This is a genomic window from Ciceribacter ferrooxidans (assembly GCF_004137355.1).
GTDB classification, from domain to species: Bacteria; Pseudomonadota; Alphaproteobacteria; order Rhizobiales; family Rhizobiaceae; genus Allorhizobium; species Allorhizobium ferrooxidans.
On sequence record NZ_SDVB01000196.1, the window covers coordinates 108,775 to 200,452 of the forward strand.

The following is a 91,678-nucleotide window of genomic DNA, read 5'->3' on the forward strand; positions in this document are numbered from 1 at the left end:
TCTTCGTGCTGATCTACGACATGGCGCTGCTCGGCGCCCTCGTCGCCGCGCAGGGTAAGACCGTGCCGTCCTGGCTTCTCGATCTTCTGCTGCTCGCAAACCCGACCGACGCCTACCGGCTCCTCAATCTCGGCTCGGGCGAAGCGGGCGCACTTTCCGGCCTCGGCGGGGTCGCCGCCCATACCGGGCTTTCGCCGGCGCTGCTTCTCGTAGCACTTGCCGTCTGGACGCTCGCGCCGCTTGCCGCCGCGACACTGCTTTTCTCGAGGAGAGAACTATGAGACCGTTTGTTCTGGCATCAAGCCTCCTCGCGCTCCTGCTGCTTACCGGATGTAGCGAGGAGCAGAAGGTAGAGGTACCGGCCCCCTACGCGCTGACCGAAGAGGCGATGGGCCGTTACTGCGGCATGAACGTGCTGGAGCATGCAGGTCCGAAGGGACAGATCATCCTCGAACAGATCCCGGAACCGATCTGGTTCTCGTCGGCCCGCGACGCGCTCGCCTTCACCATGCTGCCGGAGGAGCCGAAGGACATCGCGGCGATCTACGTTTCCGACATGGCGAAGGCGCCGAACTGGGACGAACCGGGGGCGGAGAACTGGGTCGACGCGCGCAAGGCCTTCTTCGTCATCGGCAGTTCGGTACGCGGCGGCATGGGCACCGAGGAGACCGTGCCGTTCTCGACCGAGGCGGCGGCCAAGGATTTTGCGGAGAAGAACGGCGGCCGCGTCGTCCGCTTCGACGAGGTGCCGCAGGATTACGTGCTCGGCAACGGCACGGACGAGAAAGGACAGAACAATGGCTGACGCTTTCAACCGCCGCCGGGCACTGACCATCATGGCCGCCGTCGCCGGGCTTCCCCTCATTCCCTTCGCCGGCCGTGCGCATGCGGCAATCGCGCCCGTGACCTGGCAGGGGCAGGCGCTCGGCGCGCCCGCGACGCTGGTCCTCAATCACCACGACCAGGCGGAGGCGGAGGCACTCGTCGCCCGCGTCGTCGCCGAGGTTCGTCGGCTGGAGGACATCTTCAGCCTCTATCGCGCCGATTCGGTTCTTTCCGAGCTCAACCGCACGGGTGCGCTTGCCGCACCGCCCGCCGACCTCGTGGATCTGCTCGGCCATTGCCGGACCGCCTGGGAGACGACCGGCGGCGCCTTCGACCCGACCGTGCAGCCGCTCTGGATGCTCTATGCCCGCCACTTCCAGGCCCTCGGAGCCGATCCGTCCGGGCCGGAAGGCAGGACGCTGACGCAGGCGCTCTCGATGGTCGCCTTCGATAGTGTACGCTTCAACGGCGACCGCATCGCCTTCGCAAAGGCCGGCATGGCGCTCACCCTGAACGGCATCGCCCAGGGCTACATCACCGACAAGGTAGTGGCGCTGCTGCGCGATGCCGGCGTGACCAGCAGCCTCGTCGAGATGGGCGAGAGCCGCGCAATCGGTGCGAAGGCCGACGGCAGCCCGTGGCGGATCGGGCTTGCCGAAACCGAGACGGGGGAACGGGTGGACACCATCCTGCCGGTCATCGACAAGGCGGTCGCGACCTCCAGCGCCTCCGGCTTCCACTTCGATCCGTCCGGACGCTTCGGCCATATTCTCGATCCGCGGCAGGGCGCGGTGCCGCCGCTCTATCGCCGCATGAGCGTGGTGGCGCCGTCGGCGACGGCCGCCGACGCCTTTTCGACGGCCTTCAGCCTGATGAAGGAGGAGGATATCCGGGCGGTGGCCGCGGCCACGCCCGGGATGACCGTCGATCTTTCGACGGCGGACGGACAGCACGTCCGCTTCGGCCGCACGCTCTGACGCGGCGGCCGGGGTGTCACGCCTGCTCTCCGGCCTCCGGACGCCGCAGGAGCTCGCCGCGGACGAAGGAAACGCCCTCGCGGATCACGCGGTCCTCGCCGTCGAGGATCGCCCGCCAGACGCGATTTCCGAGCCGAAGGCTCAAGCGGCGGGTGCCGGCATCCTCGCCCTCGCCGATCTCGACCGTGCTCTTGACGAGCCCGTGATGCATGCGCTTTCGGAAATCCTCTTCCGCAAGGCCGAAACGGCCGGCGATCTCGGCGGAATCGACGAGGAAATCGCCCTTCGCATCGCGTTCGATCTTCATGGCATGGCTCCCGCTCTACTGCGCCGCGACCAGCACCGGCGGCGCACCGGCGAGGCTCGCATGCCCGCGCGTGCCGGGCAAGGACCGGGCGATCGCAGCGAGCAGATCGGTCTGCGAAATCAGCCCCAGAATGTGCCGGTCGCCGTCGATGATGACGACGGCGTGGGCGCGGCCGTCGGTCAGGAGCGGCATGAGGCCGAGCGCCGGATCATCGACGGCGGCGGTCGCCGCGGCGGAGATGACGCCGGCGATCTCCTCGCCGGCATGGGCGAGTTCCCTGAGGCCGACCGTGCCGAGCAGGCGGTCGTCCTCCCCGGTCACTGGCAGGGTGCGGATATTGTGGTGCAGGAGCAGTTGGCGGGCTTCACCGGGCGAGGCCCGTTCGCCGACGGTCACCACATCGCGGGACATGATGTCGCCGCACGAAAGCGGGCCGTGTGCCCGGATCGTCGCCTCGACCTCGACCTGCTTCAGCAGCCGCTCGAGATCGCCGCGGTCGATATCGAAGGTCTCGTCGAGCGCGGCGAGCGCCGCATCGATGTCCTCCTCGCGGAAACCGACGCGGACGGGCGGCGGCAGGTCGCGGGTCTCGTGCGTATTCACCGGACGGGGTGCCGCGACATGCGGATAGGCGCGGCCCGTCGCGCGGTGGAAGAGGAAGGCGAGGCCGACCAGCAGGCAGGAATTCAACCCGACCGGGACGAAGGGATAGAGATAGCCCCATTTTGCGAGTGCGGCATTGCCGAGCACCGCCGTCATGGCGACGGCGCCGCCGGGCGGATGGAGCGAGCGGGTGAGCGACATGGCGGCGATCGCCAGCGCCGCGGCAATCCCGGTCGCAAGAACGGGCTCCGGCACCATTTGCGCGACGGTGAGCCCGACCATGGCCGAAATGACGTTGCCGCCGATCACCGACCAGGGCTGTCCGAGCGGGCTTGAGGGAACGACGAAGAGAATGACCGCGGACGCGCCGATCGGCGCGACGATCAGCGGCAGATGCGGATCGGGTCCGAGCAGCGCCCCACAGAGGAAGCCGGTGAGTGTGGTCGCAAGCAGCGCGCCGACGCAGGCGAGCAGGCGCTCGCGCAGCGTCGCGCCGGCAAGGATGGGATGAAAGAAGGGGAAGCGGGTTTCAGGCGGGAAGCGTCGGCGTCGAACGGGTCCGTCAGTCATTTTCTCGGCTATTTGCTCGCTCTTTGGACAGGCCCTGCTTTAGAAAGAAGCAGATTGCCCGTTTTATTGGCGATGCCGGAATGCTACTCAAGGAAGATTATTGCCGCTTCGCCGGCTTGCGGGGAAAGTTCGTTCCACGCCGGCAGAGGGAGGATTGATGTCCGGTCGCGACGACGACGACGAAAGCCGCGAATATGCTTCGCCGGCCTGTTTCATGCACGAGATCGACCCGGCCTATATGGGGCTCGCGCCGGCGGAGCCACATGACGTCATGCGCTGGCGCGCGGCGGAGCGGGAGCGGCTGATCGCCCAGCGCATGGCGCTTTCGCCGGATGCGCGGGCGAGCTATTCGAGACTGATCGCCGAGCGGCTCGACACGCTCGTTCCCGAGGTCGCCGGCAGGGCGATCAGCCTCTACTGGCCGTTTCGGGGAGAACCCGATCTCAGGCCCTGGATGGCGACGGTGACGGCACGAGGGGGGAAGGCCCTGCTCCCGGTCGTCGCCGGCAAGGGACAGCCGCTCACCTTCCGCGCCTGGGCGGAGGGCGAGAAACTCGAACGCGGGGTGTGGAACATCCCGTACCCCGCGGAGGGACCGGAGGTTACGCCGGATGTGGTGATCGCGCCGCTGGTCGGTTTCGACCGCGACTTCTATCGCCTCGGCTATGGCGGCGGCTATTACGACCGCACGCTGGCGGGGCTTGCCGGTCAGCCGATGGCGATCGGCGTCGGTTATGGATTACAGGAAATCGCGACCATCCATCCGCAGCCGCATGACGTGCCCATGCAGGCGATCGTCACGGAGTGGTGCCTTCGCCGCCGGTCGTGAGGGGACACCGCCTCAGGCGTGAGGGGTCTTTTCCGCGGCTGCGGCGGCAATCGCCGCAGCGCTGCGATAGTAATGTTCGGCGTGCTGGTAGTAGTTTTCCGCTTCGATGCGGTCGCCCGAGCGTGCCGTCTCCTGCGCCAGCGCAAGATAGTGTTCGTAGCGGTCCATTGCGGCCTTGGGCGAGTTGGCCGGGCCGCGCGCGCCGCCGCGTGAGCCGCCGCGGGCGCGGTTGTTTGACGGGCTCTTCTGGCGAGGGCCGCGGGTCTGTCGTTTGCTCATTCTTCGTATTCAGGCCGGTCTTGCCGGCCTCTCCTTGGTGGAAGGTTTGTTATGAATGGATCGGTGGGAAGCGCCGCGACGTCAGTCGATCTGCTCGGCGACGAGCGCGCGCATTTCCTCGCGGCTGAAGCGCACGACCGCCGGTCTCCAGGCTGCGGGGCCGGCGATGCGCCCGGCGGGGGCTGCCGCAACCGGCAGACGCCGCGGCGGCGAGAGGGTCTTCAGGTTCTTGTTCGTCTGTTTTTGTGTCTTTTGCATAGTTTTCCTGGGCGACGGTCTCCAAATCGGACCGGCCGCGATCATGTCTTGGGAAGAATTCAGGCTGCAGGGGAAAGCTCAAGGCTCGTATTGAGAGCCGATGTCCGATGCGTGCATTCAAGAGGCGCTCTCCCTGGAGCGCCAGCCGCATCAAGCCCGATACCGAAGCTATAGATGACCATGCATTGTGTCGGTTTCAAGATGCAGCCGGACGCAACGATGCGACGAGGCGTCCGGCCGCGTGCTGATCAGCCGCCGGCGCCTGCCCCGAAGGCTGAAAGGAAGGCGTTGAGATTGTCGGAAAGCGCGTCGCAGAGATAGCCGCCTTCCTGGACGATGACGGTCGGTAGCTTAAGGCCCGCGATCGCCTCGCCGATCCGCGAAAAACCGGGCGTCGTCACCGAGAGCCCGCCGAAGGGATCGCCCTCGAAGGCATCGAGCCCGAGCGCCACGACGAGGGCATCGGGAGAAAAGGCGCGGATGCGGCGGAAGGCGGCGCCGAGGGCGAGCAGGAACTCCTCGTCGCCCGACTGGCGCGGCAGCGGCAGATTGAGGTTGTAGCCGAGGCCGGCCCCCTCTCCGCGCTCGTCGGCATGGCCCCAGAAGAAGGGGTAGAAGCGCACCGGATCGGCATGGAGCGAGATCGTCAGCACGTCGGAGCGGGCATAGAAGATGCCCTGCGTGCCGTTGCCGTGATGAAGGTCGACGTCGAGGATCGCGACGCGCGCCGCCGTCCGGCGCAAATGCTGCGCGGCGACCGCGGAATTGTTGACGAAGCAGAAGCCGCCGGCGACATCGGCGAAGGCGTGGTGACCCGGAGGGCGGCAGAGTGCGTAAGCCGCCGGTGCGCCGGCGAGCACGGCGTCCGCCGCCTCCACCGCGCTCCAGGCGCTCCAGCACGCGCTCTGCCAGGTTTCCGCGGAGATCGGGCAGGCCGTGTCGGCCATGTGGTAGCCGGCCTGACCGACGGCGGATGCGGGATAGCGCCCGGTGCGGGCAAGCGGATGGATGTTCGGGATCACCTCTTCCGAGGCGCCGGCGATACGCTGCCAGCGCTCGAAGATATGCTCCAGGAATTCGAGATATTCCGGCGTGTGGACGGCCGCGATCGGGGCGAGCCCGTGGGCGCGCGGCCGGACGATCTCGCAACCGGCGGCCTTCGCGCCGAGAAGCAGGCGCTCGACGCGTTCCGGCTGTTCCGGATTGGGGTGCGGCGCGCCGCTCGACAGGAACATCTTGGGGTCGTGCCGCTTCTGCTCGTCGGCGTAGAAGGCTTTCATTGCATGTCCTCGTGTCGGGTTTCATCGGGACCGGCGAGGGCCAGGAAGGCCTCGCCATAGGCGCCGTGCTCGCGGTCGGTCTGGAGCCAGGCGAGGCCCACGCGCTCGTAGAAGCCGTGGGCGGAGACGTTTTCGGTGTCGACGGCAAGGCGCAGATAGACGCCGCCGCGTTTGCGCGACCAGGAGGCGACCGCCCGCAGGAGACTTTCGCCGATACGCCGGCCGCGGAAACGCTCGTCGACGAAAAGGTCCTGCACGTAGACGCCCGGCCGGCCGAGCCAGGTCGAGAAGATCGGGAAGAACAGGCAGAGACCGGCAAACTCACCGTCCACCTCGGCGATGAGGCCGGAAAACGCCGCCTCCGGGCCGAAGCCGTAGCGGCGGAAATCCTCGGCCGTGCTCCTGATCTTCGCCTGCTGGCCGAGATGGCCGGCAAGATCGAGGATCGCCGCGTGCATCGCCTCGGCATCCTGCGGCTCCGCCGGGCGGATGCGCAGTGCCGCAGCCTCGTTTCCCTCGTCGCTCATGACCTGCCCGTCCTCTTCATGGTCCCCTTCGCCGGCGCGATGATAGCCGCCATCCGTCAAAAGGCCACCGCATCGGCGCCCTTCAGGCCGAGATGAGCGCGCGCCTCGGCGGGGGTGGCAACCTCGAGCGACAGGGCGTCGAGGACGGTGCGGATGCGCGCGACCTGCTCCGCATTGCTGCGGGCGAGACGGCCGCGGCCGCTGTAGAGGCTGTCCTCCAGCCCGACGCGAACATGGCCGCCCATGGCGGCGGCCATGGTGATCATCGGCATCTGGTGGCGGCCGGCGGCGAGCACCGAGAAGCTGTAGTCCGCACCGAAGAGCTTGTCGGCGATGCGCTTCATGTGGGTGAGATTTTCCGGATCGGCGCCGATGCCGCCGAGCACGCCGAAGACGAACTGGATGAAGAGCCGGCCCGAGATGAGGCCGCGGTCGCGCAGATGGGCGAGCGAGTAGAGATGCCCGACATCGTAGCACTCGAACTCGAAGCGGGTGCCGCATCCCCGACCGAGGCGATCGAGGATGAATTCCATGTCCTCGAAGGTGTTCTTGAAGATCGTGCCGCGGGTCGCCTCCAGAAGCTGCGGCTCCCAGGCGTGCTTCCATTCGGCAGGTTTGTCGAGCACCGGAAAGAGCGCGAAGTTCATCGAGCCCATGTTGAAGGAAGCCATTTCGGGCTGCGCATCGAGCGCCGGGGCGAGACGCGCTTCGAGCGCCATCAGCGAGGAGCCGCCGGTCGAGATGTTGACCACCGCGTCCGTCGCCTCACGGATCTGCGGCAGGAACTGCCGGAAGACCGCCGGATCGGCGCTCGGGCGTCCGTCCTTCGGGTCGCGGGCGTGCAGGTGCAGGATCGCGGCACCGGCCTCGGCGGCGGCGATCGCCTCGGCGGCGATCTCGTCCGGCGTCACCGGCAGGTAGGGCGACATGGCCGGCGTGTGCACCGAGCCGGTGACGGCGCAGGTGATGATCACCTTGTTGCGCATGGGATCGGTCTTCGTGGTCATCGGCCTCTCCTTCAGCGGTTCACGGGCAGGCCGAGCTCGGCGGCGAGCTCGGCGAGCGTGCTTTCGAGGATGCCGACCGTCTCGGCGATCTCTTCCGGCGTGATGATCATCGGCGGGCAGACGAGGAAATGGTCGCCCTCGGTGCCGCCGCGGGTGCGCCGCGAATAGATGATGAGGCCGCGCTCGTAGGCGATGTCGACCACCCGCTGGTAGGCGTTCATCTCCTTCGGCAGCGGCGCCATCGTCTCACGATCGGCGATGAATTCGGCGGCGAGCAGCAAGCCCTTGCCACGCACGTCGCCGATGAAGGGGAAGCGTTCGGCGAGCCCTTCGAGTTCCCGGCGCAGGAGATTGCCGGCGCGTGTCGCATTGCCGAGCAGGTCGTGGTTTTCGATCTCATCGAGGACGGCGAGCCCCGCCGCACAGGCGAGCGGATTGCCGGCATAGGTATAGCCGTGGGCGAAGCCGCCGGCATCGAGCACCGGACGGACGAGGCGCGAGGGCGCGATCATCGCGCCGAGCGGGCAGTAGCCGGCGCCGAGCCCCTTGGAGAGCGCAATCAGGTCCGGCCGGCAGTTCCAGTGGTCGCCGCCGAGATACTTGCCCGTGCGCCCCGCCCCGCTCATCACCTCGTCGTGGATCAGCAGGATGCCGTAGCGGTCGCAGATCTCGCGGATGCGCGGATAGTAGTTGTCGGGCGCGGTGAGCGCGCCGGTCGATGCGCCGCCGATCGGCTCCATGATGAAGGCGAGCACGCTTTCCGTCCCTTCCGCGAGGATCTTCTCCTCCAGCATGTCGGCATATTTCAGCCCGCGCTCCTCCATCGAGAGGTTGTCACGGTCGAGATAGGCGGTCGGCGCCTTGATCTTCGGCATTGCCTGCATCATCGGCAGGAAGGGGGCAGTGAGCGCATCGTAACCGGTGACGGCGAGCGCGCCCAGCGTCGAGCCGTGATAGGAGGGAAAGCGCGAGATCACCTTGTAGCGGCTCGCCTGCCCGACCGCTACGGCCCATTGGCGGGCGAGCTTCAGGCAGGATTCGACCGCCTCCGAGCCGCCGGAGACGAAGAAGACCCTGTCCATGCCCTCCGGCATATGGCCGGCGAGGCGGCGGGCCAGCTCCTCGGCCGGTTCGTTCTCGAAATGCAGGCGGTAGGCGAACGTCACCTTGTCCATCTGCCGCTTCATCGCCTCGAGGACGCGGCGATTGCCGTGGCCGATGTTGACGACCATCGCGCCGCTCGACCCGTCGATCACCTTCCGGCCGGTCTCGTCCCAGATGTAGATGCCCTCGGCACGGCTCGCGAGCGGCCGGCGCAGGCGGCTCTGGTAGAAGAGATGGGAGGCCGGGCGGGCGGCGGGCTGGTTCGGCATGGACATTCCCTATGAGCGTTCGAGATAGCGGTTGAGGACATTGGCGGTGACGCGCTCCACCATCGCGTCGCGGCGGAGAAGCCCCGCCACCCATTCGGTGCTGCCGGCGTGGAAGACCTCGCCCTTGCCGCGCGGGAAATTGACGATCATGCCGCAGCCGCGCTTCACCTTTTCGAGGTTTTCGTCGCTCGCCGACCCGTGGAGCGTCTCGGCGACGAAGCGGCCGTCCTCGTCGCCGAGGAAGCGGTCGGCCGCGGGGATGTCGGCGCTCTCCTCGACAAGCGAACTCATGCCGAGCGCGAGCACTTCGAGGCCCTCGGGCGGGCTTCCCTCGCCGGTCGGCTCCGGCAGGCCGTTGCGGATCACGTAGTCGAGGCCGTCGACCTCGTAGCCGAAGATGTGGCTCTCGCCACCGAGGATGTCGCCGTAGTAGAGCCCGGTTCCGGCGAAGGCCCAATGCTCCGGGCGGTAGACCGGAAAGCCGCGCACGCCGCGCGGGGCGCAGCCGCCCCAGCCGGCATAGAGGCCGCGGGTGGCGTTGAGGCCGAAGGTCATGGCGCCGGGACGGCCGATCTCCGGCGCCTCCCAGCTGTTGGTGGCGCGGGTGACGTCGCCGCCGCGATAGACCGGGTCTTCGCTTCGCGCCCGGTATTTGTAACAGACTTGGGCGCGGCCCTCGTCCTCCAGACGCGTCTGCCACATGAAATTGCCGGCGAACCGCGCCGCCCGGCCGCCGCGCTCGACGAAACCGTCGACGGCGTCGCGCATCTCCCAGGTCCAGTATTCGTCATGGCCGACGAAGACCACGCAGTCGTAACCGCCGAGGATTTCCGGCCGGAAATGCAGGTCGTGCTGGCTCGCCAGATCGATGCCATAGCCTCTCTCCTCGGCCCAGCGGAAGAAATGGCCGTCATAGCTCGCCCAGCCGGCGGAGGCGTATTTCTTCGAATGGCCGGTGGCGAAGGCCCATTCCATGTGCGGATAACGCGGCGCGGTCACCCGCGGGGTGTCGATCGAAAGCGGTACCCGCGGCGCCTCCTTCGGCAGCGTGACGAAACCGCGGCACCACGGACGTTCGAGGCTGACGGTGGTCGCGAACTGGTCGCGGTCAGGCCCGGTGATGCCCTGGTAGTGGTTGGAACCGCCCCAGGTGTTGTAGGCGGTCCAGGTGCCGGTCGCGGCCACCTGCAGCAGCCGCCGCTCCTTGCGCCCCACAGAGGGACGCAGGATGAAGAGATGCCGGCAGGTGATCGGCGCGCCGTTGCGGCCTTCCGCCGTGAGCGTCACGCGGTAGCCGCCGGAGGGCCAGTGTGCGGGAATGCGGAAGGCGAAACTTTCCTGCCAGCCGCAGCCGGTGACGGAACACTGGTCCGGCGTCTCCTGCCAGCGCGCGGCGAGACCGCGTTCGCTCATGACCGGCATCTCGACGGCGCCATCGCGCAGGATTTCGAGGTCGAAGCGCGCCGCGGTGGAACTGATGAAGAGGGTCACCAGATCACCCGCTTCATAGGACATCCGGTCGCTGTAGCACCAGATCTCGCCACGCTCCCCGTCCATGCCGGGATATTCGTAATAGTGGCCGAGCACCGCGAAGCGGCGTTGCTCCGGCGTCAGGCCGAAATCCGGAAAGGCTGTCGTCATGTCGTATCGCCCCTCTGCCGCCGGAAGAACCGGGCCCTCGCGCCGCTGCCGGAGAATGGCCGGCATGATTGCCCTTGCCGAAACATTCTGCAAATAGATAATGGGAATAGACATCATAGCTTCGGAGAATGCATTGCCGCCCCGTGCCGACAAGCTGGTCTTCGACCTCGACTGGAACCTGCTGCGCACCTTCGTCGTGATCGCCGAGGGCAAGAGCATCACCCGTGCGGCCGAGCGGCTGGCGCTGAAGCAGCCGAGCGTCAGCAATGCGCTGAAGCGGCTCGAAGACCGGATCGGGACGCGGCTCGTCGACCGCGACGCGACCCGCTTCGAGCTGACCGAGGCGGGCCTCATGCTCTACGAGCAGGCGGTGGAGGTGTTCGGCACGATCTCGCAGCTGCCCGACCTGATGCAGGGGACGGCCGGCGCGGTGACCGGGCACGTTTCCATCGCGCTCGCGAGCCATGTCGTCTCGCCGATCTTCGACCGGGCGCTTTCCGGCTTCCACAAGGCCCATCCGCGGGCGAACCTCACCATCTCGGTCGCCGAGAGCCTGGAGGTGGTGCAGCGGGTGCGCGAGCGGCGCGCTTCCTTCGGCATCTGCCTGATGCGCGAACGCGATCCGGCGCTTTCCTACACCATGGTCTATCGCGAGCATTTCGGCTTCTTCTGCGGGCCCGGCCACCGGCTCTACGGCCGCAAGAACCTGACGCTCGCCGACCTGCGCGAGGAATCCTCCGTCTCCTTCCAGACCGACAACATCTCCGATGCGCTGCGGCCCGTGGCGCTGCTGCGCAGCGAAGCGAAGCTGCGCGGCAATGTCGTCGGGGTCTCGTCGAGCCTCGAAGAGGTGCGCCGGATGATCGTCGCGGGGCTCGGCATCGGACCGCTGCCGCTGCATGTCGCGCGCCGCGACGTGGACGACGGCCTGCTCTGGCGGTTGCCGCCCTACGACAACCCGCCGGCGGTCGACATCTATCTGGTCACCAACCCCGAAAAGCGGATGAACCGGGCGGAAAAGGCGCTCGTCGAGGCGCTGGAGGCGGAGATCGCCGCGACGCCGGTCGAGGAACGCATCTACGGGCCGTGAACGGCCGACACCCTGCCGGAGGTCAGCCGGCGTCCTCCACCATGAGCGCCTCGGCGCGGGCGCGGGCGGCCGGATCGAGCGCGATCGCGGCGCGGGCGACGAGATCGAAGCGGGCGCTGACGGTGCGGGCACGGGCGTGGAGTACGCCGTCGAGGCTGCCCCGCATCTCCTGCTCGAAGGTGATCGAGGACCGGCCGACCTTCACCACATGCGAGCGGATGGTCAGGAGCGCGCCGGGCTTGGTCTCGTGCTTGTATTCGATCTCGGTGCGGACATCCGCCCAGCCCTTGCCCGTATCATCGGCCGCTTCCGCCCCGGCGATATGGCCGAGCAGCTGGAAGCTCGCATCGTCGAACATCGCCGCATAATGGCGGACGTTCATGTGGCCCATGGTGTCGCACATCCACGGATGCGCAACGCCGACGAAGGTGACGATGGAACGCTCGGTCATGGTTTGCTCTCCCCCGGTGCCTTGCCCTCCCCGCGCTTAGCGGAGCAAGGGCGCGGCTGTAAAGCGGCAAGGTGCGGGTGGATGGGAAGGACGGGAGGAAAACTCGGCCCCGGAAATGAAAAAAGCCCGCTTCCGCGGGCTTTTCGGCTGGTCGGAGTGGCGTGATTCGAACACGCGACCCCCACGTCCCGAACGTGGTGCGCTACCAGACTGCGCTACACTCCGTGACCAGCGGCGCCTCTATAGACCAGCCATTTTTGTTGCACAAGCGGTCATTTGAAAAAAGCGCCGGGGCAATGCGAAAAAATTATGACGGCCCGCAGCGACCTCCGTGGCGAGATGCGGCGGCAGGCGCCCGGAGCCCTTGATTTGCAGGGCGAGCGTGGCAGGAGGGATACAGGCACGAAAATAAACGGGCCGGCGCGCGGAACCGATTTTCTCCGCAGGCAATTGGAGATAAAGCCGCCAGAGGTGAGGTCGCCGGTGCGGGGACTGCGCAAAGGCGCGGTCGCCGGCCCCACCGCTCAAGCGAGGGACGGGACAGATGAATTTCCGCGTGATTACAATGGCTGGCCTTACGCTGGCCCTTGCCGCATGTACGACAACAGGGGTCGCCAGGAACGGCGTCGAGGCGCGCTGGAACGGCAAGCAGGCCGGCGCCTTCTTTGCCAAGTTCGGCCCGCCGATCAGCGACACGTCAGCCGGCGGCAACACGCTCTATACCTGGCGTGGCGGCTACAAGACCCGCGTCGTGCCGGCGGTCTATGAAGACCTCGACGGCAAGAAGGGCAAGCTCCTGCAGAGCGCCCGCACCGAATACCTGCGCTGCGAAGTACAGCTCACGGTCTCGCCCGATTACGTCATCCGCGGCGTGCGCACGGTGGTCGACAAGCGCGGCACCGACGGCAAGAGCTATTGCGAGGAATTCCTGACCGCCGAATGACGAGGGCATCGGCGGATCTGATCCGGAACGGGCTCCTTCGCGGGGCCCGTTTTCGTTTTCGGCCTGTGTTTGCAAGGAGGACGTCGGCCGGGCGGGAAGAATGTGGGCCGGGCGGGCGATCAGGGAAGGTCGAAGAGCCTCGCTACGCACTACCCATCGCGAGGCAAGGTCCTTATAGCCGCGCCAAGGTTAATTTTTACCTTATTCAGCAAATGCTTATCGTCAAAAATGCGACGGCCGCTGTAGCGACGCGCATGGCGGCAAAGGCCGCCGACTTCTGGAAATCCGCTGGCTCTCACCCCCAAAAGCCGGAGATTTTCTTGACTTTGTTCATGTTATGTTCCATGTTTTTCATGCAATGACCATGACGTTCGACACCCTCGGCAAGGCCGCCCTTCATCAGATGCTCCTCACCGCCACCTGCCGGCGGTGCGGTCGCCAGGCGAAATTTGTCGCCGAAGACCTAGCCCGCGTCTACGGCAGCAGCCGCAATCCGCACACCCTGCCCTTCAAATGCACGACCTGCGATGCCAAGGACTGCGAAGTCCGGCTGATGGGCCTGCCCTTCGACCGAAAGCCGGATACCATCATCTGGCGGCCGACGAAGGGGCGGAGGTAGGGGAACAACATGCGGGAGTTTTCGCGTGTCCCGGGACTGCGTGCCGAGGACTGGGCCGTCTGAGGCCGTTTCGCGAGATACCGGTGCATTAATGGAAGCAAAACGCGGTGGCTGGGGCGCCTGGATTCGAACCAGGGGATGGCGGTACCAAAAACCGCTGCCTTACCGCTTGGCTACGCCCCAACACGTGCGGATCGTCGCGGCGGGGAGGAAGGCTCCGTCGCCGGCCGTTGCCCCTTAGCAAAAGCGGCATGGCGGGGCAACGGTTTCGTGACAAAAAATCGGGTCCCCTCCCCGCCGTTTTCGCCGATCAACGGTTTTCATCACGCTCATCCGAATTTTTCATTGGACGCGACGCGCGCGCCCCTTAGGGTCCGATCGAGACTTCACCGCTTCCGAACGAGGAGTGCCCGATGCCCGGCTTTTCCGCCCGCCCGCCTGCCCTGCCGACGATCCTCCTCGACGATGCCGTGGTGCGCGTCACCCGCTGGGATTTCGAGCCCGGGGCTGCGACCGGGCACCATGTGCACGGCCTCGGCTACGTGGTGGTGCCGATGACCGATTGCCACTTTCTCATCGAGGACGCCGCCGGCGAGCGGCGGGTGACGAGCCGAGCCGGCGAGGTCTATCGCCGCGAGGCGGGCGTCGAACACAATGTCGTCAACGGCGGCGATGCGCCGATGTCCTTCATCGAGATCGAGTACAAATGAGCGAGCCGCGCGACGCGCCGAAAAGCCCGGAATTCGACCTCACCTTCGAACCGGCCCACGGCCGGGCGGTGCCGGTCGCCGACGGCGTGGAGCGGATCACCGTCAACAATCCCGGCCCCTTCACCTTCCACGGCACGAATACCTACATCGTCGGCCGTGGTTCCGTCGCGGTGATCGATCCGGGGCCGGAGGACGAGGCGCATTTTTCCGCGCTGATGCAGGCGCTCGCGGGCCGTGAGGTCACCCATATCGCCGTCAGCCACACCCACAAGGACCACTCGCCGCTCGCAAAACGACTGAAGGCGGCGACCGGGGCGCTGATCGTCGCCGAAGGGCCGCATCGCGCCGCCCGGCCCCTCCATGCCGGCGAGACCAATCCTTTCGCGGAAAGTTCCGACATGGAATTTGCCCCGGACATCGCGCTTGCCGACGGCGACAGGGTGGAGGGAGACGGCTGGACACTTTCGGCGATCGCGACCCCCGGCCACACCGCAAACCACCTCGCCTTCGCGCTTGAGGGGAGCGGTATCGTCTTTTCCGCAGACCATGTGATGGCCTGGGCGACGAGCATCGTCGCGCCGCCCGACGGCGCCATGGGTGACTACATGGCCTCGCTCGAAAGGCTGCTTTTGCGCGACGACCGCATCTATTTTCCCGGCCATGGCGGCCCGGTGAAGGACCCGCCGGCCTTCCTGCGCGGGCTCCGCACCCATAGGCGGATGCGCGAGCGCGCCGTGCTGGAACGCATCCGCGCGGGCGACCGGCTGATCCCCGACATGGTGAAGGCGATCTACCGCGATACCGATCCGCGGCTCCATGGCGCGGCCGCGCTTTCCGTGCTCGCCCATATCGAGGATCTCGTCGAGAAGGGAATCGTCGCGACAGAAGGCCCGCCGCGGCTCACCGGCATCTACACGATCGCCTGACGCAAGGGGCCGAGCCGCTCAGTCGCCGGCCACCCCCAGAAGCTCGGCATCGAGCTCGTGGAGGTAGTGCTCGGCGATCACGTCGCCGATGCCGAGATCATGCGGGCCGTAGCGACTCGCCACCCTGACATCGACCAGCGTCGTCTCGGCCTCCTCGCGGAGCCTCACCATCACGTCGAAGGAAAGGCCGAGCACCAGCGTGCGCGTCTCCGCCTGGATACGGGCGGTGCCGGCGGGCTCCGGCGGCTCGGCGACGGCGAGTTCCTGCGGCGCGGGCCGCGGCAACGGCACCGGACCGACGTCCGGGATCGTTTCGGCCGGCGCGGTGGCCTGCGCATCCCTGCCCTGCGGCAGCGGCGCAAGCTCCGGCTGGAGAGGCTCGTGGCCGCGCGACGCCGTCACGGTGAGGCGGGTGAGGTCGGCGACCTTCAGCACCGCCTCGTGGACGCGGTCGAGAGCGCCTTCGTAGCGTCGCCCGGTAAGGCCGGGATAGGCGCCCACCTGCGCCTGCCGCATTGCCGGCGTGACCGGCGGGCGATCGAGCCATTGCTGCCTCGCCTCCGGCACCGTGATCCAGGCCGGCGGATCGACGGGATCGGTCGAGACGTCGTAGAGCATCGGCCGGGTCATGTACTGGAAGGCGGCAAAGCCGACGAGGCCGAGCGGCAGGGCGGCATAGACGAGCGCCTTCGCCGCCGCGACGCCGCCGAGCGCCCCGACCTTCCAGAGCCGCCAGAGGCCGAAGAGCGCGAGCGGCACGGCGAGCGCCGCCGGAACCGCGGAGGCGAGCACGAGTGCCACGAAATCCGGTGTGGTGAGCGGGCCGAAGCGGTGGAGAAGCACGACGAGGACGAGGAAGACGGCGGCCGCACGCCCGAGCCGCCGCGCCAGGAAGGCCGAGCGGGAGACGGGCCGGTCATAACGAATGGTCATCGATGCGTCACCGGCGCTCGCGAGTTCGGATCAGGTGCTTCCTGTTTATCGCCTCGCCCGGCAGGCGACAAGCGCGGTCACGGCTGCGTGCCTTCGCCCGCCTGACTGCCGTCGGTCTGACTGCCGTCGTCGAGCGGCAGTTCCTCGCCGTTCAACGTCGGTGCCGAGCCGTCCTCGGGAATGACGAGCTGCAGGTCGCCCGGCGGCGGCGGAGGGGCGACGTTTTCCGGCTGCGGCATGTAGAGCGAGCCGAGGACGATGATGCCGATGACCACGAGCCAGCTACCGACGATGCGCGAGGGGATGACGAGCCAGGGGCCGCGGAACTGCCGCAGCAGAAGCGCGGGAGCCACGACCAGCCAGAGCGCGCAGAGCACCGTGCCTGTCGTGAAATCGAGGATGCCGATGCCGAGATCGTCGAGGCCGACGAAGAGCGAGAAGGAAAAGGCGACGATCGCCGCGGCGACGGCTGCGGCAGGGCCGGCCCAGCGCCCCGGCACCCAGAGCGCGGCCCCGGTCGAAATCACCGCGGCGGGAGCGACGAGATAGAGCACCTCGCCGAGCGGCGAGGCCATGATCCCGCGGAAGATCGGATCGAAGAAGGAAAGCATCGCCACCAGCACGACGAGGAAAGTGGCGAAGATGATGCGCATCTCGCGCGCGCCCGGCGCGACGGCTGCGGCGACCGCAAGGCCGAGCATCGCCAGCACCAGATCGTAGACCGAGAGCGTGAAGAGGAAGCCGAGCTCCAGGAAGCCGTAATCGTGGGGGATCGCCTGCGACAGGCCGAGTCCCAAAAAGCCGAGGAGGACGAGGCCGAGCGACCAGCGGAAGCCCGCGGTGCGGCTGATCCGGCGGAAATCGGGCCGCGTGCCAGCCGGCACCGGCGGCAGCGCCTCGGCCGCCGGCTTCGCTGGCTGGAGCTTTACGGATTGGGACTTCGCGGCGGACGCCGACGGAACGGCGCTTGCCGTCCTCGCCCGCTGCCGGGCCCTTTGCTGTTGCCGTCGCTTGCTCATGAAGGCCGTCTCATGCCGTCCCGGTGAAAGATCCTGCGACGGCTATTCCACACCGCGGGCGATTTGTCATCCACCGGGGGTGCGGGGGCTAACCCGCGCGGCGGCCGTTACGGTTCGCCTTGATCGCGGCTTGTGCGGCGGAGAGCCTTGCGATCGGCACGCGGAAGGGCGAACAGGAGACGTAGTCGAGGCCGGTACCTTCGCAGAAGTGGATCGAGGCCGGGTCGCCGCCGTGCTCGCCGCAGATGCCGAGCTTCATGTCGGGCCGCGTCTGGCGGCCGCGCTCGGCGGCGATGCGGATCAGCTCTCCCACGCCGTCGAAATCGAGCGAGATGAACGGATCGTGCTCGATGATGCCCTTGCGCTGGTAGGTGGTGATGAAGGACGAGGCGTCGTCGCGCGAAATCCCGAAGGTCGTCTGCGTCAGGTCGTTGGTGCCGAAGGAGAAGAATTCCGCCACCTCGGCGATGACATGGGCGCGCAGGGCCGCACGCGGCAGCTCGATCATCGTGCCGACGAGATAGCCGATCTGCAGGCCTGCCTCGGTCATCACCTCCTGGGCGATGCGGTCGATGGAAGCCTTCACATAGTCGAGCTCGGACTTCAGGCCGACGAGCGGCACCATGATTTCCGGCACGACCGCGGCACCCGTCTCGCGGGCGGCCTCGATCGCGGCCTCGAAGATCGCGCGTGCCTGCATCTCGGCGATCTCGGGATAGGAGATCGCAAGACGGCAGCCGCGATGGCCGAGCATGGGGTTGAACTCGTGGAGCGCATCGACCCGCTGGCGCAGGAGTTGCGGCTCGAGGCCCATGGCGTCCGCCACCTCGGCGATCTCCTCGTCGGTCTTCGGCAGGAATTCGTGCAGCGGCGGATCGAGCAGACGGATCGTCACCGGCAGGCCGTGCATGATCTCGAAGAGTTCGGTGAAATCGGAGCGCTGCATCGGCAGCAGCTTGGCGAGTGCCCGGCGGCGGCCCTCCTCGTCGGCGGCGAGGATCATCTCGCGCATGACCTGGATGCGCATGCCCTCGAAGAACATGTGCTCGGTACGGCAGAGGCCGATGCCTTCGGCGCCGAAGGAGCGCGCCGCGCGCGCATCGGTCGGCGTATCGGCATTGGTGCGAACCGTCATGCGCCGCGTGCGGTCGGCCCAGTCCATCAGCTGGGCGAAATCGCCGGAAAGCTCCGGCTGCAGCATCGGCACCCTGCCCTTCAGCACCTGGCCGGTGGAACCGTCGATGGTGATGACGTCGCCCCTGCCGAGCGTCACGCCGGCGCCGATCAGCACCTCGTTGCGCAGGTCGACGCGCAGGCTTCCGGCGCCCGCCACGCACGGGATGCCCATGCCGCGGGCGACCACCGCCGCGTGGCTGGTCATGCCGCCGCGGGTCGTCAGGATGCCTTCCGCCGCGTGCATGCCGTGAATGTCTTCCGGGCTCGTCTCGACGCGGACGAGGATCACCTTGCGGCCCTCCTCTTCGGCAATGACGGCCTCTTCCGCCGTGAAGACAATCTCGCCGGTCGCCGCCCCCGGCGATGCCGGGAGGCCGGCGCCGATGACGTCGCGCTCGACACGCGGATCGATCGTCGGGTGCAAAAGCTGGTCGAGCGAGGACGGCTCGATGCGCATCACCGCCTCTTCCTCGCCGATCAGGCCCTCGGCCACCATGTCGACGGCGATCTTCATCGCCGCCTTCGTCGTGCGCTTGCCGGAGCGGGCCTGCAGCATCCAGAGCTTGCCGCGCTCGATGGTGAATTCGAGGTCCTGCATGTCGCGGTAATGCGCTTCGAGCTTGTCGCAGATCGAGCGGAACTCGGCGAAGGCTTCGGGCATGACCTTTTCGAGGGAGGGCTTGTCGGAGCCGGATTCGATCCGTGCCGCCTCGGTGATCGACTGCGGCGTGCGGATGCCGGCGACGACGTCCTCCCCTTGGGCGTTGACGAGGAACTCGCCGTAGAGCGCCTTCTCGCCGGTCGAGGGATTGCGGGTGAAGGCGACGCCGGTCGCAGAGGTCGAGCCGAGATTGCCGAAGACCATCGCCTGCACGGTGACGGCGGTGCCCCATTCTGCGGGGATGGCGTGCAGATGGCGATAGGTGATCGCCCGCGGGTTCATCCAGCTTGCAAAGACCGCGCCGATCGCGCCCCAGAGCTGGACCAGCGGGTCCTGCGGGAAGGGCTCGCCGAGTTCCTCCTCGATCAGCGTCTTGTAGAGGCCGACGACATGCTGCCATTCGACGGCGGAGAGGTCGGTATCGAGGTCGTGGCCGAGGCGGGCCTTCTCGTCTTCGAGAATTTCCTCAAAGGCCTCGTGGCCGAGTCCCATGACGACGTCGCCGTACATCTGGATGAAGCGGCGGTAACTGTCCCAGGCAAAGCGCGCGTCGCCGGCATTGTGGCCGAGCGCCTCGACGGTCTCGTCGTTGAGGCCGAGGTTGAGGACCGTGTCCATCATGCCGGGCATGGAGGTGCGGGCGCCGGAGCGGACGGAGAGCAGCAGCGGATTGGTAGTATCGCCGAAGCCGCGGCCGGTGATCTCCTCCATGCCTTTCAGGCCGGCGAGTACCTCTTTCTTCATGCCCTCCGGCAGCGTGCGGCCGTTCTCGTAATAATAGGTGCAGACGTCGGTGATGATGGTGAGGCCGGGCGGCACCGGCAGGCCGAGGCTCGCCATCTCCGCAAGGTTTGCGCCCTTGCCGCCGAGATGCTCGCGATCGCCCGCGCGACCTTCGGCCTTTCCGTCACCGAAGGTATAGACCCACTTCCTCATGCCCGCTCTCCACCCATAGGCTTTTTCCATCATTTACAGCAATCTAGCCGGATTGGAAACGCCGCGACCTGCAACTTATGTTGCATTGCATCATAATTGCGGCATGGTCGTGGAGAATTTTTCCGAGGAAGCCGGAGGCTGTCTCTCCCGCCTTCAGAAATCGCCGGCGAGCCGTTCCGCGGGCGTCGGATCGCCGAAGACAAGATGCCCCTGCCGGGTGTCGCGGATATAGACCGTCACCCGCTTGCCGTCGGCGGAGAAGAGTGCCTGCAGGCGGCTTTCGGCGCAGCGCCCAGCCTCGCAGGCGGAAAAGAGCTGCATTTCCTTGCCGTCGACCGCAACGCTCTTCGAGGCAAGTGCGATATATTTGGGCCGAGAAGCGATAGCGCGTATCCACGGTGGAAGCCCGCGGCGGCCCCGCAGCAGCTTTTCGAGCGCCTCGCGGTGGGGCGCAGACGATGCGATCACCTCAGGGAGAAAGTTGCCGGAAAGGCTCTGAGCCGGTTCCTCCGCATGGAGCGGAAAGGCGAGAGCGACCGTCATGGCGGCGGCCATGGCCGCCCGGAAAGACCTGCGGCACTGCCGGCACCGGCCGGTCACACCGCCTCGCGCTCGCGCAGGGCCTCCGCCGTCTGCAGGTCGACCGAGACGAGCTGGGAGACGCCCTGCTCGGCCATGGTGACGCCGAAGAGCCGGTTCATGCGCGCCATGGTGATCGGGTTGTGGGTGATGACGACGAAGCGGGTCTCGGTGGAGGCCGCCATCTCGTCCATCAGGTTGCAGTAGCGCTCGACATTGTGGTCGTCCAAGGGCGCGTCCACCTCGTCGAGCACGCAGATCGGCGCCGGATTGGTGAGGAAGACCGCAAAGATCAGCGCCATCGCCGTCAGCGCCTGTTCGCCGCCGGAAAGCAGCGTCATTGTCTGCGGCTTCTTGCCCGGCGGGCGGGCGAGGATTTCGAGGCCGGCGTCCAGCGGGTCCTCGCTTTCGATCAGTTGCAGCTCGGCCGTGCCGCCGTTGAAGAGGTGGGTGAAGAGACGCTGGAACTGCACGTTGACGACGTCGAAGGCGGCGATCAGCCGTTCGCGGCCCTCGCGGTTCAGGCTCTGGATCGCACCCCGCAGCTTGCGGATTGCGTCGATCACGTCGTCGCGTTCCCTGATGAGCGCGGCGAGCTTCTCCGAAAGCTCCTTCTGTTCCTCGTCGGCGCGCAGGTTGACGGCGCCGAGGCGTTCGCGCTCGATGCGCAGCCGGTCGAGATCGCGCTCGATCGCGCGCAGGTCCGGCAGGCCGTCGCCGGCATTGCGCCCGGTCAGCCGGAAGGCTTCGTGCGGCTCGACGTTGAGGGCCTGGTGGATGCGCCCCTCGGTCTCCTTGCGACGCTCGCGCGCCGACATCAGGCGTTCCTCGGCACGGCCGCGCTTCTCGCGGCTTTCGGCCAGCTCGGCGAGGGCGGATACCGCCTTCGCATCGGCCTCGCGCTGGCGGGTCTCGGCCTCGGCGAGCCTGTCGGCGGCGGCCCGGCGGGCAGCTTCCGCCTTGTCGAGTTCGGCGATCAGCGCGCGGCGCTTCTCGTCGAATTCGTCCGGCGCCATTTCGAGCGACATGACCTCTTCGCGCGCCTCGAGCTCGCGGTCGCGGAGCGTGGCGATATGCTCCTCGGCGCTCCGCGCACGGGCAATCCAGGTCGCCCGTTCCTGGCCGATCGCGGCAATGCGGCGCCGGCGCTGCTCGTTTTCGCGGTCGAGCCCTTCGTGGCGGGCGCGCGCCTCGGCGAGCATGCCGCGGCCGGTCGCCACCTCGACCTGACTGATCCGCAGACGCTCGTCTAGATCGGAAAGGTCCGGCGCATCCTCGAGCTCGATGTGGGCATTCTCCTCCTGCGCGAGGATTTCCTCGACCTGCGCCTTCAGGCCGCTCAGCGCCTCCTCGACCACGTCGCGGCGGCGCAGCAGATCGCCGGAGGCGCGTTCCGCCTGGGCGAGCGCATCGCGGGCCTCGGAGAGGCGGCGGAGCGAGAGGCGCTGGGTCTCGCGCGCGGCGGCGAGAGCTGCATCCGCCAGGCGGATCGCCTCGACCGCCTCGGCAAGGCTATCTTCCGCCTCCGCGAGCTGGTCACGAGCCTCGCCGATCTCGGCCTCGATTTCGGCGAGCCGGTTCTTCTGGGCGAGGCGGAGCGCGGCCGCACTCGGTGCCTCGGAGCCGCGGACGTGGCCGTCCCAGCGATAGACGGCGCCCTCGCGAGTGACGAGCCGCTGGCCGGGCTGCAGGAGCCCCATCAGGTGGTGCGCCTGATCTGCCGCGACCACGCCGATCTGGCGCAGACGCCGCGTCAGTGCCGGCGGGGCGGCGACATGGCCGATCAGCGGCACGGCGCCCGCAGGCAGCGCCGGATCGTCGGTGCCGGCGCCGTTCTCGCTCCAGTGGGCGGGCGCACGCGGATCGGTAGGCGAGTCGAGGTCGTCGCCGAGCACCGCCCCGAGCGCCGTCTCGAAGCCGCGATCGACGCGCAGCTCCTCGGCGACCGGCGAGAATTCGCCGGAAGCCGCCGCGGAAGCCAGCATCTTGGAAATCGTGCGGGACTCGGTTTCAAGCCCGTTCAGCCTCGCGCGCGCCGCTTCGAGCGGGGTGCGGGCGAGGCCTTCGTCACGGCGTGCGCCGGCAAGGGCCGCCTCCGCCTCGACGACCGCTCCCTCGCAATCGGCGAGCGCCTGTTCGGCGGCTTCGACCATTTCCCGCTTCTCGTCCGGATCGGGCAAGCCGGCGACGCGCGCGGCGATATCGGCGATCTCGCGGGTGGCATCCTCCGCCTGCCGCTGCAGGCGCTGGCGGCGGTCGGCGAGCTCGCGGATCGAGCGTTCGAGCTGGGTGCGACCGGCAGCCGCCTCGGCGCGCTCGGCGGTGAGCGCTGAAAACTGCTTCTCGCTTTCGGCGAGCGTCGCTGCGGCAGCCTCGAAGGCCGCGCGCGTCTCCTCGGCATGGCGCCCGGAATCGGCGAGCACCTCTTCGAGCTCGGCCTGCTCGACGTCGAGCCGTTCGAGGATCGTCGCATTGTCGGCGACGAGCCGCTCCTCGCGGCGGATGTCCTCGTCGAGCTGGGCCAAACGGCGGGCAAGCTCGTCGCGGCGCTTCAGCAGCCGGCCGGCATCCTCTTCGAGCTGCGAGCGGGCGATCTGCAGGCGCTGCAGCGCGGCGGCGGCCTTCGCCTCTTCCTCGCGCAGCTCGGGCATCTTCAGGCTGGCGATCGCCTGCGCCTTGGCGGCCTCCATCTGGGCCTGCGCCTTTTCCGCGACGATCGAGGTCGCCTGGTTCAAGGCGCTGTCCGCCTCGCCTTCCGCCTGCTTGGCCTGCACCCATTGCACATGTAGCAGCATCGCCTCGTTGGCGCGGATGTCGGCCGAGAGCATCTTGAAGCGGTTCGCCTGCCGGGCCTGCCGCTTCAGGCTCTCGATCTGGCTTTCGAGCTGGGTGGTGATGTCTTCGAGACGTTCGAGATTACCTTCGGCGGCGCGCAGACGAAGTTCGGCCTCATGCCGGCGGGAATGCAGGCCGGAAATGCCGGCCGCCTCTTCCAGCAGCTGGCGCCGCGCCTGCGGCTTCGCCTGGATGAGTTCGCCGATCCGCCCCTGCCCGACCATCGAGGGCGAGCGTGCGCCGGTCGAGGCATCGGCAAAGAGAAGCTGCACGTCCTTGGCACGCGCCTCCTTGCCGTTGATCCTGTAGACCGAGCCCTGCTCGCGCTCGATGCGGCGCGTCACCTGGATCTCGTCGGCATCATTGAAGGCGGCGGGCGCGGTGCGGTCGAAATTGTCGAGATAGAGGCCGACCTCGGCCGAATTGCGCGCCGGGCGGTTTCCCGAGCCGGAGAAGATCACGTCGTCCATGCCGGACGCGCGCATGTTCTTGTAGGAGTTCTCGCCCATCACCCATCGCAGCGCCTCGACGAGGTTGGACTTGCCGCAGCCGTTCGGCCCGACAACACCCGTCAGTCCGCGCTCGATCACGAACTCCGTCGGTTCGACGAAGGACTTGAAGCCGACGAGGCGTAGACGGTTGAATTTCATGGGTTCACCCTCCCCTTGAGGGGGAGGGTCGGAGCAAAGCTCCGGGGTGGGGTGACCGCCAGGAGCGTCACCCCCACCCGCGCATTCGCGCGACCTCCCCCATCAAGGGGGAGGTAAAAAACGGCCGCACGGGTTCTCCCGCCGGCCGTTGTCTCGAATGCGCGCCGGTCAGAGGAAGCTGTCGATGAGTGCCGACATGGTTTCAACCGACATGTCTCCGGAATAGCTCTTTCCATTGATGAGGAAGGTCGGCGTCGATTTGATGTTGAAATCCTTGGCCGCGCGGTCTCTCACAGCCGTCACATCAGCGGCAAGTTTCGCGTTCGTCAAGCACGCCTCGAAGCTCTCCTGTGTAAAACCGGCAAGTTTCGACATTTGCAGCATCGCGCCGCGGACATCGCCGTCGGCGGGAGCCGCCCAGGCCCGCTGCTGCTTGAGGAAGGTGGAGACGAACGGGAAGTAGCGGTCCTGCGGGGCGCAGCGCGCCAGCATGAAGGCCGCGGTGGCGGCCGGGTCGAAGGGGAACTCGCGCAGCACGAAATAGACCTTGCCGGTGTCGATATACTTCGTCTTGATCGCGTCGAAGGTCTTCTCGTGGAAATTGGCGCAGTGCGGGCAGGTCATCGACATGTATTCGACGATCTTCACCGGCGCATTGGCGTCGCCCATCGCCATTTCCGGCAGCGTTCCGGGCTTCAGCACCTCGGCCATGTCGACGGTGCCGTCGGGCTGCGGCACCTCGACCTTGGCGGCGGGCGCCTCGGCCGGGGCCGGCGTCGTTTCGGCAGCGGGCTTCGGCTCCTCGGCGGCGGGAGCGGTCTTGGTTTCAGCCGGCTTTTCCTCCGAGCTGTCCGAGCAGGAGGCGAGCAGCGCGCCGAGCGCCGTCACGGCGATCCCGCCGAGCAGCCGCCGCTTGGTGAGGTTCAGTTCGGAAATTTGCATCGGGGCACCTGTCTCGTTCAGAGTTTGGACTTTGCCACAACCGTTATATTGCCGGATGGCGGCAAACAAGGCGGGGAAGCTGCTGTTTCATCAAAGAATTGTGACATCCTGAGGCCCGGACGACGCGAGAAACGCGACCGGACGGGCACGGCGGCTATCGCGGACGCCGGTTCGGCGAGAGAACCGCCGTGCCGAGCCGCTCGATCGCGGCCCTCAGCTTCTCGTCGGTGATGCCTTCCATCATGTCGGCGAGGCGTCGCGCCCGCTCACCTTCGAGCTTTCGCGGTTTCGGGCGGCGAAGCGCCGTCTGCGAGACCGGTTTCTGGACGATGCGGATCTGGCCGATCGCCGGATAGCCGAAGAAGCCGTTGATGCGGGCGATCAGTTCGCCCTGGGCATGGGAGAGGAAGAGCGCCCGGGCGCCATCGCAGGCGATCGTCAGCACGCCCGGCCGGTGGCCGCCCTCCTCGCCCGGTTCGCCGCGCCGCGGCCAGGCGATCTTTTCCGGCCGCGAGCAATCGGCGAAACTGTCGCCGACGATCTCGTCCCAGGAGCCGAGGAGCGCGGTGTTGATGCCGGCGCGGCGCGCGAGCACCGGATCGATGATGCCGTTCGCCACCTCGGATATCTGGAAGACACCCTTTCTCGGCGCGGCGCTTTTCTTCTGGGTATTCATCGCGGCGCCTGAACCTTTTACCTGTGCCGGCCGATCCGGCCTTGAACCAAATGCCGATTTGGCCAGATATAGGCGAGTTTACCCCACATCGGCAAATGGCGACCTTGAAATCCTCCGCAAATCCGACCGCCCGGGCGCTCATTGCCTGGTACGACCGCCACCATCGCGAGCTGCCGTGGCGCACGACGCCTGCCATGGCGGCAAAGGGCCGGCGCCCCGACCCCTACCATGTCTGGCTTTCCGAAGTCATGCTGCAGCAGACCACCGTGCAGGCGGTGAAGGCCTATTTTGAGAAATTCGTGGACCGCTGGCCGACCGTCGAAGATCTCGCCGCCGCGCCGAACGAGGATGTGATGGCCGCCTGGGCGGGCCTCGGCTACTATGCCCGCGCCCGTAATCTCAAGAAGTGCGCGGAAGTCGTTTCCGGCACCCATGGCGGCGTCTTCCCTGATACCGAGGAGGGTCTGAGGACGCTGCCCGGCATCGGCGACTACACGGCTGCGGCAATCGCCGCGATCGCCTTCGGCCGCCCAGCGGCGGTGATGGACGGCAATGTCGAGCGGGTGATTTCGCGGCTCCATGCGATCGATGCGCCGCTGCCCGGCTCGAAACCGGAGATGAAGCGGCATGTGGCGGCACTGACGCCCGCCGAACGGCCGGGCGACTTCGCCCAGGCGATGATGGATCTCGGCGCGACGATCTGCACGCCGAAGCGTCCGGCCTGCGCGCTCTGTCCGTTCCGCGGGGACTGCCTCGCACTCGACGGCGACGATCCGGAACGGTTTCCGGTGAAGGCTGCGAAGAAGGAAAAGCCGGTGCGGCAGGGCGCGGCCTTCGTCGCCGTCTCGGGCGACGGGCTGATTCTCCTGCGGCGGCGTCCGGAACAGGGCCTGCTCGGCGGCATGACCGAGGTGCCGACCACCGGCTGGACGGCACGGGTGGACGGCGAGACCGACGTGGCCGCCGCCCCCTTCCCCGCCGACTGGCAGCCGGCCGGCACCGTCACCCACGTCTTCACCCATTTCGAGCTCCGGCTTTCGGTCTATCGCGCCGGACCGCTCGGCGTCCCCTCCGGCGTTCACGGATTTTGGGAACCGGTGACCAAACTTGATGATCTCGCGCTGCCGACCGTCATGAAAAAAGCAATCGTTCAGGCTATTCCGAACGCCTTTCCGACCAACAAGGGATAACCAATGCCTGCAGATATCCGCCACATCGTCTTCGACATCGGCAAGGTGCTCATCCACTACGATCCCGACCTGCCCTTTTCCCGCATCATTCCCGATCCCGAGGAACGCCGCTGGTTCTTCGACAACGTCTGCACGCATGACTGGAATCTCGAACAGGACCGCGGCCGCGGCTGGAAGGAAGCGGAAGAACTTTTGATCGCAAGCTTCCCCGAGCACGAAGACCACATCCGCGCCTTCCGGATCAACTGGCGCGAGATGGTGCCCTATGCCTACGAGGACACGGTGACGCTGTTGCGCGCGCTGATTGACAGCGGCCGGGACGTCACCATGCTCACCAATTTCGCCGCCGATACCTTCCGCGAGGCGCAGGAGATGTATCCGTTCCTCACCACTTCGCGCGGGATCACGGTTTCCGGCGAAGTGGGCCTCATCAAGCCGGACACGGCGATCTACGAACGCCATGCCGCGACGCACGGGCTGGAGCCGGAGAACACGCTGTTCATCGACGATTCGCTTGCCAACGTCGAAGGTGCGAAAGCGGCCGGCTGGCAGGCGGTGCAGTTCACCGGCGCCGACAAGCTCCGCCGGGACCTCGCGAGTTACGGCGTTACCGCCTGAGGACGGCTGCGGAACCGATCAGAAAAAGATGACGCCCGGTTCCTTGTCGGGACCGGGCGTCAAGCAACTCCTTCCGGGACTGAAGGTACTGGAACCGGAAGGAGGACCTCGCATGCAGGCGAAACGCGCCGGATCGTCAATCGAGCTTCGCCATTCCGCTGCGGACGACCGCCCGCAATTCATCGATCGGGCGCAGCGCCTTGCCTTCCTCGAAGTGCCAGAAGGTCCAGCCGTTGCAGGCGTCGAGCCCCTGCACCCTTGCGCCGACGCGGTGGATCGAGCCCGCCTCGCCGCCGGAAACCAATGTACCGTCCGCCCGGACGATCGCCGAATGGCGGCGCCGTGAACAGGTGAGCACCTGGCCGGGACGGATCATGCCGCTCTCGACCAGCGTGTTGAAGGCGACGCGCGGTTCGGCCTTCTTGCCGGTCATCACGGTCAGTTCCGTCTTGCCGAGCGGCTCGACGGCGGCGATGCGCGCCGCAGCAGCGTCGATGTAATCCTGTTCGCGCTCGATGCCGACGAAATGGCGGCCGAGACGCTTGGCGACCGCACCGGTGGTGCCGGAGCCGAAGAACGGATCGAGCACGACGTCACCGGGCTTGGTGGAGGCCATGATGACGCGGGCGAGCAGCGCTTCCGGCTTCTGGGTCGGATGGACCTTCTTGCCGTCGTCGCCCTTCAGGCGCTCGGAGCCGCCGCAGATCGGGAACAGCCAGTCGGAGCGCATCTGCACGTCGTCGTTGGCGGCCTTCATGGCGTCGTAGTTGAAGGTGTAGCCCTTGGCCTTCGGATCGGGCGAGGCCCAGATCATCGTCTCGTGGGCGTTCTGGAAGCGGCGGCCCTTGAAGTTCGGCATCGGGTTGGTCTTGCGCCAGACGATGTCGTTGAGGATCCAGAAATTCAGGTCCTGCAGCGTCGCGCCGACGCGGAAGATGTTGTGGTAGGAGCCGATGACCCAGATCGTACCGGTCGGCTTCAGGACGCGGCGGCAGGCGAGCAGCCAGGCGCGGGTGAAGGCGTCATAGGCCTCGAAGGAGGCGAACTGGTCCCATTCGTCGTCGACGGCATCGACCACCGACTGGTCCGGACGGGTCAGCATGCCGCCGAGCTGCAGGTTGTAGGGCGGATCGGCGAAGATCGCATCGACGGATTTGTCGGGAAGTGCTTCGAGCGCGGCGACGCAATCGCCCTTGATGATGCTGTCGACCCAGGAGAACGGGTCCGAAGAACGGCGAAGTTCGGCGAGCGGAAATACAGAAGCCATGTTCTACTCTCTGTTACGCGGACGCAGCACGGGATAACGAGGCTCATGGTTACCGAACTTGGTTACCAAAGATTGAACGGGTGAAGCGATTTTCCGCGCTCCCCGGCATTTGCGCCCGGTAAGCCCTTACGAACATGGTTTACGCGCACCCTCCGCGCCGGCGGGTGACGGCGCGGGGAGAATGAACTGTCGTTCTCAGCCGTGCGCGACGCGGCTGTCGGCGGGCGCCTCGTCGCGAGCCTGGAGGCCATAGTCGCGGACGACGTGGGCGACGCGCAGGCGGTAGTCGGCGAAGATGCCGGCGCGACCCGCCTCCTGCGCCTGCCGGTGCTCCTCCGTCCGGCGCCAGGCGGCCACGGCCGCTTCGTCCCGCCAGAAGGAGAGCGACAGGACCTTGCCCGGTTCGGAGAGGCTCTCGAACCGCTCGATCGACAGAAAGCCGTCGACCTCCTCAAGCAGCGGCCGCAGGAGCTCAGCGCGGGCGAGATAGGCGGTGCGCCGCCCTTCCGCGGGAACGACCTCGAAGATGACGGCGATCATGGCTGCCTCCCTGACGCAGGTACGCGGCTCACCTCTTTCAGGAACAAGCGGTCCTCCTCGAGAATGAAACCGGCCTTGCGGGCGAATTCGTAGTTCTCCCGGCCGAGCGGGTCGGCGGCGAGCCTCGCCCGGTAGGCCTCGTAGGCCGCGAGATCCTCGACGTGATAGATGCCGTAGGCGGTCGTCAGCGAGCCCTCATGCGGGGCGAAATAGCCGACGAGATCGGCGCCGCAGCGCGGGATCGCCTCGCCCCAGTTGCGGGCATAGGTCGCGAAATCCTCGCGAGCGAACGGCGCGATGCGATAGCGGATGATGCAGGTAATCATGGGAACTCCTTCGGTTTCGGGAACCCCGATGTGCCACACGCCACAGCGAAGTTGCTTCGACCACGATCGAAGCATCGGCGGGCCCAACGGCGCATGATGCAGGTATGGCTTCGGCGAACATGGTTCGATATCGGCCGAAGCATGTGCTACACTCTGCACCGTTCATCGAACGCAAAAACCACGCGAGGTGCATCATGGCAGAAGGCCCGGACATTGCACGCATTGCCGCCCTGATCGGCGATCCGGCGCGCTCGAACATGCTGCTCGCCCTCCTCGGCGGCAAGGCGCTCACCGCAACCGAGCTCGCCGGGGCAGCCGGCGTCACCTTGCAAACTGCGAGTTCGCATCTTTCGAAACTCGAAGACGGCGGGCTGCTTCGCCAGCGCAAGCAGGGGCGGCACCGCTACTTCGCGCTCGCTGACGACCATGTCGGCGCGATGATCGAAAACCTGATGGGCTTTGCCGCGAGCCGGGGGCACCTGCGCCACCGCGTCGGACCGAAGGAGCCGGCCCTGCGCAAGGCGCGGATCTGCTACGACCATCTTGCCGGCGACTACGGTGTGCGCATGCTCGACAGCCTGATCGCCCAGGGCGCAATCGAGGCGAGCGACGAGGCCCTGCGGCTGACGGACAGGGGCGAAAGCCTGCTTTCCGGCCACGGCATCGATTTTGATGCGCTGAAGGCGAGACGGCGGCCGCTCTGCCGCGCCTGCCTCGACTGGAGCGAACGCCGCACCCATCTCGCAGGCTCGCTCGGCAAGGCCCTGCTCTCCCACTTCCTCGACCGCGGCGAGGCACGGCGGGTGGACGGCAGCCGCGTCGTCACGTTCTCGCCGGAAGGGGAAAGGCGCTTCCGGGTGATGTTTCCGATGGACTGATCCCGCCTCTACCTTGCCACCTTCGCTCGCCTGTATTACATTTTGGTATACGCTTCCTGGAAGGACATCCCATGAACCGCAACACCTCAGTCACGCTCGGAGAGCACTTCACCAGCTTCATCGCCGAACAGGTCGAAGGCGGGCGCTATGGTTCCGCGAGCGAAGTGGTGCGCGCCGGCCTGCGGCTTCTGGAAGAGCATGAGGCCAAGGTCAAGGCGCTGCAGGATGGGCTGATTGAGGGCGAACAGTCGGGCGAGCCGCGTCCCTTTGACTTCGATGCGTTCAAGGCGCGCATGCGGGCCGAGTTCAAGGGCAGATGAAGGCGCTTACACTCTCACCTGCGGCAGCAGCCGATCTCGAACACATTTGGCAGTATAGCGCCGCAACCTGGGGGCTGGATCAGGCCGATCGCTATATCGAGGACGTTCGCAACCGCCTGTCTTCACCTGGCTTCCGGCGCCAGCCGCGGCCGAATGGTCGACGTGCGCACCGGCTACCTGAAGCAGACAGTCGGATCACACATGATCTATTTCCGCGACGAGGGCGAGCGGATCGACGTTATTCGTATCCTGCACCAGCGTCAGGATGTCAGCCTAAACCTGCCGAACTGAAGCGGCAGACAGCGCCTACGTCACACGCCATCACGCATCTTGCAAAGAAACCTACCGTCCGGTATCTTTGCGGTCATGATGAACGCGTGCGAGAGTATTTTGCGATGAACCCCGTCTTTTCCGCCTATGGTGCGCTCGGCGGCGCGATCGTGCTCGAGGTGATCGGCACGACGCTCCTGCAGCGGTCCGAGCAGTTCACCCGCCTGCTGCCGACCGCGGGCATGGTGATGTTCTACGCCGCCTCCTTCTACCTGCTGACGCACGCGCTCAAGGGCATGCCGCTCGGCATCGCCTACGCGATGTGGGGCGGGCTCGGCATCGTGCTGACGGCGCTGATCAGCGTCTTCGTCTTCAGGCAGACGCTCGACCTCGCGGCCCTTTCCGGGATCGCGCTGATCGTCGCCGGCGTCATCGTCATGAACACGCTCTCCGGGTCGGTGAGCCATTGAGCGCGCCCGCCCTCTCGGCCTATCACCGCCCGAAACAGCCGGAACAGGTGCGCCGGGCGCTGCTCGACTGCGCCGCGCAGATCGCCGCCGAAAGCGGGGCGGGCGCGATCACCATCCAGGCGGTGGCCGAGCGCGCCGGCGTTACCAAGGGCGGGTTACTCCACCATTTCGAGAGCAAGCAGGCGCTGCTCGCCGCCGTCTTCGCCGACCTGCTCGACCAGCTCGACCGCGAGATCGACCGCTCGATGGAAAGCGACCCGAAGCCGGAAGGCCGCTTCACCCGCGCCTATGTCCGCGCCTGCTTCTCCGACCGGCTGCTCGGCGCGAGAAGTCTCTGGGCGGCGCTGTCGGTCGCGATCGTTTCCGAACCGGCGCTCAGGGCGCTCTGGACGGCCTGGCTCGACGCACGGCTTTCCCGGCACCGTGCAACGGACGACACGCCGGCCCTCGCCGTCGTCCGGCTCGCCGCCGACGGCATCTGGCTCGCCGACATGCTGGAGAAGGAGGGCGGGCTCCGGCGCTACCCGCAGCGCTTCGAGGGCGAGTTGCTCGCGCTTGCCGGCGGATGAAAGGCACAGAATGCAGCGCTCGCCCCTAGGCCGCAGGATGGGCGGCTGGCGCAAGCCTCGCCATGAAGAGGTCTACCAGAAAGGCGACGCGGCCGGAGGCACTGGCCGGGTCCAGCGCCGTCTGAACAACGAGGTCGATCCCGAGCGCAAGCATGGCATCGGCCATCAGTACCGGATCGTGGCGCTGTAGCCGGCCCTCCACCATCCAGCCTCGGAGATCCGTCTCCAGATCGGTCTGCACGGTGGTCCTGATCGACGCCAGATAGAAGGTCTGCCGAAAAAGGGTCTGGTTCTTCACGATGAGCGTGGCGTTGGCGCTGTCCGTCCGGGCAAAATCCGCCACCAGCCGATAGGGCTCGCCGATGAAAGCCTGCGGCGTACGGGCTGTCGCTCGTGCCGTCTTCAAGTCTCTGGCGAGAGGAACGACGATTGCCTCGACGAGTGCTGCGAAGGCTTCATCCTTATCGTTGAAGTAATTGTAGAACGAACCGATCGCCAGGCCGCTGGCACGCACGATGTCGCGCACCGTGGCGGCGCCGAAGCCCAGTTGTGAAAACACGTCGCGTGCGGCGACCAAGATCGCTTCGCGGTTCGCCTTCTTGTTCTGCTCGCGTTTCGACATTTGCATGGCGTCTCATGTCACATTTTCGGCGAAAGATGAAGGGTGCGCACAAAAATGACGCCTACGTCATTTTATTATTGACGCATGCGTCATTTTTATCAATCATCACATCGCTTCAGGGAGGAGAAAGCACATGCAAAAGCGCGTTGCCGTCATCGGCGCCGGCCCCGCCGGAATCACCGCCATCAAGAACTTCACGGATCTGGGCTTTGACGTCACGGGTTTCGATCGCTGCCAGGGTGTCGGCGGCAACTGGCGTTTCGACGACCCGACGGGCCATTCGAGCGTCTTCGAGACGACCCACATCATCAGCTCGAAATACACCTCATCCTACGAGGATTTCCCATTGCCGACAGATGCGGCTGACTACCCGTCACACCGGATCCTGGCCCGCTACTTCGAGGATTATGCGCGGACGTTCGACGTGCCCAAACATATTCACTTCGAGACGGAAGTGGTGGCCTGCCGACCGGCACCCGGAGACCTCTGGTCGGTGAGCTGGCAATGATCCGGTGAGGAGGATGTCCGGACCGAGGTCTTCGACGCCGTCTGCATCTGCAACGGCCACCATCACACGCCGAACATGCCGAGCTATCCCGGCACGTTCACCGGCACCTTTATCCACTCGCACGACTATAAGCGGGCGGCTCCCTTCGCAGGCCAGCGGGTGCTGGTCATCGGCGGTGGCAATTCGGCGTGCGACGTAGCCGTGGAAACGGCGCGCGTTTCCGAAAAGACCGCCATCAGTTGGCGGAGGGGGTACTATCTCGTTCCGAAATTCCTTTTCGGCAAGCCGATCGACTCAATCTTCTATCGCTTCACCTGGCTTCCGAAGTCACTCCAACTGCGGCTGTTCGAATGGCTCCTGAATTTCCTGCAGGGACGCAACAGAGACATCGGCCTGCCGGATCCGGACCACCGGATCATGGCAACCCATCCGACACTCAATTCGGACCTCTATCTCGCCCTTCGCCACGGCAAGGTGCAGCCGAAGCGCGACATCGCCCGCTTCGAGGGCAAGCGGGTCCACTTCGTCGACGGAACCTCCGAAGAGTTCGACACGATCATCGCCTGCACCGGCTACAAGATCGCCCACACCTTCCTCGATCCCGCGCTGATCGACCTCTCACGCGGTCCGGTCCGGCTCTACCAGCGGATGATCCCGGAAAAGCTGAAGAACATCTATTTCATGGGTCTCTTCCAGCCGATCGGCTGCATCTGGCCGGGGGCGGAACTGCAAGCGAAGCTCGCCGCGCGCCATCTCGCAGGCCTGTGGTCGCCGTCGAAGCCTCTCGGCACGTTGATCGACGAGGAATTGGCCGACCCGATTTCCGTCAGGTGGCCTCGCAGCGCCACACGATCACCGTCAACGACATGGCCTTCCGCAAGCGGCTGAAGCGCGAGATCGCCCGCTCGAAACCGGCACCGGGCGCGGCCCGGATCGCCAGATCTCCGCTTGCCGTGGCAGCCGAATGAAGAGCGTCGAGCACAGTACGATCAATGGGAAGGCGGGCGCGCTCGGCGTCCGCCGCCAGGGACCGCGAGGCGAGGCTGCGAAGGGGCAACTGCTGTTCCTTCACGGCGCCTGGTCCTCGACCTGGTACTGGGACACGCACTTCATGCCCCACTTCGCCGAGGCCGGATACGACTGCATCGCGGTCAATCTTCGTGCACATGGCGACAGCGAGGGCGAAATCCGGTTCGCCACGATCGAAAACTACATCGACGACGTGAACCAGTTGGTCGGATTACTCGACCGGCCCGTGCTGATCGGCCACTCGATGGGCGGCTTCATTGCACAGCACATCGCGGCGCGACAGGCGGTGCGCGGACTAGTCCTGCTCGCGTCGGTGCCCCATTACGGCTGTTGGAGCGGCTTCCTCAACGTGGTGCGGACGACACCGTCCGGCGTTCTGCGCTGTCTTTGGACCGGCGACCTGACGCCGATCGTCACCAATCCTGACGCAGCGCGCTCGCTGATGTTTTCCCGCGGACCGCTGGAGAGCGATATGGACTACATGCTCGATCTCTACGGGGTGGAATCGATCCCGGCGCTGTTCGGCATGCTGTTCAAACGCGTCCGCGGTCTGCCAGCTGCCTCGACCCCGAGGCTCGTCGTCGGAGCCGACCGTGACAGACTGGTCTCGGCAGCCGACGTGCGCCGGACGGCAAGGCGCCTCGGCGTGGAACCGGTGTTCATCCCGAACAGTTCCCACATGCTGACCGTCGATCATCGCTGGCGCACAGTGGCAGCCGTCCTGATGGAGTGGCTCACGGTCCATTTCGCCAGGCCCGTGCGCGGCGAGCCGGTCGAGTCGGCAGGCATCGTCGTTTCCGAGGAAGGAGAAGCGGAGAACACACCTGCCCTGCGCCGAGCATGATTGTCCTTCCTCGCCCGATCGTGTAGTCAGGCGACCTTCCCGAGGCAGAGGACGATACTTCCATGAGCGGTTTCGAGCTGACCATTTTCGATTGTGACGGCGTTCTCGTCGATTCCGAGATCATCGCCGCGAGGGTGGAATCTAAACTTCTCAACGAAGCGGGCTACCCGATCTCCGTGGAAGAGATGGGCGAGCGCTTCGCCGGCATGACCTGGAAGAACATCCTGCTCTCGGTCGAAAAGGAAATCGATATCCCGCTTTCGGCGAGCCTGCTCGACAAGTCCGAAACGCTGCTCGACCAGCGCCTCGCCCGCGAGGTCAAGATCATCGAGGGCGTCAGCTTCGCGCTCTCGCGCATCGAAGGCCCGCGCTGCATCTGCTCCAACTCTTCCGTCCACCGCCTCGACAGCATGCTGACGAAAGTCGGCCTCAAGGAGCAGTTCGCACCGAACATCTTCTCGGCCAAGGACCTCGGCGCCGACCGCGTCAAGCCGAAGCCGGACATCTATCTGCACGCGCTCTCGCAGATGGGCGTCGCGGCGAAGAAGGCGGTCGTCGTCGAGGATTCGGTCCACGGCGTGCACGCCGCGCGCGATGCCGGCATCCGCGTCATCGGCTTCACCGGCGCCTCGCACACCTATCCCTCCCATGCCGACCGGCTGACCGATGCCGGCGCCGAGACGGTGATCTCCCGCATGGTCGACCTGCCGGCGGTCATCGCCGCAATGGAGAGCTGGTCGGGCCTCGTCTGAACTAGATCTTCAGCGTCAGCGCCGCCGGCTTCATCTCGAAGGAGGCGGCAATGCTTCCCGGCGTCTCGCCGTCCGCCTCCAACAGCGCCGGCCGATCGTCGAGCGGCTCTGCCAGGACCGAACGCGCCCGGTAGAAATGGACCTTCGGATCGCCGACATGGGCGCCCGAATAGATCTTCTGCAGCAGCATCAGGGTCTCGAGCGTCGGGGCGCCGCCGAGAACCGCGACCTCGAAGAGCCCGTCGGAAAGGTCGGCGGCCGGCGCGACATGCATGCCGCCGCCGAACCAGCCGCCGTTGGCGACCGCCACCGTGGTCACCGGGCCGGCATGCACCTCGCGGCCGTCGAGCACGAGCCGCACGCCGCGCGGCCGGTAGCGCAGGATCGACCGCAGTGAATGGACGAAGAAGCGCAGCGATCCGGGAAGCCAGCCGCCGCGCTCGGCCGCGTTGACCGAGCGCACGACCTCGCCCGAGACGCCGAAGCTCGCGATATTGATGAAATGACGCCCGGTGGTCGCGCCATCCTCCGCACGGCAACGCAGGAAGCCGGCATCGACTTTTCGCACAGGCGCGCGGGCGATCGCTTCGGCGATTGCAGCCGGCTGGCGAGGCAGGTCGAAATTGCGGGCAAAGTCGCCGCCGGTTCCGGCCGGAACGAAGGCAAGCGGCGTGTCGGGACGCGAGGACGAGAGAATGCCGTCGGCCACCTCGCTGATCGTGCCGTCGCCGCCGACAGCGATCACGAGGTCGACACCGGCCTCGACTATGCGACGCGCCAGGAGCGGCGTGCCCCCGGCGACCGTCTCATGCTCCTCGATTGCCGGAAAATGCCGGTCGAGCTCGCGCCTGACGCGCAGCCAGCCCGCCTGCCCCGAGCGCCCACCCGAGACGGGATTCCTGATGATGGCGACCTTCACCCCTGCCCCCGACTTGCAAGGACCGCCACCTCCCCTCAAAGGCGGACGATCCGTGCGGCAAACGGCCGGCAAAAACCGACCTCCCCGCGAAATTCCTTGTGATTACTTGGTCTTGTAAGGACCTTCGTCGAACCCGACCTGCACCTTGGTAAGCCCCGAAACGTCGCCGGGCACCGTCACCTGCTTGGTGAAGAGGAACTGGCTCGCCTGTGCGGCATCGGCAAGGCTCGCCTCGAACTGGGTGAGCTCGGTATAGACGACCTTGTCGCCGTCGGTGACCGCCACGCGGATCGGCATCTTCAGCGTGCCCGCCTTGCCCATCGGACCGGCGACCAGGCGGCCCTGGATCATGACGTTGATCGTCAGCTGCGTCTCGTCGCGGCTGCAGGAACGGGTCGTGTCGGCGAGCGAGGCCTGGTAGACGACCTTCGCCGGGTCGTCCTTGCCGCCCTTGGCATAGGTGCGGTAGTAGGCCGTACCGTCACGCAACGCGATCGTCGGGCAGAGGCCCTGCACCACGGGAGCGGCGGCGGGCGTTGCGGCCGGCTTGTCGGCGCCGTTGAGAGCGGAGCCGGGATTGCCGGCATTGCAGCCCGCCAGGGCAATCAACAAGGATGCGGCCAAAATCCCGCGCGAGACTTTCAAAGACACGATTCCGAACCTTCCCCATTTCAGGCTGCGCGCAGCCAAAAACCATTCCAATTGAGGCCTTTTCACGACCCTTGCGGATGGTCTATATCAGCGGCGCAGCGAAAAATCGATCCGGTCGCCGGTGTTTCGCTTCAATTTTCGGCCTCGTGCGGGCCTTCGAAGGCAAGCCTTCATTCCCGACAGCAAGGATGACACTCTTGGAATACATCTCTACCCGGGGCCAGGCCCCCAGCCTCGGCTTCTGCGATGCACTCCTCGCGGGGCTTGCCCGCGACGGTGGTCTCTACGTGCCGCGCGAGTGGCCGAAGCTCTCGAAGAAGGAGATCCGCGCGCTTCGGGGCAAGAGCTACCAGGAGGTCGCCTTCGCGGTCCTGCGGCCCTTCGTCGGCGACGAGATCAAGGCCGACGTCTTCCGGGCGATGATCGACGAGGCCTATGCGACCTTCCGGCATCCGGCGGTCACCCCGCTCGTGCAGACCGGCCCGAACGCCTTCGTGCTCGAACTCTTCCACGGCTCCACGCTCGCCTTCAAGGACGTCGCGATGCAGCTTCTGGCGCGGCTGATGGACCATGTTCTCGCCGAGCGCGGCGAGCGGGCGACCATCGTCGGCGCCACCTCGGGTGACACCGGCGGCGCGGCGATCGACGCCTTCGCCGGCCGTTCCCGCACCGACGTCTTCATCCTCTTCCCGCACGAAAAAGTCTCGCCGGTGCAGCAGCGGCAGATGACCACCTGCAAAGCCGACAATGTCCATGCGCTCGCCATCCGCGGCAATTTCGACGACTGCCAGAATCTCGTGAAGGCGATGTTCAACGATGCGGCCTTCCGCGACCGGCTGCGCATCTCCGGCGTCAACTCGATCAACTGGGCGCGGATCATGGCGCAGGTGGTCTATTACTTCACCGCCGCGCTCACCCTCGGCGGCCCGGACCGGAAGATCTCGTTCACCGTGCCGACCGGCAATTTCGGTGACGTCTTCGCCGGCTATGTCGCCAAGAAGATGGGCCTGCCGATCGACCGGCTGGTGATCGCCACCAACGAGAACGACATCCTCGCCCGGACGTTAAAGGGCGGCCGTTACGAGATGCGCGGCGTCTCGGCGACCACCTCGCCGTCGATGGACATCCAGATCTCCTCGAACTTCGAGCGGCTGCTTTTCGAGGCCTATGACCGCGACGACGCGGCGGTCCGCGCCGCGATGGAGAGCCTCAGGCAATCCGGCGCCTTCGAGATCAAGGAGCGGGCGCTGAAGGCGATCCGCAAGGATTTCCGCGCTGCCCGCGCCAGCGAAAAGCAGGTGGCGAAGACGATCCGCACGACGCTCGCCGAGACCGGCTACCTGCTCGATCCGCACACCGCCGTCGGCGTTTTCGCCGCCGCCAAGTTCGAGCGTTCGGCAAGCCCGATGGTGACGCTTGCGACCGCCCACCCGGCGAAATTCCCCGCCGCGGTAAAATCCGCAAGCGGTATTGACCCGGCGCTTCCGACGTGGCTTGCTGACCTGATGGACCGGGAGGAACGTTTCGACATTCTCGATGCAGAGCTTAAAGCCGTTGAAACCTTCATCGGCCAGCATGCCCGCGCGTAAACGTAAACCAGGCGTAGAAAGACAGATATGAAGGTTGAGTGTACCCGGTTGCCCTCCGGGCTGACCGTCGTGACGGAGAGGATGCCGCACCTTGAAAGTGTGGCGCTCGGCACCTGGATCAAGTCCGGCGCCCGCAACGAAACGCCGGACGAGCACGGCATCGCCCATCTGCTCGAACACATGGCCTTCAAGGGCACGACGAGCCGCAGCGCCCGCGACATCGCCGAGCAGATCGAGAACGTCGGCGGCGAACTCAACGCCGCAACCTCGACCGAAACCACCGCCTATTATGCCCGCGTGCTCAAGGACCACGTCCCGCTCGCGGTCGACATCCTCTCCGACATCCTGACGGACTCGCTCTTCGACGAGGACGAGCTTGCGCGCGAGAAGCAGGTGATCCTGCAGGAGATCGGCGCGGCGAACGACACGCCGGACGACGTCGTCTTCGACCGCTTCTCCGAGATCGCCTTCCGCGACCAGACGCTCGGGCGCCCGATCCTCGGCACGCCGGACACGGTCAAGGCCTTCACCAGCGACGAGATCCGCGGCTATCTCTCCCGCAACTACACCACCGACCGCATGTTCGTCGTCGCCGCCGGCGCCGTCGATCATGACGCCTTCGTCCGCCAGGTCGAGGACCGCTATGCCTCCCTGCCGACCAAGGCCTCCGCGACGCCGGTCATGGAGCCCGCCCGCTATACCGGCGGCGAGGCGCGCGAGACCCGCGACCTCATGGATGCACAGGTGCTGATCGGCTTCGAGGGCCGCGCCTACCATGTGCGCGACTTCTACTGCTCGCAGGTGCTCGCCAACATCCTCGGCGGCGGCATGTCCTCGCGGCTCTTCCAGGAGGTGCGCGAATTCCGCGGCCTCTGCTACTCGGTCTATGCCTTCCATTGGGGCTTTTCCGATACCGGCATCTTCGGCATCCATGCGGCGACCGGCGGCGAGAACCTGCCGGAGCTCGTGCCCGTCATCATCCAGGAGCTGCGCAAGGCCTCGCAGTCGATCGACCAGCAGGAAATCGACCGTTCGCGTGCCCAGATCCGCGCACAGCTTCTGATGGGGCAGGAAAGCCCGGCGGCGCGCGCCGGCCAGATCGCCCGCCAGATGATGCTCTACGGCCGCCCGATCTCCAACCAGGAGATGATGGAGCGCCTCGAAGGCATCACCACCGAGCGCCTCACCGATCTCGCCGGCCGGCTGTTCTTCGACACGGTGCCGACGCTTTCGGCGATCGGCCCGCTTGAACAGCTCGCGCCGATGGACGAGATCGCCGGCGCCCTGTCGCTCGGCGATCGATCGGCCCGCAAGGCCGCCATATAAGGCGGGCCGACCGCCGACGACGACACATGCGGCGGCGTGACCTGCCGCCGATCCGGGGGTGATCGATGGGACGATCGGTGTTTCGGTTTCTGTCACGGCAGCCGGACAAGCCTGATCTTGCAAGCGAATTCCATCGCCTGCGCCTGGCGCGCTACAGCGATTTCGAGCAATGGCACGCCCTGCGGTCGGAAAGCCGCAGCTTCCTGCAGCCGTGGGAACCGAGCTGGCGTCCGGACGATCTCACGGAGAGGGCCTTCCGCGCCCGCGTGCTGCGCAACGAGCAGGAGTATTACGCCGGGCTCGCCGTGCCGCTCTTCCTTTTTTCTCGCCCCGACGACACGCTGCTCGGCGGCCTGACGATCGGCCTCATCCGGCGCGGCGCCTCGCAAAGCTGCATGATCGGATACTGGATGGGCGAAAGACATGCGGGACACGGCCATATGTTTGCCGCACTTCAGCTGGCTATTCCATACATATTCAGGGTCCTCGAGTTGCACCGAATTGAAGCAGCCTGTATTCCAGACAATCAAAAAAGCATCCGGCTGCTCGAACGGACCGGATTTCAGCGGGAAGGCCTTTTGCGCGAGTATCTTAAAATAAACGGGCAGTGGCGCGACCACGCCCTGTATTCCAGACTGGCCGAAACTGCCGGCGGGAACAGGGACAAAGAGCGTTGATGGCCTGGCTCCGGAACGACCATGCGTCCCACGGGCGCCGGATGGTGATGCTTGTCGCCGCGCTGATTTGCGGCCTGATGAGCCTTGTCGCCGGCCCCTCGCGCGCCGCCGAACCTGTGAAGATCTCGCGCGACGACACCGCGCTCGACCTCACCCCGACCACGGAAATCTACACGAGCCAGGGCGAGGCCTTCCAGGTTTCGACCGCCGCCGGCGCCGACGGCATCCGCCGCCGCATCGAGGTTCGCGCCAGCTCGGAGAACCACCAGGGCGACTGGGCCGTGTTCGCGCTCGCCAACGTCTCGGAAGAACAGCTCGAGCGGGTGATCGTCGCGCCGCATTTCCGCCTCGCCAATTCCAAGCTTTTCTGGCCCGATCTCGGCTCCCAGCGCATCATCGCGATCACGCCGTCTGAGGGTTTCGCCCTCGACCGGCAGCCGAGCGACGAGGCGGACGTCTTCCGCATCACCCTGAACCCCGGCGCAGTCATCACCTTCGTCGCGGAACTCGCGACCCCCAACCTGCCGCAGATCTATCTCTGGGAGCCGAACGCGTACAAGGACACGGTCAACGCCTTCACGCTCTACCGCGGCATCGTGCTCGGCATCGCCGGCCTGCTCGCCGTGTTCCTGACGATCCTCTTCGTCGTCAAGGGCACCTCGATGCTGCCGGCGGCGGCAGCCCTCGCCTGGGCGGTGCTCGCCTATATCTGCGTCGACTTCGGCTTCATCGACAAGCTGATCGGCATCACCACCGTGGACCAGCGAATATGGCGCGCCGGCGCGGAGGTGGCGCTCGCGTCCAGCCTGGTGATCTTCCTCTTCACCTACCTCAACCTCAACCGCTGGCACGTGCATCTCGGCTATGCGACCTTCGCCTGGGTGCTCGGCCTCGGCCTCGTCTTCGGCGTGGCGATCTACGACCCGTCGATCGCCGCCGGCATCGCCCGCCTCTCCTTCGCGCTCACGGCAACCGCCGGCATCGCCCTCATCGTCTATCTCGGCTTCAACCGCTACGACCGGGCGATCCTGCTGGTGCCCTCCTGGGCGCTGATCCTCGTCTGGCTGTTCGGCGGCTGGCTGACCGTCACCGGCCAGCTCGACAATGACATCATCCAGCCCGCACTCGGCGGCGGCCTCGTCCTGATCGTGCTTTTGATCGGCTTCACCGTCATGCAGCACGCCTTTGCCGGCGGCGCCTACCAGCAGGGCTTGTTTTCCGATCTCGAACGGCAGGCGCTGGCGCTGAGCGGCTCCGGCGACACGGTCTGGGACTGGGACGTCGCGCGCGACCGCGTCGTCACCAGCCCCGACATCTCGATGCGGCTCGGCCTTTCGCCGGGAACGATGCACGGCCCGGCGCGCAACTGGCTGCCGCGTCTCCACCCGGACGACCGCGACCGCTTCCGCGCGACGCTCGACGTGCTGCTGGAGCATCGCAAGGGCCGCCTGAACCACGAATTCCGCCTGCGCGCCGAGGACGGCCATTTCCACTGGCTGCAGATCCGCGCCCGTCCGGTACTCGGCTCCAACGGCGAGGTCATCCGCTGCGTCGGCACGATCGTCGACGTCACCGAGCAGAAGAACTCGATCGACCGGCTGATGCAGGATGCGATGCACGACAACCTGACCGGCCTGCCGAACCGCGAGGTCTTCCTCGACCGGCTGCAGTCGGTGCTGGCGCTCGCCAATGACGGCGACAATATCCGCCCGACAGTCATGGCGATCGACATCGACCGCTACAAGCAGGTCAACGACTCGCTCGGGATCGCCGCCGGCGACAATATCCTGATTGCGCTCACCCGGCGGCTGCGGCGGCTTTTGAAGCCACAGGACACGCTTGCCCGCATTTCCGGCGACGAGTTCGGCCTCATCCTCGTCTCCGAGCGCGATCCGGCCAAGGTCGCCGATTTCGCCGACGCCGTCAGCAAGGCGATCATGGTGCCGATCAGCTTCGCCAACCGCGAGGTGATCCTGACGGCCTCGATCGGCCTCGTCTCATGGGTGGACCAGCAGGAGAATGCCGCCGGCCTTCTCTCCGATGCGGAGCTTGCCATGTATCGCGCCAAGCGCGCCGGCGGCAACCGCGTCGAGCCCTTCCGCCCGGCCTTCCGCACCTCGGGCACCGACCGGCTGCAACTGGAAACCGACCTTCGCCGCGCCATCGAACGCAAGGAGCTTTCGATCGTCTACCAGCCGATCGTGACGCTCGCCGACGGCGAAATCGCCGGCTTCGAGGCGCTGATGCGCTGGGATCACCCCAAGCGCGGCAACATCCCGCCCTCCGAGTTCATTCCGATTGCGGAAAGCTCCGATCTCATCGAGCCGCTCGGCATGTTCGCGCTGGAACGCGCGACCACGGATCTCGTCGAATGGGAGCGGCAGACCGGCCACGTGCCGATCTTCGTCTCGGTGAACCTTTCGAGCGCACAGCTCCTGAGCAGCGAACTCTACAACGACATCCGCTCGATGCTCTCGAAGACCCAGTGCGAGCCGAACCGCATCAAGCTCGAGCTCACCGAGACGGTGATGATGGCGAACCCCGAGCAGGCCCGCCTCGTGCTCGGTAAACTCAAGGAACTGGGCATCAGCCTGGCACTCGACGATTTCGGCACCGGCTATTCCTCGCTCGTCTATCTGACGCGCTTCCCCTTCGACACGATCAAGCTCGACCGGGCGCTCGTCTGCGCCGAAGGCGACAAGCGCGAGGTGATGTTGCGCTCGGTCGTCACCATGGCACGCGAGATGGAGATGACGCTGGTCGCCGAAGGCGTGGAGACCGACGAGGTCGCCAAGGCGCTCGCCGACCTCGGCTGCCAGTACGGCCAAAGCTATCTCCTCGGCCCGCCGATCGGCGCCGAATCCGTCCAGAAACTCCTGCGGGAGCGCTTTCCGCTGACCAAGCGGGCGTAAGCGCGAGACGCGCCATGCCGAGGACTTTGATGTCCGCTCGATAGAGGCCGCAAGGGAGCGACGGCCTTTCCTGCGCCTCCCGCTTCAGCTAGCGACCGGCTTTCTCCTGCGGACCGCAAGGCATCTGTCCGAACGCCGCTCAGGTTCTCTGGAAGGCAACGTGCAAGCCGAGACCGACGAGCACGGCGCCGCCTGCCCTTTGCAGGTTGCGCTGGAGGGAGGAGATGCGCGACAGCCGCTCGGTGACCAGGCCGGCCGCCAGCACGCAGGTCACGTCCGCGAACGAGAACATCAGGTTGACGGTGGTTCCGAGGACGAGAAACTGCAGCCAGACCGGTAGCGTCGCGCCGGCATCGACGAATTGCGGCAGAAAGGAAAGAAAGAAGATTGCCGTCTTCGGGTTCAGCACCTCTACAGTGACGCTTTCCAGAAAGGCATGACCTGCAGACTTCACCGCCGGAACCTGCGGCTGCTCCGGCGATTGCGGGCGGCGGCTACGGAACATGCGAATGCCGAGCAAGATCAGATAGGCGGCACCGGCCAGCTTCACGACCAGATACAGAAGCGGCACCAGATGGAACAGGATCGACAGGCCGGCGGCAGCGGCGATCACATGGGCATAGCAGCCGAGGTGGATGCCGAGTGTCGCCATCAGGCCGGCGCGGCGGTCAGCGGCGACCGTTCGGGCCGCGACATAGAGCATGGCCGGCCCCGGAATGAAGGCGAAGACCGCCGTCGTAACGAAAAACGCCAACAGGACGTCGAAGGAGGGCATCGGGTCTCTCGTCTTTCAGGCAAAGCGTTGCGTGGACCGCTACCCTAGATTGCCGAAGTGAAAAGCGCCAGAGGGGGTATAGACAAAGAGCCCCCTGCCCGTCAGGCGTGGCCGGCGTCGGCGGAGAGCATGGCGGGGGTGACGCCCATCAGGGCGAGCGCACGCTCGTATTTTCCTTCGAGCGCACGGTCGAAGATGATGTCCTCGGTCGCCGGGCAGTTGAGCCAGCCGTTGTTGGCGATCTCGTGTTCGAGCTGGCCCGGTCCCCAGCCGGCGTAGCCGAGCAGCATGGTCGCCCGGCGCGGCCCGCGGCCGTCGGAAATGGCCCGCACGATGTCCAGCGTCGCCGTCAGCGATATGTCGTCGCTGACCGGAATGCTGGAGTCACTGAGATAGTCGTCGGTGTGCAGCACGAAGCCGCGGCCGACCTCGACCGGGCCACCGCTCTGGATCGGGAAGTCGCGGGCGTGCTCCGGCAGCATGATGGCATCGGCCCGGTCGATCATCTCGAGGTGCAGCAGCACATCGGCGAAGGTCAGCGATTGCGGGCGATTGATGATGAAGCCCATGGCGCCGGCCTGCGAATGAGCGCAGATATAGACCACCGAACGGACGAAATTGCCGTCCGCCATGCCGGGCATGGCGATGAGCAGCTGCCCGTCGAGATAGCTGCGCTCGCGGTTCTTTGCTAAAGACGAGAAGGGCATCCTACCTCCAACTGCCTCTACGAGGCCTTCGGCGCCACGCGCTCGGTCTTCGACATGCACTAAAAAGAAGATGGGGCATCGGCCGCGATCTATCAACCAAAAATGATCGCAGGGTATCGAGCGTGACTAGAATTGACCCAAAATGGACGCTAAGTCCATGTGACATGTTCACGCCCCGTCTTTTCCGCCTGTTGTCCTCCGCCATCGCGGCGGTCCTTGTCGCCGCGCTCGCACCGGCGCTGCCTGCCCGTGCCGCATCGAGCGACTGGGCCCTCAACGAGGGCGGCCGCATGCGGCTTGTCGTCCTGCCGGCCGATGCGAAAGGCCTCCGCCAAGCCGTTCTGCAGATCGAGCCTGAACCGGGCTGGATCACCTACTGGCGCGAACCCGGAGACAGCGGCGTTCCACCCGCCGTGACGGTGGCGCCTTCGGGCGGCTTCACGCTCGGGCGGATCGACTTCCCGGTGCCGAAGCGGATCGACGCCGGCGACCTCACCGATATCGGCTACGACCATTCCGTTGCCCTGCCGCTTTCGCTTTCCGGCCCGCCCACGGGTAAAGAGGCGCGGCTGGAGGCGACCGCCTTCATCGGCCTCTGCAAGAACATCTGCATCCCCTTCCAGGCGGTTCTCACGGTCGACCTGCCGGCAAACGAGGCTGCCGACGCGGACGAAGCCCGCATCGTCGCCGACGCGCTCGAGAGCCTGCCCGCGAAGGCCGCACCCGATTTCGCCGTCGAGCGCCATGCGATCAGCGCCGATCTCAAGCGCCTGACGCTCGAGGTCTCGCTCCCCAAGGGTGCGAAGGATGCACAGGCGATCGTCACCGGCCCGTCCGGCTACGTCTTTTTCGCCTCCACGAGCGCATCCGGGGCCGGCGGCAAGACGGTCATCGAGGTGCCCATCGGGCGACTTCCGAAGAATTACGCGATCGCCGGGAAGCGCTGGGACGCGCTGGTGATCGCCGGTGGGCGGGCGATCGAGACCGTTCTTGCCTTTGACTGACGTCAATTTATATTCCCCCGGCATACCCCGCCGCCACAACGATCCCCATAGAGGAGAAGCCAAATGACGATCGCGATCGGAGACAAACTGCCCGCGGCCACCTTCAAGGAGAAGACACCGGACGGCCCCGTCGAGATCACCACCGACGAGCTCTTCAAAGGCAAGCGGGTCGTCGTCTTCGGCGTTCCCGGCGCGTTCACACCGACCTGCTCGCTGAACCACCTGCCCGGCTATCTGGAAAACCGCGACGCGATCCTCGCCCGCGGCGTCGACGACATCGCCGTCGTCTCGGTCAACGACTGGCATGTGATGGGCGCCTGGGCGCAGTCTTCCGGTGGCATGGGCAAGATCCACTTCCTCGCCGACTGGGACGCCTCCTTCACCACGGCGCTCGGCCTTCAGGCCGATCTCTCCGCCGGCGGCCTCGGCGTGCGTTCCAAGCGCTATTCGATGCTGGTCGAGGACGGCAAGGTCAAGACGCTGAACGTCGAGGACATGACGAGCCAGGCGACGGTATCCTCCGCCGCGACGATGCTCGAACAGCTCTGACGGATCGTCACGGCAGCGACCGCGGCGGGCCCTGCTCGCCGCGTCTCAAACTTCCATGTCGAAGACGAGGAGGCCGGAAAGCCCGCCGTCCGTCGCGCGCACGATCCGCTCCGCGACCTCCATATGGGCCGGATGCTGCAGGTAATAGTCCCGCACCTCGGCATCCTCGAAGGTGACGATGAAGCCGTCGACGAAGCCGCCGTCCAGCCCTTCCGGCGAGACATTCGGCCCGCAGGTGACCTCAACGATGCCGGGGATGACGTCCTTCAGCGCGGTGATGCCCGCATAGATCGCCTGTTTTTCGGCGGTCTGCGTGGCCGCCTTGAAGCGCAGGAATACGCAATGCCGGATCATGTGGACCTCCCCTCCGTCACGTCAGGGCAAACAATAGGGACGGCTCAGGCTTTGACAAGCCGCCAAATCATCGCGGCTGGAGAAAGCCGTGGATGGCGGCGGCGCGCCCGCGGGTTCAGCGCCCTCTCTTGAACGGCTCCATGCCGAGGCGGGCGAGTTCGTCGGCGCGCTCGTTCTCGGGGTGGCCGGCATGGCCCTTGACCCAGTGCCAGGTCACCTTGTGGCGGTTGCGCGCCTCCTCCAGTGCCTGCCAGAGCTCGGCATTCTTCACCGGTTTCTTGTCGGCGGTCTTCCAGCCGTTCTTGCGCCAGCCGAAAATCCACTTCGAGATGCCGTCCATCACGTATTTGCTGTCGGTGTGGAGATCGACCTCGCAGGGCGATTTGAGCGCGTTCAGCGCGCTGATCGCCGCCATCAGTTCCATGCGGTTGTTGGTGGTCTCCGCCTCGCCGCCGGAGAGTTCCTTCTCGACGCCGTTGTAGCGCAGCACCGCGCCCCAGCCGCCGGGACCGGGATTGCCCGAGCAGGCGCCGTCGGTGAAAATCTCGACATGCTTCATGCGCTTGCGAGCCCGTATTCGGCGGCGGAGGCCACCTGCCGGTGGAAGCGCAGCTTCCGCAGATATTCGATCGGGTCCTTCTTGACGACGAGAGCACCCTCGGGCGTCGTCAGCCAGTCGTAGAGCCGCGTCAGGAAGAAGCGCAGCGCCGAGCCGCGCGCGAGCACCGGCAGGGCGGCGATCTCCGCCGCACTCAGCGGACGCACGGCGTTGTAGCCGTCGAGCAGCGCCATGCCCTTGGTGATGTTGTAGGAGCCGTCCTTCTCGAAGCACCAAGCGTTCAGGCAGATCGACACGTCATAGGCGAGCATGTCGTTGCAGGCGAAGTAGAAGTCGATCAGGCCGGAGAGCTGGTCGCCGAGGAAGAAGACGTTGTCGGGGAAGAGGTCGGCATGGATGACGCCCTCCGGCAAATCCTTCGGCCAGGCCCCTTCGAGGAAGGCGAGCTCGCCGCCGATCTCCTCCCTGAGGCCGCTCAGCACCTCGTCGGCGCGGCCGGCGGATTTGGCCCAGAGTGCCTGCCAGCCGTCGAGCGAGAGCGCATTCGGCCGGCGGAGCGCGAAGCCGTCGCACGCGAGGTGCATTTCGGCAAGCGCCTTGCCGACCTCGCGGCAATGGGCAGGTTCCGGCTTTCTCAGCCACATGCCTTCGAGGAAGGTGATGAGGGCGGCAGGGCGGCCGGACAGCTCGCCGAGCAGCGCACCGTCATGGCGCGGCAGCGGCAGCGGGCAGTTGACGCCGCGCGAGGAGAGATGGTGCATCAGCCCGAGGAAGAAAGGCAGGTCGGCCTTCTCCACCCGCTTCTCGTAGAGCGTCAGGATCAGCGAGCCGGCGGTCGTGTGAAGCAGGAAGTTCGAATTCTCCACGCCCTCGGCGATGCCCTTGTAGGACATCAGTTCGCCGGCATCGTACTGCCTCAGGAAGGCCTTGAGGTCGACCTCGTTGATATCGGTATAGACTGCCATGATCCGTCGTCGGGTTTGTCGGTGCTTCGTGAAGGCATACAGCGGGCGGGTGGCGAGCACCAGCCCCGCGGCGGGCCGGGGCACAGGAATCGGATGCCTTCGTGTCGCCGACGGAAAACGCACGGAGACGGCAAAAATGTCTTCAGGAATTTCCATTGAAAACGTTGATACAATTTCCGTCGTCCACACGAAAATCCAGCATTTCTCAGGGGACTGAGAAAGAAGAGGGTTCATAGAAATTCGGGAAAGCCCTTGTATTTTTTCAGGAAAGCCATATCTTAGCGTCATCGCACCTTGCTAGCGACTTTTGTACAGGGCCTTTTGCGCCCTTTCAGATCTCCCTTCATCGTCGATTTATCAGATCGGCCTTTCCGGCCGGGCCCACATGCGATTGAAAGGAATTGTCATGAATACAGGTACAGTAAAGTGGTTCAACAGCACTAAGGGCTTTGGATTCATTCAGCCGGACAACGGCGCGCAGGACGTTTTCGTCCATATTTCCGCTGTCGAACGCGCTGGTCTGCGCGGTCTCACCGAAGGCCAGAAGATCAGCTACGACATCGTGCAGGACAAGCGCTCCGGCAAGAGCTCTGCAGACAACCTGCAGGCTGCCTGAGGATTATCATTGTCCGCGTGACCACGGATGTACTGGCACGCAGGGACAATGAAGTGGAAGGTCGGGATCAAACCCGGCCTTTTGTTTTTCGACCGACGAGGGGAGCTTGATGGGCAAGCCTGCTTATCGCACCGGCGACACGGTCGTCCTGAAGCGGGGCGTCTTCCGCAAGGATGAACGCCAGCGCAGTTGCACTATCGGCGCGGTTCTGCCGGAAGCGCAGGGGCTTGCCCAATACCGTGTCCAGTTCAGCGACGAATGCTTCACGCGGCATATTACCGAAGCCGACGTCGACAAGACCGAAACACCAGCGTCATCGGGCGTCACGACTTCCGCCTCAACCTCCACCATCGGCGAAGGCAGATGGATCAATCCGGGTTCGATCAGGATCAGGAAATAACAGCCGTCACAACACGCAAGGAGATGTTTTTGCAGGTACTCGTCAGAGAAAACAACGTCGAACAGGCACTGCGCGTGCTCAAGAGAAAGATGCAGCGGGAAGGCCTCTTCCGGGAAATGCGCGACCGGCGCGCCTACGAGAAGCCTTCGGAGAAGCGTGCCAGGGAAAAGGCCGAGGCGATCCGTCGCGTCCGCAAGCTCGCCCGCAAGAAGGCGCAGCGCGAAGGCCTGCTGCCTGCCCCGAAGAAGAAAGTCGTGCCGGCGCGCTGAGCGTCCGGACGTCGCAAGGCAGCCGTGCCGGCTGCCTTTTCCCCTCCAGACAGGGAGAATGACATGACTGCCACCAAGGAAGCGTTCTTCAAGCCCAACAAGATGTCTGCGCAGGAGAAGGCGGCGCAAACCGACGCCACCGCACGCGACATTCTCGCCGCCGAAGTCCAGGCGCGGGAGAAGAAGACGGAACGACTGCGGGCTCTGCGAATGGCGCAGCCTGTCGAGAGCCAGCCGGCCAAGACCGGCAAGAGCCGGACGCGCAAGGCCGTCGCTCAGCACTCCTGAAATTTCGACTGCCGCATGGCCGGCCTGACCGCCTCCGGCAACCGGATCGACGGACGGGACCGGTGCCGTACGGACTGAAAGCCTTTCGTCAAGCCGCCAGAAAATGTCGGACTTCGTCCGCAAGCACTCGCAGAAAATCCGCGCGATCCGGATGCGTGTCGACGACGTGCGGCGGCAGCTCGTTCATGAAGGTGAAGTGCCCGGCACCTTCGACCAAGCGGATATCGACCGGGACCACACCATCGATCGCTTCCCTCAGGAACGCGGCCTGCGCAGGCGGCGTGATCATGTCCCTCTCCCCCGCCCAGACCCCGAGAGGCACGCTGACGGAGGTCAGGGAACCGGGGCGACGGAAGAAATCAGTCGGCGGCGCGAGCAGCGCCAGCCGGTCGAAAAGATATCCCTCCGCGGCCTTCACTCGTTCCCCGGCGAGCGTATCGGCTTCGGCGCCGGCAAGTAGCAGCAGCGCCACCGTTCCGATCGAATGTCCGAGACCCGCGACCGGCAGGCCGGACAGGCAATGTCGGGCTGCGGCGCGCGAAAGCCTTCGTCTGCGCTCCGAAAGTTCGGCCGCGGTCGGAGCCAGAGATGCAAGCATGTCGAAATGGGGAGCGATGACCAGCATCCCCTCGTCGGCGAGGGCCTGCAGGAGCCCGCGATGCCGCAGCGGATTTCCGCCGCGGCCCGCGGCGAAGAGAATGCATCGGCTCGGCGACGCCGGCTGCAACACCGTCGCCTCGAAAGTGTCGTCACCATCCGGCGGCGGCTGCATCTCAGCCGTTCACCCAGGCCATGTCGTCGTGGGTGAGCTCGATCGAACGCAGTTCACGGTTGACGAGGAAATGCTCGTTCTCGACCGAGAATTCCGCCAGCTCCACCGTCGTGTCGTAGCGTTCCCTGAAGGCCTCGATGATCTCGTTGACGATCACTTCCGGCGCCGAGGCGCCGGCCGACAGCCCGAGCGTGCCGATCGTTCCGATCGCATCCCAGTCGATCTCCGAGGCGCGCTGGACGAGCAGCGACTGCTTTGCGCCCGCCTTCAGCGCCACTTCGACGAGGCGCTTCGAGTTCGACGAGTTCGGCGCGCCGACGATCAGGAAGAGGTCGCAGCCGGGGGCCGCCTGCTTCACCGCCTCCTGGCGGTTGGTCGTGGCGTAGCAGATCGAATCCGCGGCCGGATCGGCGAGGTTCGGGAAACGCTCCTTGAGCTTGGCGATCACCCCTTCGGTATCGTCGACCGAAAGCGTCGTCTGGGTGACGTAGCCGAGATTGTCCGGATCGGCGGGCGCGTAGGCGGCGGCATCCTCGACCGTCTCGATCAGCGAGACGGTACCCTCCGCCAATTGCCCCATGGTGCCGATCACCTCCGGATGGCCGGCGTGGCCGATCAGCACGACGTGGCGGCCGAGCCGCTGGTGGCGCATCGCCTGCTTGTGGACCTTGGAAACCAGCGGACAGGTGGCGTCGAGATAGAAGAGGTTTCGCGCCCTGGCATCCGCCGGCACCGATTTCGGCACGCCGTGGGCGGAAAAGACGACCGGCTGGGCGCGGTGCTCCTCGGGGATCTCGTCGAGTTCCTCGACGAAGATCGCGCCCTTGGCCTCCAGTCCCTCGACGACGTAGCGGTTGTGGACGATCTCGTGGCGCACATAGACCGGGGCGCCATAACCTTTGAGCGCCAGCACGACGATCTGGATGGCGCGGTCGACGCCGGCGCAGAAGCCGCGCGGCCCGCAGAGCCTTATCGTCAGTTTCGGTCGGATCGGAGTGGTGTTCGTCATCAGCCAGCCAAGAGAACCAGGATCAGGGCGAGGACGGCCGGCAGCGCCTGAATGTAGAGAATGCGCCGCGATGCCGTCACGCTTCCATATAGGCCGGCGACGAAGACGCAGCCAAGAAAAAAGAGCTTGAGCTGGAAGGCGAATTCCGGAACCGGCTGCACGAGCGCCCAGCCGAGGCCGAGCGCCAGAAAGCCGTTGTAGAGGCCCTGGTTGGCGGCGAGCACCTTGGTCGCCTCCGCCTGCTGCGGCTTCATGCCGAAGGCCTTGAGGCCGGTCGGCTTCGTCCAGAGAAACATCTCCAGCACCAGAATATAGAGATGTTCGAGCGCAACCAGCGCGGTGAGCAGATCAGCAAGCAGTTTCATCGGTTCCCCTCCAGCCCATGTGGTCTTCGTCTTCTATCACGCGATGTCGGCGGGAGGAAAACATCCGCCTCCCCGCGGTTATTCCGGCTTCCTGCCGCGCAGGAACGCGGTGATCGAGATCACCAGCAGCACGACGGCGAGGCCGTACCAGGTGATCGCGTATTGCAGGTGATCATTCGGAAGGTCGATCTGCGTCACCCCGCCCTTCGGCCAGCCGCCGGGGACCGGCGTCGCATCCGCATCGACGAAGAACTGGACGACGTTCTCTTCGGCAAGCCCGGCGCTGGCGGCCATGGCGGAAAGATCCTTCCAGTAGAAGATGTCGCCGGCGAGGTCGTTCTCGGGCACCACCCAGGACGGCTTGCCGGCAAGGCGCGCCCGGGCAAGCCCGGTCACCGTCTGGCGACCCTCCAGCAGGCCTTCGCGGCGGCTTGCCCGGTCCTTCATTTCATAGGGCACGAAACCGCGATTGACGAAGAGGAAGCGGCCGTCGTCGAGCTGGAACGGGGTGTAGACGTAATAGCCAGTGCGCCCGTCGAACGTCGCGAAGAAATGGCGCTCCCTGTCGTTCAAGAAGCGGCCTTCGACGCGGACCGGGCGGTATTCGAAATCCTCGCCGCGGGCGGACGCCGCCTCGACTTCGGACAGCGGCGCCGGCGGCATTGCGCGCCGCGCCTCGATGTCGGCGATCAGGGCCTCCTTCCAGTGAAGACGCCGGACCTGCCAGGTGCCGAGCGATACGAGAAAGGAGAGCGCGACGACCAGGAGGACGAGGCTGACGACGAGCTTGGTGCGGCCTGCCGCAGCGCCATCAGCCACGGTCGATCGTTCCCTGCGAGGCGTTGTTCTTGTACTGGAGCGCGACGAGCAGCGCCTTGATGGTGCGCAGGAGCCAGAGCGAAAGCCCGATCGCAAGCGGTCCCCAGAGGAGTGCGTGCAGCCAGGCCGGCGGCTGGTAGTTGATCTCCGTCCACACGGCGAGCCCGACGACGATGAAATCGGCGATCAGGATGACGAAGACGGCCGGACCGTCGCCTGCGTCGATGAAGGTGTAGTCGAGGCCGCAATTCGTACAGCGCGGCTTGATCTTGGTCAGCCCGTCGAAGAGCTTGCCCTGCCCGCAGCGGGGGCAGCAGGCGCCGAGCGCCGCCTTCACCGGATCGACCGGCGGATACTTCGCATTGTCCTCGCTCATGGCGATCCCTTTGCTTCTGATTATCAGCATTCCATAGAGGATGCGTGACGTCCGGGCAAATCCCCGGCCGGCGTTTCGGTTCGGGCCGAATGGAGCCGGAACGAAAAAGGCGGCAGTCTCGCCGCCGCCTTTTCCGATAGTCGAAGGATCGTCCGCCGATCAGCCGTGGGCGAGCGGTGCGCCCCAGCCGCCCCAGATGTAGATCGAGAAGAACAGGAAGAGCCAGACCACGTCGACGAAGTGCCAGTACCAGGCGGCAGCCTCGAAGCCGAAGTGCTGCTTCGGGGTGAAATCGCCCTTCAGCGCGCGCAGCAGGCAGACGATCAGGAAGATCGTGCCGACGAGAACGTGGAAGCCGTGGAAGCCGGTCGCCATGAAGAAGGTCGAGCCGTAGATCGAGTCCTTGAAGGTGAACGGAGCGTGGGCGTATTCGTAGCCCTGCACGAAGGAGAAGAGCGCGCCGAGCAGCACGGTCAGCGTCAGGCCGGCAACGAGGCCGCGGCGGTCGCCGTGCAGGAGCGCATGGTGAGCCCAGGTGACGGTCGTGCCGGAGAGCAGCAGGATGACCGTGTTATAGAGCGGCAGATGCCAAGGATCGAGAACCTCGATGCCCTTCGGCGGCCACTGGCCACCGGTGAACTCGACGCGGGCGGCCTGGATCACCTCATTGGAGAACAGGCTCGCATCGAAGAAGGCCCAGAACCAGGCGACGAAGAACATCACTTCGGAAGCGATGAACATGATCATGCCATAGCGCAGGTGCAGCGACACCACGCGGGTATGATGGCCCTCATGGGCTTCCTTGATGGTGTCCGACCACCAGCCGACCATGGTGTAGAGGATGATCGCCAGGCCGATATAGAACAGCCACGGATGAGCGAGCTCGAGGCCGAACAGCTCGAACGAGCCGCCCGAGAGATAGCGCATGTAGCCGACGCCACCGAAGGTCAGCAGGAACGCCCCGATCGCGGCCAGGAGCGGCCACGGGCTCGGATCGATGATGTGGTAGTCGTGATTTTTCTGATGCGCTTGGGCCATGTCAGCAATCCCCGAATGTCAAACTTTGCTGAGGTCCGGCGGGGCCGGACCCCTCCTCTCACAATTTCTGGTTCCCGTCCGCCTTTCCGGCAGGCAGAACCGCCACCGGCTTCGTCTCCTCCTGCGGATAGAAGGTGTAGGACAGGGTGATCGTACCGATATCCTTCGTCTCGACCGTGTTCACGATCTCCGGATCGATGAAGAAGACGACCGGCATGTCGAGCGTTTCGCCGGGCTTCAGTTCGATGTCGGTGAAGCAGAAGCATTCGATCTTGTTGAAGTAGGCGGCGGCCTCCATCGGCGTCACGTTGAAGACGGCCTGCCCCTTCTTCGGCTCGGACGAATGGTTGGTCGCGGTGAAGTGCACCTTCACCGTCTCGCCGATCTTCGGCATGACCTCGCGTTCGACCGGCTTGAAATTCCACATCAGCCCCGGCGCGACGTTGGCGTCGAAGGTGACGCGCATCGTCCGGTCGAGAATGACGCTGGACACCTGCTCGACGCGCTGCGTCGTGCCGTTGTAGCCGGTCACCTGGCAGAACATGCGGTAGAGCGGGACGGCGGCGAAGCTCATGCCGACCATGCCGGCGACGAAGGCGACGCAGGCGACGAGGATCGCCGCATTGCTGCGGCCCTTTCCGGCCGGGATGTTCGCGTGCTCTGCCAAGGTCCGTCCTCCGCCCTTCACTGCGCCATGCCGCTGATCTTCACCAGCGTCACGATGTAGAACAGCACCACCAGCGCCGCGAGAACGATGCCGAGCGCGATATTGCGCCCGCGGCGCGACTTCTTTTGCGTATCGTTGAGCTTGACGGTTTCCATCAGTTTGCCCCTCCGAGAAGGGTCGCGAATGTCACGACGTAATGGTCGACGAGGAGCGCCAGGAAAACCGCGAAGAGATAGACGAGCGAGAAGCCGAAGAGCTTCTTCGCAGGCACCATCTTCTCGTCGCCTTCCGGCATGCGCCAGACGCCGATCGAATAGTAGACGAAGCCCGCGCCGAGAACGGCCGCGAAGGCGCCGTAGTAGGGCGAGGACAGTCCGGTGAAGGCCGGTGCGACACCGGCCGCGGCGGTCAGCACCGCGTAAAGGGCGATCTGCCGCTTGGTCGCGGGAATGCCGGCGACATTCGGCAGCATCGGCACGCCGACGGCGCCGTAATCGCGCATCTTGAAGAGCGCCAGCGCCCAGAAGTGGGCGGGCGTCCAGAGGAAGATCACCAGGAAGAGCAGGATGCTGTCGAGCGAGACGCCACCCGTCACGCAGGCCCAGCCGACCATGGGCGGGAAGGCGCCGGCCGCACCGCCGATGACGATGTTCTGCGGGGTCGAGCGCTTCAGCCACATCGTGTAGACGACGGCGTAGAAGAAGATGGTGAAGGCGAGCAGGCCTGCGGCGAACCAGTTGACCGCAAGCCCGAGGATCGCGACCGAAAAGACCGAAAGCGTGAGGCCGAAGGCGAGCGCCTCGGTGGGCAGGATGCGGCCGGCCGGGATCGGGCGGCGGGCGGTGCGGCTCATGACGGCGTCGATATCGGCGTCGTACCACATGTTGAGCGCGCCAGAGGCCCCTGCCCCGACGGCGATGCAGAGAATGGCGATGGCGCCGAGCACGGGATGGATGTGTCCCGGCGCGAGCACGAGACCGGCAAAGGCGGTGAAGACGACGAGCGACATGACCCGCGGCTTCAGAAGCGCGAAGTAGTCGCGTGCACCGGCTTCGGACAGGCGCAGTTCGCCCTCCATGCCCAGCGCTTCGCAGTTGTCGACAACCGTCATTGTTTCCGTCCCGATATTCTTGTTTTCCAGTCGCCGCACCCTGAGGAGCGCGGCGACCGATCTCGTTTCAGCGCGTTCCGCTTACTTGATGCGCGGCAGCTGCTCCCACTGGTGGTACGGCGGCGGAGAGCTCAGCTGCCATTCCAGCGTGGTCGCACCGACGCCCCACGGGTTGTCGCCGGCGAGGCGCTTCTTCGCGAAGGCTTCGAAGACGCCGAAGAGGAAGATCAGCACGCCGACGGCCGAGATATAGGACCCGATCGAGGAGACGTAGTTCCAGCCGGCGAACGCATCCGGATAGTCGATGTAGCGGCGCGGCATCCCGGCGAGGCCGAGGAAGTGCTGCGGGAAGAACACCATGTTCACGCCGACGAACATGACCCAGAAATGGATGTTGCCGAGCGTTTCCGAGTACATGTAGCCGGTCATCTTCGGGAACCAGTAGTACCAGGCGGCGAAGATGGCGAAGACGGCGCCGAGGGACAACACGTAGTGGAAGTGGGCCACCACGTAGTAGGTGTCGTGCAGCGAGCGGTCGAGACCGGCGTTGGCCAGCTGCACCCCGGTTACACCGCCGACGGTGAACAGGAAGATGAAGCCGATCGCCCAGATCATCGGCGTGCGGAACGACAGCGAGCCGCCCCACATGGTCGCGATCCAGGAGAAGATCTTGATGCCGGTCGGCACCGCGATCACCATGGTGGCGAAGACGAAGTAGCGCTGGGCGCCGAGCGACAGGCCGACCGTGTACATGTGGTGCGCCCACACGACGAAGCCGACGGCGCCGATGGCGACCATGGCATAGGCCATGCCGAGGTAGCCGAAGACCGGCTTCTTCGAGAAGGTCGAGATGATGTGGCTGATGATGCCGAAACCGGGCAGGATCAGGATGTAGACTTCCGGGTGACCGAAGAACCAGAACAGGTGCTGGAAGAGGATCGGGTCACCACCGCCTTCAGGTGCGAAGAAGGTCGTGCCGAAGTTGCGGTCGGTCAAGAGCATGGTGATGCCGCCGGCGAGAACCGGGAGCGACAGCAGGAGCAGGAAGGCGGTCACGAGCACTGACCAGGCGAAGAGCGGCATCTTGTGCAGCGTCATGCCCGGGGCGCGCATGTTGAGAATGGTGGTGATGAAGTTGATCGCGCCGAGGATCGACGACGCACCCGAAACGTGGAGCGCGAAGATCGCAAGGTCGACCGCCGGGCCCGGCTGGCCGGAGGTCGCCAGCGGCGGATACATCGTCCAGCCGCCGCCGACGCCGAAGCCGCCGGCCGGACCTTCGACGAACATCGACAGGATGAGCAGGAGGAAGGCCGGGACGAGCAGCCAGAAGGAGATGTTGTTGAGGCGCGGGAAAGCCATGTCCGGAGCGCCGATCATGATCGGGATCATCCAGTTGGCGAAACCGCCGATCAGTGCCGGCATGACCATGAAGAAGATCATCACCAGGGCATGCGCGGTGGTGAACACGTTGAACATGTGCTTGCCGCCGTCGATCGCAGCGTCACCTTCGAAGCCGTAGACGATCGATGCCAGGCCGTGGAAGATCTGGATACCGGGCTCCTGCAGCTCGGCGCGCATGGCAACCGAAAGCGCCGCACCGATGATGCCGGCGATGATCGCGAAGATCAGGTAGAGGGTGCCGATGTCCTTGTGGTTCGTCGAGAACAGCCAGCGGGCGGCGAAGCCCGGCTTGTGGTCGTGATGGTCATGATGCGCGCCCTGACCGTGAGCGTGCTCTTCGTGGGCAACAGGTCCAGCCATTGTCCGCACTCCCCTTCCTTATTTCGAAACGTTATCGGCAAGCTGCACGGACTTGTCCGCACCGTCGACCGCAGCCATCAGGGCCTTGTTGGCGTCCTCCACGCTGGTGGTCGCGGCGTCGAGCCAGGCGGCATACTTGTCTTCGGCGACCACACGGATGGCGATCGGCATGAAGGCGTGGTCCTTGCCGCAGAGCTCCGAACACTGGCCGTAGAACAGGCCTTCACGATCGGCCTTGAACCAGGTCTCGTTGAGACGGCCCGGAACGGCGTCGATCTTGAGGCCGAAGGACGGCATGGCGAAGGCGTGGATGACATCGCTCGGAGCCGCGGTCACCAGAAGACGGACCGTCTTGCCGACCGGAACGACCATTTCGTTGTCGACGGCGAGAAGGCGCGGATAAAGCGCCTTGTCGCTCTTGCCGGCGGCAGTGCGCTCTTCATCGGTCTTGAGCATATAGGAATCGAAGGCCACCTGCTTGTCGCCCTGATACTCGTAGTTCCACTGCCACTGGGTCGCGGTCGCCTTGATCGTGACGTCCGGATTTTCCGGCTGCACGAGCTGCGCGGAAAGCAGGTTGAACGACGGAATCGCGAAGAAGAGAAGCACGAGGACCGGTCCCAAGGTCCAGATGATCTCGATCATCGTGTTGTGGCTGGTCTTCGACGGCACCGGATTTGCACCAGAGCGGAAGCGCAGGACGACCGCGATCAGAAGGAAGAGCACGAGAAGCGTGATCGGAACGATGAACCAGAGCGTATAGTGCTCGAACCACCGGATCTGCTCCATGATCGGCGTCGCGGCCGGCTGGAGATCGGTTTGCCAGGGTGCAGGCTGATCGGCAAAGCCGGCGGAAGCAAAAAGCAGACAGGTCGCGGCGACCAGTGCTGCACAAGCTCTCTTAATCACGGTGTCTCTCCCTCGAGCGTTTGATCCACATCAAATGGAAACGCAAAATCCATGCTATGGGTTTCTGTTTAAAATCACAGTTTGTCCCTGACCGCAATACGCCTAACCGAATGGCCTTGCGGCATTTTTGCGCTACGTCAATTTGTCGCAGACACATCTGCGGGAGAGGCTTGACGGCGTCTTCAAAACCCGCTTTTCGACCGCATGGACGTCTTGCCGGTCCCAAATATGCCGCACTCGGGAGAAAAGACGTTCCGGGGCTTTTCAATACCGCGCCCGACGACAAGAATGGCGGCGATGATTCGAATTCCAGAGGTATCCATGGGTGTTCCAGCACTTCTCAGGTCGGGCGTGCTTGCGCTGGCCGTTGCCGCAGCAGCCGGAACGGGCTTTGCGCAGACGCCGCAACAGCCCGGCACCGTGCGCTCCAATCACGGCGCCTGGTCGATCATCTGCGATACGCCGGCCGGTGCCTCCGTCGAACAGTGCGCCCTGATGCAGAACGTCGTCGCCGACGACCGGCCGGAAGTCGGGCTCTCGGTGGTGATCCTGAAGACGGCCGACCGCAAGGCGAAGGTGCTGCGCATCCTCGCGCCGCTCGGCGTGCTGCTGAAGGACGGCATGGAGCTCTTCATCGACGGCAACAATATCGGCCGGGCCTATTTCACTCGCTGCTTCGCCGAGGGCTGCTATGTCGAGGTCGAGATCGACGACGAGCTCATGAAGATTCTCCGCGCCGGCAAGAGCGCCGTCTTCGCACTTCGGGAATCGGCGGACCAGGACCGTGTGGGCATTCCGATCGAGCTCACCGGCTTTGCCGAAGGCTACGACGCCCTGCCCTGAGCGCCGGCCGGCGACGAATGATCTGACGCCGCACCGCCTTTAACGCCCGACTCTTCGGTCGGACGGGCTTGCCTCGCCCCCCTGCCGGACCTACATCGGGGTCGAAGGAGCGCGTCTGCCGCCCGCGCCCAAGGAGCTTTGATGGACACCGATCTTCTCAACCTTTTCGACTGTGACGAGACGAAACTGCGCTCGGTGCTGGCCGAGACCCTCTCCGGCGCCGACGACGGCGAGCTGTTTGTCGAGCACGCGCAGGCCGAATCACTGACCTTCGACAACGGCCGCCTGAAGGGCGGCAGTTTCAACACCGACCAGGGCTTCGGGCTGCGCGCCGTCGCCGGCGAGGCCGTCGGCTACGCACACGCGGGCGAGCTTTCGCTTTCGGCGCTGTCGCGTGCGGCCGAGGCGGTCTCCGCCGTCACCCGCGGCCATGGCGGCAGCTATGCCGCAGCCCCCCAGCGCACCAACCGCAAGCTCTACGGCGAGGAGAACCCGATCGGCTCGCCGACCTTCGAGGAAAAGGTGAAGCTTCTTTCCGAGGTCGACGCTTACCTGCGCGACAAGACCGACAAGGTCCGCCAGGTCACGGCATCGATCGCCGCGAGCTGGCAGGTCGTCGAGATCCTGCGCGCCGACGGTCACCGGGTGCGCGATATCCGCCCGATGACGCGGCTCAACATCTCCGTCGTCGCCGGCGAGGGCGACCGCCAGGAAACCGGTTCCTTCGGTATCGGCGGGCGCGTCGGCTTCAGCGACTTCCTGACCGAGGAGAGCTGGAAGAACGGCGCCGACGAGGCGCTGCGCCAGGCGCTCGTCAATCTCGAGGCGATCGACGCGCCGGCCGGCACCATGGATGTCGTGCTCGGCAACGGCTGGCCGGGCGTGATGCTGCACGAGGCGGTGGGCCACGGGCTCGAAGGCGACTTCAACCGCAAGAAGACCTCCGCCTTCGCAGGCCTGATGGGCGAGATGGTGGCCGCGCCGGGCGTCACCATCGTCGACGACGGCACGATCGACCTTCGCCGCGGCTCGATCACCGTCGACGACGAAGGCACGCCGTCCGGGTACAATGTGCTGATCGAGAACGGCCGGCTCGTCGGCTACATGCAGGACCGGCAGAACGCCCGGCTGATGGGCATGAAGCCGACCGGCAACGGCCGCCGGCAGGGCTATGCCCACCAGCCGATGCCGCGCATGACCAACACCTACATGCTCGGCGGCGACAAGACGCCGGAAGAGATCATCGCCTCGGTGAAGCGCGGCATCTACGCCGTCTCCTTCGGCGGCGGCCAGGTGGACATCACCTCGGGCAAGTTCGTCTTCGGCTGCACCGAAGCCTACATGATCGAGGACGGCAAGATCGGCGCGCCGGTCAAGGGCGCGATGCTCATCGGCAACGGCCCGGAGGCGATGAAGCGCATCTCCATGGTCGGCAACGACATGAAGCTCGACACCGGCATCGGCAATTGCGGCAAGGGCGGCCAGTGGGTGCCGGTCGGCGTCGGCCAGCCGCATCTGAGGATGGACCAGGTGACCGTCGGCGGCACGCGGACGTAACGACAAAACCGACTAAAGAAAAGGAAACCGAGACAAGATGCTGCCCCGCCTGCCCCGCGCCGTCGTCTTCGACATGGACGGCCTGATCCTCGACAGCGAAATCCTCTACCGGAAGTCGGTGATCTCCGCGGCGACGGAAAAGGGGCTGCCGATCGGCCCGTCGATCTACGAGGCGATGATGGGGCAACCCTGGCCGGGCATCGCGCAGTTGATGACCGATCATTACGGTAAGGACTTCGACCCAGACGCTTTCCGCACCGTCTGGATCGACCATTTCGACCGGCTGATCGAAACAGAGCTGAAACTGAAGGCCGGCGTCACCGCACTTCTCGACACGCTCGACCGGCACGGCATTCCGCGGGCGATCTGCACCTCCTCGGCCCACCACCAGGTACGTCACCATCTCGAAGGTTTCGGCCTGCTGCCGCGCTTCGACCACGTCATCGCCCAGGGCGACTATGCCCGCGGCAAGCCGGCGCCCGATCCGTATCTCGCCGCGGCGGAGCGGCTCGGCGTCGCGCCGGAGGACTGCCTTGCGCTCGAAGATTCCCACAACGGCATCCGCTCGGCGGCCGCCGCCGGCATGATGGCGGTGATGGTGCCGGACCTGCTCGCCCCGACGGACGAGATCGTCGCGCTCTGTGCGCGTGTCGCCGGCAGTCTGGACGAGTGCTGCGCCTTCTTCAGCGAGCCGCTGGCGGCAGAGCGGGCGTAGGCTCTTCCGGAGCGAACCGCCATTTCCGCATGATCGCCGCCTGAAGGTCGAGACGGTGGTGATGAGCCAACAGCAGTACGTGCCCGAGCAGGTCTGCCGTCTCGTCGGCCAGACATCGCCGCAACTCAGGTTCGTCCAGTCCCTTTCGGCGGCTGCGGCCGCTCAGCCGGTTGGCCGCCTGCACGACCTCCCCGGCTTCCTCCATCAGCTTCATCAAGAACCAGTCGGCGTCCCGTTCGACGGCATGCGCTTCGGCGTAGGCTACCGATGCGGCTTCAAATCGCAGCGCAAGCTCCTGCAACATTGCGTTCTCCATCTGTTCATGGAGAACATGGCGCGATTCCGGCGGGCGGGCAATTCCCATCAGTGAAAGAAGGTGCAAGTCGACTGACTTCCCGCCGCCGGTCACCCGTTTGCGGGCATCAGCACGCAGTCGTAGCGGTTTTCGACGAGCTTCTCGCAGGCGCGGCGCGCATCGACCTTGCTGTCGAAGCCGCCGAAGCGGGCGCGGTAGAAGGTATTGCCGTTGCGCGAGACGCGCTCGGCATAGGCATTGCGGCTGGCGAGCGGTTCGCCGATCTTCGCCTTGGCATCGGCAAGCAGGCCCATGGCGGCCTCGGCGCTCGCCGCAGCGGCGATCTGGATCTGCCACTTCCCGCCGCCGCGCACCGGCATTGCGGGTTTCGGCATGGCGACGCTCTCGACGGCCGCGATCGCATCCGAGGCGTTGTCCGTATCCGCGAAAGCGGTCCCGTAACGGCTGGCCGGGGCGGGCGCCGCATCGCTGATGAGTTCGGCCACGGCATCACGATCCGGTGCGACGACGGGAACAGGGACTTCGTCGCCGAGACGGGCGAGCATCGCACCGGGACCGTTGCTGGCGACCAGGGTGGAACCGCCGGTGGCCTTGCGGATATTGCCGTCGATGAGCTTCGCCATCAGCTTGTCACGGCCGCCGGCGCTGCGCCCGCCCATCACGACACCGATCACGCGGCGGTCGCCATCGGCAACGGCGCTCACGAGATTGTAGCCGGAGGCGTTGGTGTAGCCGGTCTTGATGCCATCCATGCCCTTGTAACGGTACATCAGGTTGTTGTGGCCGTTGATCGTGCGGCCGCGGAAGGCGAAGGAACGGGTGGAGAAGAGCTTGTACTCCCGCGGGAAGTCACGCATCAGCGCCAGCCCGAGGGTCGACATGTCGCGCGCCGTGGTGATCTGGCGATCGTCGGGAAGGCCGGACGCGTTGACGAAGACCGTGTTCGGCATGCCGAGCGAGCGGGCCTTGCGCGTCATCATCTCGGCGAAGGCGGGCTCGGAACCGCCGAGCTTTTCGGCCATGGCGACGGCAGCATCATTGGCCGACTGGACGATCATGCCGAGCACGGCTTCCCGGACGGTGATCGCATCGCCGGCCTTGACGCGCAGCTTGGTCGGCGGGCGCGAGGAGGCGTATTTCGAGAACGGTACCGGGCTGTCCCAGGACAGCGTTCCCCGGCGGATCGCCTCGAAGGCCATGTAGATCGTCATCATCTTGGTCAGCGAGGCCGGATGATTGAACGCATCGCCATTTTCCGAGGCGAGGACCTTTCCGGTCCGCGCGTCGAGAAGGAACTGGGCGCTGCCGGCATTGGCGGAACTGGTGAAACAGCCGATCACTACGAAAAACGAGAGCGCGACCAGTAGCTTATTCATCATTCCTCCACGGGAGCGGATCAGAAACGCGAGAATGTCCGGGTGACGGGAATCGGTGGACCGATTCGAAGACCGGGGGATGCCTAGACGAAGAATGCGGCGACAATCGAGCAATACAGCCATAATCTGATCGGTGAAGCTGGTCCGACGCTGGCGCCGGCCGGGTGGGTGGAACGGCGCACAGAAATCCCCGATCGTGGTTAATGCGTCCTTTCACACCGGCGTGACGGCGACGGAAAAATCCCCCTTTACCTCAATCGCGGTTGAGGTCGTAGCGTCCGCAAATCACCGTCAAGGACCCGCAGAGGAAAGCAACGACCGATGACCGTCCACGAAAGAGAGATCACCGAAATGTCGCCCGCCGCACCCGAAGAGGGCGACGGCCGCTGGCTGGAACTGCTCGCGCCGCACTATCTCGTCGCCACCGTGATGCTCTGCCTCGGCGTGGCGCTCTACGCCTTCAACGGCTTCCTCGTCAGCACGGTGATGCCGACAACCGTCGCCGAACTCGGCGGCGAGGCGGTCATCTCCTGGTCGCTGACGCTCTTTCTCACCGCCTCGATCATCGCCGGCGCGAGCGCTGCCATGCTGAAGGAACGATTCGGCGCCCGTCTCGTCCTCACCGCCGCCGCCCTCGTCTTCCTCGCCGGAACGCTGCTTGCGGCGACCGCGAGCACGATGGGCACCGTCCTTCTCGGACGCATCGGACAGGGGCTCGGCGAGGGTGTGGTCGCTGCGATCTGCTATGCGCTGATCCCCGAAATCTTCCCGCCGCGGCTGGTGCCGAAGGTCTTCGGTGCGGAGGCTCTCATCTGGGCGCTCGCCGCCTTCGGCGGCCCGGTGTTCGCCGGCTATCTCACGGAGACGATCTCGTGGCGCGCCGCCTTCTTCATCAACGTGCCGATCATCGCGATCTTCGTGTTGATGGCGGTCACGATCGTGCCGAAGCACCAAGACCGTGAGGTGAGGAGCACGGGCTTCCCAGGGCTCCGGCTCACCCTGCTCGCCACCGCGCTGGTGACGGTGCTGGTCGCCGGCCTTTCCGGTGCCTCGTCGCAGACGGCAATCGCCCTCCTCATTGCAGCTCTCGCACTCGCCGGCTCGCTGCGGCTCGACCGCCGGGCAAAGGACGCGATCCTGCCGGCGGGCGCCTTCGCGCTCGGCTCGGCGCTGGGGCTCGGGCTCTGGGCCGTCCTCCTGATGTCGCTCGCCCAGGCGACGAGCAGCGTCTATCTCGTCTTCAGCCTGCAGAACCTCTGGCACTTTCCGCCGACGGCGGCCGGTGGCCTGAGCGCGCTGATGGCGATCTGCTGGAGCCTGACGGCGATCGGCGTTGCCAACCTCCGGTCGGACGGCAGCAAGCGCAGCATGATCTGGATCGGCCCGCTTCTTCTCATCGGCGGGCTCGGCCTGCTGGTCGCATCGCTGCTGTCGGGCAAGATCGCCCTGCTCGTCGTCGCACAAGTAGCGATCGGCACCGCCTTCGGCGTGAGCTGGGGCTATCTCAGCCAGATGCTGATGGATACCGCCCCCGCGCACGAGCGCGACAAGACCTCGACACTCCTGCCGACGCTGCAATCGGCCGGCTACGCACTCGGCGGCGCACTGGCCGGGCTTGCGGCGAACGCCGCTGGGCTTGCGGCGGCGAGAAGCGCCGAGGGCATGCGGGGGCCGCTCATCACCGCCTTCATCCTCGCTTTCCTCTGGTCGCTGCCGGCCGCCCTCGTCTCCTGGCGTGCGGTCCGGCTGCTCCGCGACCCGAGGGAAAGCGCACGCTGATGCCGGCTGTCCTCCTGCCGTGCGACTCTGCTAGAGAGGGTCTCCGCACGCAGGAGGACGAAGGGCATGGAGCCCACGCAGATCACGCTCGCAGCCATCCCCGCCTATGTCGCCGGCCAGAGCACAGGCACGCTCTCCTTCCTTCTCGCCTCGGCGCTGATCGCGGGACTGGCGCGCGGCTTTTCCGGCTTCGGCGGCGCACTCATCTTCGTTCCGCTGGCAAGCTCCGTGGTCGAACCGCGGCTCGCCGTGGCGATCCTCTTCATCATCGACCTGGTGATGACCCTGCCGATGATCCCCGGCGCCGTGCGGCAGGCGGACAAACGCGAGGCCGGCACCATGCTCGTCGGCGCGCTCGCCGGCGTGCCGCTCGGCACGATGATCCTCGCGCATGCAGACCCGCTCGCCGTCCGCTGGGCGATCATCATCGTGGTCATTTCGCTGCTTGCCCTGCTGGTGTCCGGCTGGCGTTATCACGGCAAGCCGACGGCGCCGCTCACCGTCGGCGTCGGTGCGCTGGCAGGCGTCTTCGGCGGGGCGGCGCAGGTGAGCGGACCGCCGGTCGTCGCCTACTGGCTCGGCGGCGCGCTGCCGGCCGCGACGGTGCGCGCCAATCTCGTCTTCTATTTCGCGACGAGTTCGCTGATTACCGGCGTCAACTACGCGTTGGCCGGCTTCTTCGACCTGCCGGCATTAGCCTTGTCGCTGGTCGCCGGCCCGGTCTTCGGCCTCGGCGTGCTTGCCGGATCGCGGCTTTTCGGCAAGGCCGACGACCAGCTTTTCCGGCGTATCTGCTACGCCCTGATCGGCGCCGCCGCAATCATCGGCCTGCCTCTGCTCGACGGCGTGCTGCGATGAGAAGAGGATGCAATTCCCCGTAGATTTCGGGGTGTCGCGGCAACTCTCGCTTAACGCCGATCGGCTACGGTCGCCTCACGCTGCGCGAGACGGCACCACCAATGCCTCGCCGGCAGGAGCGAAGGACGAAGAAACCATGCTGAGGGAGTTTGCCAGACGCGGCGTCATCACCGCCGGGCTCGAAGCATCGCACCTCTTGCGATGCGCGGGCGCGATGGCGTCGGAGCGCGGGCTCGGTGCGATCTTCACGCTGCACCACGTCCGGCCCTTCGTTCCGGCCTCGACCGACGTCAACGCGCATCTCGAAATCACGCCGGAATTTCTCGACGCCGCGATCCGGCAGTTGAAAGCAGAAGGCTACCGGTTCGTCTCCCTCGAAGAGGTCCCTGCCCTTCTGCACTCGCCGGAACCGGGACGGCCCTTCGCCGCCTTCACCCTCGACGACGGCTACCGCAACAATCGCGACCACGCCCTGCCGGTCTTCGAACGGCACGGCGTTCCCTTCACCGTCTTCGTCTGTCGCGGGTTTTCCGAGCGTAGCCACACCATCTGGTGGGAAACGGCCGCGGCAATCCTCTGTCGAGAGCAGGCGGTGGACCTCGGCGGCAGCGAGCCGATCGTCCGTGACGTCCGCACGAGCGCGGACATGCGCGCGGCCTTCCGCAGCATCGCCGGGGCGATCTGTGCCGAGGGCGAGGATGCGATGATCGGAAAGCTCGACCGCGCGGCTGCCGCAATCGGCATCGACCCCGGGGCGATCGTCGAGGATCTCGTGATGTCGGGAGAGGAACTCGCGGCGTTCGCGCGGCATCCGCTCGTCACCCTCGGAGCCCACACGGTGAGCCACCGGTCGCTCGGCTTTCTCGATCCCGCCACCGTTACCGACGAAGTGCGCCGGTCCGCCGACTATGTGGAGGAGATCACCGGCCGTCGGCCGCAGACCTTCGCCTATCCCTACGGCGACGGTCGCAGCGTCACGAAGGAAAGCATCCGGGCCGTCGAGGACGCCGGATGCCGCCTTGCGGTGACGACGTCCCCCGGCACGCTGGACCGGCATTCGGCCGAGCACCTCTTCCGGTTGCCGCGGATTTCGCTGAACGGCTTCTATCAGAAGAGACGCTACGTCTCCGCGCTCGCCTCCGGCATTCCCTTCCGCCTCAAGGGCTAGGGACGGTCAGGGATACATCCTGACCTTGGTCCACGGCGAATCGACCGTCTCGCGGCGGAATTCGATCCTGTCGTGCAGGCGAAACTTGCGGTCGTGCCAGAACTCGATCGACACCGGCTTGATGCGGAAGCCGGACCAGTATGGCGGGCGCGGAATGTCTCCAAGCGCGTAGCGGGCGGTGTACTCGGCGACCGCCTTTTCGAGCGCGAACCGGCTTTCCAGCGGACGGGATTGCTTCGACGCCCAGGCGCCGATGCGGCTGCCGAGCGGCCGGGAACGGTAATAGATGTCCGCCTCCTCGTCCGAGACGACCTCGACTTCGCCGCGCAGGCGCACCTGCCGGCGCAACGATTTCCAGTGAAAGCACATGGCCGCCTTCTTCTGGCCGAGGATCTCGCGTCCCTTCTGGCTTTCGAAGTTGGTGTAGAAGACGAAGCCGCGGGTATCGAACTCTTTCAACAGGACCATGCGGACGTTCGGCAGGCCGTTCTCGTCGACGGTCGCGAGCGCTACAGCGTTGGGATCATTGTTCTCCGAGGCCTCCGCGTCCTTTAGCCACGTCCCGAAAAGGGTGAAAGGTTCATTCTCTTCGGTAAAGTCACCGCTTGTTAACTTCGATTCAGACATATTAAGTCGAATGCTCCTGAAGTTCATCACCAATGCCCAGGTTTGCAGCGCTGGACAGGACGCCCATTGAGAGACATAGCAAAGTCAGAGACTGGCACAAAGGGCAGGATGCCCGGCTTCGGCAGGATTGTCGCCGTCGCCCTTCTCGCACTTCCGCTGACCGGCTGCATGGCCGGAGGACTCGGCCTTTTCGGGGATGAGAAGGTCGACCGTTCGATCGCCACCGGCACCGTCGCCGGCAGCCCCGTGAGCGGCGGCTCCGACGAAATGACGGTGCAGAACGCCGTCTCCTCGGCGGACCTTTCCAAGCTCGGCTCCGATCCGCTGCCATGGGCGAACGCCTCGACGGGCAGCGCGGGCGTCGTCACCGCGATTCGCGAGCAGAAGCAGAGCGGCTTCGTCTGCCGTGACTTCTCGACCACCCGTCACTCCTACGAGGGCATCGCCTATTTCAGCGGCAAGACCTGTGCGGTCGGGCCCGGCTGGCGGCTCATGAGCTTCGACCGCCAGCCCTGAGGCGGTCATACCTTCCCAAGACCGGACTCGCGATCGCATACCGGCGCCCCGAATCACCGCGGCGCTTCTCGTTCTTCCTGCGTAACTTCTGATTAGCAACTTCTTGCGATGATCGGGCGTCTGTGCGCGCGACGGAGGTCGTCCGCACCGAACGTTCAACGGCCGGCCCTCCGCCTGCGGAGCGTGCCACGACCATTCATCGGGGACCTGGATGCGCGACTTCTATTCAGTGCTGGGCGTGCGGCGGAATGCAGGAGCCGACGAGATAAAGACGGCCTGGCGCACCAAGGCGAAATCCGTCCATCCCGACCACAACCAGGACGATCCCGAGGCGAGCCATCGCTTCGCCGAGATCGGCCGGGCCTACGAGATCCTCAAGGATCCCGAGAAGCGCAATCGATACGACCGGCAACGCGAGAGAGCGGAGAACCGCATGCGCGAACAGACGATCCTGCAGCAGCGCCAGGCCGCTCGCGAGGCGGCGGAACGCGCGAAGGAAGCGAAGGAGAATGCCGAGCGCATTCTCGCCGAACTGCAGCGCGCCGAAGCCGAGAGGGCGAAGGCCGAGAGACAGGCGCAGGCGGCCCAGGGACAGGGACAGGCCCAGCCGCAGGCTCAGCCACAGCCGCAGGCAAAGGCAAAGCCTGCCGGAAAGGCCGGTTCCGAAAGCCCGGAAGACGTCGTCGCCCGCATCTTTGGCGACAGCCCGGAGGCTGCGGCCGCCGCCGAGAGCCTGCGGCGGGAAGACCAGGCGACGAAGGCCGAGGAAGAGAATGGTGGCGGCACCTTCGGCCCCGCATCGCTCCGGCCGATCGAACTCATCAGCGCGCTGGTGCGGCGCCTTCGCGGCGTGCAGTCGGCGCCCGAGACGGCGCCCGACATGCTGGCCGACGCGCAGGTCGCGATCACCGACCTCCTGAACCGGTCCCCGGTGACGGTCACGCTTGCCGACGGGCGCGACGTTCGCGTCAACCTCGACGACGGATTGAAGGACGGGGACATCGTTCGCCTGAAAGGCCAGGGTCTCAAGATCCAGGGCATGCAGCGCGGTGACGTCGCCGTGACGATCCGGGTGCAGAAGACGGAGAAGTTCCGCACCGAAGGCTATGACATCCACACGGTATTGCCGATCACGCTGGAGGATGCCGTTCTCGGTTGCGAGACGAGCGTCGAAACCCCGACGGGATCCGTCCAGGTCACCATCCCGCCGTGGTCCGGCTCGGACCAAATCATCCGCATCGACGATCTCGGCCTTGTGGACGCCGAGGGAAAACGCGGCGTACTCGCCGTGGAGCTTCGCGTATTGCTCTGGGAGAAGCCGGACGAGAAGGTCACCGACCTCATGCGGCTGATGCGCCACGGGCTCTTCTTGTGAAGTATTTGTGACATTCACACCCTTTGTTACGCAGCCTAACAGTAGATGATCCCGGTCAATCTTGAACCGGGATGCGGGCTATGCCATAGGCAGTTTCAATCGAAAGTCTTAGGGAAACAAAACATGGTTCAAGGTTCCGGCCTCATGGCAGGCAAGCGCGGCGTAATCATGGGCGTCGCAAACAACCGTTCCATCGCATGGGGTATCGCCAAGGCCTGCCGTGACGCAGGCGCGGACATCGCGTTGACGTGGCAGGGCGATGCCCTGCGCAAGCGCGTCGAACCCCTCGCCCAGGAACTGGACGCCTTCATGGCCGGCGACTGCGACGTCACCGATCTCGAAAGCATCGACGCCGTTTTCAACAATCTCGAAGAAAAGTGGGGCAAGATCGACTTCGTCGTTCATGCGATCGCCTTCTCCGACAAGGACGAGTTGACGGGCCGTTACATCGAGACGACACGTGACAACTTCACCCGCACGATGGACATCTCCGTCTATTCGTTCACGGCGGTCGCGGCACGTGCCGAGCGGATCATGAACGACGGCGGCTCGCTGCTGACGCTCACCTATTACGGCGCCGAGAAGGTCATGCCGCACTACAACGTCATGGGCGTCGCCAAGGCCGCGCTCGAAGCGAGCGTGCGCTACCTCGCCGTCGACATGGGCGGCCGCGGCATCCGCGTCAACGCGATCTCGGCCGGCCCGATCAAGACGCTCGCCGCCTCGGGCATCGGCGACTTCCGCTATATCCTCAAGTGGAACGAGTACAATTCGCCGCTGAAGCGCAACGTGTCGACCGACGAAGTCGGCAAGTCAGGCATGTACCTGCTTTCCGATCTCTCGACTGGCGTTACCGGCGAAGTCCACCACGTCGACTGTGGCTACCACACCGTCGGCATGAAGGCGGTCGACGCCCCGGACATCTCCGTATCCAAGGAATAATCTTCCGCTTCTGGAGTGGTCTGCCGTGCTCATCTACATGATTCGCCACGGTCAGACCGACTGGAACGCGGAAGGAAGGCTGCAGGGGCAGCAGGACGTGCCCCTCAACGCCCTCGGTCGCAGCCAGGCGAGCCGCAACGGCGAAAGGCTTGCGGCCGAACTCGGCGACGAGGCTGAAAGCTACGACTACGTCGCCTCCCCGCTCGGGCGCACCCGCGAAACCATGGAACGGGTGCGGGCGGCCATGGGCCTCGATCCCACGGCCTACCGGACCGAAACGCGGCTGATGGAACTCTCCTTCGGAGACTGGCAGGGCTTCACGCTCGCCGAACTGCGCCGGCAGGCTCCCGACCGGGTCGATGCACGCAGACGGGAAAAATGGGACTTCATCCCGCCCGGCGAGGCCGCCGAAAGCTATGAAATCCTCTCCTGGCGCGTCGGCGCATGGCTCACCTCCGTCGACCGCCCGACGGTCTGCGTCAGCCACGGCGGCGTCGTGCGCAGCGTCTTCCGCCTCATCGGCAAATGGTCGCGGGATGCCGCCTGCAACATGAACGTTCCCCAGGACCGTATCCTGAAGATCGACCGCGATGGCGGGACGGTCGCCTGGCTGTAGACGGGGTCGGAGAGCGTTATTCGCCGACCACCTGGAGATCGTCGACGATGCGCTTGCCGTCGACCTCGGTGAAGAACACGATCACCTTGACGCCGCTTTCCAGGCCTTCGAAATTGAACTCCTGCGGCAGGACATAAGTCTTTCCGTCGTCCAGCGTCATCGTGAGCTGATCGGCGTTGAGAGAACGGATCGTCGCCTCGACGTCATTGCTGCCCGCGAGCGCGCTCAGCGGGGACAAGAAGCTCGCAGTGCCGAGCAGAACTGCCATGACGAAACGCATCCGGAAAACCTTTGCCGCTACTAGTGCATTAAAAACATTGAACAAAGTAAGCCTCCAGAATGTGGCAGAAGTTGCCCGTAAAAATGACATTTCCGTGCGATTGTTGGCACGGGAACCGGGCTGCGATCAAGCACCCGTGAAGACGGCGTGTGAAAGGGCAACAGTTTTCGGCCTTCCCATCGACGGGAAATGCCTCACGAGGTCATTTCCAGCCGACCATTTCTGGGCCTGAAATCCTAAATTAACCCGCGCGCGCCTAGTATCTCCGCCGCTGCCGCCATCCTCGAGCGTGTACGGGTCACGACCGCAGACGTCGGGAGGATCATTACGGCCCGCATTCGGACGAAGGGAACGTCGAAACGTGGACATGCCGAGCCGTACATCCAGATGGCGCAGGGGCCGGGCGCGGAACAGCGGCTCCTTCCTGCTCGGCTCCGGCATGCTGGCTTGCGTCATAGTCGCAGCAGGCGTCCTTGCCGACCAGCGCTACACGATGACGCACCGGACGGCTCTGGAACAGCGCGTGCGCGACGGAATGCAGGTCATCCGCTTCGCGCTCCAGACCGAGATCGCCGCCGATTTCGCCACCATCCGTCACCTCGCTTCCGAAGCCGCCATCAATTCCGATCCCGCCCAGTTGCGTCGCGCCGCCGCGATCCTCGGCTACGGCAAGGACCACATCCGCACGTTTGAGTACAAGGCCGGCCCGGCGGCCGCTGCCGAGACGCTTTATGCCCGCGCGAATGCGCCTGCGGGCGCGGCCGTCTCGCCGCCAACGGCTCCGGAAGGAGGACAGATGCTCCGGCTCGGAGACGATGCCTTCCGGTTCTCCGTACCCCTCCCCGGGGCCGGCGCGGACGGCGAGGGCCTCTTTGCCATGACGGTCGATGCCCGGGGTCTCCTCCAGGCGAGCGGTTTGCTGCCACCGGACAACGGAATGCCGGCGGCAGGACCTCTTCCGCTTGCAGACCTGCAATGGGCGATCAGGCATGTCGCGCCGGAGGCGGCATCGCTCGACATCGGGCCACGCTTTGCGACCGGCGCGGCGCCGGAGACCGCGCGGCTCGACGTGCCCGGCGGCGCTTTCGAAATCCTGGCGGCACCGCAGGGCGGCTGGGACACGCCGCCGGAAAACCGCTTCGCGATCCGGCTGGCGATCTTCCTCGCCGGCGCGGCGATCATGATTCCGGCCGCCGTCACCGGCATCCTGTTTCGCGACCGCAACCGCTACGTTGCCGAACTCAAGCGGCGCGAGAAGAAGCTGCGCGATCTTTCCCAGCGCCTGAATCTCGCAATGGACTCGGCCGATATCGGCATCTGGGAGGTGAAGCTGGACGGCCATGTGCTCCTCTGGGACGACCGGAGCGCGGCCCTCCACGGATGTGCGCCGAGCTTCGCGGACGACGAGGACCGGATCTCCGACTGGACCGCGTCGATCCACCCCGACGACCGCGAGAGGATCGAGGCACAGGCCTTCGCCTACAGCTGCATCGCCGTAACGGATACCACCGACCTGAACTACCGGGTCGTGCTGCCCGACGGCGCCGTGCGCCACCTTCGCTCGGTCGGCGCCCATTCCGTCGGAGAGGAAGGTGAAAGCCGGCTGATCGGCGTCGTCCTCGACGTCACCGCGGATGCGCTGATGACGCAGACGCTGCGCGACGCCAAACAGACGAGCGACATCAAGAATGCCGAACTCGAGCTCGCGCTCGATGAACTGTCGAGCCGCGAACAGGAGCTCTCCGAACTCTCGCACAAGTTCGACCTCGCGCTCGCCTCCTACAATTGCGGCATCTGGGAAGCCGATCCCGTGTCCGCGACGGCACTGTGGGACGAGCGGATGCACCAGCTCTACGGTCTTCCCTACAGCCCGCACCGGCTCGACCAGCAGGGCTGGCTCTCCTGCCTGCATCCCGACTACCGCGAGCGGGTGCTCGCCGCCACCAACAAGGCGCTCGAAACCGCAACGACGATCAACACGCTGCAACAGATCCTGCTGCCGAACGGCGAGCCGCGCTATGTCCGCTCGGTCGGCCAGGTGCATGTCGGCAGGGACGGCAAGGAAAAGATCATCGGCATCGCCTTCGACGTCACCGCCGACGCCCTTCTCGCCGAGGAACTGCGCGCCGCGAAGGCCGAGGCCGACGCCCGCAACATCGAGCTCGAACTCGCCAAGAACCGGATCGAGTTCAACGCCCTGCACGATCCACTGACGGCGCTCGCCAACCGCCGTAAGCTCGACGACGAGCTCGACCGGCTCGGGCGCGCGAGCCCGACAAGCGGGACGCGGTTTGCGATCCTGCATCTCGACCTCGACCGCTTCAAGGAGATCAACGACACGCTCGGCCACGCCGCCGGCGACGCGGTTCTGACCCACGCCGCCGACATCCTCTCGCAGGCCGTCGAGAAAGACGACCTGGTGGCACGCATCGGCGGCGACGAATTCGTGATCCTGATCACCCGTCCGGTGACGACGGAGGAGCTTTCGCTGCTCAGCGAGCGAATCATCGAGGAGATGCGCAAGCCCGTCGACTTCGACGGATTCTCCTGCCGCTGCGGCGTATCGATCGGCATCGCCCGCTCGCAAGGGATCGGCTCCGACCCGCGCAAGGTGCTGATCAACGCCGACATCGCCCTCTACCAGGCGAAGGAGAAGGGACGGAACGGCTACGAATTCTTCTCCCAGGCGCTGCAGGCCAACATCGTGACCCGCAAGAGGCTCGCCGACGACATCCTCGCCGGCCTCGAACGCGACGAGTTCACCGTCTGGTACCAGCCGCAATTCGACGCGACGACGATGCGGCTCACCGGGGCGGAGGCGCTGGTGCGCTGGCAGCATCCCGACCAGGGTATTCTCGCCTCCGGGCGGTTCCTCCGTCTGGCGGAGGACCTCAACGTCATGGCCCGCATCGACCAGCTGGTGCTGGAGACGGCGCTGCGCGACAAGATGCGCTGGATGGCACAGGGCATCGACCTGCCGCGGATATCGGTCAACGTTTCCTCGCGACGGCTGCACGATCCGGCGCTGGTGGACCAGCTTCGCGGCCTCAGCATCCGCCCGGGAGAGATCGCCTTCGAACTCGTGGAATCGATCTTCCTCGACGACAGCGACGATCCGGCGAGCGCCAACCTCGCCGACATCAAGGCGCTCGGCATCGACGTCGAGATCGACGACTTCGGCACCGGCCACACCTCGATCGTCAGCCTGCTGCGCCTCAAGCCGAAGCGGCTGAAGATCGACCGGCAGCTGGTCATGCCGATCCTCAACTCGCCGCAGGAGCGCGCGCTGGTACGCTCGATCATCGACATCGCCCGCTCGCTCGGCGTGGAGACGATCGCCGAAGGGGTTGAAACGCCGGCGCATGCCGAGCTCCTGCGAACACTCGGATGCGACGAGCTGCAGGGCTATGCCTTCGCAAAGCCCCTTCCCTTCGCGGAATTCGCCCGCTTCGCCGCCCGGCGCGCCGGCGCACCGACCGCACGGGAGGCATGACGGCAGCCGCCGTCCGCCGGCTCCGGAGAGAGGAAAAAGCCTTTCCCCTGCGGGTGGTTTTCCACTATGTGTGTGCCCCAACACGAGAAGGCGGCCCGGCCGCCCAAGTTCCGGACCTTGAGACATGTCGCACAACACCTTCGGTCATCTGTTCCGCGTCACCACCTGGGGCGAAAGCCACGGGCCGGCACTCGGCGCCGTCGTCGACGGCTGCCCGCCCGGCCTCCGCTTCCGCCAGGAGGACCTGCAGACGTGGCTCGACAAGCGCAAGCCCGGCCAGTCGCGTTTCGTCACCCAGCGACGCGAGGAGGACCTGGTCAAGGTGCTCTCCGGCGTGATGCCGCAGGAGGACGGTTCCTTCGTCACCACCGGCACGCCGATCTCGCTGATGATCGAGAACACCGACCAGCGCTCGAAGGACTACGGCGAGATCGCCCGGCAATACCGTCCGGGGCACGCCGACTACACCTATGACGTCAAATACGGCATCCGCGACTATCGCGGCGGCGGGCGCTCCTCCGCCCGCGAGACGGCCGCGCGTGTCGCCGCCGGCGGCATCGCCCGCCTCGTCATCCCCGGCGTCACCATCCGCGGCGCGCTGGTGCAGATCGGCAAGCACAAAATCAACCGCGCCAACTGGGACTGGGCGCAGGTGGGCGAGAACCCGTTCTTCGCGCCCGATCCCGAGATCGTTCCGGTCTGGGAAGAGTATCTCGACGGCATCCGCAAGGCCGGCTCCTCCGTCGGCGCGGTGATCGAACTCGTGGCGGAGGGTGTACCGGCCGGGCTCGGCGCGCCGATCTACGGCAAGCTCGACCAGGACATCGCAAGCGGCCTGATGTCGATCAACGCCGTCAAGGGTGTGGAGATCGGCAACGGCTTCGGCGCGGCCGAGATCACCGGCGAGGAAAACGCCGACGAGATGCGCATGGGCAATGACGGCAAGCCGCTCTTCCTGTCGAACCACGCCGGCGGCATCCTCGGCGGCATTTCGACCGGCGAGCCGGTCGTCGCGCGCTTCGCCATCAAGCCGACCTCCTCGATCCTGACCGAGCGCAAGTCCATCGACGCCGACGGCAACAATGTCGACGTGCGCACCAAGGGCCGCCACGACCCGTGTGTCGGAATCCGGGCAGTCCCCGTCGGCGAGGCGATGCTGGCATGCATCATCGCCGATCATTATTTGCGAGATCGCGGCCAGACCGGCCGGCTGAAGTGAGGTTTGTCCATGAGCTATGACCAGAGCCGCGTCGTCGATGCCATCCGCGCCTTCGAGGCGGGCGAGATCGTCGTGGTCGTCGACGACGACGACCGGGAGAACGAGGGCGACCTGATCGTCGCCGCCGTCCACTGCACGGCCGAGAAGATGGCCTTCATCGTCCGCCACACCTCCGGGATCGTCTGTGCGCCGATGCCGCGCGAAGAGGCAAAACGCCTCAACCTCAGCGCCATGGTCGCCGAAAACGACAGCGCCCACACGACGGCCTTCACCGTCTCGGTCGACTTCAAGCACGGCACGACCACCGGCATTTCCGCCGACGACCGCACGCTCACCGTGCGCAATCTCGCCAATCCGAATGTCGGCGCCGCCGATTTCGTCCGTCCCGGCCACATCTTCCCGCTGGTCGCCCGCGAGGGCGGCGTGCTGATGCGCTCGGGCCATACCGAAGCCGCCGTCGACCTCTGCAAGCTCGCCGGCCTGCCGCAGATCGGCGTGATCTCCGAGCTCGTCAACGACGACGGCACGGTGAAGCGCGGCCCGCAGGTCGCAAGCTTCGCCGCCGAACACGGGCTGAAGCTGCTCTCCGTCGCCGACCTCATCGCCTACCGCCAGCGCAAGGAAACGCTGATCCAGCTCGCCTCGAGCTTCGGCATCGAAACGCCCTACGGCCCGGCCAAGGCGCATGCCTATTCGCTGCCCTGGGACCCGATGCAGCATCTCGCCGTCGTCTTCGGCGACATCCGCGACGGCGTCGACATTCCGGTGCGCCTGCATCTTGAGCATGTCGGCCAGGACGTGTTCGGCAAGGGCCGGCAGATCGACGACATCATGAAGAAGATCGCCGAGAAGGGCCGCGGCGTCATCGTCTACCTGCGCGAAGGCTCCGTCGGCGTCGGCGTCTCGACCACCGCGCGCGCCGGCCACCACGAGCGCGAGGCGCACGAACAGGCGCAGGCTCGCGAAAGCGAATGGCTGGAAATCGGCCTCGGCGCGCAGATCCTCAAAGACCTCGGCGTCACCTCCATCCGCCTCTTTGCCTCACGCGAACGGCACTATGTCGGGCTCGAAGGGTTCGGGATCCGGATCACCGGGACGGAGATTGTTTGAGGGCGGGCGCCCAAGGACCGCAGCTGACTTGCACTGGTGGCGCCGGAGGGAGCGCCCACCATCGCTCAAAAGCCTTAGAAACCGGGCTCTCAGGGATGACTAGGGGGGACACGATGTCCCCCTTTTGTGTCTCTGCATCGCATAAGCATAAAAAGTCCGCAAGTTATCCAGCGGTCAAGCTTGATGGGCAATCACTCCAAGGCCGCCGTGCGCAGAAATCAGTCGAGCAAAAAGCCTAACTCATACACCTGTGGTAAGATTTTCTCGCTGAGGGTTTCGTACGCCGCGTCAAATGGGTCGAAGTCGGTCAATTGGTTAGCCGAATTGTCCTTGAGTGCTCGACGAACCTGCCACCATCCCACGTCCGGGCGGCCGAGCTTGTATTCATCAATGATAGTTCTGCCGAACTTTTGCTGATGGTACTGCTGGAATAATTTACGTCCTTCGCTCATCACGGTCTTAGCTTCGGTAGAGAGCTTTAGCTTAGACATGTAGGTTGTCATGAAATTTGATGCAAAAGCCGTTTTGGCGCCTACCTCTGTTTCCGTAAATGGTAGGAAGTGATTTACCAGCGGCCAGTCCTTTCCATCCCAGCGCAGTTTGTCCACGGAAGCAGCGTAGTTTGCGCCGTTAAATAGTGTCCAGACCAAGCAATCGTTCTTGAACTCGTTGGAGAGTTGCTCCGTCGGTTGCAAAAATTGGTCTCGATCGTTGAGCCATGTAGGCTTTACGATGCGCCGAACAGCAAACATAACAGCAACTTGCCATAAGTTGTCTTTGTTGATGAAAAATCCTCGTCCACTCGCGAAGCCGGAGGATAGTATCATGGTCAAGCGGCTGGCCTGTTGAAGGTCGTTGCCAGCGCAGTTAAACCATCCGAGGGCACCCTCGGACCATCTAGTTCCTCTCAGGTCTGCGGTCGTTGTTGCTGGTTCAACAGCCCCCTTAAGCGGTATTGCGGGGGTCTTGTTGGTCTTGGGACGTGCGGGCCATGTCGATAACAGTAAGTCGTTGTCGACGTTTACAAACGTTTTGTCACGGACATATATCGCATTGCGGTCAAGAACGTCTGTCACGATTTCAGTAATAGGCTCAGGCTTAGATGTGTCCCAGATAAGAAAGCCGATCGGGAAATCGCCCTTCAAATCATCGAATGCCCGACTATGGACAACAAAACCACCGAGATATTTTGCCTGCCATGTTTTCCTGAAGTCTTCGAATGCCTGGGAGTTGACGTACTTGAGCTTTCCGAAGGTAGCCACCGTGGCAGAAGGGATCTCTTTATGAACTCGCGCGATGAACTGAGTAAAGAGTTCATTGCTGGCTTTACCATAGTCAGCCATACCGGCAGCGGCAAATTTTGATCGAGCAACGCCGGTCTTGCTTCGATCGACACCTCTACTGGCCGCGTTGTCTGAACTAGTCGCTTCCGCATAAGGCGGATTAATCAAAACAAGGATTTTTTTCGCACCAGGCTTCTTTGCCCTCGCGTCCGCAATCGCTGTTCGCAAGGCGGATGGAACTTTGTCGGATAGAGAATAATCGATAAGTCCGAACTCGTTGATGTCATCATTTAGATAGTCATATTGAAATATTGTTGCGCCGACGCAGGTATGAGATGCCTTCATTACATCGATATCTGCTCGATCGATAGTGCTCATGAATATATTATGATAGTTTGAATGCTTTACTTCGAGATTTCCTACGCCGCAGCACATATCCCAAACGATGTAACGCTTCTGCCAATTCTTTCCGAGGACGGCCGCAAGTTCATCATACGCCTTATCAACAACCTTTAGTGGAGTGTAATACGCGCCCTTGAATTCACGCTCATCGAGAGGCAGCAGGCTATCCCGGCGTTCAAGCAAGTATCTCCGGTATTCGGCTTCCGGCGGGCGATGGTAGATCGCCCAGAAATTCCGGTAGCCGTGGAGGTTGTTTAGCTCATACATCACGCCATTCAAAAAGAAGACGGGTTTGTCGTCGTCATGAAGAAGCTTGGCGGGCAGATCTTTAACTGCAGCCTTCTTCCCGTCATGCATGATGTCAGCAAAGAAGAGCAAAGCGTAATCTGTGGCCGATACACCCGTCAGTTCGCTACCGATCATCTCCACCCATTTATCAAATACTTGCCGGAGATTATCCGGCGTAATGGGTGTGCGAATGATTTTGCCGGAGGCAATGGCGGAGCGGATCGCCCCAATAAAGTCTCGTTCATATGTATCTAATTGATAAACAACGAAATGAGTTTCGATATGAGGCGCCAACTGGATCGCGAGAGACTTATCGATCTTTGATCCCGACTTGGGCCATTTGATCGACTTCTCATCCAGGATCGGAAGAGCCTTGGATGTCTCCATGATCGCAGCTTTTTCGGTGTCGATTACGCATAGAAAAGGCGGGATCTGTTCTCCGAGCTTCCTTGCGCTTCTCACATAAAACAGCAATTGCGCAAACATTACGACTGGAGGTGTGGGAAACCCCTTCGCCTCAAACCAAATCTCTTTAGTGCGGATATCAACAAGCGTTTTGTTGTAAGCCTTGAGCCCGATCGCCTTAATGTAGGCATCCTTCACGTCTTCTTCGGTCTTGGCTTGAAGGAGATCGTTTCTAAGGCTCATTTGAAATCCTGACTGTAGCCGGGCGCGGCAGCAATGTTCGTATGTTGAAGTGCACCTGCGGATGGTCTCCGAGGACCCTTTGGGTTGAGGGCGTAGGCAGCTTATACATCACAAAGTTACCAAGTGACGAAACTGAGAATTTTTACGAGGGGGTATTTAAGTCCCTCTGTTCAACCGCTTCCCCCCATAGGGCCGGTGGTTTGGTAGCTTCGTATCCTCCACCGGCAATACGCGCGATCTTCCTTTGCCAGCCTCCACTACGACAGAGAGGACATAAGGCCAGGGTATGGGGTGGTGTCCGCAGGGGTATACGCCTGCGGACATACCTCACTCCGAAGTTTTGAATGTCCATTAGGGCCATATGACACCATCGGACGGCCTCAATAACGGACAGAACCTCAGCGCCCCGCCCTCCCCCCTCACCCCAGCCACCCCTCGCCATACTCCACCTTCTCCACGCCGGCGAATCTGGCGATGCGGGAAAGCTCGGCCTCCAGCCTTTCCAGCCGCCCGGCGGAGGGTTTCACGCCCGGCTCCCACCAGAGGCGCCGGACCGCCAGCACGCCCGTCTTGCGGTCCGCCTTCATGTCGATGCGGCCGACGAGGCGGTCGGCTTCCAAGAGCGGGAAGACGTAGTAGCCGTATTCGCGCTTCGGCTCGGGCACGAAGATCTCGATGCGGTAGAAGAAGCCGAAGAGCCGTTCGGTGCGGTTGCGGTCGCGGATCAGCGGGTCGAAGGGGCTCAAGGTGCGGATGCGGGCCGGCGGCTCCGGCGGGTCGAGGAGTGCCGGCAGGCTTTCGGCAAGGGCGAAGGAGGCGCGCGGCTTGCCGTCCACCGTTTCGAGCGAGACTTCCTCGAGTTCGTCGCGGTGGCGCTCCACCCAGGCCTTCGCCTCCTGCGGGGTGACGAGCTCGAAGAAGGCGGCGATCTCGCCATGGGTGGCGAAGCCGAGCCGCGTCAGCGCGCCGCGGCAGGCCCAGTCGACGAAGGCGTCGTGGTCGACCTCGGCGGAAAAATGCCCGGGCGGGATCACCCGCTCGGCGAGATCGTAGACCTTCTGGAAATTCTCCCGCGCGGAAATCGCGAGCTTGCCGGTGTGCCAGAGGAATTCGAGCGCCGTCTTCGAGGGGTGCCAGTTCCACCAGCCGCCGGACTTGTGGTCCTCCGCCTTCACGTCGCGGGCCATGACCGGGCCGGTCTCGCGGATGCGCTCGTAAGTCTCCTCGAAGGCCCGGTCGAAGCCCTCCCCCTGCCACTTGCGCCAGTTCTCGCGGATATGGCCCTCGCGGCGGGTGAACCGGTGCTTCCAGTAGGGAAAGAAGGCGGAGGGAATGATCGAGGCGTCGTGCGTCCAGTGCTCGAAGAGCGCGCGGTCCTTTTCGAGAAGTGCTGTCAGGTGCTCCGGCCGGTAGGTCTGGTTGCGGGAAAACAGGATCTGGTGGTGCGCGCGCTCCACCGTCGCAATGCTATCGACCTGGACGAAGCCGAGATCGTGGATCAGCGCGTAGAGCCCGTCCTTTCCGAGCATGCGGTTCGGCGGCCGCGAAAGCCCCTGCCGTTCGAGAAAGATACGCCGTGCCTGCCGGTTGCTGATCGGAATCGCCATGCACGGCAGGCTAGCGAATGTTCTTGGTATGTTCAATCGCTCTTGCACGGAAAGCTATTTTAATAGACGCGCGTCACAACCGCGTCACAATGGCCGTCCGATCTTGCGGTTCCACAACAACACGGAACTCGCGATGAAGTTGACGGTGCTGGACAGCCTGACGGATGCAGGACACGAGGCAAGGCCCAACGAAGACACGTATGGCGCATCGGACGGCCGGGCCTTCGTCATCGACGGCGCCACGGGACTGGGCAATCAGCCGCTGATGACGGGCCACGGTTCCGACGCGCGGTGGCTTTCGCACTTCGCCCGCGACGGCTTCCTCGAACTTGCCGACCGGCCGGTCGCGGAAATGGTGCGCGAGATAAACCGCAGGGCGAAGGAGGAAGTGCACGCCGCCTCGGCCGGCATCGCGCTCGAAGCATGGGCGCTGCCGGTCGCCGGCTTCCAGATGGTTTCCGTGGAAGATGGCACCTTGGTCACCTACGGACTCGGCGATTGCAGGCTGTTCATCCTTGCCAACGACAGTGGCGAGAACTTCGACACGAGCGCGCTGAAGGAAAGCTATGCGGCTGAACGGGAGCGGGCGCGGGCTGCCCTTTCCCGCTCCGGCAGGCTGGCGACACCTTCCTCGCTCACGCTCGATTCCTCCGTGCAGGCGGACCTGCGCGCCGGTCGCGCCCGCTACAATACGCCGGAGGGGCCGCTCTGGACGCTCGGCACGGCGCCGCAGGCCGCCGACTACATAGTGCGAGAAAGCGTGCCGTTTTCGGGCTCCCTGACCGGCCTGCTCTGCACCGACGGCTTTGCCGCGCTTCGGGACCAGTACGAGCTTTACGACACCGCAGGGCTCGTCGCAGCGGCGCGCGATTGCGGGCTCGGCACCCTTCTGGCGGAACTGCGCCACATGGAGCGCAACCGCGATCCGGATGGAAGACTCTATCCGCGCTACAAGGTCAGCGACGACGCAACCGCCTTGCTCTTCGAAATTCATCCGTGAGGTCACGAAAACAGGAAAACGCTTTTCCTTCGCATTCAGCGCGATCTTGTCTATAGAAGCCGGCAAGACATGCGAAAGGACAAAGGCTTGGATATCCGTTTCGATGCGGCCGAAGTGCGTTACGGCGCCCGTGTGGCGCTCGAGCCGCTCAGCCTTTCGCTCAGCGAGCGCCGCATCGGCGTGATCGGGCTCAACGGCTCCGGCAAGACCACCTTCGCGCGGCTGATCAACGGCCTCGTCAAGCCGAGCGCCGGCAAGGTCACAGTCGACGGCCTCGACACGGTCGACGACGCGAAGGCGGTGCTCGCCCGCGTCGGCTTCATCTTCCAGAACCCGGCAAACCAGATCATCCTGCCGATCATCCGCGACGACATCGCCTTCGGGCCGAAGAGCCGCGGGGTGAAGGGCGAGGCGCTCGACCGGGCGGTCAACGCGGTGCTCGACCGCTTTTCGCTGACCGAACTCGCCGACCGGCGCCCGCACGAGCTCTCCGGCGGCGAGGTGCAGCTTGCCGCACTCGCCGCGGTGATGGTGATGCGGCCAGAGATCGTCATCTTCGACGAGCCGACCAACCAGCTCGACCTCAAGAACCGGGCCCTGGTCGAACGAGCGATCCGCGGGCTGGAAGAAAATGCCATCGTCATCAGCCACGACCTTTCGCTGATCGCCGATTTTCCCCGCGTGCTGGTGTTCGACCGAGCAAAGCTCGTCTTCGACGGCGGGGCGCAAGAGGCGATCCGCTTCTACCGGGAGATCGCGCTTCGATGAGGAGCCTTTATGTCGCCGGCGATACCTGGCTGCACCGGCTGAAGCCGGCGATCAAGCTTGGCGCGCTCGCGGTCTTCGCGGCGGCCGTCTTCGTGACCCGCAATCCCGTGGTGCCGGGTGTGGCGCTCGTTCTCGCCGGTCTAACCTATTTCGGGCTCGGCCAGCCGCTCCGGTCGGCCATGCGGCCGCTGCTGCCGATCCTCGCCACGGTGGCGCTGGTGGCGCTCTTCAACCTTCTCGTCAATTCCGCCGGCGAGGCACTGCTGACGCTGCTGCGGCTCTCGGCGCTGGTGCTGATGGCGGCGGCCGTCACCGCGACGACCGGCATTTCCGATTTCATCGACACGATCGCCGCCGCCGCCCGGCCGCTCGAAAGGGCGGGGCTCGTCAAGGCGTCCGACATCGGCCTTGCCGTCGGCCTCGTCATCCGCTTCGTGCCGGAAATCCTCGCCCGCTACCAAGCGATCCGCGAGGCGCATGCCGCCCGCGGGCTCGCCGTCCGCCCCTCCACCCTGCTCGGTCCGCTGGTCATCCAGACGCTGAAGGATGCGGACAGCATCGCCGCGGCCATTGACGCAAGGGGAATTCGGGCTCAATGAGCGGAAAGCAGGGGATTTTTTGAGGAGGCTGCCATGAATACCCGCGATCTCGTTCTCATTGCACTCTTTGCCGCGATCATCGTCGTGCTCGGCCTCGTGCCGCCGATCATGCTGCCGTTCAACGTGCCGATCTCGGCCCAGACGCTCGGCGTCATGCTCGCCGGCGTCATCCTCGGGGCGAAGCGCGGGGCGCTGGCGCCGGTTCTCGTCATCATCCTGGTGGCGATCGGCCTGCCGGTGCTGTCCGGCGGACGCGGCGGCCTTGCCGTCTTCGCCGGCCCGACGGTCGGCTTCCTGATCGGCTGGGTGCCGGGCGCCTATGTGACCGGCCAGATCGCCGAACGCTTCGGCAAGCCGGCGATGGAGGCCCTGCCGCAGACGCTCGGCTTCTTCGCCGCCTCGGTCATCGGCGGCATCGTCGTCGTCTACCTCTTCGGCATCGGCTATCTCGCCTTCGGCGCCGGGCTCGGCCTTTCCAAGGCCTTCATGGGTTCGCTTGCCTTCATTCCCGGCGACCTCATCAAGGCGGCGATCGCAGCGCTTGCCGGCCGCGCCGTGATGGTCGGCTATCCGCTGCTGCCGTACCGCGCCTGAGACATGCGCGGCCGCGGGCGATCACCCGCGGCCCGTCAACGTCGGGACCTGTCAGCCGCCGGACGAAGCCTGGTCGGAAATCAGCGACCAGTGGGTGGCGACGATGCGCCAAGCGCCGTCGGCCTGCCGGCGGTAGACCTCGGTGCAGTACCAGTGCATGCGCGCGCCTTCGCTGCCGGCATAGGAGAGGAAGCGGAAGGTCAGCACCGCCGCATCGCCGATCTCGATCACCTTCGGCTCGATCATCTCGTAGCGTGCCGCGAAGATCTTGCCGCGGATCGCCTCGTAATAGCCGGTGAGCGCGTCGAGCCCGTCCATGCGTTTGTCGAGGAAGGGATCGAAATAGACGACCTCCGGCGCGGAGATTTCGAGAAAGCCGGAGGGATCGCCGTTGCACCAGCGGGCAAGGGCCGCCTTTTCGAGATCGATCACCGGATGGACTTGGGCGGGGGTTTCGGACATCACGTTGCTCCTGGTTCGGGGTTGATGCCCGCAGCCTTAACCGATCGAAAAAATTGCGCCAGTACGCACAAATAGCGCCGTTACGGCGTCATTTGTGTGCGCGGAAGAGGGAAAGACATGCGCAAGCAGCGCCACAAGATCTACGGCAACTGCCCTGTGGAAGCGGCGATGGACATCATCAGCGGCAAGTGGAAGGTGGTCCTGCTCTTCCACATCATGGACGGCACCAAGCGGTTCAACGAACTCGGCCGGCTGCTGCCGGGGCTCACCCAGCGGATGCTGACGAACCAGCTCCGCGAGCTCGAGGCCGACGGCGTGATCGCCCGCACCGTCTACCTGGAAGTGCCACCGAAGGTCGAATATTCCATGACGCCGTTCGGTATGACGCTGGAGCCGCTCCTGAAGGCGCTCTGGGTCTGGTCGGAAACCCACGTGAAGCCACGGCTCACCGCGGAAGAGTGAAGGCTCCTGTTTTCTCGGGAGAATTTGCGTTTGGTCAGTTCCTCGCCGCAAGCGCTTCGGCTATGGTGCCGCAGGACATTTCGGAGAGGAGTGCAGGCATGTTGGGACTGTTCGGCCGGTTCGTCGCCCTGATCGGGGCCGCGATGATCCTCATGCGCCGTGGTGGCGCGAGTAACGGCAAGCCCGCCCTCGGGGGCGCCCCGATCATCCCGGAGGCGAAGCCACAGCGCATCCCCACCCTCAAGATGCCGACCGCCAGGGGCTGGACCGAAGGCCACACGCCGACGGCCGCGCCGGGGCTGAAGGTCAATGCCTTCGCCAAGGGGCTCAAGCACCCGCGCTGGATCTACGTGCTGCCGAACGGCGACGTGCTCACCTCGGAGGCGCTCGGCGTCGATGGCGGGCGCATGCGCACGCCGTTCGACTATGCGATGTACGCGACGATGAAGCGGGCGGCGGCCGTCGGCGACAGCCCGAACCGCATCACGCTGCTGCGCGACACCGACGGCGACGGCACCGCGGAGGTCCGCCACGCCTTCATGGAAGGGCTCAACCACCCCTTCGGCATGGCGCTGCTCGAGGGAACCTTCTATGTCGGCAATACCGACGGGCTGATGGCCTATCCCTATACCGACGGCACCACCCGCATCGCCGCACAGGGCCGCAAGATCGCCGATTTCAAGCCGGCCGGCCACTGGACGCGCAGCGTGCTCGCGAGCCAGGACGGCAGCAAGCTCTATGTCGGCGTCGGCTCGCTGAGCAATATCGCCGAACACGGTTTCGCGGCGGAAGAAGGCCGTGCCTGCATCTACGAGATCGACCTCAAGACGGAGAAGAGCCGCATCTTCGCAGGCGGCTTGCGCAACCCCGTAGGCCTCGCCTTCGAGCCGGCCACCGGTGCACTCTGGACGGTGGTCAACGAGCGCGACGGCCTCGGCGACGAGACGCCGCCCGACTACCTGACCTCGGTGAAGGACGGCGGCTTCTACGGCTGGCCCTATTGCTACTGGGGCCAGACGGTCGACGACCGCGTGCCGCAGGCGCCCGGCCTCGTCGCCACCGCGATCCGGCCCGATTATGCGCTCGGCGGCCACACCGCCTCGCTCGGCCTCTGCTGGTTGCCGGCGGGCACCCTGCCCGGCTTCCCGGACGGCATGGTTATCGGCCAGCACGGTTCGTGGAACCGCTCGACGCTCTCCGGCTACAGGGTGATCTTCGTGCCCTTCGAGAACGGCAAGCCTTCGGGCCCGCCGCGCGACATCCTCACCGGCTTCCTCTCGCCGGACGAGAAATTCTCCTACGGCCGTCCTGTCGGCGTAACCATCGGGCCGGACGGTTCGCTGCTCGTCGCGGACGATGTCGGCGACGTCATCTGGCGCGTGACGGGAGCGTGAGCGCGGGAGGCACCACCTTGCCTCACGGCAGGTAGCTGTAGAGCCAGTCGCGCAAGGTTTCGGGAAGCGTGACCGGCTCGTCGTCGTCGCGGCCGGTCGCGGTCCAGACGATCTCGACCTCCGCCGCGAGTGTCGCCTCGCGCTGGATGAGGATGTCGAAGCCGACCGATTTCATGCCGATCTTGTCGACGCGGACGGTGAGCTTCACCCGGTCGTCGAGGTGCAGGGGCTCATGCAGGCGGATTTCGATCTTCGTCGGCTGGAAATGCGGCTCGTCCTCGAGCGGCGGGCGATAGCGCCAGAAGTGGCTGAGCGCGGTCTCGGCATGGGCGAGATAGGCGGCATTGTGCATCCGCCCCGTCATATCGATGTCGCGATAGGGAACGATGATTTCCGTCACTTCGACGCGCTCGATGTCGTCCATGGCCTGCCTGCCCTCTCCCTCATGCCAGGCATTTATACGTTCATTCCACGAGGAAGAACAAGGAGCGGCGGGAATGGCGGGCTTCTGTTGACAGTTGTCAAACGTTGCTGCGAGGTGGTGGCGCACCTCGCAGCGGGGTCCTAGAATGGCCGCGAAGACGGAGAAGGCTACTTCGAGCCGACCGACCGAGAAGACCACGTGCCCCGGGAACGACCATGACCACGCGCCTCTACGAGCACTCCGTTTTCCTCGAACACCTGACGCCGCCCGGCCATCCGGAGCGCCCGGACCGGCTGCGCGCGATCAACCTTGCGCTCGAACATCCCGCTTTCGCGCCGCTGCAACGGAAGCAGGCACCGCAGGCGAACGAAGATGCGGTGCTGCTTGCGCATCCGGAAGAACACCTGTTCTCGATCATGCGGCAGATCCCCGAGGAAGAGGGCGAGATCAACCGGGTCGAGACCGACACCTATGTCTCGCAGAAGAGCCTGCAGGCGGCGCTGACGGCGATCGGCGGGGCGATGGCCGCCGTCGACGCGGTGATGGCACGCGAGATCGCCAACGCCTTTGTCGCCTGCCGTCCGCCCGGCCACCATGCGGAGAAGGCGAAGGCCATGGGTTTCTGCCTGTTCAACACGATCGCGATTACCGCCCGCCACGCGATGCGACATCACGGCGTCGAGCGGGTGGCGATCGTCGACTGGGACGTGCACCACGGCAACGGCACGCAGGACATCTTCTGGGACGAGCGCAACGTGCTCTTCTGCTCGACGCACCAGATGCCGCTCTATCCCGGCACGGGCAAGAAGGAAGAGACCGGCGCCTTCGGCAACATCGTCAACGCGCCGCTCTCGCCGAACACGGGCAGCGAGCACTTCCGCGAGGCGTTCAAGGCGCGCGTCCTGCCGGCGCTCGAAAACTTCCGCCCCGACCTCGTCCTGATCTCCGCCGGCTTCGACGCCCACCATCGCGACCCGCTGGCGCAACTCAATCTCGTCGGCGAGGATTTCGACTGGGCGACGGGGCGGGCGATGGAAGTGGCGGACAAATTCGCCCATAACCGGGTCGTCAGCCTCCTCGAAGGCGGCTATGATCTGGAAGGCCTCGCCGAATCGGCGGGCATGCATATCATGAGACTGATGAAGGGTTGACCATGACCGAAAGCGCCGCCCAGGCCGATCTTTCCGGCTATTCGTTCGAGAAGGCCGTCGCCGAGCTGGAGAGCATCGTGGCGCGGCTGGAGCGTGGCGATGTGGCGCTTGACGAGTCGATCGCCATCTACGAGCGCGGCGAACAGTTGAAGAAGCATTGCGAGACGCTGCTGGCCGCCGCCGAAAACCGGATCGAGAAGATCCGCCTCGACCGCGCCGGCAAGCCGCAGGGCACCGAGCCTCTCGACCGCGAATAGGCACAGACACCGGAAAGCGACGTTCGGCATTTCCCGACCTCCAGTCGGGAGAGGCTTGGATTTTGCCGTCGCGATAATACCGGCATTTGAAGTATTTCTTTAATGTGCCGACGTATTGTCCGCCGCGATAGAGAGCGCCTTTTCTTCGGCAACGCCGCGCTGCAAGTCAGTACATGAGCTTTTTCGAATTCGACGAAAGAGAGCAAATGACAACGCCCATATTAAAACCTTCTGCGTGCAGTTAGGTTTGGCGATTCAACCGTAGTTAACCGCTTCTCAACCATTCCGTTGCAGAACAGTATTGCCCCGCACTTTTCGCGGGGCGGGCGAGATGAAGTGGCCACGCGCAGGGCCGTCGCCCTTCGGCGGCAGGCCCCGAGGCCGCCTCCGAACCGGTCATGTTTTCCGATCACCGTCCTATCCGCATGCCATTCCCGCCGGCATACGGAGCCGCATTTTCAGAAGGAATTTCCATGAAGCGCCCCACCGTCAAGACCTCGCTGATCCTCAGCCTGGCGTCGATCGCCGTCATTACCGCCGGCCTCGCCTTTGTCGCCATATCCGGCGTTTCCAGTGTTTTCGATCGCGCAAGCGAGATTGCCGACCGGGTGCTGCCCTCGACCAACCAGGTGCGGCTGATGGACAAGGGCATGGTCGATATCCGGCTTTCCTATGCCCGGCACATCATGAGCCTCACGCCGGAAACCATGGCTGCCGTCGAAAAGGACATCAAGACCTATGTGGATTTCCAGCGCGAGCTGATCCGCAAGCAGAACGAACAATTCATCAGGGGGACCGAAGAGCAGAAGCTGATCGGTGAGGTGACGAAAACCCTCGATGCCTACGTCCAGCAGGGCGAAAAGGTGCTGGCGCTTTCCCGCGAGAACAAGAATGAAGAGGCCGAGGCCGTCTTCTCCGCCGAATTGCAGAAGTATGGCGACGCCAGCGACCAGGCGATCGATACACTGGTCGATTACTATGTCGAGCAGGCGGATGCCGTGCACGACGCAATGAAGGCCCAGTTCGACTTCATGCAGGTCCTGATCGCCTCGGTGAGTGCGCTCGCCTTCGTCGTCGTCGGCGGGGCCATGTTGTTCACCGTCACCGGCGTCGCCAACCCGATCCAGCGCATCACGCGCTCGATGCGCGGCCTGGCCGATGGGGATACCGATGCGCCGATCCCCTATGCCGGCCGCACCGACGAAATCGGCGAGATGGCCGGCGCGGTCGAAATCTTCCGCCAGGCGGCAATCGCCAACAAACGCCTCGAAGCCGAGGCCGAACAGAACCGCCGTCAGGCCGAACTCGACCGGATCGCCAGCCAGCAGCGCGCCGAGGCGGAAGCCGCCGAACGCATGCGGATTGCGACCTCCGGCCTTGCCGCCGGCCTGAAGCGGCTCGCCTCCGGCGACCTCTCCTTCCAACTCGACGAAGCCTTCGCCGCCGATTTCGAGGAACTGCGCCGCGACTTCAACCAGTCCGTCCAGCAGCTTTCCTCGACGCTGCAGGTCATCCAGGACAGCGTTTCGACCATGGACAGCGGCGCGCGCGAGATGGCAACGGCCGCGGAAAACCTCTCCAGGCGCACGGAACAGCAAGCCGCCTCGCTCGAAGAGACCGCCGCCGCCCTCGACGAGATCACAGCCAACGTCAACTCCTCGACCCGGCGCACCGAGGACGCCCGCACCGTCGCCACCCAGGCGAACCAGGGTGCGGCGAAATCGGCCGGCGTCGTCGCCAGCGCCGAAGAAGCGATGCGGCGCATCGAAGGGTCCTCGCAGCAGATCTCCAACATCATCGGCGTCATCGACGAGATCGCCTTCCAGACGAACCTGCTGGCGCTCAATGCCGGCGTCGAAGCGGCGCGTGCCGGCGAGGCCGGCAAGGGTTTCGCCGTCGTCGCCCAGGAGGTCCGCGAACTCGCCCAGCGCTCCGCCCAGGCCGCCCGCGAGATCAAGGGTCTCATTCAGAACTCCTCTGAAGAGGTGGAGAATGGCGTGAAGCTGGTGCGCGACACCGGCGTGGCGCTGCAGGCGATCAGCGGCTTCATCACCGAGATGAACCAGCACATGGATTCGATCGCCACTGCCGCGAAGGAACAGTCGATCGGGCTTGCCGAGGTCAACACGGCCGTCAACTCGATGGACCAGACGACCCAGCAGAATGCCGCGATGGTCGAACAGTCGACCGCCGCAAGCTCTAGCCTCGCCATGGAAACGGCGAAGCTGCGCGAGCTGATCGGCCAGTTCCGGCTCGCAGCTGGCGGGCGCGCCGTCTCCACGTCATCGCGCCCGGCAATGGCCGCTGCCCCGGCAGCACGGCCGGCGGCGCGCC

97 protein-coding genes, 2 tRNA genes and 3 pseudogenes (1 of these 102 cut by a window edge) are annotated in these 91,678 nt (G+C 65.2%); 53 read left to right on the forward strand and 49 right to left on the reverse strand.

Features of this window, described 5'->3' with window-relative positions; all coding sequences use genetic code 11:
- The 3 genes in view from EUU22_RS09795 to EUU22_RS09805 are tightly spaced (each overlapping or abutting the next) and all read left to right on the forward strand, a layout consistent with a single transcriptional unit that may run on beyond the window.
- Window positions 1-281: the 3' portion of an ABC transporter permease subunit gene (locus EUU22_RS09795; RefSeq protein WP_129331842.1), read on the forward strand. The gene continues 547 nt to the left of window position 1, outside the view; only the last 281 of its 828 coding nucleotides appear in the window; its start codon lies off the left edge, out of view; the stop codon is at window positions 279-281.
- Complete coding sequence (locus tag EUU22_RS09800; protein WP_129331843.1) at window positions 278-805, forward strand: nitrous oxide reductase accessory protein NosL; 528 nt, start codon at window positions 278-280, stop codon at window positions 803-805. Before EUU22_RS09795 ends, EUU22_RS09800 begins: the two co-directional genes overlap by 4 nt.
- Window positions 798-1,802, forward strand: coding sequence for an FAD:protein FMN transferase (locus EUU22_RS09805; RefSeq protein ID WP_129331844.1), 1,005 nt, complete (start codon window positions 798-800; stop codon window positions 1,800-1,802). Before EUU22_RS09800 ends, EUU22_RS09805 begins: the two co-directional genes overlap by 8 nt.
- A 16-nt stretch (window positions 1,803-1,818) precedes the next feature.
- Here EUU22_RS09805 and EUU22_RS09810 read toward each other — a convergent pair whose 3' ends face one another.
- Together EUU22_RS09810 and EUU22_RS09815 are read right to left on the reverse strand one after the other, a co-directional pair.
- Entirely contained in the window at window positions 1,819-2,109 is a 291-nt protein-coding gene (locus EUU22_RS09810) for a DUF6522 family protein (RefSeq protein ID WP_129331845.1), read from the reverse strand.
- A gap of 15 nt (window positions 2,110-2,124) precedes the next feature.
- The gene (locus EUU22_RS09815) at window positions 2,125-3,282 is read right to left on the reverse strand and encodes an HPP family protein (RefSeq protein ID WP_129331846.1); all 1,158 of its coding nucleotides are present in this window, start codon (window positions 3,280-3,282) and stop codon (window positions 2,125-2,127) included.
- 157 nt (window positions 3,283-3,439) lie between these two features.
- On the opposite strand from EUU22_RS09815, the gene EUU22_RS09820 reads away from it, so the two are divergent.
- On the forward strand, window positions 3,440-4,111 hold the full coding sequence (locus EUU22_RS09820) for a 5-formyltetrahydrofolate cyclo-ligase (RefSeq protein WP_245484951.1): 672 nt from the start codon (window positions 3,440-3,442) through the stop codon (window positions 4,109-4,111).
- A 12-nt stretch (window positions 4,112-4,123) separates the two neighbouring features.
- On the opposite strand, the gene EUU22_RS09825 is transcribed toward EUU22_RS09820, so the two are convergent.
- From EUU22_RS09825 to EUU22_RS09850, 7 genes are all read right to left on the reverse strand, one after another.
- Window positions 4,124-4,390 (reverse strand): DUF4167 domain-containing protein, encoded by a 267-nt coding sequence (locus tag EUU22_RS09825; RefSeq protein ID WP_129331847.1) that lies wholly within the window; start codon window positions 4,388-4,390, stop codon window positions 4,124-4,126.
- An 81-nt stretch (window positions 4,391-4,471) separates the two neighbouring features.
- Window positions 4,472-4,648 carry a hypothetical protein gene (locus EUU22_RS25250; protein ID WP_165351133.1) on the reverse strand — a complete coding sequence of 59 codons (177 nt, stop codon included), beginning with the start codon at window positions 4,646-4,648 and terminating at the stop codon, window positions 4,472-4,474.
- A 248-nt stretch (window positions 4,649-4,896) separates the two neighbouring features.
- Entirely contained in the window at window positions 4,897-5,928 is a 1,032-nt protein-coding gene (locus EUU22_RS09830; protein ID WP_129331848.1) for a histone deacetylase family protein, read from the reverse strand.
- Window positions 5,925-6,455: a GNAT family N-acetyltransferase gene (locus EUU22_RS09835; RefSeq protein ID WP_129331849.1), complete on the reverse strand. Its 531-nt coding sequence runs from the start codon at window positions 6,453-6,455 to the stop codon at window positions 5,925-5,927. Before EUU22_RS09835 ends, EUU22_RS09830 begins: the two co-directional genes overlap by 4 nt.
- A 56-nt stretch (window positions 6,456-6,511) precedes the next feature.
- Window positions 6,512-7,462, reverse strand: a complete 951-nt coding sequence (gene kce / locus EUU22_RS09840; protein WP_245484952.1) for a 3,5-dioxohexanoate:acetyl-CoA acetone transferase — start codon at window positions 7,460-7,462, stop codon at window positions 6,512-6,514.
- Window positions 7,463-7,473: 11 nt separating this feature from the next.
- Window positions 7,474-8,835 (reverse strand): aminotransferase family protein, encoded by a 1,362-nt coding sequence (locus EUU22_RS09845; protein ID WP_439329132.1) that lies wholly within the window; start codon window positions 8,833-8,835, stop codon window positions 7,474-7,476.
- A 9-nt stretch (window positions 8,836-8,844) separates the two neighbouring features.
- Complete coding sequence (locus tag EUU22_RS09850; RefSeq protein ID WP_129331936.1) at window positions 8,845-10,476, reverse strand: N,N-dimethylformamidase beta subunit family domain-containing protein; 1,632 nt, start codon at window positions 10,474-10,476, stop codon at window positions 8,845-8,847.
- A 100-nt stretch (window positions 10,477-10,576) separates the two neighbouring features.
- Between EUU22_RS09850 and EUU22_RS09855 the strand changes: the two genes are divergently transcribed.
- Complete coding sequence (locus EUU22_RS09855; RefSeq protein WP_129331851.1) at window positions 10,577-11,566, forward strand: LysR family transcriptional regulator; 990 nt, start codon at window positions 10,577-10,579, stop codon at window positions 11,564-11,566.
- A 22-nt stretch (window positions 11,567-11,588) separates the two neighbouring features.
- Here the strand turns inward: EUU22_RS09855 and EUU22_RS09860 are convergent, their stop codons facing one another.
- Together EUU22_RS09860 and EUU22_RS09865 are read right to left on the reverse strand one after the other, a co-directional pair.
- A complete protein-coding gene (locus tag EUU22_RS09860) occupies window positions 11,589-12,017 on the reverse strand; it encodes an acyl-CoA thioesterase (RefSeq protein WP_129331852.1) in 429 nt (142 codons plus the stop codon).
- Between the two features lie 148 nt (window positions 12,018-12,165).
- A tRNA-Pro gene (locus EUU22_RS09865) sits at window positions 12,166-12,242 on the reverse strand.
- A 319-nt stretch (window positions 12,243-12,561) separates the two neighbouring features.
- On the opposite strand from EUU22_RS09865, the gene EUU22_RS09870 reads away from it, so the two are divergent.
- Both EUU22_RS09870 and EUU22_RS09875 read left to right on the forward strand, forming a co-directional pair.
- Entirely contained in the window at window positions 12,562-12,960 is a 399-nt protein-coding gene (locus EUU22_RS09870; RefSeq protein WP_129331853.1) for a hypothetical protein, read from the forward strand.
- A 364-nt stretch (window positions 12,961-13,324) separates the two neighbouring features.
- The gene (locus tag EUU22_RS09875; protein ID WP_129331854.1) at window positions 13,325-13,579 is read left to right on the forward strand and encodes a hypothetical protein; all 255 of its coding nucleotides are present in this window, start codon (window positions 13,325-13,327) and stop codon (window positions 13,577-13,579) included.
- Between the two features lie 108 nt (window positions 13,580-13,687).
- Here the strand turns inward: EUU22_RS09875 and EUU22_RS09880 are convergent.
- A tRNA-Gln gene (locus EUU22_RS09880) sits at window positions 13,688-13,762 on the reverse strand.
- A gap of 230 nt (window positions 13,763-13,992) precedes the next feature.
- Here EUU22_RS09880 and EUU22_RS09885 point away from each other — a divergent pair.
- Together EUU22_RS09885 and EUU22_RS09890 are read left to right on the forward strand one after the other, a co-directional pair.
- Window positions 13,993-14,289, forward strand: coding sequence for a cupin domain-containing protein (locus EUU22_RS09885; RefSeq protein ID WP_114364477.1), 297 nt, complete (start codon window positions 13,993-13,995; stop codon window positions 14,287-14,289).
- Window positions 14,286-15,215 carry an MBL fold metallo-hydrolase gene (locus EUU22_RS09890; protein WP_129331855.1) on the forward strand — a complete coding sequence of 310 codons (930 nt, stop codon included), beginning with the start codon at window positions 14,286-14,288 and terminating at the stop codon, window positions 15,213-15,215. The genes EUU22_RS09885 and EUU22_RS09890 overlap by 4 nt, the downstream gene beginning before the upstream one ends.
- Before the next feature lie 18 nt (window positions 15,216-15,233).
- On the opposite strand, the gene EUU22_RS09895 is transcribed toward EUU22_RS09890, so the two are convergent.
- The 7 genes from EUU22_RS09895 to EUU22_RS09925 all read right to left on the reverse strand — a co-directional run bounded on the left by EUU22_RS09895 (window position 15,234) and on the right by EUU22_RS09925 (window position 25,622).
- Complete coding sequence (locus EUU22_RS09895) at window positions 15,234-16,148, reverse strand: DUF1499 domain-containing protein (RefSeq protein WP_129331856.1); 915 nt, start codon at window positions 16,146-16,148, stop codon at window positions 15,234-15,236.
- Window positions 16,149-16,225: 77 nt separating this feature from the next.
- Window positions 16,226-17,167: a hypothetical protein gene (locus EUU22_RS09900; RefSeq protein WP_129331857.1), complete on the reverse strand. Its 942-nt coding sequence runs from the start codon at window positions 17,165-17,167 to the stop codon at window positions 16,226-16,228.
- Between the two features lie 88 nt (window positions 17,168-17,255).
- A complete protein-coding gene (gene ppdK / locus EUU22_RS09905; protein ID WP_129331858.1) occupies window positions 17,256-19,940 on the reverse strand; it encodes a pyruvate, phosphate dikinase in 2,685 nt (894 codons plus the stop codon).
- A 153-nt stretch (window positions 19,941-20,093) separates the two neighbouring features.
- Window positions 20,094-20,483 carry an Ivy family c-type lysozyme inhibitor gene (locus tag EUU22_RS09910; RefSeq protein ID WP_165351134.1) on the reverse strand — a complete coding sequence of 130 codons (390 nt, stop codon included), beginning with the start codon at window positions 20,481-20,483 and terminating at the stop codon, window positions 20,094-20,096.
- A gap of 53 nt (window positions 20,484-20,536) precedes the next feature.
- Window positions 20,537-24,004, reverse strand: coding sequence for a chromosome segregation SMC family protein (locus tag EUU22_RS09915; RefSeq protein ID WP_129331860.1), 3,468 nt, complete (start codon window positions 24,002-24,004; stop codon window positions 20,537-20,539).
- 168 nt (window positions 24,005-24,172) lie between these two features.
- The gene (locus EUU22_RS09920; protein WP_129331861.1) at window positions 24,173-24,946 is read right to left on the reverse strand and encodes a DsbA family protein; all 774 of its coding nucleotides are present in this window, start codon (window positions 24,944-24,946) and stop codon (window positions 24,173-24,175) included.
- Between the two features lie 154 nt (window positions 24,947-25,100).
- Entirely contained in the window at window positions 25,101-25,622 is a 522-nt protein-coding gene (locus tag EUU22_RS09925) for a DUF721 domain-containing protein (protein ID WP_129331862.1), read from the reverse strand.
- 95 nt (window positions 25,623-25,717) lie between these two features.
- Here EUU22_RS09925 and mutY point away from each other — a divergent pair, with 95 nt between their 5' ends.
- Together mutY and EUU22_RS09935 are read left to right on the forward strand one after the other, a co-directional pair.
- Entirely contained in the window at window positions 25,718-26,812 is a 1,095-nt protein-coding gene (gene mutY / locus EUU22_RS09930) for an A/G-specific adenine glycosylase (protein WP_129331863.1), read from the forward strand.
- 3 nt (window positions 26,813-26,815) lie between these two features.
- Complete coding sequence (locus EUU22_RS09935) at window positions 26,816-27,430, forward strand: HAD family hydrolase (protein WP_129331864.1); 615 nt, start codon at window positions 26,816-26,818, stop codon at window positions 27,428-27,430.
- A 136-nt stretch (window positions 27,431-27,566) separates the two neighbouring features.
- Here EUU22_RS09935 and EUU22_RS09940 read toward each other — a convergent pair whose 3' ends face one another.
- From EUU22_RS09940 to EUU22_RS09950, 3 genes are all read right to left on the reverse strand, one after another.
- Window positions 27,567-28,697, reverse strand: coding sequence for a site-specific DNA-methyltransferase (locus EUU22_RS09940; RefSeq protein WP_129331865.1), 1,131 nt, complete (start codon window positions 28,695-28,697; stop codon window positions 27,567-27,569).
- A 195-nt stretch (window positions 28,698-28,892) separates the two neighbouring features.
- Entirely contained in the window at window positions 28,893-29,237 is a 345-nt protein-coding gene (locus EUU22_RS09945; protein ID WP_129331866.1) for an antibiotic biosynthesis monooxygenase family protein, read from the reverse strand.
- Window positions 29,234-29,563 carry an NIPSNAP family protein gene (locus tag EUU22_RS09950; protein ID WP_129331867.1) on the reverse strand — a complete coding sequence of 110 codons (330 nt, stop codon included), beginning with the start codon at window positions 29,561-29,563 and terminating at the stop codon, window positions 29,234-29,236. Before EUU22_RS09950 ends, EUU22_RS09945 begins: the two co-directional genes overlap by 4 nt.
- 194 nt (window positions 29,564-29,757) lie before the next feature.
- Here EUU22_RS09950 and EUU22_RS09955 point away from each other — a divergent pair, with 194 nt between their 5' ends.
- The 6 genes and pseudogenes from EUU22_RS09955 (at window position 29,758) to EUU22_RS09975 (ending at window position 32,070) form a co-directional block, all read left to right on the forward strand.
- Entirely contained in the window at window positions 29,758-30,441 is a 684-nt protein-coding gene (locus EUU22_RS09955) for an ArsR/SmtB family transcription factor (protein WP_129331868.1), read from the forward strand.
- A 71-nt stretch (window positions 30,442-30,512) separates the two neighbouring features.
- Entirely contained in the window at window positions 30,513-30,761 is a 249-nt protein-coding gene (locus EUU22_RS09960; protein ID WP_129331869.1) for a type II toxin-antitoxin system ParD family antitoxin, read from the forward strand.
- Window positions 30,758-30,817: pseudogene (locus EUU22_RS25965) on the forward strand (hypothetical protein); the annotation flags it as partial. The gene EUU22_RS09960 and the pseudogene EUU22_RS25965, both read left to right, overlap by 4 nt.
- Before the next feature lie 97 nt (window positions 30,818-30,914).
- A complete protein-coding gene (locus tag EUU22_RS25970) occupies window positions 30,915-31,052 on the forward strand; it encodes a type II toxin-antitoxin system RelE/ParE family toxin (RefSeq protein WP_280956483.1) in 138 nt (45 codons plus the stop codon).
- Between the two features lie 104 nt (window positions 31,053-31,156).
- Window positions 31,157-31,501, forward strand: coding sequence for a DMT family transporter (locus EUU22_RS09970; protein WP_129331937.1), 345 nt, complete (start codon window positions 31,157-31,159; stop codon window positions 31,499-31,501).
- Window positions 31,498-32,070 (forward strand): TetR/AcrR family transcriptional regulator, encoded by a 573-nt coding sequence (locus tag EUU22_RS09975; protein WP_129331870.1) that lies wholly within the window; start codon window positions 31,498-31,500, stop codon window positions 32,068-32,070. Before EUU22_RS09970 ends, EUU22_RS09975 begins: the two co-directional genes overlap by 4 nt.
- 25 nt (window positions 32,071-32,095) lie before the next feature.
- On the opposite strand, the gene EUU22_RS09980 is transcribed toward EUU22_RS09975, so the two are convergent.
- The gene (locus tag EUU22_RS09980) at window positions 32,096-32,698 is read right to left on the reverse strand and encodes a TetR/AcrR family transcriptional regulator (RefSeq protein ID WP_129331871.1); all 603 of its coding nucleotides are present in this window, start codon (window positions 32,696-32,698) and stop codon (window positions 32,096-32,098) included.
- Between the two features lie 127 nt (window positions 32,699-32,825).
- Here EUU22_RS09980 and EUU22_RS25585 point away from each other — a divergent pair.
- The 3 genes and pseudogenes from EUU22_RS25585 (at window position 32,826) to EUU22_RS09995 (ending at window position 35,825) form a co-directional block, all read left to right on the forward strand.
- Window positions 32,826-34,088, forward strand: a pseudogene (locus EUU22_RS25585) (flavin-containing monooxygenase).
- 76 nt (window positions 34,089-34,164) lie between these two features.
- Window positions 34,165-35,073: an alpha/beta hydrolase gene (locus EUU22_RS09990; RefSeq protein WP_129331872.1), complete on the forward strand. Its 909-nt coding sequence runs from the start codon at window positions 34,165-34,167 to the stop codon at window positions 35,071-35,073.
- A gap of 62 nt (window positions 35,074-35,135) precedes the next feature.
- Window positions 35,136-35,825, forward strand: a complete 690-nt coding sequence (locus EUU22_RS09995) for an HAD family hydrolase (protein WP_129331873.1) — start codon at window positions 35,136-35,138, stop codon at window positions 35,823-35,825.
- Window position 35,826: 1 nt separating this feature from the next.
- Here the strand turns inward: EUU22_RS09995 and EUU22_RS10000 are convergent, their stop codons facing one another.
- Window positions 35,827-36,744 carry a diacylglycerol/lipid kinase family protein gene (locus tag EUU22_RS10000; RefSeq protein ID WP_129331874.1) on the reverse strand — a complete coding sequence of 306 codons (918 nt, stop codon included), beginning with the start codon at window positions 36,742-36,744 and terminating at the stop codon, window positions 35,827-35,829.
- A gap of 102 nt (window positions 36,745-36,846) precedes the next feature.
- A complete protein-coding gene (locus EUU22_RS10005; protein ID WP_129331875.1) occupies window positions 36,847-37,395 on the reverse strand; it encodes a hypothetical protein in 549 nt (182 codons plus the stop codon).
- A gap of 188 nt (window positions 37,396-37,583) precedes the next feature.
- Between EUU22_RS10005 and thrC the strand changes: the two genes are divergently transcribed.
- The 4 genes and pseudogenes from thrC to EUU22_RS10025 all read left to right on the forward strand — a co-directional run.
- Window positions 37,584-38,984, forward strand: a complete 1,401-nt coding sequence (thrC, locus tag EUU22_RS10010) for a threonine synthase (RefSeq protein ID WP_129331876.1) — start codon at window positions 37,584-37,586, stop codon at window positions 38,982-38,984.
- Window positions 38,985-39,011: 27 nt separating this feature from the next.
- Entirely contained in the window at window positions 39,012-40,310 is a 1,299-nt protein-coding gene (locus EUU22_RS10015; protein ID WP_129331877.1) for a M16 family metallopeptidase, read from the forward strand.
- A 65-nt stretch (window positions 40,311-40,375) separates the two neighbouring features.
- Complete coding sequence (locus EUU22_RS10020; RefSeq protein ID WP_129331878.1) at window positions 40,376-40,987, forward strand: GNAT family N-acetyltransferase; 612 nt, start codon at window positions 40,376-40,378, stop codon at window positions 40,985-40,987.
- Window positions 40,988-41,070: 83 nt separating this feature from the next.
- Window positions 41,071-43,899: pseudogene (locus EUU22_RS10025) on the forward strand (EAL domain-containing protein); the annotation flags it as partial.
- A gap of 139 nt (window positions 43,900-44,038) precedes the next feature.
- Here EUU22_RS10025 and EUU22_RS10030 read toward each other — a convergent pair.
- Both EUU22_RS10030 and EUU22_RS10035 read right to left on the reverse strand, forming a co-directional pair.
- Entirely contained in the window at window positions 44,039-44,674 is a 636-nt protein-coding gene (locus EUU22_RS10030; RefSeq protein WP_129331880.1) for a LysE family translocator, read from the reverse strand.
- Between the two features lie 101 nt (window positions 44,675-44,775).
- The gene (locus tag EUU22_RS10035) at window positions 44,776-45,381 is read right to left on the reverse strand and encodes a YqgE/AlgH family protein (protein WP_129331881.1); all 606 of its coding nucleotides are present in this window, start codon (window positions 45,379-45,381) and stop codon (window positions 44,776-44,778) included.
- A gap of 164 nt (window positions 45,382-45,545) precedes the next feature.
- On the opposite strand from EUU22_RS10035, the gene EUU22_RS10040 reads away from it, so the two are divergent.
- Together EUU22_RS10040 and EUU22_RS10045 are read left to right on the forward strand one after the other, a co-directional pair.
- The gene (locus EUU22_RS10040) at window positions 45,546-46,385 is read left to right on the forward strand and encodes a protein-disulfide reductase DsbD domain-containing protein (protein WP_205687888.1); all 840 of its coding nucleotides are present in this window, start codon (window positions 45,546-45,548) and stop codon (window positions 46,383-46,385) included.
- Between the two features lie 63 nt (window positions 46,386-46,448).
- Window positions 46,449-46,934 carry a peroxiredoxin gene (locus tag EUU22_RS10045; RefSeq protein ID WP_129331882.1) on the forward strand — a complete coding sequence of 162 codons (486 nt, stop codon included), beginning with the start codon at window positions 46,449-46,451 and terminating at the stop codon, window positions 46,932-46,934.
- Between the two features lie 45 nt (window positions 46,935-46,979).
- On the opposite strand, the gene EUU22_RS10050 is transcribed toward EUU22_RS10045, so the two are convergent.
- The 3 genes from EUU22_RS10050 to EUU22_RS10060 all read right to left on the reverse strand — a co-directional run bounded on the left by EUU22_RS10050 (window position 46,980) and on the right by EUU22_RS10060 (window position 48,812).
- Complete coding sequence (locus EUU22_RS10050; RefSeq protein ID WP_129331883.1) at window positions 46,980-47,288, reverse strand: Dabb family protein; 309 nt, start codon at window positions 47,286-47,288, stop codon at window positions 46,980-46,982.
- Between the two features lie 115 nt (window positions 47,289-47,403).
- Window positions 47,404-47,847 (reverse strand): ribonuclease HI, encoded by a 444-nt coding sequence (gene rnhA, locus EUU22_RS10055; RefSeq protein ID WP_129331884.1) that lies wholly within the window; start codon window positions 47,845-47,847, stop codon window positions 47,404-47,406.
- Complete coding sequence (locus EUU22_RS10060; protein WP_129331885.1) at window positions 47,844-48,812, reverse strand: homoserine kinase; 969 nt, start codon at window positions 48,810-48,812, stop codon at window positions 47,844-47,846. The genes rnhA and EUU22_RS10060 overlap by 4 nt, the downstream gene beginning before the upstream one ends.
- A 406-nt stretch (window positions 48,813-49,218) precedes the next feature.
- Between EUU22_RS10060 and EUU22_RS10065 the strand changes: the two genes are divergently transcribed.
- The 4 genes from EUU22_RS10065 to EUU22_RS10080 all read left to right on the forward strand — a co-directional run bounded on the left by EUU22_RS10065 (window position 49,219) and on the right by EUU22_RS10080 (window position 50,385).
- A complete protein-coding gene (locus EUU22_RS10065; protein ID WP_129331886.1) occupies window positions 49,219-49,428 on the forward strand; it encodes a cold-shock protein in 210 nt (69 codons plus the stop codon).
- A gap of 109 nt (window positions 49,429-49,537) precedes the next feature.
- Complete coding sequence (locus EUU22_RS10070) at window positions 49,538-49,828, forward strand: cold-shock protein (RefSeq protein WP_129331887.1); 291 nt, start codon at window positions 49,538-49,540, stop codon at window positions 49,826-49,828.
- 29 nt (window positions 49,829-49,857) lie between these two features.
- Complete coding sequence (gene rpsU, locus EUU22_RS10075) at window positions 49,858-50,097, forward strand: 30S ribosomal protein S21 (protein WP_129331888.1); 240 nt, start codon at window positions 49,858-49,860, stop codon at window positions 50,095-50,097.
- A 63-nt stretch (window positions 50,098-50,160) separates the two neighbouring features.
- Window positions 50,161-50,385 carry a hypothetical protein gene (locus EUU22_RS10080; RefSeq protein ID WP_129331889.1) on the forward strand — a complete coding sequence of 75 codons (225 nt, stop codon included), beginning with the start codon at window positions 50,161-50,163 and terminating at the stop codon, window positions 50,383-50,385.
- An 88-nt stretch (window positions 50,386-50,473) separates the two neighbouring features.
- On the opposite strand, the gene EUU22_RS10085 is transcribed toward EUU22_RS10080, so the two are convergent.
- From EUU22_RS10085 to coxB, 11 genes are all read right to left on the reverse strand, one after another.
- Entirely contained in the window at window positions 50,474-51,157 is a 684-nt protein-coding gene (locus tag EUU22_RS10085; RefSeq protein WP_129331890.1) for an alpha/beta hydrolase, read from the reverse strand.
- Window position 51,158: 1 nt separating this feature from the next.
- The gene (ispH, locus tag EUU22_RS10090; protein WP_129331891.1) at window positions 51,159-52,166 is read right to left on the reverse strand and encodes a 4-hydroxy-3-methylbut-2-enyl diphosphate reductase; all 1,008 of its coding nucleotides are present in this window, start codon (window positions 52,164-52,166) and stop codon (window positions 51,159-51,161) included.
- Window positions 52,166-52,531, reverse strand: coding sequence for a DUF1304 domain-containing protein (locus EUU22_RS10095; RefSeq protein WP_129331892.1), 366 nt, complete (start codon window positions 52,529-52,531; stop codon window positions 52,166-52,168). Before EUU22_RS10095 ends, ispH begins: the two co-directional genes overlap by 1 nt.
- Before the next feature lie 78 nt (window positions 52,532-52,609).
- The gene (locus EUU22_RS10100) at window positions 52,610-53,350 is read right to left on the reverse strand and encodes an SURF1 family protein (RefSeq protein ID WP_129331893.1); all 741 of its coding nucleotides are present in this window, start codon (window positions 53,348-53,350) and stop codon (window positions 52,610-52,612) included.
- Window positions 53,343-53,726: a DUF983 domain-containing protein gene (locus EUU22_RS10105; RefSeq protein WP_129331894.1), complete on the reverse strand. Its 384-nt coding sequence runs from the start codon at window positions 53,724-53,726 to the stop codon at window positions 53,343-53,345. The genes EUU22_RS10100 and EUU22_RS10105 overlap by 8 nt, the downstream gene beginning before the upstream one ends.
- Window positions 53,727-53,885: 159 nt before the next feature.
- Complete coding sequence (locus tag EUU22_RS10110; protein WP_129331895.1) at window positions 53,886-54,764, reverse strand: cytochrome c oxidase subunit 3; 879 nt, start codon at window positions 54,762-54,764, stop codon at window positions 53,886-53,888.
- Window positions 54,765-54,822: 58 nt separating this feature from the next.
- Window positions 54,823-55,431 carry a cytochrome c oxidase assembly protein gene (locus EUU22_RS10115; RefSeq protein ID WP_129331896.1) on the reverse strand — a complete coding sequence of 203 codons (609 nt, stop codon included), beginning with the start codon at window positions 55,429-55,431 and terminating at the stop codon, window positions 54,823-54,825.
- A gap of 17 nt (window positions 55,432-55,448) precedes the next feature.
- Window positions 55,449-55,586: a cytochrome c oxidase system small membrane protein gene (locus tag EUU22_RS10120; protein WP_129331897.1), complete on the reverse strand. Its 138-nt coding sequence runs from the start codon at window positions 55,584-55,586 to the stop codon at window positions 55,449-55,451.
- The gene (locus EUU22_RS10125; RefSeq protein ID WP_129331898.1) at window positions 55,586-56,542 is read right to left on the reverse strand and encodes a heme o synthase; all 957 of its coding nucleotides are present in this window, start codon (window positions 56,540-56,542) and stop codon (window positions 55,586-55,588) included. The genes EUU22_RS10120 and EUU22_RS10125 overlap by 1 nt, the downstream gene beginning before the upstream one ends.
- Window positions 56,543-56,623: 81 nt before the next feature.
- Window positions 56,624-58,306 carry a cytochrome c oxidase subunit I gene (gene ctaD / locus EUU22_RS10130; RefSeq protein ID WP_129331899.1) on the reverse strand — a complete coding sequence of 561 codons (1,683 nt, stop codon included), beginning with the start codon at window positions 58,304-58,306 and terminating at the stop codon, window positions 56,624-56,626.
- An 18-nt stretch (window positions 58,307-58,324) separates the two neighbouring features.
- On the reverse strand, window positions 58,325-59,215 hold the full coding sequence (coxB, locus tag EUU22_RS10135; protein ID WP_129331900.1) for a cytochrome c oxidase subunit II: 891 nt from the start codon (window positions 59,213-59,215) through the stop codon (window positions 58,325-58,327).
- A gap of 321 nt (window positions 59,216-59,536) precedes the next feature.
- Between coxB and EUU22_RS10140 the strand changes: the two genes are divergently transcribed.
- From EUU22_RS10140 to EUU22_RS10150, 3 genes are all read left to right on the forward strand, one after another.
- Complete coding sequence (locus tag EUU22_RS10140; RefSeq protein WP_129331939.1) at window positions 59,537-60,058, forward strand: invasion associated locus B family protein; 522 nt, start codon at window positions 59,537-59,539, stop codon at window positions 60,056-60,058.
- A gap of 141 nt (window positions 60,059-60,199) precedes the next feature.
- A complete protein-coding gene (gene tldD / locus EUU22_RS10145) occupies window positions 60,200-61,615 on the forward strand; it encodes a metalloprotease TldD (protein WP_129331901.1) in 1,416 nt (471 codons plus the stop codon).
- A 37-nt stretch (window positions 61,616-61,652) separates the two neighbouring features.
- Complete coding sequence (locus EUU22_RS10150) at window positions 61,653-62,330, forward strand: HAD family hydrolase (RefSeq protein WP_129331902.1); 678 nt, start codon at window positions 61,653-61,655, stop codon at window positions 62,328-62,330.
- On the opposite strand, the gene EUU22_RS10155 is transcribed toward EUU22_RS10150, so the two are convergent.
- Both EUU22_RS10155 and EUU22_RS10160 read right to left on the reverse strand, forming a co-directional pair.
- Entirely contained in the window at window positions 62,299-62,712 is a 414-nt protein-coding gene (locus tag EUU22_RS10155) for a pyrophosphohydrolase domain-containing protein (RefSeq protein WP_500681142.1), read from the reverse strand. The genes EUU22_RS10150 and EUU22_RS10155 overlap by 32 nt on opposite strands.
- Window positions 62,713-62,735: 23 nt before the next feature.
- On the reverse strand, window positions 62,736-64,022 hold the full coding sequence (locus EUU22_RS10160) for a D-alanyl-D-alanine carboxypeptidase (RefSeq protein ID WP_129331903.1): 1,287 nt from the start codon (window positions 64,020-64,022) through the stop codon (window positions 62,736-62,738).
- A 321-nt stretch (window positions 64,023-64,343) separates the two neighbouring features.
- Between EUU22_RS10160 and EUU22_RS10165 the strand changes: the two genes are divergently transcribed.
- The 3 genes from EUU22_RS10165 (at window position 64,344) to EUU22_RS10175 (ending at window position 67,827) form a co-directional block, all read left to right on the forward strand.
- Window positions 64,344-65,801: an MFS transporter gene (locus tag EUU22_RS10165; protein ID WP_245484960.1), complete on the forward strand. Its 1,458-nt coding sequence runs from the start codon at window positions 64,344-64,346 to the stop codon at window positions 65,799-65,801.
- A 66-nt stretch (window positions 65,802-65,867) separates the two neighbouring features.
- Window positions 65,868-66,659: a sulfite exporter TauE/SafE family protein gene (locus tag EUU22_RS10170; RefSeq protein WP_129331904.1), complete on the forward strand. Its 792-nt coding sequence runs from the start codon at window positions 65,868-65,870 to the stop codon at window positions 66,657-66,659.
- A gap of 136 nt (window positions 66,660-66,795) precedes the next feature.
- A complete protein-coding gene (locus tag EUU22_RS10175) occupies window positions 66,796-67,827 on the forward strand; it encodes a polysaccharide deacetylase family protein (protein WP_129331941.1) in 1,032 nt (343 codons plus the stop codon).
- Between the two features lie 6 nt (window positions 67,828-67,833).
- On the opposite strand, the gene pdxH is transcribed toward EUU22_RS10175, so the two are convergent.
- Window positions 67,834-68,481, reverse strand: a complete 648-nt coding sequence (gene pdxH, locus EUU22_RS10180; RefSeq protein WP_280956481.1) for a pyridoxamine 5'-phosphate oxidase — start codon at window positions 68,479-68,481, stop codon at window positions 67,834-67,836.
- Window positions 68,482-68,562: 81 nt separating this feature from the next.
- On the opposite strand from pdxH, the gene EUU22_RS10185 reads away from it, so the two are divergent.
- The 4 genes from EUU22_RS10185 to EUU22_RS10200 all read left to right on the forward strand — a co-directional run bounded on the left by EUU22_RS10185 (window position 68,563) and on the right by EUU22_RS10200 (window position 71,903).
- Window positions 68,563-68,970, forward strand: a complete 408-nt coding sequence (locus EUU22_RS10185; RefSeq protein ID WP_129331906.1) for an RT0821/Lpp0805 family surface protein — start codon at window positions 68,563-68,565, stop codon at window positions 68,968-68,970.
- Window positions 68,971-69,181: 211 nt separating this feature from the next.
- Entirely contained in the window at window positions 69,182-70,345 is a 1,164-nt protein-coding gene (locus EUU22_RS10190; protein WP_129331907.1) for a DnaJ C-terminal domain-containing protein, read from the forward strand.
- Between the two features lie 123 nt (window positions 70,346-70,468).
- On the forward strand, window positions 70,469-71,287 hold the full coding sequence (gene fabI, locus EUU22_RS10195; protein WP_129331908.1) for an enoyl-ACP reductase FabI: 819 nt from the start codon (window positions 70,469-70,471) through the stop codon (window positions 71,285-71,287).
- Between the two features lie 25 nt (window positions 71,288-71,312).
- The gene (locus tag EUU22_RS10200) at window positions 71,313-71,903 is read left to right on the forward strand and encodes a histidine phosphatase family protein (protein WP_129331909.1); all 591 of its coding nucleotides are present in this window, start codon (window positions 71,313-71,315) and stop codon (window positions 71,901-71,903) included.
- 16 nt (window positions 71,904-71,919) lie between these two features.
- Here the strand turns inward: EUU22_RS10200 and EUU22_RS10205 are convergent, their stop codons facing one another.
- On the reverse strand, window positions 71,920-72,183 hold the full coding sequence (locus tag EUU22_RS10205) for a DUF1344 domain-containing protein (protein ID WP_129331910.1): 264 nt from the start codon (window positions 72,181-72,183) through the stop codon (window positions 71,920-71,922).
- Here EUU22_RS10205 and EUU22_RS25255 point away from each other — a divergent pair.
- From EUU22_RS25255 to ribB, 4 genes are all read left to right on the forward strand, one after another.
- Window positions 72,170-72,415: a hypothetical protein gene (locus EUU22_RS25255; RefSeq protein ID WP_165351126.1), complete on the forward strand. Its 246-nt coding sequence runs from the start codon at window positions 72,170-72,172 to the stop codon at window positions 72,413-72,415. The genes EUU22_RS10205 and EUU22_RS25255 overlap by 14 nt on opposite strands.
- Before the next feature lie 135 nt (window positions 72,416-72,550).
- Window positions 72,551-75,676: a sensor domain-containing protein gene (locus EUU22_RS10210; RefSeq protein WP_245484962.1), complete on the forward strand. Its 3,126-nt coding sequence runs from the start codon at window positions 72,551-72,553 to the stop codon at window positions 75,674-75,676.
- A 124-nt stretch (window positions 75,677-75,800) separates the two neighbouring features.
- Window positions 75,801-76,895, forward strand: a complete 1,095-nt coding sequence (gene aroC, locus EUU22_RS10215) for a chorismate synthase (RefSeq protein WP_129331911.1) — start codon at window positions 75,801-75,803, stop codon at window positions 76,893-76,895.
- Between the two features lie 9 nt (window positions 76,896-76,904).
- Window positions 76,905-78,005 carry a 3,4-dihydroxy-2-butanone-4-phosphate synthase gene (gene ribB, locus EUU22_RS10220; RefSeq protein ID WP_129331912.1) on the forward strand — a complete coding sequence of 367 codons (1,101 nt, stop codon included), beginning with the start codon at window positions 76,905-76,907 and terminating at the stop codon, window positions 78,003-78,005.
- A 218-nt stretch (window positions 78,006-78,223) separates the two neighbouring features.
- Here the strand turns inward: ribB and EUU22_RS10225 are convergent, their stop codons facing one another.
- Window positions 78,224-80,626, reverse strand: a complete 2,403-nt coding sequence (locus EUU22_RS10225; RefSeq protein WP_129331913.1) for a hypothetical protein — start codon at window positions 80,624-80,626, stop codon at window positions 78,224-78,226.
- Between the two features lie 419 nt (window positions 80,627-81,045).
- Window positions 81,046-82,233 (reverse strand): winged helix-turn-helix domain-containing protein, encoded by a 1,188-nt coding sequence (locus EUU22_RS10230; protein WP_129331914.1) that lies wholly within the window; start codon window positions 82,231-82,233, stop codon window positions 81,046-81,048.
- Window positions 82,234-82,366: 133 nt separating this feature from the next.
- Here EUU22_RS10230 and EUU22_RS10235 point away from each other — a divergent pair, with 133 nt between their 5' ends.
- The 4 genes from EUU22_RS10235 to EUU22_RS10250 all read left to right on the forward strand — a co-directional run bounded on the left by EUU22_RS10235 (window position 82,367) and on the right by EUU22_RS10250 (window position 85,194).
- Complete coding sequence (locus EUU22_RS10235; RefSeq protein WP_129331915.1) at window positions 82,367-83,233, forward strand: hypothetical protein; 867 nt, start codon at window positions 82,367-82,369, stop codon at window positions 83,231-83,233.
- Window positions 83,234-83,320: 87 nt separating this feature from the next.
- Window positions 83,321-84,001 (forward strand): energy-coupling factor ABC transporter ATP-binding protein, encoded by a 681-nt coding sequence (locus EUU22_RS10240; RefSeq protein ID WP_129331916.1) that lies wholly within the window; start codon window positions 83,321-83,323, stop codon window positions 83,999-84,001.
- Window positions 83,998-84,600, forward strand: coding sequence for an energy-coupling factor transporter transmembrane component T family protein (locus tag EUU22_RS10245; RefSeq protein WP_129331917.1), 603 nt, complete (start codon window positions 83,998-84,000; stop codon window positions 84,598-84,600). The genes EUU22_RS10240 and EUU22_RS10245 overlap by 4 nt, the downstream gene beginning before the upstream one ends.
- Window positions 84,601-84,633: 33 nt before the next feature.
- Window positions 84,634-85,194, forward strand: coding sequence for a biotin transporter BioY (locus EUU22_RS10250; RefSeq protein WP_129331918.1), 561 nt, complete (start codon window positions 84,634-84,636; stop codon window positions 85,192-85,194).
- A gap of 51 nt (window positions 85,195-85,245) precedes the next feature.
- Here the strand turns inward: EUU22_RS10250 and EUU22_RS10255 are convergent, their stop codons facing one another.
- The gene (locus EUU22_RS10255) at window positions 85,246-85,656 is read right to left on the reverse strand and encodes a YybH family protein (RefSeq protein ID WP_129331919.1); all 411 of its coding nucleotides are present in this window, start codon (window positions 85,654-85,656) and stop codon (window positions 85,246-85,248) included.
- A gap of 117 nt (window positions 85,657-85,773) precedes the next feature.
- On the opposite strand from EUU22_RS10255, the gene EUU22_RS10260 reads away from it, so the two are divergent.
- Both EUU22_RS10260 and EUU22_RS10265 read left to right on the forward strand, forming a co-directional pair.
- Entirely contained in the window at window positions 85,774-86,118 is a 345-nt protein-coding gene (locus EUU22_RS10260) for a winged helix-turn-helix transcriptional regulator (RefSeq protein WP_129331920.1), read from the forward strand.
- Between the two features lie 62 nt (window positions 86,119-86,180).
- Window positions 86,181-87,512, forward strand: a complete 1,332-nt coding sequence (locus EUU22_RS10265; protein WP_129331921.1) for a PQQ-dependent sugar dehydrogenase — start codon at window positions 86,181-86,183, stop codon at window positions 87,510-87,512.
- A 22-nt stretch (window positions 87,513-87,534) separates the two neighbouring features.
- Here EUU22_RS10265 and EUU22_RS10270 read toward each other — a convergent pair whose 3' ends face one another.
- Window positions 87,535-87,936, reverse strand: a complete 402-nt coding sequence (locus EUU22_RS10270) for an acyl-CoA thioesterase (protein WP_129331922.1) — start codon at window positions 87,934-87,936, stop codon at window positions 87,535-87,537.
- A 215-nt stretch (window positions 87,937-88,151) separates the two neighbouring features.
- Between EUU22_RS10270 and EUU22_RS10275 the strand changes: the two genes are divergently transcribed.
- The 3 genes from EUU22_RS10275 to EUU22_RS10285 form a co-directional block, all read left to right on the forward strand.
- On the forward strand, window positions 88,152-89,087 hold the full coding sequence (locus EUU22_RS10275; RefSeq protein WP_129331923.1) for a histone deacetylase family protein: 936 nt from the start codon (window positions 88,152-88,154) through the stop codon (window positions 89,085-89,087).
- A gap of 2 nt (window positions 89,088-89,089) precedes the next feature.
- The gene (locus tag EUU22_RS10280; protein WP_129331924.1) at window positions 89,090-89,344 is read left to right on the forward strand and encodes an exodeoxyribonuclease VII small subunit; all 255 of its coding nucleotides are present in this window, start codon (window positions 89,090-89,092) and stop codon (window positions 89,342-89,344) included.
- A gap of 473 nt (window positions 89,345-89,817) precedes the next feature.
- On the forward strand, window positions 89,818-91,678 hold a 1,861-nt coding region (locus EUU22_RS10285; protein ID WP_129331925.1), incomplete at its 3' end, for a methyl-accepting chemotaxis protein.

What these genes read in the sequence shown, in the direction of transcription:
- EUU22_RS09800 (WP_129331843.1), top strand. Translation starts at nt 278, where the DNA reads ATGAGACCGTTTGTTCTGGCATCAAGCCTCCTCGCGCTCCTGCTGCTT.
- EUU22_RS09805 (WP_129331844.1), top strand. Translation starts at nt 798, where the DNA reads ATGGCTGACGCTTTCAACCGCCGCCGGGCACTGACCATCATGGCCGCC.
- EUU22_RS09810 (WP_129331845.1), bottom strand. Translation starts at nt 2,109, where the DNA reads ATGAAGATCGAACGCGATGCGAAGGGCGATTTCCTCGTCGATTCCGCC.
- EUU22_RS09815 (WP_129331846.1), bottom strand. Translation starts at nt 3,282, where the DNA reads ATGACTGACGGACCCGTTCGACGCCGACGCTTCCCGCCTGAAACCCGC.
- EUU22_RS09820 (WP_245484951.1), top strand. Translation starts at nt 3,440, where the DNA reads ATGTCCGGTCGCGACGACGACGACGAAAGCCGCGAATATGCTTCGCCG.
- EUU22_RS09825 (WP_129331847.1), bottom strand. Translation starts at nt 4,390, where the DNA reads ATGAGCAAACGACAGACCCGCGGCCCTCGCCAGAAGAGCCCGTCAAAC.
- EUU22_RS25250 (WP_165351133.1), bottom strand. Translation starts at nt 4,648, where the DNA reads ATGCAAAAGACACAAAAACAGACGAACAAGAACCTGAAGACCCTCTCG.
- EUU22_RS09830 (WP_129331848.1), bottom strand. Translation starts at nt 5,928, where the DNA reads ATGAAAGCCTTCTACGCCGACGAGCAGAAGCGGCACGACCCCAAGATG.
- EUU22_RS09835 (WP_129331849.1), bottom strand. Translation starts at nt 6,455, where the DNA reads ATGAGCGACGAGGGAAACGAGGCTGCGGCACTGCGCATCCGCCCGGCG.
- kce (WP_245484952.1), bottom strand. Translation starts at nt 7,462, where the DNA reads ATGACCACGAAGACCGATCCCATGCGCAACAAGGTGATCATCACCTGC.
- EUU22_RS09845 (WP_439329132.1), bottom strand. Translation starts at nt 8,835, where the DNA reads ATGCCGAACCAGCCCGCCGCCCGCCCGGCCTCCCATCTCTTCTACCAG.
- EUU22_RS09850 (WP_129331936.1), bottom strand. Translation starts at nt 10,476, where the DNA reads ATGACGACAGCCTTTCCGGATTTCGGCCTGACGCCGGAGCAACGCCGC.
- EUU22_RS09855 (WP_129331851.1), top strand. Translation starts at nt 10,577, where the DNA reads ATGGGAATAGACATCATAGCTTCGGAGAATGCATTGCCGCCCCGTGCC.
- EUU22_RS09860 (WP_129331852.1), bottom strand. Translation starts at nt 12,017, where the DNA reads ATGACCGAGCGTTCCATCGTCACCTTCGTCGGCGTTGCGCATCCGTGG.
- EUU22_RS09870 (WP_129331853.1), top strand. Translation starts at nt 12,562, where the DNA reads ATGAATTTCCGCGTGATTACAATGGCTGGCCTTACGCTGGCCCTTGCC.
- EUU22_RS09875 (WP_129331854.1), top strand. Translation starts at nt 13,325, where the DNA reads ATGACGTTCGACACCCTCGGCAAGGCCGCCCTTCATCAGATGCTCCTC.
- EUU22_RS09885 (WP_114364477.1), top strand. Translation starts at nt 13,993, where the DNA reads ATGCCCGGCTTTTCCGCCCGCCCGCCTGCCCTGCCGACGATCCTCCTC.
- EUU22_RS09890 (WP_129331855.1), top strand. Translation starts at nt 14,286, where the DNA reads ATGAGCGAGCCGCGCGACGCGCCGAAAAGCCCGGAATTCGACCTCACC.
- EUU22_RS09895 (WP_129331856.1), bottom strand. Translation starts at nt 16,148, where the DNA reads ATGACCATTCGTTATGACCGGCCCGTCTCCCGCTCGGCCTTCCTGGCG.
- EUU22_RS09900 (WP_129331857.1), bottom strand. Translation starts at nt 17,167, where the DNA reads ATGAGCAAGCGACGGCAACAGCAAAGGGCCCGGCAGCGGGCGAGGACG.
- ppdK (WP_129331858.1), bottom strand. Translation starts at nt 19,940, where the DNA reads ATGAGGAAGTGGGTCTATACCTTCGGTGACGGAAAGGCCGAAGGTCGC.
- EUU22_RS09910 (WP_165351134.1), bottom strand. Translation starts at nt 20,483, where the DNA reads ATGACGGTCGCTCTCGCCTTTCCGCTCCATGCGGAGGAACCGGCTCAG.
- EUU22_RS09915 (WP_129331860.1), bottom strand. Translation starts at nt 24,004, where the DNA reads ATGAAATTCAACCGTCTACGCCTCGTCGGCTTCAAGTCCTTCGTCGAA.
- EUU22_RS09920 (WP_129331861.1), bottom strand. Translation starts at nt 24,946, where the DNA reads ATGCAAATTTCCGAACTGAACCTCACCAAGCGGCGGCTGCTCGGCGGG.
- EUU22_RS09925 (WP_129331862.1), bottom strand. Translation starts at nt 25,622, where the DNA reads ATGAATACCCAGAAGAAAAGCGCCGCGCCGAGAAAGGGTGTCTTCCAG.
- mutY (WP_129331863.1), top strand. Translation starts at nt 25,718, where the DNA reads ATGGCGACCTTGAAATCCTCCGCAAATCCGACCGCCCGGGCGCTCATT.
- EUU22_RS09935 (WP_129331864.1), top strand. Translation starts at nt 26,816, where the DNA reads ATGCCTGCAGATATCCGCCACATCGTCTTCGACATCGGCAAGGTGCTC.
- EUU22_RS09940 (WP_129331865.1), bottom strand. Translation starts at nt 28,697, where the DNA reads ATGGCTTCTGTATTTCCGCTCGCCGAACTTCGCCGTTCTTCGGACCCG.
- EUU22_RS09945 (WP_129331866.1), bottom strand. Translation starts at nt 29,237, where the DNA reads ATGATCGCCGTCATCTTCGAGGTCGTTCCCGCGGAAGGGCGGCGCACC.
- EUU22_RS09950 (WP_129331867.1), bottom strand. Translation starts at nt 29,563, where the DNA reads ATGATTACCTGCATCATCCGCTATCGCATCGCGCCGTTCGCTCGCGAG.
- EUU22_RS09955 (WP_129331868.1), top strand. Translation starts at nt 29,758, where the DNA reads ATGGCAGAAGGCCCGGACATTGCACGCATTGCCGCCCTGATCGGCGAT.
- EUU22_RS09960 (WP_129331869.1), top strand. Translation starts at nt 30,513, where the DNA reads ATGAACCGCAACACCTCAGTCACGCTCGGAGAGCACTTCACCAGCTTC.
- EUU22_RS25970 (WP_280956483.1), top strand. Translation starts at nt 30,915, where the DNA reads ATGGTCGACGTGCGCACCGGCTACCTGAAGCAGACAGTCGGATCACAC.
- EUU22_RS09970 (WP_129331937.1), top strand. Translation starts at nt 31,157, where the DNA reads ATGAACCCCGTCTTTTCCGCCTATGGTGCGCTCGGCGGCGCGATCGTG.
- EUU22_RS09980 (WP_129331871.1), bottom strand. Translation starts at nt 32,698, where the DNA reads ATGCAAATGTCGAAACGCGAGCAGAACAAGAAGGCGAACCGCGAAGCG.
- EUU22_RS09990 (WP_129331872.1), top strand. Translation starts at nt 34,165, where the DNA reads ATGAAGAGCGTCGAGCACAGTACGATCAATGGGAAGGCGGGCGCGCTC.
- EUU22_RS09995 (WP_129331873.1), top strand. Translation starts at nt 35,136, where the DNA reads ATGAGCGGTTTCGAGCTGACCATTTTCGATTGTGACGGCGTTCTCGTC.
- thrC (WP_129331876.1), top strand. Translation starts at nt 37,584, where the DNA reads ATGACACTCTTGGAATACATCTCTACCCGGGGCCAGGCCCCCAGCCTC.
- EUU22_RS10015 (WP_129331877.1), top strand. Translation starts at nt 39,012, where the DNA reads ATGAAGGTTGAGTGTACCCGGTTGCCCTCCGGGCTGACCGTCGTGACG.
- EUU22_RS10020 (WP_129331878.1), top strand. Translation starts at nt 40,376, where the DNA reads ATGGGACGATCGGTGTTTCGGTTTCTGTCACGGCAGCCGGACAAGCCT.
- EUU22_RS10030 (WP_129331880.1), bottom strand. Translation starts at nt 44,674, where the DNA reads ATGCCCTCCTTCGACGTCCTGTTGGCGTTTTTCGTTACGACGGCGGTC.
- EUU22_RS10035 (WP_129331881.1), bottom strand. Translation starts at nt 45,381, where the DNA reads ATGCCCTTCTCGTCTTTAGCAAAGAACCGCGAGCGCAGCTATCTCGAC.
- EUU22_RS10040 (WP_205687888.1), top strand. Translation starts at nt 45,546, where the DNA reads ATGTTCACGCCCCGTCTTTTCCGCCTGTTGTCCTCCGCCATCGCGGCG.
- EUU22_RS10045 (WP_129331882.1), top strand. Translation starts at nt 46,449, where the DNA reads ATGACGATCGCGATCGGAGACAAACTGCCCGCGGCCACCTTCAAGGAG.
- EUU22_RS10050 (WP_129331883.1), bottom strand. Translation starts at nt 47,288, where the DNA reads ATGATCCGGCATTGCGTATTCCTGCGCTTCAAGGCGGCCACGCAGACC.
- rnhA (WP_129331884.1), bottom strand. Translation starts at nt 47,847, where the DNA reads ATGAAGCATGTCGAGATTTTCACCGACGGCGCCTGCTCGGGCAATCCC.
- EUU22_RS10060 (WP_129331885.1), bottom strand. Translation starts at nt 48,812, where the DNA reads ATGGCAGTCTATACCGATATCAACGAGGTCGACCTCAAGGCCTTCCTG.
- EUU22_RS10065 (WP_129331886.1), top strand. Translation starts at nt 49,219, where the DNA reads ATGAATACAGGTACAGTAAAGTGGTTCAACAGCACTAAGGGCTTTGGA.
- EUU22_RS10070 (WP_129331887.1), top strand. Translation starts at nt 49,538, where the DNA reads ATGGGCAAGCCTGCTTATCGCACCGGCGACACGGTCGTCCTGAAGCGG.
- EUU22_RS10080 (WP_129331889.1), top strand. Translation starts at nt 50,161, where the DNA reads ATGACTGCCACCAAGGAAGCGTTCTTCAAGCCCAACAAGATGTCTGCG.
- EUU22_RS10085 (WP_129331890.1), bottom strand. Translation starts at nt 51,157, where the DNA reads ATGCAGCCGCCGCCGGATGGTGACGACACTTTCGAGGCGACGGTGTTG.
- ispH (WP_129331891.1), bottom strand. Translation starts at nt 52,166, where the DNA reads ATGACGAACACCACTCCGATCCGACCGAAACTGACGATAAGGCTCTGC.
- EUU22_RS10095 (WP_129331892.1), bottom strand. Translation starts at nt 52,531, where the DNA reads ATGAAACTGCTTGCTGATCTGCTCACCGCGCTGGTTGCGCTCGAACAT.
- EUU22_RS10105 (WP_129331894.1), bottom strand. Translation starts at nt 53,726, where the DNA reads ATGAGCGAGGACAATGCGAAGTATCCGCCGGTCGATCCGGTGAAGGCG.
- EUU22_RS10110 (WP_129331895.1), bottom strand. Translation starts at nt 54,764, where the DNA reads ATGGCCCAAGCGCATCAGAAAAATCACGACTACCACATCATCGATCCG.
- EUU22_RS10120 (WP_129331897.1), bottom strand. Translation starts at nt 55,586, where the DNA reads ATGGAAACCGTCAAGCTCAACGATACGCAAAAGAAGTCGCGCCGCGGG.
- EUU22_RS10125 (WP_129331898.1), bottom strand. Translation starts at nt 56,542, where the DNA reads ATGACGGTTGTCGACAACTGCGAAGCGCTGGGCATGGAGGGCGAACTG.
- ctaD (WP_129331899.1), bottom strand. Translation starts at nt 58,306, where the DNA reads ATGGCTGGACCTGTTGCCCACGAAGAGCACGCTCACGGTCAGGGCGCG.
- EUU22_RS10140 (WP_129331939.1), top strand. Translation starts at nt 59,537, where the DNA reads ATGGGTGTTCCAGCACTTCTCAGGTCGGGCGTGCTTGCGCTGGCCGTT.
- tldD (WP_129331901.1), top strand. Translation starts at nt 60,200, where the DNA reads ATGGACACCGATCTTCTCAACCTTTTCGACTGTGACGAGACGAAACTG.
- EUU22_RS10150 (WP_129331902.1), top strand. Translation starts at nt 61,653, where the DNA reads ATGCTGCCCCGCCTGCCCCGCGCCGTCGTCTTCGACATGGACGGCCTG.
- EUU22_RS10160 (WP_129331903.1), bottom strand. Translation starts at nt 64,022, where the DNA reads ATGAATAAGCTACTGGTCGCGCTCTCGTTTTTCGTAGTGATCGGCTGT.
- EUU22_RS10165 (WP_245484960.1), top strand. Translation starts at nt 64,344, where the DNA reads ATGACCGTCCACGAAAGAGAGATCACCGAAATGTCGCCCGCCGCACCC.
- EUU22_RS10170 (WP_129331904.1), top strand. Translation starts at nt 65,868, where the DNA reads ATGGAGCCCACGCAGATCACGCTCGCAGCCATCCCCGCCTATGTCGCC.
- EUU22_RS10175 (WP_129331941.1), top strand. Translation starts at nt 66,796, where the DNA reads ATGCTGAGGGAGTTTGCCAGACGCGGCGTCATCACCGCCGGGCTCGAA.
- pdxH (WP_280956481.1), bottom strand. Translation starts at nt 68,481, where the DNA reads ATGAACTTCAGGAGCATTCGACTTAATATGTCTGAATCGAAGTTAACA.
- EUU22_RS10185 (WP_129331906.1), top strand. Translation starts at nt 68,563, where the DNA reads ATGCCCGGCTTCGGCAGGATTGTCGCCGTCGCCCTTCTCGCACTTCCG.
- EUU22_RS10190 (WP_129331907.1), top strand. Translation starts at nt 69,182, where the DNA reads ATGCGCGACTTCTATTCAGTGCTGGGCGTGCGGCGGAATGCAGGAGCC.
- fabI (WP_129331908.1), top strand. Translation starts at nt 70,469, where the DNA reads ATGGTTCAAGGTTCCGGCCTCATGGCAGGCAAGCGCGGCGTAATCATG.
- EUU22_RS25255 (WP_165351126.1), top strand. Translation starts at nt 72,170, where the DNA reads ATGACGAAACGCATCCGGAAAACCTTTGCCGCTACTAGTGCATTAAAA.
- EUU22_RS10205 (WP_129331910.1), bottom strand. Translation starts at nt 72,183, where the DNA reads ATGCGTTTCGTCATGGCAGTTCTGCTCGGCACTGCGAGCTTCTTGTCC.
- EUU22_RS10210 (WP_245484962.1), top strand. Translation starts at nt 72,551, where the DNA reads ATGCCGAGCCGTACATCCAGATGGCGCAGGGGCCGGGCGCGGAACAGC.
- aroC (WP_129331911.1), top strand. Translation starts at nt 75,801, where the DNA reads ATGTCGCACAACACCTTCGGTCATCTGTTCCGCGTCACCACCTGGGGC.
- ribB (WP_129331912.1), top strand. Translation starts at nt 76,905, where the DNA reads ATGAGCTATGACCAGAGCCGCGTCGTCGATGCCATCCGCGCCTTCGAG.
- EUU22_RS10225 (WP_129331913.1), bottom strand. Translation starts at nt 80,626, where the DNA reads ATGAGCCTTAGAAACGATCTCCTTCAAGCCAAGACCGAAGAAGACGTG.
- EUU22_RS10230 (WP_129331914.1), bottom strand. Translation starts at nt 82,233, where the DNA reads ATGGCGATTCCGATCAGCAACCGGCAGGCACGGCGTATCTTTCTCGAA.
- EUU22_RS10235 (WP_129331915.1), top strand. Translation starts at nt 82,367, where the DNA reads ATGAAGTTGACGGTGCTGGACAGCCTGACGGATGCAGGACACGAGGCA.
- EUU22_RS10245 (WP_129331917.1), top strand. Translation starts at nt 83,998, where the DNA reads ATGAGGAGCCTTTATGTCGCCGGCGATACCTGGCTGCACCGGCTGAAG.
- EUU22_RS10250 (WP_129331918.1), top strand. Translation starts at nt 84,634, where the DNA reads ATGAATACCCGCGATCTCGTTCTCATTGCACTCTTTGCCGCGATCATC.
- EUU22_RS10255 (WP_129331919.1), bottom strand. Translation starts at nt 85,656, where the DNA reads ATGTCCGAAACCCCCGCCCAAGTCCATCCGGTGATCGATCTCGAAAAG.
- EUU22_RS10260 (WP_129331920.1), top strand. Translation starts at nt 85,774, where the DNA reads ATGCGCAAGCAGCGCCACAAGATCTACGGCAACTGCCCTGTGGAAGCG.
- EUU22_RS10265 (WP_129331921.1), top strand. Translation starts at nt 86,181, where the DNA reads ATGGTGCCGCAGGACATTTCGGAGAGGAGTGCAGGCATGTTGGGACTG.
- EUU22_RS10270 (WP_129331922.1), bottom strand. Translation starts at nt 87,936, where the DNA reads ATGGACGACATCGAGCGCGTCGAAGTGACGGAAATCATCGTTCCCTAT.
- EUU22_RS10275 (WP_129331923.1), top strand. Translation starts at nt 88,152, where the DNA reads ATGACCACGCGCCTCTACGAGCACTCCGTTTTCCTCGAACACCTGACG.
- EUU22_RS10280 (WP_129331924.1), top strand. Translation starts at nt 89,090, where the DNA reads ATGACCGAAAGCGCCGCCCAGGCCGATCTTTCCGGCTATTCGTTCGAG.